The sequence below is a fragment of the Mesorhizobium sp. WSM4887 genome (assembly GCF_029625865.1).
In the GTDB taxonomy this organism is placed as follows: domain Bacteria; phylum Pseudomonadota; class Alphaproteobacteria; order Rhizobiales; family Rhizobiaceae; genus Mesorhizobium.
Map to the genome: position 1 here is coordinate 57,337 of NZ_JARTVP010000007.1, position 114,703 is coordinate 172,039.

The 114,703-nt window shown below is 64.2% G+C and carries 103 protein-coding genes, 1 tRNA gene and 2 pseudogenes (2 of these 106 running past the window's edge); 50 read left to right on the forward strand and 56 right to left on the reverse strand.

Annotated features, from left to right (window positions below):
* Window positions 1–970, forward strand: partial view of an NAD(P)(+) transhydrogenase (Re/Si-specific) subunit beta gene (locus P9230_RS22850; RefSeq protein ID WP_067324170.1) — the 3' portion only. The gene continues 428 nt to the left of window position 1, outside the view; 970 of the gene's 1,398 nt are visible here — the last part of the coding sequence; its start codon lies off the left edge, out of view; its stop codon occupies window positions 968–970.
* A gap of 76 nt (window positions 971–1,046) precedes the next feature.
* Here P9230_RS22850 and P9230_RS22855 read toward each other — a convergent pair whose 3' ends face one another.
* The 3 genes and pseudogenes from P9230_RS22855 to P9230_RS22865 form a co-directional block, all read right to left on the reverse strand.
* Window positions 1,047–1,964 carry a hypothetical protein gene (locus P9230_RS22855; protein WP_095776998.1) on the reverse strand — a complete coding sequence of 306 codons (918 nt, stop codon included), beginning with the start codon at window positions 1,962–1,964 and terminating at the stop codon, window positions 1,047–1,049.
* Window positions 1,965–2,181: 217 nt separating this feature from the next.
* Window positions 2,182–4,653: a DNA topoisomerase (ATP-hydrolyzing) subunit B gene (gyrB, locus tag P9230_RS22860; RefSeq protein ID WP_278120832.1), complete on the reverse strand. Its 2,472-nt coding sequence runs from the start codon at window positions 4,651–4,653 to the stop codon at window positions 2,182–2,184.
* A 246-nt stretch (window positions 4,654–4,899) separates the two neighbouring features.
* A pseudogene (locus tag P9230_RS22865) lies at window positions 4,900–5,480 on the reverse strand (NADPH-dependent FMN reductase).
* A gap of 180 nt (window positions 5,481–5,660) precedes the next feature.
* Between P9230_RS22865 and P9230_RS22870 the strand changes: the two are divergent.
* Entirely contained in the window at window positions 5,661–7,031 is a 1,371-nt protein-coding gene (locus P9230_RS22870; RefSeq protein WP_127240543.1) for a cytochrome P450, read from the forward strand.
* A gap of 27 nt (window positions 7,032–7,058) precedes the next feature.
* Here the strand turns inward: P9230_RS22870 and P9230_RS22875 are convergent, their stop codons facing one another.
* The 7 genes from P9230_RS22875 to P9230_RS22905 all read right to left on the reverse strand — a co-directional run bounded on the left by P9230_RS22875 (window position 7,059) and on the right by P9230_RS22905 (window position 13,501).
* Complete coding sequence (locus P9230_RS22875; RefSeq protein ID WP_067324180.1) at window positions 7,059–8,042, reverse strand: complex I NDUFA9 subunit family protein; 984 nt, start codon at window positions 8,040–8,042, stop codon at window positions 7,059–7,061.
* Between the two features lie 158 nt (window positions 8,043–8,200).
* Window positions 8,201–8,653, reverse strand: coding sequence for a DoxX family protein (locus P9230_RS22880; RefSeq protein ID WP_067324182.1), 453 nt, complete (start codon window positions 8,651–8,653; stop codon window positions 8,201–8,203).
* A 380-nt stretch (window positions 8,654–9,033) separates the two neighbouring features.
* The gene (locus P9230_RS22885) at window positions 9,034–10,035 is read right to left on the reverse strand and encodes an Ldh family oxidoreductase (protein ID WP_067324184.1); all 1,002 of its coding nucleotides are present in this window, start codon (window positions 10,033–10,035) and stop codon (window positions 9,034–9,036) included.
* Between the two features lie 125 nt (window positions 10,036–10,160).
* Window positions 10,161–10,970, reverse strand: coding sequence for an ABC transporter permease (locus tag P9230_RS22890; RefSeq protein WP_067003383.1), 810 nt, complete (start codon window positions 10,968–10,970; stop codon window positions 10,161–10,163).
* A complete protein-coding gene (locus P9230_RS22895; RefSeq protein ID WP_067324705.1) occupies window positions 10,970–11,635 on the reverse strand; it encodes an ABC transporter permease subunit in 666 nt (221 codons plus the stop codon). The genes P9230_RS22890 and P9230_RS22895 overlap by 1 nt, the downstream gene beginning before the upstream one ends.
* Window positions 11,636–11,835: 200 nt before the next feature.
* Window positions 11,836–12,630, reverse strand: coding sequence for a transporter substrate-binding domain-containing protein (locus tag P9230_RS22900; RefSeq protein WP_067324186.1), 795 nt, complete (start codon window positions 12,628–12,630; stop codon window positions 11,836–11,838).
* A gap of 55 nt (window positions 12,631–12,685) precedes the next feature.
* The gene (locus P9230_RS22905) at window positions 12,686–13,501 is read right to left on the reverse strand and encodes an ABC transporter ATP-binding protein (RefSeq protein WP_067003385.1); all 816 of its coding nucleotides are present in this window, start codon (window positions 13,499–13,501) and stop codon (window positions 12,686–12,688) included.
* Window positions 13,502–13,712: 211 nt separating this feature from the next.
* Between P9230_RS22905 and P9230_RS22910 the strand changes: the two genes are divergently transcribed.
* The 4 genes from P9230_RS22910 to P9230_RS22925 all read left to right on the forward strand — a co-directional run bounded on the left by P9230_RS22910 (window position 13,713) and on the right by P9230_RS22925 (window position 17,895).
* Window positions 13,713–14,585, forward strand: coding sequence for a dimethylarginine dimethylaminohydrolase family protein (locus P9230_RS22910; RefSeq protein WP_278120833.1), 873 nt, complete (start codon window positions 13,713–13,715; stop codon window positions 14,583–14,585).
* On the forward strand, window positions 14,555–15,226 hold the full coding sequence (locus P9230_RS22915; RefSeq protein ID WP_127243078.1) for a TetR family transcriptional regulator C-terminal domain-containing protein: 672 nt from the start codon (window positions 14,555–14,557) through the stop codon (window positions 15,224–15,226). The genes P9230_RS22910 and P9230_RS22915 overlap by 31 nt, the downstream gene beginning before the upstream one ends.
* Window positions 15,227–15,423: 197 nt before the next feature.
* Window positions 15,424–17,004, forward strand: a complete 1,581-nt coding sequence (locus tag P9230_RS22920) for a 5-guanidino-2-oxopentanoate decarboxylase (RefSeq protein WP_278120834.1) — start codon at window positions 15,424–15,426, stop codon at window positions 17,002–17,004.
* A 183-nt stretch (window positions 17,005–17,187) separates the two neighbouring features.
* Window positions 17,188–17,895, forward strand: coding sequence for an SDR family NAD(P)-dependent oxidoreductase (locus tag P9230_RS22925; RefSeq protein ID WP_127239468.1), 708 nt, complete (start codon window positions 17,188–17,190; stop codon window positions 17,893–17,895).
* A gap of 77 nt (window positions 17,896–17,972) precedes the next feature.
* On the opposite strand, the gene rpsA is transcribed toward P9230_RS22925, so the two are convergent.
* A complete protein-coding gene (gene rpsA, locus P9230_RS22930) occupies window positions 17,973–19,670 on the reverse strand; it encodes a 30S ribosomal protein S1 (protein WP_067003396.1) in 1,698 nt (565 codons plus the stop codon).
* Window positions 19,671–19,873: 203 nt separating this feature from the next.
* Window positions 19,874–20,074, reverse strand: a complete 201-nt coding sequence (locus tag P9230_RS22935; protein ID WP_067003398.1) for a hypothetical protein — start codon at window positions 20,072–20,074, stop codon at window positions 19,874–19,876.
* On the opposite strand from P9230_RS22935, the gene P9230_RS22940 reads away from it, so the two are divergent.
* Window positions 20,073–20,963: a bile acid:sodium symporter family protein gene (locus P9230_RS22940; protein WP_278120835.1), complete on the forward strand. Its 891-nt coding sequence runs from the start codon at window positions 20,073–20,075 to the stop codon at window positions 20,961–20,963. The two genes, P9230_RS22935 and P9230_RS22940, sit on opposite strands and share 2 nt — an antisense overlap.
* A 9-nt stretch (window positions 20,964–20,972) precedes the next feature.
* Here the strand turns inward: P9230_RS22940 and cmk are convergent, their stop codons facing one another.
* Both cmk and aroA read right to left on the reverse strand, forming a co-directional pair.
* Window positions 20,973–21,623, reverse strand: coding sequence for a (d)CMP kinase (gene cmk / locus P9230_RS22945; RefSeq protein WP_278120836.1), 651 nt, complete (start codon window positions 21,621–21,623; stop codon window positions 20,973–20,975).
* A 257-nt stretch (window positions 21,624–21,880) separates the two neighbouring features.
* The gene (aroA, locus tag P9230_RS22950) at window positions 21,881–23,239 is read right to left on the reverse strand and encodes a 3-phosphoshikimate 1-carboxyvinyltransferase (protein WP_278120837.1); all 1,359 of its coding nucleotides are present in this window, start codon (window positions 23,237–23,239) and stop codon (window positions 21,881–21,883) included.
* Window positions 23,240–23,433: 194 nt separating this feature from the next.
* On the opposite strand from aroA, the gene P9230_RS22955 reads away from it, so the two are divergent.
* From P9230_RS22955 to P9230_RS23020, 14 genes and pseudogenes are all read left to right on the forward strand, one after another.
* A complete protein-coding gene (locus P9230_RS22955; RefSeq protein WP_067003406.1) occupies window positions 23,434–23,829 on the forward strand; it encodes a TIGR02300 family protein in 396 nt (131 codons plus the stop codon).
* A gap of 176 nt (window positions 23,830–24,005) precedes the next feature.
* A tRNA-Ala gene (locus P9230_RS22960) sits at window positions 24,006–24,081 on the forward strand.
* Window positions 24,082–24,210: 129 nt separating this feature from the next.
* Window positions 24,211–24,561, forward strand: coding sequence for a hypothetical protein (locus tag P9230_RS22965; RefSeq protein WP_245299804.1), 351 nt, complete (start codon window positions 24,211–24,213; stop codon window positions 24,559–24,561).
* Window positions 24,562–24,623: 62 nt separating this feature from the next.
* On the forward strand, window positions 24,624–25,340 hold the full coding sequence (locus P9230_RS22970; RefSeq protein ID WP_278113535.1) for a DUF2161 family putative PD-(D/E)XK-type phosphodiesterase: 717 nt from the start codon (window positions 24,624–24,626) through the stop codon (window positions 25,338–25,340).
* Between the two features lie 135 nt (window positions 25,341–25,475).
* Complete coding sequence (locus tag P9230_RS22975; protein ID WP_278120838.1) at window positions 25,476–26,207, forward strand: FadR/GntR family transcriptional regulator; 732 nt, start codon at window positions 25,476–25,478, stop codon at window positions 26,205–26,207.
* Window positions 26,204–27,406, forward strand: a complete 1,203-nt coding sequence (locus P9230_RS22980; protein ID WP_278120839.1) for a PLP-dependent transferase — start codon at window positions 26,204–26,206, stop codon at window positions 27,404–27,406. The genes P9230_RS22975 and P9230_RS22980 overlap by 4 nt, the downstream gene beginning before the upstream one ends.
* Window positions 27,407–27,431: 25 nt before the next feature.
* Complete coding sequence (locus P9230_RS22985; protein WP_067003717.1) at window positions 27,432–28,709, forward strand: sugar ABC transporter substrate-binding protein; 1,278 nt, start codon at window positions 27,432–27,434, stop codon at window positions 28,707–28,709.
* Between the two features lie 266 nt (window positions 28,710–28,975).
* Complete coding sequence (locus P9230_RS22990; RefSeq protein WP_278120840.1) at window positions 28,976–29,899, forward strand: sugar ABC transporter permease; 924 nt, start codon at window positions 28,976–28,978, stop codon at window positions 29,897–29,899.
* Window positions 29,899–30,747 (forward strand): carbohydrate ABC transporter permease, encoded by an 849-nt coding sequence (locus P9230_RS22995; protein WP_278120841.1) that lies wholly within the window; start codon window positions 29,899–29,901, stop codon window positions 30,745–30,747. The genes P9230_RS22990 and P9230_RS22995 overlap by 1 nt, the downstream gene beginning before the upstream one ends.
* 3 nt (window positions 30,748–30,750) lie before the next feature.
* Window positions 30,751–31,818, forward strand: coding sequence for a sn-glycerol-3-phosphate ABC transporter ATP-binding protein UgpC (gene ugpC / locus P9230_RS23000; protein WP_278120842.1), 1,068 nt, complete (start codon window positions 30,751–30,753; stop codon window positions 31,816–31,818).
* A gap of 131 nt (window positions 31,819–31,949) precedes the next feature.
* Window positions 31,950–32,122: pseudogene (locus tag P9230_RS23005) on the forward strand (sugar phosphate isomerase/epimerase); the annotation flags it as partial.
* Window positions 32,123–32,208: 86 nt separating this feature from the next.
* Window positions 32,209–32,694, forward strand: a complete 486-nt coding sequence (locus tag P9230_RS23010; protein ID WP_095824342.1) for a hypothetical protein — start codon at window positions 32,209–32,211, stop codon at window positions 32,692–32,694.
* Window positions 32,695–32,893: 199 nt separating this feature from the next.
* A complete protein-coding gene (locus P9230_RS23015) occupies window positions 32,894–34,333 on the forward strand; it encodes an aldehyde dehydrogenase family protein (RefSeq protein ID WP_067324714.1) in 1,440 nt (479 codons plus the stop codon).
* Between the two features lie 12 nt (window positions 34,334–34,345).
* The gene (locus P9230_RS23020) at window positions 34,346–34,927 is read left to right on the forward strand and encodes a DUF1349 domain-containing protein (RefSeq protein ID WP_278120843.1); all 582 of its coding nucleotides are present in this window, start codon (window positions 34,346–34,348) and stop codon (window positions 34,925–34,927) included.
* 158 nt (window positions 34,928–35,085) lie between these two features.
* Here P9230_RS23020 and P9230_RS23025 read toward each other — a convergent pair whose 3' ends face one another.
* The 4 genes from P9230_RS23025 to P9230_RS23040 form a co-directional block, all read right to left on the reverse strand.
* Entirely contained in the window at window positions 35,086–36,651 is a 1,566-nt protein-coding gene (locus tag P9230_RS23025; RefSeq protein WP_278120844.1) for a glycosyltransferase, read from the reverse strand.
* Window positions 36,648–38,819, reverse strand: a complete 2,172-nt coding sequence (locus P9230_RS23030) for a glycosyltransferase (RefSeq protein ID WP_278120845.1) — start codon at window positions 38,817–38,819, stop codon at window positions 36,648–36,650. Before P9230_RS23030 ends, P9230_RS23025 begins: the two co-directional genes overlap by 4 nt.
* Complete coding sequence (locus P9230_RS23035) at window positions 38,816–39,466, reverse strand: bifunctional DNA primase/polymerase (RefSeq protein WP_278120846.1); 651 nt, start codon at window positions 39,464–39,466, stop codon at window positions 38,816–38,818. The genes P9230_RS23030 and P9230_RS23035 overlap by 4 nt, the downstream gene beginning before the upstream one ends.
* A gap of 101 nt (window positions 39,467–39,567) precedes the next feature.
* Complete coding sequence (locus P9230_RS23040; protein WP_067324214.1) at window positions 39,568–40,497, reverse strand: TIR domain-containing protein; 930 nt, start codon at window positions 40,495–40,497, stop codon at window positions 39,568–39,570.
* 484 nt (window positions 40,498–40,981) lie between these two features.
* Between P9230_RS23040 and P9230_RS23045 the strand changes: the two genes are divergently transcribed.
* Window positions 40,982–42,265, forward strand: a complete 1,284-nt coding sequence (locus P9230_RS23045; RefSeq protein ID WP_278120847.1) for an O-antigen ligase — start codon at window positions 40,982–40,984, stop codon at window positions 42,263–42,265.
* A gap of 112 nt (window positions 42,266–42,377) precedes the next feature.
* Here the strand turns inward: P9230_RS23045 and P9230_RS23050 are convergent, their stop codons facing one another.
* From P9230_RS23050 to P9230_RS23060, 3 genes are all read right to left on the reverse strand, one after another.
* Window positions 42,378–43,472 (reverse strand): acyltransferase, encoded by a 1,095-nt coding sequence (locus P9230_RS23050; RefSeq protein WP_278120848.1) that lies wholly within the window; start codon window positions 43,470–43,472, stop codon window positions 42,378–42,380.
* Between the two features lie 106 nt (window positions 43,473–43,578).
* The gene (locus P9230_RS23055) at window positions 43,579–44,853 is read right to left on the reverse strand and encodes a polysaccharide biosynthesis/export family protein (protein ID WP_278120849.1); all 1,275 of its coding nucleotides are present in this window, start codon (window positions 44,851–44,853) and stop codon (window positions 43,579–43,581) included.
* Window positions 44,854–44,940: 87 nt separating this feature from the next.
* On the reverse strand, window positions 44,941–45,618 hold the full coding sequence (locus P9230_RS23060; RefSeq protein ID WP_095799201.1) for a sugar transferase: 678 nt from the start codon (window positions 45,616–45,618) through the stop codon (window positions 44,941–44,943).
* A 582-nt stretch (window positions 45,619–46,200) separates the two neighbouring features.
* Here P9230_RS23060 and P9230_RS23065 point away from each other — a divergent pair.
* Window positions 46,201–46,491 carry an exopolysaccharide production repressor exox gene (locus P9230_RS23065; RefSeq protein ID WP_347404011.1) on the forward strand — a complete coding sequence of 97 codons (291 nt, stop codon included), beginning with the start codon at window positions 46,201–46,203 and terminating at the stop codon, window positions 46,489–46,491.
* On the opposite strand, the gene P9230_RS23070 is transcribed toward P9230_RS23065, so the two are convergent.
* The 6 genes from P9230_RS23070 to P9230_RS23095 form a co-directional block, all read right to left on the reverse strand.
* Window positions 46,462–48,360, reverse strand: coding sequence for an ABC transporter ATP-binding protein (locus tag P9230_RS23070; RefSeq protein WP_278120850.1), 1,899 nt, complete (start codon window positions 48,358–48,360; stop codon window positions 46,462–46,464). The two genes, P9230_RS23065 and P9230_RS23070, sit on opposite strands and share 30 nt — an antisense overlap.
* An 8-nt stretch (window positions 48,361–48,368) precedes the next feature.
* Entirely contained in the window at window positions 48,369–49,358 is a 990-nt protein-coding gene (locus tag P9230_RS23075) for a serine kinase (RefSeq protein ID WP_278120851.1), read from the reverse strand.
* Complete coding sequence (locus P9230_RS23080; RefSeq protein WP_278120852.1) at window positions 49,355–51,274, reverse strand: lasso peptide isopeptide bond-forming cyclase; 1,920 nt, start codon at window positions 51,272–51,274, stop codon at window positions 49,355–49,357. Before P9230_RS23080 ends, P9230_RS23075 begins: the two co-directional genes overlap by 4 nt.
* A gap of 3 nt (window positions 51,275–51,277) precedes the next feature.
* A complete protein-coding gene (locus P9230_RS23085) occupies window positions 51,278–51,694 on the reverse strand; it encodes a lasso peptide biosynthesis B2 protein (protein WP_095799205.1) in 417 nt (138 codons plus the stop codon).
* Window positions 51,678–51,977: a PqqD family protein gene (locus P9230_RS23090; protein WP_095799206.1), complete on the reverse strand. Its 300-nt coding sequence runs from the start codon at window positions 51,975–51,977 to the stop codon at window positions 51,678–51,680. The genes P9230_RS23085 and P9230_RS23090 overlap by 17 nt, the downstream gene beginning before the upstream one ends.
* Window positions 51,978–52,126: 149 nt before the next feature.
* Entirely contained in the window at window positions 52,127–52,279 is a 153-nt protein-coding gene (locus P9230_RS23095) for a lasso peptide (protein WP_082953851.1), read from the reverse strand.
* 500 nt (window positions 52,280–52,779) lie between these two features.
* Between P9230_RS23095 and P9230_RS23100 the strand changes: the two genes are divergently transcribed.
* The 8 genes from P9230_RS23100 (at window position 52,780) to P9230_RS23135 (ending at window position 61,157) form a co-directional block, all read left to right on the forward strand.
* On the forward strand, window positions 52,780–53,937 hold the full coding sequence (locus P9230_RS23100) for a nucleotidyltransferase family protein (RefSeq protein ID WP_278120853.1): 1,158 nt from the start codon (window positions 52,780–52,782) through the stop codon (window positions 53,935–53,937).
* A 56-nt stretch (window positions 53,938–53,993) separates the two neighbouring features.
* Window positions 53,994–55,010 (forward strand): glycosyltransferase family 2 protein, encoded by a 1,017-nt coding sequence (locus P9230_RS23105; RefSeq protein ID WP_095799208.1) that lies wholly within the window; start codon window positions 53,994–53,996, stop codon window positions 55,008–55,010.
* A 126-nt stretch (window positions 55,011–55,136) separates the two neighbouring features.
* Window positions 55,137–55,529: a hypothetical protein gene (locus P9230_RS23110; RefSeq protein ID WP_095799465.1), complete on the forward strand. Its 393-nt coding sequence runs from the start codon at window positions 55,137–55,139 to the stop codon at window positions 55,527–55,529.
* 131 nt (window positions 55,530–55,660) lie between these two features.
* A complete protein-coding gene (locus P9230_RS23115; protein ID WP_095799209.1) occupies window positions 55,661–56,533 on the forward strand; it encodes a glycoside hydrolase family 16 protein in 873 nt (290 codons plus the stop codon).
* A gap of 134 nt (window positions 56,534–56,667) precedes the next feature.
* Window positions 56,668–57,999 carry a UDP-glucose/GDP-mannose dehydrogenase family protein gene (locus tag P9230_RS23120; protein WP_095799210.1) on the forward strand — a complete coding sequence of 444 codons (1,332 nt, stop codon included), beginning with the start codon at window positions 56,668–56,670 and terminating at the stop codon, window positions 57,997–57,999.
* A gap of 107 nt (window positions 58,000–58,106) precedes the next feature.
* Window positions 58,107–59,552 carry a GMC family oxidoreductase gene (locus P9230_RS23125; RefSeq protein ID WP_278120854.1) on the forward strand — a complete coding sequence of 482 codons (1,446 nt, stop codon included), beginning with the start codon at window positions 58,107–58,109 and terminating at the stop codon, window positions 59,550–59,552.
* Between the two features lie 11 nt (window positions 59,553–59,563).
* Window positions 59,564–60,007, forward strand: a complete 444-nt coding sequence (locus tag P9230_RS23130; protein ID WP_067324726.1) for a hypothetical protein — start codon at window positions 59,564–59,566, stop codon at window positions 60,005–60,007.
* 70 nt (window positions 60,008–60,077) lie between these two features.
* The gene (locus P9230_RS23135; RefSeq protein ID WP_067324233.1) at window positions 60,078–61,157 is read left to right on the forward strand and encodes a glycosyltransferase; all 1,080 of its coding nucleotides are present in this window, start codon (window positions 60,078–60,080) and stop codon (window positions 61,155–61,157) included.
* A 118-nt stretch (window positions 61,158–61,275) separates the two neighbouring features.
* On the opposite strand, the gene P9230_RS23140 is transcribed toward P9230_RS23135, so the two are convergent.
* Both P9230_RS23140 and P9230_RS23145 read right to left on the reverse strand, forming a co-directional pair.
* Window positions 61,276–62,298: a phosphoribosyltransferase gene (locus P9230_RS23140; protein WP_067324235.1), complete on the reverse strand. Its 1,023-nt coding sequence runs from the start codon at window positions 62,296–62,298 to the stop codon at window positions 61,276–61,278.
* Window positions 62,299–62,379: 81 nt separating this feature from the next.
* A complete protein-coding gene (locus P9230_RS23145; protein ID WP_127326051.1) occupies window positions 62,380–63,876 on the reverse strand; it encodes a lipopolysaccharide biosynthesis protein in 1,497 nt (498 codons plus the stop codon).
* A 195-nt stretch (window positions 63,877–64,071) separates the two neighbouring features.
* Here P9230_RS23145 and P9230_RS23150 point away from each other — a divergent pair, with 195 nt between their 5' ends.
* From P9230_RS23150 to P9230_RS23175, 6 genes are all read left to right on the forward strand, one after another.
* The gene (locus P9230_RS23150; protein WP_127247747.1) at window positions 64,072–65,244 is read left to right on the forward strand and encodes a glycosyl transferase family 1; all 1,173 of its coding nucleotides are present in this window, start codon (window positions 64,072–64,074) and stop codon (window positions 65,242–65,244) included.
* 25 nt (window positions 65,245–65,269) lie between these two features.
* Entirely contained in the window at window positions 65,270–66,259 is a 990-nt protein-coding gene (locus P9230_RS23155; protein ID WP_095824413.1) for a glycosyltransferase family 2 protein, read from the forward strand.
* Window positions 66,259–67,203, forward strand: coding sequence for a glycosyltransferase (locus P9230_RS23160; RefSeq protein ID WP_127325902.1), 945 nt, complete (start codon window positions 66,259–66,261; stop codon window positions 67,201–67,203). The genes P9230_RS23155 and P9230_RS23160 overlap by 1 nt, the downstream gene beginning before the upstream one ends.
* Complete coding sequence (locus P9230_RS23165) at window positions 67,193–68,143, forward strand: glycosyltransferase family 2 protein (protein ID WP_278120855.1); 951 nt, start codon at window positions 67,193–67,195, stop codon at window positions 68,141–68,143. Before P9230_RS23160 ends, P9230_RS23165 begins: the two co-directional genes overlap by 11 nt.
* A 75-nt stretch (window positions 68,144–68,218) precedes the next feature.
* On the forward strand, window positions 68,219–69,115 hold the full coding sequence (gene galU / locus P9230_RS23170; protein ID WP_095799217.1) for a UTP--glucose-1-phosphate uridylyltransferase GalU: 897 nt from the start codon (window positions 68,219–68,221) through the stop codon (window positions 69,113–69,115).
* Window positions 69,116–69,282: 167 nt separating this feature from the next.
* Window positions 69,283–71,664, forward strand: coding sequence for a polysaccharide biosynthesis tyrosine autokinase (locus tag P9230_RS23175; protein WP_278120856.1), 2,382 nt, complete (start codon window positions 69,283–69,285; stop codon window positions 71,662–71,664).
* 30 nt (window positions 71,665–71,694) lie between these two features.
* On the opposite strand, the gene P9230_RS23180 is transcribed toward P9230_RS23175, so the two are convergent.
* The 3 genes from P9230_RS23180 to P9230_RS23190 form a co-directional block, all read right to left on the reverse strand.
* Window positions 71,695–72,411 carry a metallophosphoesterase family protein gene (locus tag P9230_RS23180; protein ID WP_347404009.1) on the reverse strand — a complete coding sequence of 239 codons (717 nt, stop codon included), beginning with the start codon at window positions 72,409–72,411 and terminating at the stop codon, window positions 71,695–71,697.
* 247 nt (window positions 72,412–72,658) lie between these two features.
* Window positions 72,659–73,738, reverse strand: a complete 1,080-nt coding sequence (locus P9230_RS23185) for an acyltransferase (protein WP_127325546.1) — start codon at window positions 73,736–73,738, stop codon at window positions 72,659–72,661.
* Window positions 73,739–73,860: 122 nt separating this feature from the next.
* Window positions 73,861–75,768, reverse strand: coding sequence for a propionyl-CoA synthetase (locus P9230_RS23190; protein ID WP_278120858.1), 1,908 nt, complete (start codon window positions 75,766–75,768; stop codon window positions 73,861–73,863).
* 586 nt (window positions 75,769–76,354) lie between these two features.
* On the opposite strand from P9230_RS23190, the gene P9230_RS23195 reads away from it, so the two are divergent.
* The 3 genes from P9230_RS23195 to P9230_RS23205 are packed head-to-tail and all read left to right on the forward strand — an operon-like array spanning window position 76,355 to window position 78,059.
* Window positions 76,355–76,642, forward strand: coding sequence for a PqqD family protein (locus tag P9230_RS23195; protein WP_067324253.1), 288 nt, complete (start codon window positions 76,355–76,357; stop codon window positions 76,640–76,642).
* Window positions 76,642–77,076, forward strand: a complete 435-nt coding sequence (locus tag P9230_RS23200; protein WP_095777037.1) for a lasso peptide biosynthesis B2 protein — start codon at window positions 76,642–76,644, stop codon at window positions 77,074–77,076. The genes P9230_RS23195 and P9230_RS23200 overlap by 1 nt, the downstream gene beginning before the upstream one ends.
* Window positions 77,073–78,059, forward strand: coding sequence for a serine kinase (locus tag P9230_RS23205; RefSeq protein WP_278120859.1), 987 nt, complete (start codon window positions 77,073–77,075; stop codon window positions 78,057–78,059). The genes P9230_RS23200 and P9230_RS23205 overlap by 4 nt, the downstream gene beginning before the upstream one ends.
* Window positions 78,060–78,075: 16 nt before the next feature.
* Here P9230_RS23205 and P9230_RS23210 read toward each other — a convergent pair whose 3' ends face one another.
* The 15 genes from P9230_RS23210 to P9230_RS23280 form a co-directional block, all read right to left on the reverse strand.
* On the reverse strand, window positions 78,076–79,101 hold the full coding sequence (locus tag P9230_RS23210) for a nucleotidyltransferase family protein (RefSeq protein ID WP_278120860.1): 1,026 nt from the start codon (window positions 79,099–79,101) through the stop codon (window positions 78,076–78,078).
* A 58-nt stretch (window positions 79,102–79,159) separates the two neighbouring features.
* A complete protein-coding gene (gene dhaK, locus P9230_RS23215; protein ID WP_278120861.1) occupies window positions 79,160–80,146 on the reverse strand; it encodes a dihydroxyacetone kinase subunit DhaK in 987 nt (328 codons plus the stop codon).
* A gap of 25 nt (window positions 80,147–80,171) precedes the next feature.
* Window positions 80,172–80,603, reverse strand: coding sequence for a hypothetical protein (locus tag P9230_RS23220; protein WP_278120862.1), 432 nt, complete (start codon window positions 80,601–80,603; stop codon window positions 80,172–80,174).
* A 7-nt stretch (window positions 80,604–80,610) separates the two neighbouring features.
* The gene (gene ptsP, locus P9230_RS23225) at window positions 80,611–82,185 is read right to left on the reverse strand and encodes a phosphoenolpyruvate--protein phosphotransferase (protein ID WP_164763797.1); all 1,575 of its coding nucleotides are present in this window, start codon (window positions 82,183–82,185) and stop codon (window positions 80,611–80,613) included.
* A gap of 41 nt (window positions 82,186–82,226) precedes the next feature.
* A complete protein-coding gene (locus P9230_RS23230) occupies window positions 82,227–82,529 on the reverse strand; it encodes an HPr family phosphocarrier protein (protein ID WP_067324266.1) in 303 nt (100 codons plus the stop codon).
* A gap of 19 nt (window positions 82,530–82,548) precedes the next feature.
* Window positions 82,549–82,938, reverse strand: a complete 390-nt coding sequence (gene dhaM / locus P9230_RS23235; protein ID WP_127247725.1) for a dihydroxyacetone kinase phosphoryl donor subunit DhaM — start codon at window positions 82,936–82,938, stop codon at window positions 82,549–82,551.
* Window positions 82,938–83,537, reverse strand: coding sequence for a dihydroxyacetone kinase subunit DhaL (gene dhaL / locus P9230_RS23240; RefSeq protein WP_278120863.1), 600 nt, complete (start codon window positions 83,535–83,537; stop codon window positions 82,938–82,940). Before dhaL ends, dhaM begins: the two co-directional genes overlap by 1 nt.
* Before the next feature lie 10 nt (window positions 83,538–83,547).
* Window positions 83,548–85,188 (reverse strand): dihydroxyacetone kinase subunit DhaK, encoded by a 1,641-nt coding sequence (locus P9230_RS23245; RefSeq protein WP_278120864.1) that lies wholly within the window; start codon window positions 85,186–85,188, stop codon window positions 83,548–83,550.
* Window positions 85,189–85,240: 52 nt separating this feature from the next.
* A complete protein-coding gene (locus P9230_RS23250) occupies window positions 85,241–86,254 on the reverse strand; it encodes an ABC transporter ATP-binding protein (RefSeq protein WP_127247722.1) in 1,014 nt (337 codons plus the stop codon).
* Complete coding sequence (locus tag P9230_RS23255) at window positions 86,247–87,353, reverse strand: ABC transporter ATP-binding protein (RefSeq protein WP_095799228.1); 1,107 nt, start codon at window positions 87,351–87,353, stop codon at window positions 86,247–86,249. The genes P9230_RS23250 and P9230_RS23255 overlap by 8 nt, the downstream gene beginning before the upstream one ends.
* A gap of 2 nt (window positions 87,354–87,355) precedes the next feature.
* The gene (locus P9230_RS23260; RefSeq protein ID WP_127247718.1) at window positions 87,356–87,562 is read right to left on the reverse strand and encodes a hypothetical protein; all 207 of its coding nucleotides are present in this window, start codon (window positions 87,560–87,562) and stop codon (window positions 87,356–87,358) included.
* On the reverse strand, window positions 87,559–88,509 hold the full coding sequence (locus P9230_RS23265; protein ID WP_127247716.1) for a carbohydrate ABC transporter permease: 951 nt from the start codon (window positions 88,507–88,509) through the stop codon (window positions 87,559–87,561). Before P9230_RS23265 ends, P9230_RS23260 begins: the two co-directional genes overlap by 4 nt.
* Entirely contained in the window at window positions 88,506–89,453 is a 948-nt protein-coding gene (locus P9230_RS23270; protein ID WP_127247714.1) for a sugar ABC transporter permease, read from the reverse strand. Before P9230_RS23270 ends, P9230_RS23265 begins: the two co-directional genes overlap by 4 nt.
* Window positions 89,454–89,554: 101 nt before the next feature.
* Window positions 89,555–90,886, reverse strand: a complete 1,332-nt coding sequence (locus P9230_RS23275) for an ABC transporter substrate-binding protein (RefSeq protein ID WP_127247712.1) — start codon at window positions 90,884–90,886, stop codon at window positions 89,555–89,557.
* A gap of 237 nt (window positions 90,887–91,123) precedes the next feature.
* A complete protein-coding gene (locus tag P9230_RS23280; protein WP_127247710.1) occupies window positions 91,124–91,813 on the reverse strand; it encodes a PIG-L deacetylase family protein in 690 nt (229 codons plus the stop codon).
* Between the two features lie 23 nt (window positions 91,814–91,836).
* On the opposite strand from P9230_RS23280, the gene P9230_RS23285 reads away from it, so the two are divergent.
* From P9230_RS23285 to P9230_RS23310, 6 genes are all read left to right on the forward strand, one after another.
* Window positions 91,837–92,727 carry a DMT family transporter gene (locus P9230_RS23285; RefSeq protein WP_127247708.1) on the forward strand — a complete coding sequence of 297 codons (891 nt, stop codon included), beginning with the start codon at window positions 91,837–91,839 and terminating at the stop codon, window positions 92,725–92,727.
* A gap of 52 nt (window positions 92,728–92,779) precedes the next feature.
* Window positions 92,780–95,239, forward strand: a complete 2,460-nt coding sequence (hrpB, locus tag P9230_RS23290) for an ATP-dependent helicase HrpB (RefSeq protein ID WP_278120865.1) — start codon at window positions 92,780–92,782, stop codon at window positions 95,237–95,239.
* A 257-nt stretch (window positions 95,240–95,496) separates the two neighbouring features.
* Window positions 95,497–96,822: an ActS/PrrB/RegB family redox-sensitive histidine kinase gene (locus P9230_RS23295; RefSeq protein WP_095824307.1), complete on the forward strand. Its 1,326-nt coding sequence runs from the start codon at window positions 95,497–95,499 to the stop codon at window positions 96,820–96,822.
* A gap of 107 nt (window positions 96,823–96,929) precedes the next feature.
* Window positions 96,930–97,493 (forward strand): ActR/PrrA/RegA family redox response regulator transcription factor, encoded by a 564-nt coding sequence (locus tag P9230_RS23300; RefSeq protein ID WP_040974834.1) that lies wholly within the window; start codon window positions 96,930–96,932, stop codon window positions 97,491–97,493.
* A gap of 270 nt (window positions 97,494–97,763) precedes the next feature.
* Complete coding sequence (gene nhaA, locus P9230_RS23305) at window positions 97,764–98,954, forward strand: Na+/H+ antiporter NhaA (RefSeq protein ID WP_278120866.1); 1,191 nt, start codon at window positions 97,764–97,766, stop codon at window positions 98,952–98,954.
* Between the two features lie 117 nt (window positions 98,955–99,071).
* Entirely contained in the window at window positions 99,072–99,536 is a 465-nt protein-coding gene (locus P9230_RS23310; RefSeq protein ID WP_245435028.1) for a hypothetical protein, read from the forward strand.
* Between the two features lie 74 nt (window positions 99,537–99,610).
* On the opposite strand, the gene P9230_RS23315 is transcribed toward P9230_RS23310, so the two are convergent.
* Entirely contained in the window at window positions 99,611–100,111 is a 501-nt protein-coding gene (locus P9230_RS23315) for an MmcB family DNA repair protein (protein WP_164747477.1), read from the reverse strand.
* 205 nt (window positions 100,112–100,316) lie between these two features.
* On the opposite strand from P9230_RS23315, the gene P9230_RS23320 reads away from it, so the two are divergent.
* Window positions 100,317–100,568 carry a hypothetical protein gene (locus P9230_RS23320; RefSeq protein ID WP_278120867.1) on the forward strand — a complete coding sequence of 84 codons (252 nt, stop codon included), beginning with the start codon at window positions 100,317–100,319 and terminating at the stop codon, window positions 100,566–100,568.
* A gap of 236 nt (window positions 100,569–100,804) precedes the next feature.
* On the forward strand, window positions 100,805–101,104 hold the full coding sequence (locus P9230_RS23325) for a hypothetical protein (RefSeq protein ID WP_278120868.1): 300 nt from the start codon (window positions 100,805–100,807) through the stop codon (window positions 101,102–101,104).
* 6 nt (window positions 101,105–101,110) lie between these two features.
* On the opposite strand, the gene P9230_RS23330 is transcribed toward P9230_RS23325, so the two are convergent.
* Both P9230_RS23330 and cueR read right to left on the reverse strand, forming a co-directional pair.
* Entirely contained in the window at window positions 101,111–101,413 is a 303-nt protein-coding gene (locus tag P9230_RS23330; protein WP_067324300.1) for a DUF1330 domain-containing protein, read from the reverse strand.
* An 85-nt stretch (window positions 101,414–101,498) separates the two neighbouring features.
* Window positions 101,499–101,888, reverse strand: a complete 390-nt coding sequence (cueR, locus tag P9230_RS23335) for a Cu(I)-responsive transcriptional regulator (RefSeq protein WP_067003523.1) — start codon at window positions 101,886–101,888, stop codon at window positions 101,499–101,501.
* 223 nt (window positions 101,889–102,111) lie between these two features.
* On the opposite strand from cueR, the gene P9230_RS23340 reads away from it, so the two are divergent.
* The gene (locus P9230_RS23340; protein WP_067003525.1) at window positions 102,112–102,729 is read left to right on the forward strand and encodes a L,D-transpeptidase; all 618 of its coding nucleotides are present in this window, start codon (window positions 102,112–102,114) and stop codon (window positions 102,727–102,729) included.
* A gap of 173 nt (window positions 102,730–102,902) precedes the next feature.
* Here P9230_RS23340 and P9230_RS23345 read toward each other — a convergent pair whose 3' ends face one another.
* The 6 genes from P9230_RS23345 to P9230_RS23370 form a co-directional block, all read right to left on the reverse strand.
* Window positions 102,903–103,472, reverse strand: coding sequence for a NifU family protein (locus P9230_RS23345; protein WP_067003527.1), 570 nt, complete (start codon window positions 103,470–103,472; stop codon window positions 102,903–102,905).
* A gap of 144 nt (window positions 103,473–103,616) precedes the next feature.
* Window positions 103,617–105,866, reverse strand: a complete 2,250-nt coding sequence (locus P9230_RS23350) for a glycogen debranching N-terminal domain-containing protein (RefSeq protein WP_127325074.1) — start codon at window positions 105,864–105,866, stop codon at window positions 103,617–103,619.
* 216 nt (window positions 105,867–106,082) lie between these two features.
* Window positions 106,083–106,574: a universal stress protein gene (locus tag P9230_RS23355; RefSeq protein ID WP_067003529.1), complete on the reverse strand. Its 492-nt coding sequence runs from the start codon at window positions 106,572–106,574 to the stop codon at window positions 106,083–106,085.
* Between the two features lie 102 nt (window positions 106,575–106,676).
* Entirely contained in the window at window positions 106,677–107,744 is a 1,068-nt protein-coding gene (gene trpS / locus P9230_RS23360) for a tryptophan--tRNA ligase (protein WP_095799470.1), read from the reverse strand.
* Between the two features lie 172 nt (window positions 107,745–107,916).
* Window positions 107,917–109,524, reverse strand: a complete 1,608-nt coding sequence (gene murJ / locus P9230_RS23365) for a murein biosynthesis integral membrane protein MurJ (protein ID WP_278120869.1) — start codon at window positions 109,522–109,524, stop codon at window positions 107,917–107,919.
* Between the two features lie 46 nt (window positions 109,525–109,570).
* On the reverse strand, window positions 109,571–112,375 hold the full coding sequence (locus tag P9230_RS23370; protein ID WP_127325612.1) for a [protein-PII] uridylyltransferase: 2,805 nt from the start codon (window positions 112,373–112,375) through the stop codon (window positions 109,571–109,573).
* Between the two features lie 194 nt (window positions 112,376–112,569).
* On the opposite strand from P9230_RS23370, the gene P9230_RS23375 reads away from it, so the two are divergent.
* On the forward strand, window positions 112,570–114,703 hold the 5' portion of the coding sequence (locus tag P9230_RS23375; RefSeq protein ID WP_278120870.1) for a heavy metal translocating P-type ATPase. The gene runs 377 nt beyond the window's last position; 2,134 of the gene's 2,511 nt are visible here — the first part of the coding sequence; it begins with the start codon at window positions 112,570–112,572; its stop codon lies off the right edge, out of view.

The following is a 114,703-nucleotide window of genomic DNA, read 5'->3' on the forward strand; positions in this document are numbered from 1 at the left end:
CTCGGTCATCGCCTTCCTCAAGCTCGACGGCCGCATGTCCGGCAAGCCGATCATGATCGGCGGCCGCCACCTGATCAACATCGCGCTCGGCGTAGCCCTCGTGGTGCTGATCGTGCTGCTCGTCACCACCGAATCCAAGCTAATCTTCTGGCTGATCGTCGCCGCTTCGCTGGTGCTCGGCGTGCTTCTGATCATCCCGATCGGCGGCGCCGACATGCCGGTCGTGGTGTCGATGCTGAATTCCTATTCCGGTTGGGCGGCAGCGGCGCTCGGCTTCACGCTCGGCAACCTGGCGCTGATCATCACCGGTGCGCTGGTCGGTTCTTCCGGTGCGATCCTGTCCTACATCATGTGCAAGGGCATGAACCGCTCCTTCATCTCCGTCATTCTCGGCGGCTTCGGCGGCGAGACGGCTGCGGCTGCCGACGACGGCATCGAGCGCACCGTCAAGCAGGGCTCGGCCGACGACGCCGCCTATCTGATGATGAACGCGCAGAAGGTCATCATCGTGCCCGGCTACGGCATGGCGGTCGCGCAGGCCCAGCACGCGCTGCGCGAGATGGCCGACAAGCTCAAGGCCAACGGTGTCGAGGTCAAATACGCCATCCATCCGGTTGCCGGCCGCATGCCCGGCCACATGAACGTGCTGCTCGCCGAGGCCAATGTGCCCTATGACGAGGTGTTCGAGTTGGAGGATATCAACTCCGAATTCGCCCAGGCCGATGTCGCCTATGTCATCGGCGCCAACGACGTCACCAACCCGTCCGCGCGAGATGACAAGAGCAGCCCGATCTACGGCATGCCGATCCTCGACGTCGACAAGGCCCGCACCTGCCTGTTCGTCAAGCGCTCGCTGGGTTCGGGCTATGCCGGCATCGACAACACGCTGTTCTATAAGGACGGCACCATGATGCTGCTCGGCGACGCCAAGAAGATGACCGAGGAAATCGTCAAGGCCTTCGATCACTGATCCGGCTTGCCATCTCAAAGACCGAAAAGCCCGGCCGTGAGCCGGGCTTTGTCTTTCAATCACCGGATGGTTCAGTCTAGCCTTTGGACAGGAAAAGCGCCTCGTCTTCGTCGCGCTGCTTGCCGCCGAGAGCCGCGGCAGCGCTGGCGATGAATGCGCCGATGACCAACGCCAAGGCGCCGATCAGGGCAAATGAGGCCGTTGCCTTCCTGGCCGTGTCTGCCGCCTGCTTGGCCTTGGTCTTAGCCTCCTCCACCTTTGCAAGCACCGCATCGACACGGGCCTTTGCGTCGGCTTCCGGAAGGCCTGTGCGGGCAGTCACAAGCTGCGCCAGGTAGGTCTTGTCGTCGGCCGACACCTCACCGGAGGCGGCACTTGCGACCAGGATGCGAGACGCTTGCGCCGTGGTCGCCGCGTCGTTTTGCGGATTGGCGGCTGCAAGCTTGCTCGCATCCGCCGGACGGAACAGCGTGTCGACGAAATACGATGTCGCATTGTCGACCGAGGCGCCGTTGGCGTTTGCCGACGCGCCTGCCGAGGCACCCATCGCGGCGCCCGACGCGACAGTGGATGCCGCCTGCACGCCCGTCCCAACTGCAGCCGACAGGACCGAGCCGAGAACACCGGCGACAAGCAACGTGGCCAGCGCCCAGGCAAGGAAGCCGTGGGTGGTGTCGCGGAAATAGACCTCGTCAGTGTGGACGCCAACCCATTTGGTCCGCAACCGCCCGGCAAGATAACCGCCTAGGCCCGCCGACAGCCATTGCACGACGATTAACCAGGCGCCGGTGGTAGCCGCGAAGGTGGTGACCGAAGGATTCGACGCGGACCAGGGCGAAACCATCGTCAGCCCGAGTCCGGAGCCGAGCAAGGTAAGGATGAGAGTCAAAGCCGAGGCTGCGAAAGCGCCAGCGATGATCGGCCCCCAACTGACGGCGGTGGCGGAGGATTCTAGCGTACCGGGAGCATCGGTTGCCGATAGGGTGGGCTGCATCGAAGCCTCCTAGCGGGCAAAAAGCATGATGAGAATGATGATCGGAATCGGAACCCCGAGCAACCAGAGCAAGATACCGCGGCCCATCGAAACCTCCTGAAACAAGTTGTGATCGATCTGTCACAATGTTTCAGGAGACCTTCTGTTCCGGTCGGATCACCCCATCCGCCACGGACGGCGGACCGACGGCAGGCTGAGAGGCCCGATGGCACGGTCCTCAAATATCCAGATTGGCCACCGACAGCGCATTGTCCTGGATGAACTCGCGCCGCGGCTCCACCTCGTCGCCCATCAGCCGTGAGAACAGGCTGTCGGCGTCGGTCGCGTCGGCCACCTTGACCTGAAGCAGCGAGCGCACATTCGGATCCAGCGTGGTTTCCCAGAGCTGTTCGGCGTTCATCTCGCCAAGGCCCTTGTAGCGCTGCATGGTCAGTCCCTTGCGGCCAGCCGCGAACACCGCGTTGAGCAGCGCCAGCGGCCCGGAAAGGAGCTCGGAAGTCTCCTTGCGGCGCAGCGCCGGCTGCTCGCCATAGACTTCCGCCAGGCGCGCTGCATAGCGGTCCAGCTGGCGCGCATCGGCCGAATTGATCAGCCCGGCATCGAGCTGGACGGCGTCCTTGACGCCGCGCACGGTGCGTTCGAAGACATAGCCGCCCGACCCGTCATTGGAGGTCGACAGCCGTCCGCTCCAGCCGCGCTCGGTCTCCTCGGCGATCATGTCGAGCCGCCTGGCGACGTGTTCGGCCATGGCGGTGGCGCGGCCGAGATCGGCGAGCACGTCGGCGTTGAGCGCGCCGGCGATCGCCGCCTGCTCGACGACACTGCGGTTGTAGCGCGTGTGCAGCCCGTTGATCAGGTGCCGCACCGCCAAGGCGTCGTCGACCGCGCCGCGCAGGTCCTGTCCGGTCCGCACCTCGCCGGAGGCGAGCGTCAGTGAAGCCTCTTCCAGCCCGGACTCGATCAGATATTCCTCATAGGCGCTTTCGTCCTTGAGATATTGCGAGCTCTTGCCCCGCGTCACTTTGTAGAGCGGCGGCTGGGCGATGTAGAGATGGCCGCGCTCGATCAGCTCCGGCATCTGCCGGAAGAAGAAGGTGAGCAGCAGCGTGCGGATGTGGGCGCCGTCGACGTCGGCGTCCGTCATCAGGATGATCTTGTGGTAGCGCAGCTTGTCGGCGTTGAACTCGTCCTTGCCGATCGAGGTGCCGAGCGCCGTGATCAGCGTGCCGATCATGTCGGAGCTGAGCATACGGTCGAAGCGCGCCCGCTCGACATTCAGGATCTTGCCCCGCAGCGGCAGGATCGCCTGGTTCTGGCGCGAGCGCCCGCCCTTGGCCGAGCCGCCGGCCGAGTCGCCCTCAACGATGAAGATTTCCGATTTCGCGGGATCGCGCTCTTGGCAGTCGGCAAGCTTGCCGGGCAGCGAGGTGACGCCGAGCGTGCTCTTGCGGGTTATGTCGCGCGCCTTGCGCGCGGCTTCGCGCGCGGCGGCCGCCTGGATCACCTTCTCCACCACCACCTTGCCTTCGCTTGGATGCTCTTCCAGCCAGGTGCCCAGCGCCTCGTTGACCAGGCTTTCCACCACCGGCCGGACTTCGGAGGAGACCAGCTTGTCCTTGGTCTGCGAGGAGAATTTCGGATCCGGAACCTTGACCGACAGAACGGCCGTCAGGCCTTCGCGGCAGTCGTCGCCGGTGAGCGAAACCTTTTCCTTCTTGGTCTGGCCGGAGGACTCGCCATAGCCGGTGATCTGCCTGGTCAGCGCGGCGCGGAATCCGGCCAAATGCGTGCCGCCGTCGCGCTGCGGGATGTTGTTGGTGAAGGCCAGCACGTTCTCGTGGTAGCTGTCGTTCCACCACATCGCCACCTCGACGGTGATGCCGTCGCGCTCGGCGCGAATGGCGATCGGCTTCTCGATCAGCGGCTTCTTCACCCGGTCGAGATACTTGACGAATTCCTCTAGGCCGCCGTCATAATGCAATTCGTGGCGCACGAGGTCGGCATGGCGCGCGTCGGTCAGCACGATGCGCACGCCGGAATTGAGGAAGGCGAGCTCGCGCAGCCGGTGCTCGAGCGTGTTGTAGTCGAACTCGACCATGGTGAAGGTTTCGGCCGACGGGAAGAAGGTGATCTCGCTGCCGCTGCGGCCTTCATAGGTCCCCGGTCGCTTGTCCTGCTCGTAGGTGCCGGTCACCTTCAGCGGCGCGTCGGCATTGCCGTGCGTGAAGCTCATCTCGAAGACCTCGCCGTTGCGGCGGATCTTGAGCTTGAGCCATGCCGAAAGTGCATTGACCACCGAGACGCCGACGCCGTGCAGGCCGCCCGAAACCTTGTAGGAGTTCTGATCGAATTTGCCGCCGGCATGCAGCTGGGTCATGATCACTTCGGCCGCCGAGACGCCCTCGCTGGGATGGATATCGGTCGGAATCCCGCGGCCATTGTCGATGACGGTCACCGAGCCGTCGGGGTTGAGCGTCACCGAGACGAGGTCGGCATGCCCGGCCAGCGCCTCGTCGATGGCGTTGTCCACCACCTCATAGACCATGTGATGCAGGCCCGAGCCGTCGTCGGTGTCGCCGATATACATGCCCGGCCGCTTGCGGACAGCATCCAACCCCTTCAAAACCTTGATAGAATCGGCGCCATACTCGGCTTCCGCGCCAATGGCGCTTTCGGTCTGATCGCTCATAAATACCTGTCTGATTGATGTCGCTGATCCGGCGCGCAAAATGGTCCCGAATCGCGCCGTTTTGATGTCTTAGATATAGGCGCAAATGGCCGTTTTTCCAAGGTTTGCAGGCGTTTTGCCGGCTTGGCGAGCGGCCGTTGGCAGGCCGGGCGCGATACACCGGGAAGCGCGGTGCGGGCAGCGGGCTATGCCGGCGCGAAAGTCGCGCCCGAGCGGGGCCTTGCAACAGTCACATCGGGGCGGCTGCTATTCCGCCGGGAGGCCGGCGCGCAGCGCCTTCAGCGCCTCGCTCCAGCGGAACAACTCGTCCAGCATGGCCTTGGCGCCGCCCAGCACCTGCTCGCCCGGATGATACGCGCCCTTCTTGTCGAGCAAGATCCTGTAGGAAGGCAGCGCCACGCCTTCCGGAATCGGCATGACGCCGACGGAGGTCAGCAGCGGCTTCAGCGCCTGTGCCGCGCGCAGGCCGCCGGACACCCCGCCATAGCTGAAGATGGCGGCGGGCTTGTAGCGCCACTCCTTGAGCAGATAGTCGACGGCGTTAACAATCGCCGGAGCGGCGAAGTAATTGTATTCCGGCGCGACGAAGACGAAGGCGTCGGCGGCGTCGATCGCCGTCGACCAGGCCTTGGTGTGGTCGTTCTCGTATTTGCGCAGGCGCGGATGATGCGGCTCGTCGAGCAGCGGCAGCTTGAAGGCGGCAATGTCGCGAGCGCCGGCTCGAACTTGCCGTGCTCGCGCGCGAACCCCTCCAGCCACTCGGCGAAGATCGGTCCGGCGCGTCCCGGTCGCGTGCTGCCGATGATGATGCTCAACTGGTGCTTCACGGGTGGCTCCTCGATTGACGGTATCCGTTGGCGACTAAAGGAACCGGTCACCGTCAACAAGCAGCCATCGAAGGGCGCCGTTCACATTCAGGCGAGGCGGTCTCTCCATGGGCTTTCCGTTCGGTCACATGGACGCCCGCTTTGCCGCGCATTACATTTGCCGCCGTAGCGGAGCATCCGATGGACACAAAGCCCGCCCCCTTCGTGCCGCCTGCGCCGAAGCCGCGCACCCAGCCGCCCTCGACGCTGGAGATGATGCGCATCGTCTACCGCAACCCGCTCGAGCTGTGGGGCGAGCATACCTACAACGAGCCCTGGATCTCGGTGACCGGTATCGGCGGGCCGCTGGTCATCGCCAACGATCCCGGCCTCATCCGCCACGTGCTGATCGACAACGCCAGGAACTACAAGATGGCGACGGTGCGCCAGCTGATCCTGCGCCCGATCCTGCGCGACGGCTTGCTCACCGCCGAGGGCGAGGTGTGGAAGCGCTCGCGCAAGGCGATGGCGCCGGTGTTCACGCCGCGCCACATATTCGGTTTCGCCGAGCCGATGCTGAAGCGCACGCTGGAATTCGCCACCCGCTACGAGGCCGGCGGCACGACCGACGTCGCCCGTGACATGACGATGCTCACCTATGACATCCTCGCCGAGACGCTGTTTTCGGGCGAGATCGCCGGCGAGCCCGGCAGCTTCGCCAAGGAGATCGACCGCCTGTTCGAGACCATGGGCCGGGTCGATCCGCTCGACTTGTTGCGCGCGCCACAATGGCTGCCGCGGCTGACGCGCATCCGCGGCCGCAAGACCATGGCCTATTTCCGCAACATCGTTGCCAACACGGTGAAAATGCGCGAGCAGCGGCTGAAGCGCGATCCCGACGGCGTGCCGCAGGATTTCCTGACACTTCTCCTGAAAGCCGAGGGGCCGGACGGCCTGACCCGCGCCGAAGTCGAGGACAACATCATCACCTTCATCGGCGCCGGGCACGAGACCACGGCGCGCGCGCTCGGCTGGACGATCTACTGTCTCGCCGAAGCGCCCTGGGAGCGCGACAAGGTCGAGCAGGAGATCGATGCGGTACTGGCGCGCGAGCCCGATCCGACAAGATGGCTGGACGCCATGCCGCTCACCCGCGCCGCCTTCGAGGAAGCGCTGAGGCTTTACCCGCCAGCGCCCTCGATCAATCGCGAGCCGATCGAGCCGGAGACCTGGAACGGCCTCTATATCCCGAGATACGCCGCCGTGCTGGTGATGCCCTGGGTGGTGCATCGCCATCGCAAGCTATGGGACAGGCCGGACGCCTTCATGCCGGAGCGCTTCCATCCGGAGAACCGCGAACGGATCGACCGCTTCCAGTATCTGCCTTTCGGCGCCGGGCCGCGCGTCTGCATCGGCGCCAGCTTCGCCATGCAGGAGGCGATCATTGCTTTGGCCATCCTGTTGTCGCGCTTCCGTTTCGACGTAACGTCACAAACTCGGCCATGGCCGGTGCAGAAGCTGACCACGCAGCCGCAGGGCGGCCTGCCGATGCAGATTTCCCGCCGCGCCTGATTGGAACGGGTCCCGATCGGGAACAGTCTACCGGTCGGCGATCGGCCGGCGCTGCTGGAACTGGCCGGCGGCGCGGAAGCGCCAGAGATAGCTCGGCAGGATCGCGGCGATCGCCTGCGGCTGGATGCCGAGGCCATTGATCGTTCTGTTCGCCTTGGCGGCGGCTTCGGAGACGACGTTGTGCTCGCGCAGCTGCAGCACCTGGTCCTTGGTCAGCAGCGGATTGGGCAACAGCTGCAGGATCGAGGCTTGGATATTGGCCACCCACCACGGCACCGGCACCAGGAGGCGTCTGCGGTCGATAACGGCGAGCAGCTCCTGCATGCATTCCTTGAAGGTCAACACCTGCGGGCCGCCGAGCTCATAGGTCTGGCCACGCTCGACCTTGCCGTCGACCGAGCGTGCCACCGCCTCGGCAACGTCGCCGACATAGATCGGCTGGAATTTCGTCTCCCCGCCGCCGATCAGCGGCAGCACGGGCGAGAAGCGCGCCATGTTGGCGAAGCGGTTGAAGAAGGCGTCCTCGGGTCCGAAATTGATCGAGGGCCGCAAGACGACGGCGTCGGGCACCGTCTCGAACACTGCTTTCTCGCCGAGAGCCTTGGTGCGGGCATATCCCGACGGCGAGTTGAGGTCGGCGCCGAGCGCCGATATATGGGCGAGGCCGGCGCCGACCGATCGCGCGGCCTCGGCGACGGCGCGCGCGCCGAACTCGTGCACGGAGCCGAATTTCTGCCGGCCGCTCTCATGCAGTATGGCGACGAGATTGACGACGTGGTCGGCGCCCTGAACGGCGCGGTCGACCGACCAGCGCACGCGCACATTGGCCTGCACCGGCTGGATCTGGCCGACATTGCCGAGCGGCTGCACATGGCCGGCAAGGTCGGGCCGCCGGCAGGCGACCCGGATGCGATAGCCGCGCTTGGCGAGCGCGCGAACGACATGACGGCCGACGAATCCCGAGCCGCCGAACACGACGACGAGCTTGGGGGTCTGCAGGATTTCGGTCATGGCTGGCTCCGCGCGCAAAAGCTTGGCTGAGCCGCTTCTTAATCCGTTTCGCGTCAAAGGCAAAGAGCGACCGGAGGTCGCCGCCGCCTTGTTTTTTAGTAATTCCAGGAAAGTGTGGAGCGGTTTTCCGTGCCGAATTGCGTCAGGGTAAAAGCCGCTCAGAACGCCCGGCCGATGCGCGCGTCGACCGAATGCCGGTTGCCGCCTCGGATGACGAAGAAGGCGAGGATTGCCGCCCAGAGCAGCGACTTTTCCGCGCCCGAAAAGCCCTGGCCCATGGTGACCCAGTGGAACCATACTGTGACCAGAAGCACGATCAGGCCGGCGAAAGCGGCCGGGCGGGTGACGAGGCCGATGGCAATCAAAATGCCGCCGAAGAATTCGGTGCAGGCGAGCAGCGGCGACCAGAAGACGCCAGGATAGAAGCCCAGACCTTCGACCATTTCCGTGGCGCCAAACGGATTGACGATCTTCTGCGAGCCATGAATGGCGAGGAACGCCCCGGCAACGGCGCGCAGCAGCGTTTCGGCCGCATTGTTCAGCGTCGCATAGAGTCCGCCTAGGGCCGGAACGATAAGCCTTGGTCTGGACGTGTCGGTGCTGGCGAACATGCGGTCTCCTTTTTGCTGATTTGACGGACGCAAAGGCGTCCACTCCGTCAAATAGAATAAACCTGACGAACTTTCGCATGTTTTATTGCCGCAGTGAGAAACAGAAAACCCCGCCGAGGCGGGGTTTTCCGGGCAGTGAGCGCATCGAAACAGGGTCCAACGAGGCGGCCTGACCTGAGACGGTATCAAGGCGGCGTGAAGCAAGCACGCCCGCCCCGGCCCTGGACGCCCGGCGCGACGGCCGCCAATCGCAAGCCGCGACCCAAGCCACCCTTTTGCGGCTTGCGATGTGGGGTGCCGCTGATGGGTCGCTGCCGGGCTAAGAAAGGTTCAAAGCGGCGCGAAACAAATGCGCGCCTTGTTGCCGGGCGATGCCTCGATCAGGCCGAGTAGCGTTCGGCGAATTCGGAAATGCGCTGCACGACCGCCTTCGGGATATCGACACCGCGCGCCGTCGCCTTTTCAGCGGCCTCTGCCCGGGCGCGGCCGGGGATGTGCACGCCGTAGCGCCGCCGCAGCCGGTCAAGCTGGTCCTTCATGCGCTGTTCAAAATCCGGGTCGACCAATTTGGGCTCGATAGCGAGCACGAAGAGCCCGGTTCCGGGGCTGTCCGGCCCGCCTGAGAACCAGGGTGCGTCGAGCGACCAGTTGGCGCCGGAAATCCCCGCCGCCAGCACCTCGACCATAAGCGCGATGTTAGCGCCGCGCTGGCCGCCGAAGGCGAGCATCGCGCCCTTCATCGCCGCCGCTGGATCGGTGGTCGGATTGCCGCTGGCATCGAGTGCCCAGCCCTCGGGGATCTTTCTGCCGTCTTCCGCCGCCTTGCGGATGTTGACGAAGGCGGTGGCGCTCGACGATTGGTCGATCACCAACGGCGGCCCGTCCGCGGCAGGCGCGGCAAAGGACATCGGGTTGGTGCAGTAGACCGGCTTGACCGAGCCCGAGCCTGCAAGCACCGCCGGCCCGTTGGTGGCGGCGAACGAGACCAGCCCCTGCGCTGCCAGCCGTCCGGTGAAATAGCCGAGCGCGCCGCAGGTATAGGCGTTCCTTTGCGAGAAGATGGCGACGCCGAACAGCCTCGCCGCCTTGACGAGGTCATCTATAGTGCGGTCGAAGCCGGTATGGGCAAGCCCGCCGCGCGCGTCGGAGAGGTAGACGGCCAGCGCCGGCCGGGTGACGACCGGATCGGCATCGCCGTCGATGCGGCCGTCCTCGATGGCCTCCAGATAGTCGATGAAATGCGACAGGCCGACCGCCGACAGGCCTTCTGCTTGCGCGGCGATGATCGAGGCAACCAGCGACTGCGTCACTTCTTCATTGGCGCCGGCGCCGAGCGCCGCCATGCGGCAGAGCCCTGTTGCCTGGTCGAGAGTGAGTTGCATCGGAGCCGTCCTGAGGGAGTAAGGGAATAAGGGAGTAGGGGGAAATTGTGGAGCAAATAGCGGATGGGGATGGAAATGTGAATGCGGATCGTGGCTGAACACTCCCCTATTCCCCTACTCCCCTACTAACCGATCTTGACCGGAATCCGGGCCTCGATGCGGCTGAAGATGAGAACCAGGATGCCGGTGATGGTCATGTAGATCAGCGCCAGCAGCAGCAAGGGCTCGTAGGTGAGATAAGTGTCCTGCCGCACCTTGGACGAGACGGCGAAGATATCGATGACGCTGATCGTCGCCACCAGCGGCGTCGACTTGAGCTGCAGCACGGTTTCGCCGGTCAGTGTCGGCAGCGCACGGAAGAAGGCCTGCGGCAGCCAGATGCGGCGGAAGATCTTGAAGCGGCTCATGCCGAAGGCGCGCGCGGCTTCCAGCTGCCCTTTCGGCACGCCGGCGAAGGCGCCGCGCATCACCTCGCCTTCATAGCCGGCAAATGACAAGGTCAACGCCAACACGCCGTAGGGCCAGGCTTGCCTGAGATAGGGCCACATCCAGGACTCGCGAATCCATGGATATTGCGGAAAAAGCGATCCAAGCCCGTAGTAGAGCAGCCAGAGCTGCAGCAGCAGCGGCGTGCCGCGAATGATGGTGCAGAAGATCTTGGCCGGTGCGGCGAGCCAGAACGGCCCACCGGCCTGCGCCAGCCCAAGCGGTACGGCCAGTATAAAGCCCAGCGCGCAGGTCACGACGAGGATCCACAGCGACCGCCAGATGCCGAGCAGCCCCATCTGCCAATATTGCGGCAGCCAGTCCCAGCGCATGAAGAAGGCCGCGCAGAGGACCAATCCCAGCGCGATTAGGATCAGCACGATGCGGTGCGGCTTCAGCCAGAGCGAGGCACGCGCCGCCATGTTGATCGCGGTCGCTTCGGCCGACATCAGCGCGCCTCCTTGACGGAAGGCATGCCGCGCCGCGACCAGGCCTCGACGCGGCCGATGATCACGTTGGAAAACAGCGTCAGCGCCAGATAAAGCGCGCCGGCAGCAAGATAGAAGACCAGATAGGCCTTGGTGACGCCGGCCGCCTGACGCGTCGCCAGCGTCAGTTCGAAGAAGCCAACGACGGCAAGCAACGCGGTGTCCTTGGTGGCGATCAGCCAGAGATTGGCAAGGCCGGGAATGGCGAAAGGCAGCATTGCCGGCAATGTTATGCGCCTCAACATCAGGCCGGGCGGCATGCCATAGGCGCGGGCGGCCTCGATCTGGCCTTGTGGGATGGACAGGATGGCGCCGCGGATGACTTCCGTCGAATAGGCGCCCTGCACGACCCCAAGGACAAAAATGCCGGCGGCCAGCCCGCTGATGTCGACGCGCTGGTAACCGATCGCGGTCAGCAGCTGATTGATGAGATCGGTGCCGGCGTAATAGAGCAGCAGGATCAGCACCAGTTCCGGCACGGCGCGCACCACCGTGGTGTAGACGGCGAGCAGATCGCGCGTCACCGGTCCGCCGTAAAGCTTGCCCCAGGCACCGCCGGTGCCGATCAAAAGGCCAAGGCAGGTGGCGCCGATGGCGATCTCGATCGAATGCAGCAATCCGACCAGCAGGGTGCCGCCCCAGCCGGGCGGCACGGGCGACAGGAGTTCGATGATGCCGGCCGCCGAGGCCGGAAGAAAGGCATTGATCAGCTTCGCCCCCGAATTGCTGGCAGCCGCCGACCGCAGCGTTCAGCGGCGGGCATGCGTGGCAAGGTTTGGGCCAAGGGGCATGGCGCTGGCCATGCCCCCAACATCAAAAGGAGGCGTCAGTTCGACTGCGTGGCGCCGCCATAGATGTCGAAGTCGAAGTATTTCTTCGAGATCTCATCGTACTTACCGTTGGCGCGGATGGCCTTGATGCCGGCGTTGATCTTTTCCTTGAGCGCGGTGTCTTCCTTGCGCACGCCGGCGCCGACGCCCGGTCCGAGCACCTCGTCGTCCGGCGCGACCATGCCCTTCAGATCGCAGCAGGCCTTGCCCTGGTCCGTCTTGAGGAATTCGCCGAGCGCGATGGAGTCGGCCTGCACCGCATCGAGACGGCCGGCGGCGAGATCGTTGTTGGCCTCGTCCTGCGTCTGGTATTCCTTGATCTCCTGCGCGCCGGTGAAGTGCTTCTTGGCGTAGACGGCATGTACGGTCGACACCTGAACGCCGATCACCTTGCCTTTAAGATCGTCCGGCGTGGCGCCGAACTTCTGATCCTTCGGTCCGATGATTGCTGTCGGCGTGTTGTAATACTTATCCGAGAAGTCGATCGTCTTCTTGCGCTCGTCGGTGATCGACATCGAGGAGACGATGAGGTCGATCTTCTTGGTGGTGAGCGCCGGAATGATGCCGTCCCAGGCAACGGGCGTGATGACGCAGTCGAGCTTCTCCTCGGCGCAGACGGCGTCGATGAAATCGATCTCCCAGCCCACCCACTTGCCCGTCGCGTCCGGCGAGGTGAACGGCGGATAGGGCTCGGCGGCGACGCCGATCTTGACCTGATCGGCCTTGGCCACGCCCATCGCGGCGACGCCGAACAGCAGCGCCGCGGCGAAGGTCTTGAGAACAGTCTTCATTTCAGGACTCCCAGTTTGTTGTCGTTCCCGGTTTTCGCTCCGCTTGACGCCGGCCCTAGCCGACATTGCGGAGGAATTGCTTGAGCCTTTCGGATTTCGGCGCGCCGAACAGCTGTTCCGGCGGGCCTTCTTCCTCGACCAGCCCGTTGTAGAGGTACACGACATGGGTCGCGACCTCGCGGGCGAATTTCATTTCATGCGTCACCAGCACCATGGTGCGCCCCTCGCGCGCCAGGTCGCCGATCACCTTCAGAACCTCGCCGACCAGCTCCGGATCGAGCGCGGAGGTCGGTTCGTCGAACAGCATGACGCGCGGATTGATCGCCAGTGCCCTGGCGATTGCGGCGCGCTGCTGCTGGCCGCCCGACAGGAATGCCGGGTAGACGTCGCGCTTCTCCGCCAGCCCGACCCGGGCGAGCAGCTTCTCGGCCTGGGCGATCGCCTCGTCGCGCTTGACGCCGAGCACGTGCACCGGAACCTCGATGACGTTCTCGATCAGCGTCATGTGGCTCCACAGGTTGAAGTTTTGGAACACCATGCCGAGTCTCGAGCGGATGCGCTCGATCTGCTTGCGGTCGGCAGGAACCGTATGGCCGTGGCTGTCGGCCTTCAGCTTGATCTCCTCGCCATTGACACGGATGATGCCGCTGGTCGGGTTTTCCAGGCAGTTGATGCAGCGCAGCAGCGTCGACTTGCCGGAGCCCGAGCCGCCGATGATGGCGATCACCTCGCCGTCGCGCGCCGACAGCGAAACGCCCTTCAGCACATGCAACTGGCCGAACTTCTTGTGCAGGTTCTCGACATGGATGGCTTCGGCGGCGCCGCTCTGCGCTTGGCCGGCTGGGACTGCGGCGGCTTCCACCGCGCTCACCGGGTAACCTCTATAGGGGCGACGGCAGTTCGTCGAACGTCCATCCGGCTCATCAACATACGCTGTACTGTCCCGCTCCTCACTTCAGCATGGACCCGGCAGCGCGAGCCCGTCAATCCCGTTCATTACGGCACTTGCGACCTTGTTGCGCAAGTGTATAAATAGCCGTTCATGAAATTTTTTCGGTTTTTTTCATCTTAAAAGGGCATTGATGAGCGCTTTCGGATCACAATCCATGGCGGCGCCACTGCGGCGCGTGCTCATGCGGTCGGCGGCGAACGCGATGCGCGACGCCGACAGAGCTCAATGGCACTATGGCCCCGGGTTCAACCCGGCGAAGGCAGCGTCGCAGCACGCGGCCCTTGCTGAACTGGTAGCCGCTTCCGGCGCCGAAATCGAATGGATCGAGGACAAGGCGGACGGCCTTTCGGATTCGGTGTTCACGCACGACCCATCGCTGATGACCGACCGCGGTGCGCTGATCCTCTCGATGGGCAAGCCATTGCGCGCCAGGGAGCCCTCCCTGCATGAGGAAACCTATAGAGGGCTGGGCATTCCGATCCTCGGCCGCGTCGAGGCTCCTGGCCAGGTCGAAGGCGGTGATTGCGTATGGGTGGATGCCCGCACGCTGGCGATCGGGCGCGGGGTCCGCTCCAACCAGGAAGGCATCCAGCAGGTTTCGAACCTGCTGACGCCGCTGGGAATTTCCGTCTACGGTTTTGATCTGCCGCTGTGGCAGGGTGAAGAGTCGTGCCTGCATCTGATGTCGGTGATCAGCCCGCTGGCCGACGATCTCGCGCTGGTCTATTCGCCGCTTTTGCCGGCCCCGTTCTATCAGATGCTGAAGGCGCGCGGCATCAGGCTGGTCGAAGGCGACGCCGGAGAATTCGCCGCTTCCAACGGCCTCAGCCTGAACGTGCTGCCGACCAGCCCGCACAAGGTCATTGCCGTTGCGGGCTTTCCCAAGACCAAAGCCGCGATGGAGGCCGCCGGCTGCACGGTTGAGATTTTCGAGGCGGACGCGCTCTGTATCGCCTGTGAAGGCGGGCCGACATGCCTGACACGGCCGATCCTGCGCCGATGACTGCGCGCCGCAAGTTCCGTCGCGAGGGCGAAGAGCGGCGGCGGCAGGATCTGATCGAAGCGACTCTGGACTGCGTGGCGGAATATGGCCTGCAGGGCGCCACTTTGCGCACCATCGCATTGCGTGCCGGCGTCACCGCCGGCCTGATCCGGCACTATTTCCCCGGCAAGGAAGAATTGCTGCAGGGGGCCTATACGGCGCTGGTCGGCCGCATGACCGAGCAGGCGAAAGCAGCATTGGTCATGGAAGAGGCGTCGCCTCGCCAACGCCTTGCAGCTTTCGTCACCGCCAATCTCAGCGCGCCGATCATCGACCAGCGGGTGTTTTCGCTCTGGGCGACCTTCATCGGCCGTGCCGGTGCGGATCCGACGCTCGCCCGTGCTCACCGCGAAGGCTATCTTGGCTTTCGTAACGAGGTGGAAGCGGTCGTCGTCGAGGTGCTCGCCGCCGAACAGCGCGAACCGGACGCAAGTCAGCTGCGCCGTCATGCCATCGCCATCAATGCGATCATCGACGGGCTTTGGATCGAAGGCTGCCTGGCCGGTGAGATGTTCTCGCCAGGCGAGTTGGCGGCGATTGGCATCAAGGCTGTCGAGGCCGAACTCGGCCTCGCATCGCTGAAGCATGATCCCGAAAAGTAGGACCCGGTTTTCGGAGAAAGATCATGCTCAACAAAGGTTAGATCGGGATGGCAATTCAACGAAACGCCATCACGGTCCAGAGCAATTCCAGGAAAAGGTGAAAAGCGGTTTCCCGTCCGGGATTGCGTAACAAACAAAGAGATAGAGCAAATCACTGTTTCCGTTAAACGGTGATCCGCTCCAAAGGGAGAAAACCAATGACCACGCTCGGCGAAGCGCTCATCACCTTGCTCGAGGCGCATGGCGTCGACACCGTATTCGGCATTCCGGGCGTGCATACGGTCGAGCTTTATCGCGGCCTGGCGCGTTCGAAGATCCGCCACATCACGCCGCGCCACGAGCAGGGCGCCGGCTTCATGGCCGACGGCTACGCCCGCGCCGGCGGCCGGCCGGGCGTGGCTTTCGTCATCACCGGACCCGGCCTCACCAACACCATCACCGCGATGGGCCAGGCGCGCGCCGATTCGGTGCCGATGCTGGTGATCTCCGGTGTCAATGCCACCGATACGCTCGGCAAGGGTTTGGGCTTCCTGCACGAACTGCCGGACCAGCGCGGCATGATGGAGAAGGTGGCGCTGTCTTCTGAGCGTGTCACCGAGGCCGAGGAACTGCCGGGTGCGCTCGCCCGAGCCTTCGCCGTCTTCTCCTCGTCGCGGCCGGGTCCGGTTCACATCGAGATCCCGACAAACGTCATGGTGAAGCCCGCCGAGGGGCTCGCGCCGGTGCTCGGCAACGCCGCGCCGCCCGCTCCGGACGCGGCGGCTGTTGCCGAGGCTGCGAGGTTGATCAAGGCGGCTCGCCGTCCGCTGATTCTTGCCGGTGGCGGTGCCAAGAAAGCCGACGCGGCGCTGACGCGTTTCGCCGAAGCGCTCGGCGCGCCGGTGGTCGAGACCGCCAATGCGCGCGGCCTGCTGCATGGCCACCCCCTCTTGGTGCCGGCAAGCCCCAGCCTCAAGGCGGTGCGCGCGCTGATGGCGGATGCCGATCTGGTGATCGCCGCCGGCACCGAATTCGGGCCCACCGACTATGACGGTTATGGCGATGGCGGCTTCGTGCTGCCGCCGAGCCTCATCCGCATCGATATCGGCGCCGACCAACTCGCGCGCCGTCCGGTGACGGTTGGCATCCACGCCGATTGTGCCGAGGCGCTTTCTGCCCTGCTGGCTGCACTCGGCGCCGCTCATGTCGCCGCGAAAGACGGCGAAGCCCGCGCTGCCGCAGGGCGAGAGGCCGCGCTGGCGGAGCTGCGGCCAGACTATCTGGCGCAACTGCGCGCGGTGGAGACGATCCGCGACGCGCTGCCCGGCGCCATCATCGTCGGCGACTCGACGCAGCCGATCTACGCCGCCAATCTCTATTACGACCACGACCGTGCGGCTGGCTGGTTCAATGCCGCGACCGGTTTCGGCGCGCTGGGCTACGGTCCGCCGGCGGCGATCGGTGCCGCCCTTGCCGTGCCCGAAGCGCCGGTCGTGTGCCTCACCGGCGACGGCGGCTTCCAGTTCACCTTGCCGGAGCTCGGCGCGGCGCTCGACGCCGAGGCGCCGGTGATCTTCGTCGTCTGGAACAATCGCGGTTATCGCGAGATCGAGACCTCGATGCTTGATGTCGGCGTCGAGCCGGTCGGCGTGTCGCCGGCGCCGCCGGATTTCTGCAAGCTCGCCGAGGCCTACGGCATCGAAGCCGAGCGGCTGACAGGGTTCGGTGACCTGGCCGGTGCGCTGAAGCGCGCGCGAACTGCCGGCAAGCCGCGGGTTATAGAAATCACCGTCGATTGAAGGTCCTGGCGACCGTCCCATCCGGCCGAGACGCAGCCGCGTCACGTTACGCGGCTGCGTGTCGACGCATGCAAAGACGGGACGCCTGCCATGTCGATATTTCAATTGAGTGACAACGCGAAAGGCGCGACGTTCGAGGCTGGGGCGGCATAACCATAAGAATACGACAGGAGCAGTCGAAATATGACGGAAACGCTTAACGGCAGGCATGTCGTGGTGACGGGCGGCACCGGGGCGCTCGGCGGCGCGGTTGTCGGCAGGTTGCTGGAGCAGGGCGCGATTTGCCACGTGCCCAATGCGCATGCCGCGGCTCCGCCGCATTTTCCCTACGCGGCTCACGCCAGCGTCCATCTGGCGCACAATGTCGACCTGTCGGACTCCGCCAAGGTCGAGGCCTTCTACCATCAGGTTCCGGAGCTTTGGGCTTCGATCCATCTTGCCGGCGGTTTCACCATGGCGCCGGTCGAAAAGATCGAGACGGCATCCTTTGCCGAGATGATGGACACCAATGCCCGGACCACCTTCCTTTGCAGCCGGGCCGCGGTGCGCTCGATGCTGACGTCGGGCACCGCGGGGCGCATCGTCAACGTCAGCGCGCGTGCCGGGCTTGATCCCAGGCGCGGCGCAGGAATGGTCGCCTATGCCGCGAGCAAGGCGGCGGTCGCCGCGATGACCCAGGCGATGGCCGAGGAGCTGAAGCACAAGGGCATCCTGGTCAATGCGGTCGCGCCCTCGACGCTCGACACGCCCGCCACCCGCGGCGACATGCCCGACGCCGATTTCACCAAATGGGTCAGCCTCGAGGCCGCCGCCGAGGCGATCGCCTATCTCGCCTCGCCCGCCAATCAGGCGATGAGCGGCACGCTGGTGCCGCTCTACGGGCGAGCCTGAGCTCACAGATCAAAGTGCAATGAAAAACCCCGCCGGATCGCTCCGGCGGGGTTTTTGCTTTCGGTAGAGGAAGGAGCTTAGTTGCCCTGCTTCTTCAGCGCCGCGCCCAGGATATCTCCCAGCGAGGCGCCGGAGTCGGTCGAGCCGTACTGGGCGACCGCTTCCTTCTCCTCGGCGATTTCCAGCGCCTTGATCGAGACCTGCAGCTTGCGGGTCTTCTTGTCGAAGGCGATGACGCGGGCGTCGACCTTCTGGCCGACGGTGAAGCGCTCGGGGCGCTGCTCGTCGCGGTCACGGGAAAGGTCCGAACGCTTGATGAAGGTATCGAGGCCGCTGTCGACCAGCCGTACTTCCAGACCGCCATCCTTCACCGCGGTGACCTCGCAGGTAACGACGGCGTTCTTGCGCAGCTCGCCGCTGCTCGCCGCCTCGCCGACCGTGTCGCGGGCCAGCTGCTTGATGCCGAGCGAGATGCGCTCCTTCTCGATGTCGACGTCGAGCACCTGCGCCTTGACCATGTCGCCGCGATTGTACTCTTCGATCACCTGCTCGCCCGGACGTGTCCAGTCGAGGTCGGAGAGGTGCACCATGCCGTCCACGTCGCCTTCCAGGCCGATGAACAGGCCGAACTCGGTCTTGTTCTTGACCTCGCCCTCGACCTGGCTGCCGACCGGATGGTTGCGCGCGAAGGCTTCCCACGGGTTCTCCAGCGTCTGCTTGAGACCGAGCGAGATGCGGCGCTTGGCCGGATCGACCTCGAGCACCACCACGTCGACTTCCTGCGTCGTCGACAGGATCTTGCCGGGATGCACGTTCTTCTTCGTCCACGACATTTCCGAAACGTGGATGAGGCCCTCGATGCCCGGCTCCAGCTCGACGAACGCGCCGTAGTCGGTGATGTTGGTGACGGTGCCCTTGATCTTCTTGCCGATCGGGAACTTGGTGCCGATATCCGACCACGGATCGCTCTCGAGCTGCTTCATGCCGAGCGAGATGCGATGGGTTTCCTGGTTGATGCGGATGATCTGCACCTTGACCGTCTGGCCGATGTTGAGGATCTCGGTCGGATGGTTGACGCGGCGCCATGCCATGTCGGTGACATGCAGCAGGCCGTCGATGCCGCCGAGGTCGACGAACGCACCGTAGTCGGTGATGTTCTTGACCACGCCCTCGACAACCTGGCCCTCCTCGAGGTTCTGCACGATTTCCGAACGCTGTTCGGCGCGGCTCTCCTCGAGCACGGTGCGGCGCGACACCACGATGTTGCCGCGGCGGCGATCCATCTTGAGGATCTCGAAGGGCTGCGGGTTGTGCATCAGCGGCGAGACGTCGCGGATCGGACGGATGTCGACCTGGCTGCGCGGCAGGAACGCCACGGCGCCGTCGAGATCGACGGTGAAGCCGCCCTTGACCTGGTTGAAGATGACGCCTTCGACGCGCTCACCCTTGGTGAACTTCTCTTCGAGGCGCACCCAGCTCTCCTCGCGGCGGGCCTTCTCGCGCGACAGCATGGCCTCGCCAAGCGCGTTCTCGATGCGCTCGACATAGACCTCGACGGTGTCGCCGACCTTGAGGGAGGAGTCCTTGCCCTTGGCGCCGAATTCCTTCAGCGGCACGCGGCCTTCGACCTTGAGGCCGACATCGATGATGGCCATGTCCTTTTCGATCGCGGTGATCGTGCCCCGGACAACCTGGCCCTCGCCGGAATGGCCGGCGGTGAATGATTCTTCGAGCATGCTCGCGAAATCATCGCGAGTGGGATTTGCAGCTGACATTGTTTCTCCTGGAATGCTTCGCACAACAAGCGAAGCGGGCGCCGTGGGTTAGCGTTGCGTGAGCCTGCCGGCGTTCCGGGCTGAAGAGCCCTCGGCCGCTTAAGCGGCAAGTCCGGCGCATAGAGAATGCTGGCAGGCTGGTTCGTGCCCGATATGGGTATTTTCATCGCCTCCGGCAACGGAAAACACGAGGAAAACCCGGATCAGGCCTTGTTTCTCTTGGCCAGCAGTCTTTGATGGTTAGCCATGGCCGCCAGAAACGCGGTCTCTATAGACACTTCGCCGGTGTCAGGCAAGTGCGCGTCGCGGCGGTGCGCGTGCTCCGCCCGAATGTTTTTGCGATTACGCGTTCGCGGCTGCAGTTCTTTTTTGCCGACATGGATTGTCACGGGGAGCATCACCATGCAGTCAAGCGCCACTTTCAACATCTTCCTGCCGGTTGCCCTCGTCATCATCATGCTGGGGCTTGGCCTGTCCCTCAAGCTCCAGGATTTCTTGCAGGTGGTGCTGCGACCGAAGGCCCTCCTGGTGGCTCTTATCCTGCAGATACTGGTTCTTCCCGTCCTTTGCTTCGGCATCGTGTCGGTTTCGGCTTTGCCGCCTGCCATGGCGGTCGGCATGATGCTGCTCGCGGCCAGTCCCGGCGCCCCGTCCGCGGTTCTCTTCACCCACCTTGCCAAGGGCGATACGGCGCTCAGCCTGACGCTGACGGCGATCAGCTCAATGGTGGCGCTGGTGTCGGTGCCATTGATCACCAATTTTTCGCTGCTGCATTTCTATGGCGCCGGGCACGTCATCCCGCTGCCGATCGAGAAATTCCTGCAGTTCTTTGCCGTTGTGCTTGTCCCGGTCTCGATCGGAGTTGCCGTCCGGCACCGCTACACGGCCTTGGCCGAGCGCCTGGAAGGGCCCGTCAAGCTACTGGCGACGCTTTTTCTTGCGGCGGTCGTTATTTTTGCCGTCGTCGATCAGCGGCAGGTCATCGTGACCTGGGGACCTGTTGTCGGCTTTGCCGCCTTTGCGTTCAACGTGGTGAGCATGGCGCTCGGCTACGCCGTTCCGTCGCTGCTGCGCCTGGAGAGGCGGCAGGCGGTCGCCATCACCATGGCAACGGCCATCCACAACGCCGCGTTCGTCATAGCCCTGGCGCTTAGCGAATATCTGCTCAACAATGCCGAAATGGCGATCCCGCCAGCGCTTTACGCCTTGATTGCCTATGTCACCGCGGCGGTTTTCGTAGCCGTCGTGAGCAGGTCAGGCAGACATGCGATCGAAGGCACGATCCGGTCGTGATAGCCAAGCTCAGGCGAGGTCTTTCGCGGCCATGGCTCGGTCAACGATTGCCATGGCCGCCAGAAACGCGGCCTCGATTGCCATGTCGCTGGTGTCGAGCAAGTGCGCGTCCGCCGCCGGCTTGAGCGGGGAGTCGGCACGGCCCATATCGCGCTCGTCGCGGCGCTCGATGTCGGCGAGGATCGTGGCAAAATCGGCGCTGCCGCCCATGCTTTCGATCTCGGCCAGCCGGCGCCTTGCCCGCACTTCCGCGCTCGCTGTGACATAGAGCTTGATATCGGCGTCGGGACACACGACCGTGCCGATGTCGCGTCCGTCGAGCACCGCGCCTGGCGGCGCCTTGGCGAACTCGCGTTGCTTGTCGACCAGGATGCGCCGGACCGACGGAATGACGGCGACCTTTGAGGCGGCCTCGCCTACCGCATGCGCCGAAAGCACCGTACGGTCGAGGTTCGAAAGATCGACTTGGCGTGCCGCGGTTTCCGCCGCCGAGACATTGTCGAGCGGCAGACCGAGCTCGAGCAGCTTATGGGCGACGGCGCGATAGGTGAGGCCGGTATCGAGCAGGTTCAGCCGGTAATGATCGGCGAGCCGGCGAGCGAGTGTGCCCTTGCCGGCGCCCGCGGGGCCGTCGATTGCGATGGTGAAGGGGTGAGTCATGGGTCGGCCGACGTAGTCGAAGAGCGCGATGAATATGACAAGCGCCGCGATCCTTCACACCCCCCTCTGTCCTGCCGGACATCTCCCCCGCAAGGGGGGAGATTGGCAGTTCCGATACCGGCGCATTCCGTCCGGCGTCGGAGATTGGCGAAAGCCTGCGCGACATCTGATCTCCCCCCTTGCGGGGGAGATGTCCGGCAGGAAAAAGCGGGGTGCTGTTCCACCTGCATCTCGGTTCGGCTCCAACCCATCGCCCGTCACTCGATCTCGGCGCCGAGCCCCTTCATCAGCCCCATGAATTCCGGAAAGCTCGTCGCGATCATGTTGGCGTCGTCGATGGTCACCGGCTTTTCCGTCGCCAGCCCCATCACCAGGAAACTCATGGCGATGCGGTGGTCGAGATGCGTCTTCACCGCCGTGTCCGGCCCGTTGGGATGAGCGCCCAGGCCCTTGCCGCCGGGCTTGCCGCGCACGGCGAGCGAGGCTTCGCCCTCGCTGCAGTCGACGCCGTTGAGCTTCAGCCCGTTGGCCACCGCCGACAACCGGTCGGATTCCTTGACGCGCAACTCCTCCAGACCCTGCATCAGCGTCTCGCCTTCGGCGAAAACAGCGGCAACCGCCAGCACCGGATATTCGTCGATCATCGACGGCGCCCGCTCCGGCGGCACCACGACACCTTTGAGGTCGGAGGAGCGCACGCGCAGGTCGGCCACGTCCTCGCCGCCGGCAATGCGGGGGTTGAGCATGTCGATGCGGCCGCCCATCTCCTGCAATGTCAGGAGCAACCCGGTGCGGGTCGGGTTCATCAGCACGTTCTCGATCACGATATCGGAACCCGGCACGATGAGCGCCGCCACCAGCGGGAAGCCGGCGGAGGAGGGGTCGCCGGGCACGGCGATGGTCTGCCCCGTGAGCTTGCCCTGGCCTTCGATGAAGATGTGGCGCACGCCGCGCTCGTCGGTCTCGACGGTCAGGTTGGCGCCGAAGCCTTTCAGCATCTTTTCGGTGTGATCGCGCGTCATCACCGGCTCGATCACGGTGGTGATGCCCGGCGTGTTGAGCCCGGCAAGCAACACCGCCGACTTCACCTGGGCGGACGCCATCGGCACGCGATAGGTTATCGGCGCGGCATGTTTCGGGCCGCGCAGCGTGATCGGCATGCGGTCGCCGGGCGCCGCCTTCAGCACCTGCACGCCCATCTGCCGCAGCGGCTCCAGCACCCGGCCCATCGGCCGGCCGGAGAGCGAGGCGTCGCCGATGAAGGTCGTCTCCATGTCGTAGGTGCCGACCAGGCCCATGGTGAGCCGCGAGCCGGTGCCGGCATTGCCGAAATCGAGCGGGCCTTCCGGCTCGAGCAGCGCGCCGTTGCCGGTGCCGCGGATCACCCATTCGGCGCCCTTCTTTTCGATATGCGCGCCCATCGCCTTCATGGCCGCGCCCGTGCGCATCACGTCCTCGCCTTCCAGCAGGCCGGTGATGCGCGTCTCGCCGGAAGCCAGGCCGCCGAACATGAAGGAGCGGTGCGAGATCGACTTGTCGCCGGGCACCCGCGCCGTGCCGGCAAGGGCAGGGGATTTGCGGGCCGTAGCCGGCTTCGGGGCGGCAGCGTGAGACATTGTCTGTTCCAAATGCGGGCGCCGGCGGGCCGGCTCAATTCGTCGTGTTGCGGCGGTCTCGTATCACGGCACGCCGCAATGGTCATCCCCTCACGCGGGCCTTCGAATGCAAGGTTTTGCGATGCCGGCTTTTGGCTTTGACAGCGCGGAAAACTGCGGTTAAGGGGACCATTCTTTTTTTGACGAGGCTTGCTGTGGCAAAACCTGAACTTGGCACAAAACGTGTCGACCCCGAAACGGGGCGGAAATTCTACGATCTGAACAAGGACCCGATCGTCTCGCCCTACACCGGCAAGAGCTATCCGCGCTCCTATTTCGAGGAAGGCAAGATTTCCGCGATCGAGGACGATGAGGACGTCGCCGACAAGGAAGTCGACTCCGAGGAGGAAGAAGGCGCCGAAATCGTCTCGCTCGAAGATGCGGACGAGGAGACCAAGGGCGGCGGCGACGATCTGCCCGATCTCGGCGACGACGAGGATGATGTCGATCTCGGTGACGATGACGATGACACCTTCCTTGCCGACGAGGAAGAAGAGGACGACGACGTTTCCGATATGATCGGCGTCGGCGACGACGAGGACGAGGTCTGATTTCGGCCCCGGCGCGATTGTTTGCCGGCCATTTTGACCTGTGACGAAAAAGCGGCTTTTCAAGGCTTGATCTTGACCGAAGGCGGCGCTAGAAGCCGCCAGCACTAAACGACGGCGCGGTGCCCAACTGCGCCGGATCTCTTCGCCGGAAACGGCGCCGGCTGACTGCCGGGAGTGGGGCCATAGCTCAGTTGGGAGAGCGCTTGAATGGCATTCAAGAGGTCGTCGGTTCGATTCCGATTGGCTCCACCAAACAGTCTTTCTGTGATGCTCGGTTTCGCGGCATTGGCGCTTGTCGCTTGTGAATCGGTATCCGAGGCCCCGCCTCCTCCTCAACCTGCCCCGGCTGCTGTCGCGGCTCCCGCTGTCCCGGACACTGCGGTGCTCGACCAAACCGTGGCGATCACGCCTCCGGGCAAGAGTGTCCCCGCCCGATATGCGGCGTTTTCAGGCATTTGGGCGGGACGGCTGGATGGCACCTTTGAAGGCAAGCTGGCCGTGCTGACCGTTTCACCGGCCGGGCAGGTGACGGTCAGCTACGCGTGGGGCGATATGGCCGACAACAAGCCGGGGATCGCCGACGGCGCCGGCAGGATCGCCGGGAACACATTAAAGCTTGGACGCCTGCCGAACGGCGCAGACATCACGTTTACGATGCAGCCTGACGGAACGCTTGCCGGCACCTACACGCTTGCCGGCCAGACCTATAGGGGCCAGTTCGCCAAGCAATAGCGGCGGGCGGTCGCGTCGCCTTCTGCCGTGTCGGCCGGGCTCGAATCGGCTATGCCTCTCCCATGCAGGAAACGTCCCTCTATGCACCGGTAAAGCGGTTCCTCGAGAGCCTCGACTTCACCGTCAAAGGCGAGGTCGGCGGCTGCGACATCGTCGGGTTGCGCGAAGGCGAGCCGCCCGTGGTCGTCATCTGCGAGCTGAAGCTGCAGTTCAATCTCGAGCTCGTTCTGCAAGGCGTCGATCGGGCGGCGGCCTGCGACGAGGTCTGGCTCGCCGCGCGGATGTCGGCGCGCGGCAAGGGCCGCGAGCACGATCGACGTTTTCGCGCGCTCTGCCGCCGGCTCGGCTTCGGCCTGCTCGCGGTTGACGGGAAAGGCAAGGTCGAGTTGCTGCTCAGCCCGGCCGCCGTGCCGCCGCGGCGCGACCCGAGGCGGCGCTCGCGGCTGGTCGAGGAGCATCACCGCCGCAAGGGCGATCCCTCCATCGGCGGTAGCACGCGGCAAAAGCCGATCATGACCGCATACCGCCAGGAAGCAATTGCCTGCGCCGCCGCCATGGCCGACGGCCCGAAGCGGCCGCGCGATTTGAAACTCGTCGCGCCCCGCGCGGCCAGCATCCTGCTGCACAACTATTATGGCTGGTTCGCCAGGGCCGAGCGCGGCATCTACGCTCTGACCGAACTCGGGCAGGCTGCCTTGCTGTCGCGAGGGGTCCTCGAAGGACCGCTGCAGGTCGCTCCGTTTCAAGTCGAGCAGCTTGGAGCGAAGCTCGGCGCGTGACCGGCTGACGCCGCCCACCGCACCCATCGGCAATCGATCGAAATCGCTGAATCCACTACGGCCTGGTTGACTCACCTCTTCGTTCATGCAGAAATTGGTTGGACCATTGAACCACTTTCGGATTGATTCACCAGCGTGACCGACCCTCTCCCGCCGATCCAGACGACGGCCCGCGATGATGCGGTTCTGAAGGCGTTGGCCGGCTTCGTGCGGCAGGAGGGGTTGGGTCCCGGTGAAAAACTGCCGACCGAGCGCATCCTGGCCGAGCGCCTTAAGGTCAGCCGCAACACGGTTCGCGAGGCACTCACCCGCTGGGAGGGGCTGGGCCTCGTAGAGCGGCGCCAGGGCAGCGGCACTTACCTCAAGGCGGCGGTTTCGCCCGACATGCTGCACATGCCGCTGACCCTTGCCGGCGGCAACGACTTTGCCGGCCTGATGCGCACCCTGGAGATCCGCCGCGCGCTGGAGGCCGAGGCCGCCGCTCTTTGCGCCGTCCGCGCCGGCAAGGCTGAGGTCGCCGAGATCGAGCGCAAGCTCGACATCATGGAAGAAGCCTTCCACAGCCGCGCCGGCATGTCGTCGGAGGAGGACTGGGAGTTCCACCAGTCGGTCTACCGCGCCTCCGGCAATCCGCTGTTCGAGCAGATCATCAGCGCCATGCACGAGCTGTTCCACCGCTTCTGGGAGCATCCGCTCGGCGTGCGCGATTTCGGCCATGCCAGCTTTCCCTATCACCGCACCATCTTCGACCGCATCGCCGCGCACGACCCGGAGGGAGCCCGGGCCGAAGCGCTGAAGCTCATCGCTACTGTCGAAAACGACTTGAAGCGCGGCGCCGCCAACCTCAAGCTTTTGGACCGCAAATGAACGAGCATCCCACAGGGTTCGACCCGGCTTCTTTGGCCAGCGACTATCTCGGCGAGGCGGCGACTCTTCTCGCGCATGACGATCCGTTCCCCGGCGGCGCTGTGGTGCCGCCGATCTACCAGACATCGCTCTTCACCTTCGACAATTACGCCGAAATGGCCGACACCTTTGCCGGCAGGAGAAGGCAGCCGATCTATTCGCGCGGCGACAACCCAACGGTGATGGAATTCGAGGCGCGTGTTGCGGCCTTGGAAGGCGCGGAAGCCGCGCGGGGCTTCTCCAGCGGCATGGCGGCTATCAGCGCCACCGTGCTTGCCTTCGTCGGCGCCGGCGAGCGGATCGTTGCCGTACGCAACTGCTATGGCGACGCTTACCGCCTGTTCGAGCGCCTGTTCCCGCGCTTGCAAATCAAGGTCGACTATGTCGACGGCTCGGACCCCGATGCGGTGGCGGCGGCGCTTCCGGGCGCCAAGCTGCTCTACCTCGAAAGCCCCACCTCGATGATGTTCGAGCTGCAGGACATTGAGCACCTGACCCGGCTGGCCAAGGAGCGGGGCATCATCACCACCATCGACAATTCCTGGGCGACGCCCGTCTTCCAGAAGCCGATTTCGTATGGTGTCGATCTGGTGCTGCACTCGGCCTCGAAATATCTCGGCGGCCACAGCGACACCGTCGCTGGCGTGGTGGCGGGCTCGGCCGCGCATATCAAGCACATCAACGAGCAGACCTATTCGTCGCTTGGCGGCAAGCTGTCGCCTTTCGAGGGCTGGCTTCTGCTGCGCGGCCTGCGCACGCTGCCGCTGCGGTTGCCGCATCATATGAAGAGCGGTCTCACGCTCGCCGAGCGGCTGAAGGCGCATGGCAAGGTCGAGCGGGTCAACCATCCCGCCTACTCCAACCATCCCGGCAAGAAGACGCTTGCCGGCTATGCTGGGCTGTTCTCTTTCGAGGTCGCGGAGGATGTCGACATTCCGGCTTTCGTCGATGCGCTGAAGCTGTTCCGCATCGGCGTCAGCTGGGGCGGCCATGAAAGCCTGGTCGTGCCCGCCAAGGCCTCGCTCGAGCAGACGCCGGGTCTGAATTCGATGGCGCGCTTCGGCGTCAGCCCCCGAACCATCCGCTTCAATGTCGGATTGGAGAATGTCGAGGACCTCTGGGCCGACATCGCCCAGGCCTTCGACAAGGCAAAAAAATAAGGTGTTCAAAATGGGAGTTCCGAACATGAAAAGACTGACAATCCTGCTTGCCGCCGCTGCCGGCCTCGCGATTTCCGCCGGGGCCGCGCTGGCCGACACCACCATCAAGATGGTCGAGGTCATCACCAGCCCGCCGCGCACCGAATTCCTGAAGAAGCAGATCGCCGAATTCGAGCAGGCCAATCCCGGCATCAAGGTCGAGCTCGTCTCGCTGCCTTGGGGTCAGGCGTTCGAGAAGTTTCTCACCATGGTTCAGGCCGGCGACACGCCCGACGTGGTCGAGATGCCGGAGCGCTGGATGGGCCTCTATGCCAACAACGGGCAGCTCGAGGATCTCGGCCCCTACATGGCCAAATGGGACGACGCCAAGACGCTCGGCGACCGCGCCAAGCAGTTCGGCTCGACAGTCAACAACACGCAGTTCATGATCCCTTACGGCTACTATGTGAACGCGCTGTTCTGGAACAAGAAGCTGTTCAAGGAAGCGGGTCTTGACCGTCCGCCGGAAAACCTCGACGAGTTCGTCGAGTTCTCCAAGAAGATCTCCGCCATCCCCGGCAAATATGGCTACTGCCTGCGCGGCGGGCCCGGCGCCTTCAACGGCATGCACATGTTCATGAACATTGCCGCCGGCAAGGGGGGCTACTTCACCGAGGACGGCACCTCGACCATCAATGACGAGGGCTCGGTCAAGGGGCTGCAGATGCTGGCCGACATGTACAAGAACGGCCTGGCGCCGAAGGATTCCGTGAGCTGGGGCTTCAACGAGACGGTGACCGGCTTCTATTCCGGCACCTGCGCCATGCTCAACCAGGATCCGGACGCGCTGCTCGGCATCGCCGACAAGATGAGCGCCGACGACTTTGCGGTCGCGCCGCTGCCGGTCGGCCCGAGCGGCAAATCCTATCCGACGCTGGGCTATGCCGGCTGGGCGATGTTCGCCAATTCGCAGCACAAGGACGAAGCCTGGAAGCTGATGGCGACGCTGCTGTCGCCCAAGGACAATCTGGAATGGGCCAAGGAAGTCGGCGTCGTCCCGATCCACAACGGCGCCGATCAGGACGCCCACTTCAAGACCGAGCAGTTCAAGGGCTGGTTCACCGAGCTCAACGACAGCTCGAAATATGAAATGGTGACGCCGCCGACCCATCTGGAAAACCTCGGCAACTTCGTCGACCAGGTGGCGATCAAGAACTTCCAGGAAGTGCTGCTTGGCCAGAAGCCGGCCAAGCAGGTGGCCGACGAGTGGGCGGCGTTCCTGACCAAGGAGCAGCAGGCCTGGCTGGCCAAGAACAAGAAGTGACCTTTCTTCCTTCTCCCACTTGCGGGGAGAAGGTGTCACCGATGAATGTCGCCCAAAAGTGCGAAGCGGTTTTGGGAGAACGACATTCACGGACAAGTGACGGATGAGGGCAGCGCCAAGTTCTGAGACGCTGGCTCCTCATCTGCCTGCCCTCCTCCGCAGCAGCTGCGCTGCAGCGGAGGGTGAACCGGCATCTTCTCCCCGTAGAATGGGGAGAAGGACGCTGTCGCCACGCTGGCCTCACCATCACCCGTAGAGCCAAATCGATGACCTACGCAGTGTCCGAAGTCCGATCCACCGGCCGGCCGCGCAAGAAGCGGCTGAGCAAGGGCGCGATCGAGCCCTGGCTCTATCTTTCGCCGGCTATCGTCCTGCTGGTCGTCGTGCTCCTGGTGCCGCTGATCATCGGCATCAGCTATTCCTTCCGCAAATTCTCCGCCTTCAAATCGGAATATGTCGGGCTCGGCCAGTACCAGGCGATGCTCTCCGACGCGGTGCTCGGCCAGGCGCTGGTCAACACGCTTTGGTGGACTGCCGCCAGCCTGTTCTTCCAGTTCTTCCTCGGGCTTGGTCTGGCGCTGCTGCTCGACAAGCCCTTTTATGGCCGCAAGGTCGTGCAGGCCGTGGTGTTCCTGCCCTGGGCGGTGCCGTCCTTTCTTTCCGGCCTTACCTGGGCCTGGCTGTTCAACCCGATCATCGGCCCGCTGCCGCACTGGCTTTTCGCGCTCGGCCTGAAGGCCGAGCCGACCAACGTGCTTTCCGATCCGGCCACAGCCATGTGGGGGCCGATCGTCGCCAACATCTGGTTCGGCATTCCCTTCTTCGCCATCACTCTGCTTGCGGCGTTGAAGTCGATCCCGTCGGAACTGCATGAGGCGGCAGCCATCGACGGCGCCTCGCCCTGGCAGCGCTTCACCAAGGTGACGCTGCCGTTCCTGGCGCCGACCATCGTCATCACCGTCATGCTGCGCACCATCTGGATCGCGACCTTCGCCGACCTGATCTTCGTCATGACCGAGGGCGGACCGGCAGGCTCAACCAGCACGGTGCCGGTCTACATCTATGTCAGCGCCTTCAAGTCGCTGGACAAAGGCTATGCGTCAGCAGTCGCGGTTCTGCTGCTGGTGCTGCTCATTGCCTATGCGGTTGGCCTGATCGCCATCCGCCGCACGCTTGTGAGGCATGTCTGATGATCGCCGGCCGCTCCACCTCCTCGCGCATCGCCGGCGGCATCGGCCTCTACGCCGCGATCGCCGCCTATGTCGTCTTCGCGCTGTTCCCGATCTTCTGGACGCTGAAGATCTCTGTGACGCCGGAGCGGCTGCTCTATTCCGAAGGCATAACCTTCTGGCCATCGGAAATGACGCTCAAGAACTTCGACACCGTGCTGGAGGCTTCCGACTTCCCGCGCTATTTCCTGAACAGCGTCATCGTCTCGGTGTCGACGGCGGCACTGGTCACCGTCATCGCCACGCTAGCCGGCTATGCGATGTCTCGCTTTACCTTCCGCGGCAAGGCGACTTTAGCGATCCTGCTTCTGCTGACCCAGACTTTCCCGCTGGTGATGGTCATCCCGCCGATCTACCGCATCATGGGCGATCTCGGCCTGACCAACAGCCTGACCGGGCTGATCATCATCTACACCGCCTTCAACACCGCCTTCGCCACCTTCCTGATGCAGTCCTTCTTCGACAGCATTCCAAAGGACTTGGAAGAGGCGGCGATGATCGACGGCTGCACGCGCGCCCAGGCCATGCGCCGGGTGATCGTGCCGCTCACCATGCCCGGCATGGGGGCGACGCTCGGCTTCGTCTTCACCGCCGCCTGGAGCGAATTGCTGTTCGCGCTGATGCTGATCTCCAGCGATGAGCAGAAGACCTTTGCCGTCGGCTTGCTCACCTTCATCGGCAAGTTCGCCGTCGACTGGGGGCAGATGATGGCGGCCTCCATCCTGGCGCTGATCCCGGTCTGCATCTTCTTCGCCTTCCTGCAACGCTATCTCGTCACCGGCCTTACCGCCGGCGCTGTCAAAGGATAATCGATGGCTTCCGTCACCCTGCAACATGTCGAGAAGGACTATGGAGCGCTGCGCATCCTGCACGGCGTCGATCTCGAGATCGCCGACGGCGAGTTCGTCGTGCTGGTCGGCCCGTCCGGCTGTGGCAAGTCAACGCTGCTGCGCATGATCGCCGGCCTGGAGGAGGTCACCGGCGGCGAGATCCGCATTGGCGAGCGGCTGGTCAACGATGTGGCGCCGAAGGACCGCGACATCGCCATGGTGTTTCAGTCCTATGCGCTCTACCCGCATATGGACGTCTCCTCGAACATGGGCTTCAGCCTGATGCTGAAGAAGACCGAGAAGACGACGATCGACGGCAGGGTGGGCGCCGCCGCCAAGCGCCTCGGTCTGGAGACGTTTCTCGGCCGCCTGCCGCGCCAGCTTTCCGGCGGTCAGCGCCAGCGCGTCGCCATGGGCCGCGCCATCGTGCGCGATCCCAAAGTCTTCCTGTTCGACGAGCCGCTGTCGAACCTCGACGCCAAGCTGCGCGTCCACATGCGCGCCGAGATCAAGGCGCTGCACCAGCAGCTGAAGACGACCTCGGTCTATGTCACGCACGACCAGGTCGAGGCGATGACCATGGCCGACCGCATCGTCGTCATGCATGACGGCTATGTGCAGCAGGTCGGTCATCCGCTGGAGCTCTACGATCGTCCCGCCAACACTTTCGTCGCCGGGTTCATCGGCTCGCCCGGCATGAATTTTTTGCCGGCAAAGGTCGCCAAGGGCGGCAAGGTCGATGCCGTGCTGGCCGACGGCCAGAAGCTGAGGCTGCCGGACGGATTGCCGCTGAAGGATGGCGATGCGCTGACCGTCGGGCTGCGGCCGGAACACATCCGGCTGGCCGACGACGGCCCGCTGAAAGGTCAGGTCGAGGTCGTCGAGCCGCTCGGCCTGTCGACGCAATTCTATGTCAGGCTGGCCAACCTGCAGATCTGCGTCTTCGTCATGGGCCGCAGCAATGTCAAACCGGGCGACGAGGTCCGCCTCGCCGCCGACCCAGCGGCGCTGCATCTGTTCGATCCGGCAAGCGGCGCTCGCATCGGATAGGTCAGCGCCGGCGGAAGGCGTCCAATGTGTAATCGGACCGGTCAGGTCGCCTAGATCGGCCAATATCCCGGACAAGACCAGCGTCGTCGCCACGCCTGCACCGGCCCCGCCTGCGCTGTCGTGCTCGACGCGAATCCTTCTCCTCCGAGATCGTCGGCGAGAACCTCTTGAGGAAGACGGCGATCTGGCGCAATTGTGGACCGACAACATGGAATTGGCCCGCCATGCGCGCCGCTTCATCGACGTCGGCCTGGAGACCGCCCGGCGCAAGGCCGAACTCCACTCGGCCTCGCAAGAGCCCTGACGCTTCGATACTGCCGCGAGGTGAATTGCGGTTTTCGGCAGCCGCGCTCTGCTAGACTCCCGTGATTCGTCTCGACAGGGAACGGCATGAGCAAGGCTCTCGGCACATTCGCATTGGTCACGGTTCTGAGCGCCTTGCTGATGGCGCTGTCGCTGGCGGTCGCCAAGCACGGCTACCCTCAAGGCGCCTTCGGCGTTAAGCGCCTCGACGGCATTGCCGACGCGGGTTCGTTCCTGGCCATCGCCGCCATTTATTTCTTCAGCGCGCTGTTGATGTTGATCCTGCCCATCCGCGCCGCCGGGGTTGTGCTTACGCATGCCGCCGACGCGATCTTCTGGGCAACGATCGTGCTGTTCGCCGCCATTGTCGGTTCGCTTCTCGCTCGATGGGCGCTCGGCCAGCGTGAGGTGCCTTGGACCCTTCTCAACTGGCGCTTCCTGTTCGTCCCGGCGATCGTCGGCGCGCATCTCGCCATGAATGAGCTTCGCCGCAACATCTTGCTCAGAAGCCTGTTCTTCGTCATCTTCGCCGCGGCAACGCTCGCCTGCCTGTTCTGGTCGTTTTCCGTCTGAAGGAGGCCGTCAGGGCTTTGTCGTGACAGGGGGCGCGGACGAAGCCGGTGGACTTCCACCGCCGCGCGCCTACCTTTATCGAAAGCTTCTCGGGTAGACGTTTCCGCAGACCATGGCTATATCATTTGTCTGACAAATGACCGGCGCTTTGCCACGCCAGCCAATCTCGAAGAAGCAAGCCAATCTCGAAGGAATGAAGATGACCGTGCTCCGCAAGAACCTGATCGACGGCGAGTGGCTGGGCGAGGCCGGCTCGCGCAACATCAACCCGTCGAACACCAACGATGTGGTCGGCGAATACGCCTCGGCCGGGCCGGAGGAGGCCAAGCAGGCCATCGCGGCCGCCAAGGCGGCCTTCCCGGCCTGGTCGCGCTCCGGCCCGCTGGCGCGCCATGCCGTGCTGAAGAAGACTTCCGACGAGATCATGGCGCGCAAGGACGAGATCGGCCGGTCTCTCGCTCGCGAAGAAGGCAAGACCCTGGCCGAAGGCGTCGGCGAAACCATCCGCGCCGCGCAGATCTTCGACTTCTTCGCCGGCGAGACGCTGCGGCTGTCTGGTGAGCTTGTGCCGAGCGTGCGCCCCGGCGTCGGTGTCGAGATGACCCGCGAAGGCGTCGGCGTGGTTGGCATCATCACGCCGTGGAACTTCCCGATCGCCATTCCCGCCTGGAAGATTGCGCCTGCGCTGGCCTACGGCAACACCATCGTCTTCAAGCCGGCGGAACTGGTCCCCGAAAGTGCCTGGACCATCGTCGACATCCTGCATCGTGCCGGGCTGCCGAAGGGCGTTCTCAACCTCGTCATGGGCAAGGGCTCTGTCGTCGGCCAGGCCATGCTCGACAGCCCGGACGTCAACGCCATCTCCTTCACCGGCTCTGTCGGCACAGGCAAGCGTGTCGCCGCGGCGAGTGTCGAGCATATGCGCAAGTTCCAGCTCGAGATGGGCGGCAAGAACCCGCTGGTCGTGCTCGACGATGCGGACCTTGCGGTGGCCGTCGATTGTGCCGTCAACGGCGCCTATTTCTCGACCGGCCAGCGTTGCACCGCGTCCTCGCGCCTCATCGTCACCGAAGGGATCCACGACCGCTTCGTCGACGCCATGAAGGAACGCCTGGACAAGCTGGTCATCGGCGACGCGCTGGACGCCAAGACCCAGATCGGCCCGGTCGTCGACCAGACCCAGCTCAAACAGGATGAGGACTATATCGCCATCGGCCGCCAGGAAGGCGCTGAACTCGCCTTCGGCGGCGAGCGGCTGGAGCGCGAAACTCCCGGCTTCTATCTCAGGCCGGCGCTGTTTACCGGCGCCACCAACGCCATGCGCATCTCGCGCGAAGAAATCTTCGGCCCGGTCGCCAATGTCATCCGCGTCAAGGATTATGACGAGGCGCTGACTGTGGCCAACGACACGCCGTTCGGCCTGACCTCCGGCATCTGCACGACCAGCCTGAAGCACGCGACGCATTTCAAGCGCAATTCCGAAGCCGGCATGGTGATGGTCAACCTGCCGACGGCGGGCGTCGACTTCCATGTGCCGTTCGGCGGCCGCAAGGGCTCGAGCTACGGCCCGCGCGAGCAGGGCCGCTACGCCATGGAGTTCTACACCACCGTCAAGACGGCCTACACGTTCGCCGGCTGACGGGCAGGCGTCATGACCTCTGACTTTGCCGGAATGGCCTGGCTCAACCCGCCGCCGCACCATGTGTTCGGCGACGGGACGCTGCATGTCCGCACCGGCAAGGAGACCGATTTTTGGCGCGAGACCTTCTACGGCTTCCGCCGCGACAATGGCCATTTCCTCTATCGTCCCGTCGCGGGCGACTTCAGCGCCGGGGTCACCGTCAAGGGCGAATACAAGGCGCTCTACGATCAGGGCGGGCTGATGCTGCGGCTCAGCGAAACGCACTGGATCAAGGCCGGCATCGAATACACGGACGGCCTCGCCTATTTTTCCGTTGTCGTCACCAACGACACCTCCGACTGGTCGCTGGTCAGCATTCCGACAGACCCCGACGGGGTGAGGATTCGTCTGACCCGCCACGCCGAAGCCATTCGCGTTCAGTACCTCGAAGCCGCGGACGGCCGCTGGAAACCGGTGCGGCTGGCCCATTTCCCGGTCTCGCGGAGCGTCGACGTCGGCATGATGTGCTGCTCGCCGCAGCGCGAAGGCTTCGAGGTGATGTTCTCGGGCTTCAGCGTTGGCCCGCCAATCGCGAGAGAGTTGCACGATTGATGGTGGCGGGGGCGCTGCCCGCGCGCACTTGGTCGATGCCCGCAGCGCGGCAGGGTGACCGCCACCTCGGCCGTTCGGCGGTCGAGCATCCGGCGGAACCTCACTGCGACGCTGCCCTCCGCGGCCGGCCGTTTCTGGAGGGAAACTGGGAACGGGCCTCACCAGGGGACGTGCTGTATCTCCAGCCGCGGCAGTCCGATCGGCCTGATACCGAGATCGTTCGCCAGGGCGCCGAAACCCTCGGTCTCGATCAGGTCGCGATAGGGGATCTCCGGAAAGCGAAGGCCGCCGCGATGCAAGGCGGCATCGACCAAGAGCATGGTGCCGCCGACACCATCCAGGCCGATGCTGTCGAGGTGGCGGACGTCGCTCATATGCAGCCTTGCATGGGTGTGCCGCGGAGGCTGATAGAGACCGTCGTGAACATGGCGGAAGTAGCTATGGTCTTTGTTGTGCCGCACCGTGACGAAACTGTTGAGGTCGAAGCTGTCGCCACCTGGGACTTTTACGCAGTGCGGCGCGACGATGCGGTGCCCCCTTGCAATCAGCCGGGTCACGACGTCCGCTGGAAAACACCAGACATCGATGTCGATCCACAGCGCCCAGTCGTCCTCTTCGGTCAGCCCCTTATCGATCAGATGGTTACGCACTTTGGCGATGCCGCTGCGCCTGACGCGTTGCAGCTGCCGGTTCGCTCGCTTGTCGCGGTCAAGCTCGGTGCCGAGTTGTTTCCGCAGCAGCACGACCTCCCGATAGTCCTTGCCCAGGGCCGCAGTGGCACCTTGCAGCCGCTCCCAGCTGTCATCTGAACTGTCGCCTTCGCAAAAGACGAGCTTCATCCTATTTTTTGGGTAGTCGAGCTGCCGCAACGCGGCGAGGAATGGCTCTATGTGTTGGGCCGCATCGCGCAGCGGCACCAGCACGGCGAGGTTGGATCCCAATGGCGGCGGCGCCGCGATGGCCGCTTGGCTGACGCTTTGCCGGGCGGCTTGCTCATCGGAAACAGTCCCGCGCGTCAGGCAGTGCCGGGCCTGGTAGATCAACTTGCGCAGCCTATGCCGCAACCGGGTGGGCCTCTCCGGCGTCCACCATGTGCCCGCCCAGTGGTGGATCGACAACGTCATGCCGCCGCTGCCCGCCCGCTTTCCCGACGAATCAAGAGGCGAGTACAACTCGGCCGGATGGATCGCAAACGCCGTCTGGTCTGGATAGGCGAGTTGCGCGGAGGTAAGCACGCAAGGCCCGGTGGCGTCGATCGCCTGTTTTGCGCGGACGAGCCCGGGCAGGAACGACAGCAAATGAAGCCAGAACGGGTGCCCCGGCGGGCTGGCCATGGTCCCGTTGAACAGAAGGTAAGGCAATCCGCGAAAGTCGGCCTGGAGGCGTGCGTGGGCGTCCGGCTCCGTGCAGAACACGATCCGATCCTCGCCCAGGATCGGATCGAACGGCGCCACGCATTCGCAATCGATATCGGCATAGACGCCGCCGAAATGGTGGAGAAGCAGATAGCGGCCCGCGTCGGCGCGCAGGATACCATACTCGTAGCTGCAAAAGGTCGGCAGGAAGCTGGGATAGTGTGCGGCCACGAACTCGAGCAAAGTCCGATCGTTCCAGAACATCATCGTCCAGTCCGGATGATGCCGCTTCCAGCTCTCAACATAGCCTTGGAAGCGGGCCGGGACGATGTCGGTCTTCCACGTCTGGTGCAGGATTTTCGGGATCATCCGCGGCTCACGGCTTGAACTTGGTCACAGTCGGCGTCGACGCGGGTGGCATCCAGGCCCAGGCCCTGACCGACGGCCTCGCGGATCGCTTGCGGCCCGAACCGCGACCATGCGGCGTCGTGGGCCCGGGCGCGAAGGCTGGCCATGCGCGCATCGTCGGAACAAAGTCTGACCGCCATGTCGGCCAATCCCTCGTCGGTGTCCGACAGAAGCACCTCGTCGCCCTCGATCAGGTCGAGACCCTCGGCTGCCAGCGGCGTTGCAATGACCGGGACCCCCCAGGCCATTGCTTCGAGGAGCTTGATGCGCGTGCCTCCGCCCATGGCAAGCGGGACGATGCTGAGATGGGCAACGGACAACAGAGGTCTGATATCGTCCGGATCCTCGACCAGACTGACCCCGTCCAGTCCTGCCAGGGCGCGAACGCGCGACTCGGGCGAACGCCCGGCAAGAACGAGCTTCGCGGTCGGCAGCGTCTGGCGAATGCGGGGCAAGATGGTGTGCCCCAGCCGCTCGGCGGCGTCGACGTTCGGCTGATAGCTCAGATGCCCAACATAGAGAATGAGCGGAAACGCATCCGAGACGGCTCGCTGCAGCGGCAGTAGCCGCGGCAGCTCGTCCGCTCGCGGGATGCCGTTTGGCACGATGTGGGCGGGGACTTGCGGCCGGACAAACGCCTCCAGCCGCTGACGGTCCCGTTGCGAGCACACCCAGATACGGTCGACGATGGCAGCCGCCTTTCTCTCAAGCGCCCTGAGGTCTGAGGAAAACGGCCGCCAACGCTTCTTGCGCGGCAACTGACCGGCGAGATCCGATTCGACATTGTGCATGTCCAGAACGAGTTGCCGGACAATCGGCCGCAACGGAGCGAGAAATCTGAACAGACCAACGCCTTCGACGACAATAGTATCCGGGCGAAAATCCGCCACGAGCGCCTTGAGCCGCGCCAGCGCCGGGAGCGGTATCCGGCTCTCGCCCTTGGCCCTCCAGCGGGCGAGCGAAGGCGCTCGCGGTTCGGACTTGTTGATGAGCTCGGTCACGCGAATGTCTGGCCCGGCAGGTTGGACGTCGCTGCTTCGCGGCAGGAGCGAGGCCAGGCAGACCGGGCCGAACGCGGCTGCCGCCATGGCGTTGCCGAAATTCCTGAGATCGGCGCCGGACCTCGGCGGAAACGGCGGGTCGTGGCATATGATCAGCGTGCGGCGCGAGGTCGCTGAATTGGGCATTGGCGACATCCTAGCCTCAGTCTCGGTCAGTCGCCCGATTCGGATCCTGGCCAGATATCGCATCGCCTTCCAACTGCGGCCCAGCTCCTTATGCGCTCGGACCGCGCGCATCATGCCGCCAGCATCGGCGAACTTGCGGTGCCTGATCAACTGTCGGGCGATCCGCTGAGCTATCCAGGCCTTCCGCCACTGCAACGCCTCCCGTTCGACCCCGACGGCAGCCAGCCCGTTCAGTTCCAGCGCTATGTCAAGGAAGGTCCTGCGCGGTGCCGTGATGAAGCGGCGCGCCATACGTTCCTCGTCATGGTGGTAGAGCAGCACCGGGGTCTCGACGGTAACCACGTCGGCACGGGCCAGCACGGCGGTCCAGTAGCAGGTGTCCTCATCGAGGCCGATCGTTTCCGGAAAGCGGAGGTTTGCGGTCGCCCAGTCGGCGACCAGCGCGCTTCCCATCGCGATTGGCCACACTTCGTTGCGAAGGTAGCGCCGCACATTCTCTCGCCGGTCCGGGACGTAGCCCTGCGGTGCCTTGAGCTTGTCCGGCCGGCCTTTTGTGCGCCGTATGCTGGCCCCGACGGCAAGGCCGGCGAGAGGCCGGCCTGCCAGCGCCGCGCTCAGCCGCGACAGGCTGCCGGGCATCACCTCGTCGTCGGCATCGAGAAAGAATATGGATGTGCCGCTTGCCCGCTCGAGTCCGACATTGCGTGCGGCGCCCGCTTTGCGCAGTCGAACGCTCACCACCTCCAGAGGCAAGCCGTGACGTTGCGCGCTTTGCCTCGCCATCGCAGCTGTCTGGTCGTTCGACCCGTCGTCGATCACGAGAATCTCGCGGATGACCGCTCTGTCGGAAGCCAGACTGCCGAGTGCCGCTTCGATGGTTGCAGCCGCATTTCTTGCCGGGATAACGACGGTAATGTCAGCCGCCACAGGTGAGCCGCTCATTGCTGTTCGAAGAAGCCACGCTTGAGCAGGCGGTCATAGCAATGCTTGAGCACCGACACGGGGCGCAGCGAAAGACTGTCAAGATTGCCCACCACCTGAGGTTCGATGTCGAATGGCGACTGGCCTTCGATCCAGCTGTAGGAGGAGCCGTCCTTCAGCTCCGATGGGCAGCCCACGACATAACCGCCCAGCGCCTTCGCGTGACCCACCCGGCGCAAGCCGAAATGGAGGCTGGAAGAGACCACCGGTTCCCGCGTTCTTAGATAGACATGAAATCCGCTCGGCGATTTTGCTATTGGCGTGCCGTTCGCAATTGCATTGTGACTGGACCGCCAGGCACGGTAGCCGGCGTCGTCATCGAAATCGAGGATCATCAGGTTCGCAAATCCGCCCAATATGCCGACATTGCCGGCAAAGTCGCCAAACCAGCTCGCGACGTCGCTGCGGCCCGGCGGCTTCTGCGCCAGTTGGAAGGTGATGGAGGTGAACGCCAGTTCCTTCAGGTCCTTGCGCAACGTCCGCAGGTGCAACGGATCATACTCCATGGCCGCGAGGTCGAGATGCTTGCCGCCGGCACGAAGCGGCAGGCAGATATAGCCGCGCTCGAACAGCCTTATGGTATAGTCGGTCAGTGCCCCAGCCTGCATCCGCCAAATGTTCCGGGATCGAGACGTTCCCGACAATCTGTTGAGCCGAACGGTCCGTTCGTCAAGCGCCGGCGCCTTCGCCGCGACTGCCAGCACTGTCGTCAGACATTCTTGATCGACTTCCAGTGACTTAAGCGTTCTGCGATCAACTCCACGCGCCGCTGATTGTCGTTCCCGTCCAGGATGGTTAAGTCCTGCGGATCGGCGCGCAGATAGACGCCGGACGTTCGCGCATTCACCTCCGGATTCGTGTCCGAACGTGTCGTGAAATATCCGGACGCGCGCTCGGCGGATTCCAGCCGGATTTCGCCTGTCCCGTGCAGCTGCGGCGCGTTGGCGTCTAACGGCCGTTCCCCGTTCCAGTAGTAGAAGATGCCCGAAGACTCTCCTTTCTCCTTCGACGCCTCGCTCCAGTATCTGGCTGACAGGCTGCCATTCTCTTGCCATGAGCGGCCGTTCAGCTCCAGTGCGCCGTTGCGGTCCCGCGAGATCCTGAGCAGACTGACCGCGGAAGGCTCCCTTGCTGTGCGCTCTGACAGGGAGAACTGCCACCAAAACCCCTCTATGCGGGCGACTCGCCCCTCATTTTCGATGGCATTTCGCAGTTTTTGATTGATCGCTCTGGTCTCCGCGGCGGTCGCTGCCTCGCCGTAGCGTACCGACGTCAGGCCGAGCAGATCGCTGGGAAGCTTGGCACCATTCGCATGCAGGATGAAGGTCCGGCGCATGCCGAGAACCCCGCCGAACAGGCCGGCCTCGAAAACCACATTGTCTCGCGGAGAAGCCTGGGCGGGAACAGTGGTGGTCGATTCCGGCTGGCTCGCGCTCGTCCAGTCGTCCTGGGCGAACACGAAAGCGGCGAAGTCGACCTCGCGCGTCAGCTCGAGGAGACGCCCCAGTGTTGTCGTCCCGGGATTGAAGGATGTCGTCCAGGGTTCGACATTGGCAATATCTTCAAGGCCACGCTGCAGCGCCTGCAACAGCTTCTTCTGTTTTCCTGACGAGCCCAGGAAGATTCGCGGTTTGGCCATTCGTCTCTCTCCGGCGCAATAGACTCCTCACAGCGTAGGCGGTTGTCCTATCTCGTTGCAACGACCGCATTACCATGGCACGCCTCCAGCTACACCTCCGCGCGGTGCTGGAAGAACTGCAGGAAGAGCTCGCGCTCGGTGGTGATGCTCGGGGACCTGTTCTCGCATGAGCCATAATCGAAATCGATTTTTCGGGAAAGATCATCCGCCAACGAGCAACAGGCCGCCCCATTCCGGCCTTTTCGCTGTGCAATATGCCAGTGATAACGCCTCTTTGCCCGTGGCAACATTTCCGGTTGAGCCACCGGCGATAGGGCGATAGATTATGCTGCAGTGCACAATGAACCCGGTAGGGCCGAACGTCGGCTCATGCCGGCTATCAGACACTGAACCGCGCTAACTGTTGTTTACGCAATTCCCGACGAAAGACAGTCACACACTTTTCCTGGAATTGCTCCAAGGCTGAACGGACGAAAAATCCGGCATGAAGATTCCAAAATCCATTCTGCTCGATCCGGAGGCAAACAAGGCCTATGGCGCCTTTGCCGTCGCGGTTTCCGTTCTTGCCTTTGCCTATTCCAGCAATTTCGGTCAGGTCCTGATCCTCGCCTATTACGCGGTCTGGCTGCCGCTGTTCTTCGTCGACTACCGGCGTTTCACCTGGAAGCTCTCAAACGCTTGGCTGCCGATACTCTTCGCGACCTATGTCTGCCTGTCGGTCTTCTGGTCGCAGGCCGCCGGCATCAGCGCGCGTGCGGCGGTGCAATATTCCTCGCATATCGTCTGTGCCTATGTCGCGGCCCGCACCATCAGCGTGCGGACGCTGGTCCTGGGTTCGCTGATCGGGATATTCGTCGTCCTGCTCTACTCGCTGAAAGTCAACGCTTACGCGCTGGACATAATGGACGGCACTTTCAATTTCGTCGGCGCCTTCGCCTCCAAGAACCAGGTCGGGTTCTTCTCGTCGTTCGGCATCTTTTTGTCTTTCGTCTTCCTGATGTTTTACCGGCGCAACTGGCTGAGCTTCTTCTGGACCGCGCCGATCATCCTGATGTCGGCATACATGCTGGCAATCTCCCACTCGGCGACATCCGTCGCCTCGCTGCCGGCGGTGCTCGGCATCGTCATCTTGCTCACCATGAGCAGGGTCCTGTCGCGGCGCTACCGCCGCGTGCTGTTCGTGGTCGGCGGCGGCGCGTTGGTAGCCGGCGTGGTGGCCGCGCTGAACCTTGGCCTGCTGGACGTCGTGCTCGGCATCTTCGGCAAGGATTCGACGCTGACCGGCCGCACCTATCTCTGGCAGCAGGGTTGGGAGGCGGCGCAGCTGCACCCGCTGCTCGGCTACGGCTATGCCGCCTACTGGGTGCAAGGGTTCGCCGATCCGGAACGGTTGTGGGCCGAGTTCTACATCACGACCCGCACCGGCTTCCATTTCCACAACACCTATATCGAGACCCTGGTCGAGATCGGCTTCGTCGGCGTCACCATGCTGGCGCTGATCATCCTGCGCGCCTTCTACGGCCATATCTCGAAGGTGGTGTTCGGGGCCTGGAGCGCCGATTCGGTGGTGCTCGCCGGCGCCGTCGGGCTGATGCTGATCCGCTCCTTCTTCGAGGTCGAGATCCTCGGCCCTTACTTCATGGCCTCCTTCATCGTCTATTATGGCCTGTTCAAGCTGAACCCGCTGCCGGTTGCCCGGCGACGGCGGGTTGCCATTCCTGTCCAGGATGAAAAATCTGCCAGCGGCCACATGCCGGCGCCGGTCTGATCGCGGTTTTCGCCTAGTCCCCCGAAAGCGAGAACCGGTTTCGGGTCAAGGACATGCGTAAGACCAAAAGCCTAAAAGAGCACGGAGCAAATCTGAAGGATTGCGACGCGCTTTAGGCCACGGCTCGCGAGCGCTGCATTTGCCGCTGCAGGAAGCGGCGCACCGGCTCGTCATAGACGCGGGTGGCAATGTCGGCGATGACGATGACCGCAGCGGCCATCACGATTCCGAACCAGGGATGATGCGCGAACGGGTCGACCGACGCCGCCTTGCCGGCCCCCGCGATGATCATCAGCATCGGCGTGTGGATGATGTAGATCGGGTAGGAGACCCGCCCCAGCCAGCCATAGAAGCTAGCCAGTCGCGGCGCCGTCGGTGCCACCGCGCCGGTCACCACCATGAGCGGGAAGACGACGGCGATAGAGGCGAGGTCGTAGGCGACGCGCCCGGCAGCACCCGCAGGCGCGATGGCGAAGACGATCAGCGTAAGCAGGATCGCGGCCTCGACCCACCAGCCGCGCCGCAGAAAGCCGAGGCCACCCTGGTAGCGCGCCATCGACCGGCAGAGCAGAACGCCGAGGAAGAAGGAGAACGACACGCGCGGGAGCCCGCTAATGATGGTCTTGCCGGTCATGCCGAAATCGAGCGTGCCGGCAAGTGCCGAGGCGACGATCAGCAGCACCAGGCTGACGGCTACCAGCACCGTCAGCACACGTTTCGACAGCAGGAAGAAGACGGCGGCATAGGCGATGTTGACGATCAGCTCGAAGAACAGCGACCACGAAGCGGGATTGAGCGGAAAGATCGTATGGTAGGCATCGCCGACCAGCGGAATGAAGAGCATGCCTGTCGTGAGCTGCGTGCCGATCTCCGACAACGGCATGTATTCCGGCGCAATCAGCCGGTTCTTGACCAGCAGATAGAAGCAGCCGAGCAACGTGCCGGCGAGGTAGAGCGGGTAGAGGCGTATCAAGCGGATGGCCAGGAAGGTGCCGAAGCCCATGCCGTTCTCGATCTTGCGGTCGTAAGCGTGGGCGATGACGAAGCCGCTGAGCAGGAAGAACAGGTCTACCGCAAGATAACTCGACGGCAGCACTTTGCCGTCGGCCAGAAAGGGCGAGAAGTGATAGAGCATCACGCTGATCGCCGCCACGCCGCGGATGGCGTCGAGGTTCAGGTAGACGTGACGCGGAGCGGCAGGCTGCATTCTATGCCTTCAAGCGGTCCAAACAGATTGCTCGCCCGCACCTTGGCGCGAACGAGCCTGACTTGTTCCTCCCGCGGACCGCGCTGAGCGAGGCCCGGGCGCCCGGCTACTGGCTGGCCATGGGTGGGCCGCCGGCACTCGGCGCCAGCTTCACCTTGATGACGTCGCCCGGCAGCACCGGCGTGTCTTCCTTGGCGTCGATCTCGCTGGTCTTGCCGTCGGCAACACGCACCAGCGAATACAGCAGGGCCGGTTCCTGGCTGCCTGTTATGGCAGCCGCCATTGCGGGATCCGAGGCCGCGGCGATCAGGCCCTTCTGCATGGCAGTCCTCAGCGTCGCCTCGTTCAGGTCGGCCTCGGCCTGCTGCCGGCTCGCGGCCAGGTTGGAATTGAGCGTGTTGCGGGCATCGATGGCGTCCTGATCAGCTTTGCTGATCGATTGCTTGGCGGTGAGGATGGCCGTCTCATAATCCAGGATCTTGCCCTGCAGGTCCGCCACCGACTGTTTCGAATCGAGCAGTCGCGCATTGGCGACAAGGCCCTTCTGGGCCAGCGGACCGATGCTGGTGAGCTGCTGCTGCGCCAGATCCACTTGCTGCTGCTGGTTGGCGATTTTCTTCTGCAGCGATTCGATCTCGCCTTCGAGCACGCCTTTCAGGTCATCAAGCGCGTCCAGCTTCAGCTTCAGCGCCTTCTGGTCGGCCGTGAGGATCTGCATTTCGTCGGCAACGATGGCCTGCGTTCTCGGGTCGTCCGCAGCCTCCTTCGGAATCTCGAAGCTCGTCTTGCCGGCAAGGTCTGCGTCGATGCGGGCACGCTTTATGATCAACCGCAGCCGCTGGTCGTCATAGATATCGAAACTGCCCTTGGCGGTGACCAGGTCCTTGCCGAGCTGAGGGCCGTAATCGGCGTTGCGCCGGATGCCGCCGGCGATGCTCACCGCCTTCAGTACCGTAAGGTCCGGCACGTAGGGGAACTGGCCAGGGTTCTGCACTTCGCCCGAAATGTAGAATGGCCGGAACTGCGCCATCTCGACCGAGGCTTCAGGCTTGTCGGGCAGTGCCAGCTTGCGCTGCAGCGCGAGACCGATCGCGGCAGCGATCTCCGAGGTCGTCTTGCCGGCCGCCTGCATCTCGCCGACGAACGGTACCGAGAGCGTGCCGGCGGGGCCGACCGAATAGTCGCCGTTGATGGATGACCAGTCGCGGAACGTGCCGTCGACCGTCTGCCACTCGGCAATGCGGATGTTGAGCTTGTCCTGCGGGCCGAGACGATAGTCTCCAGCCACCGCCAAAGTGGGAATCGCAAGAGACAGGGCAAGCGCCACGGCCGCAAACCGGCTGGGCGCCTTGGAAGGGAGTCCGAGGGGGTGGTTTTTCAATGAACGTTCCGATCCGCGTTAGCCCCATCCGCCCGATGAGATTACTGCCGGACGCCTGTCCCGAGATTGGCGGGACAGGCCTGGCGGTCAATAGCTGCCGCGCGCCATCCACACGGCAGGCACGGTTTTGACGATGATGCGAATGTCCTCGACCATCGACCAGTTCTCGACATAGTGGCGATCGAAGGCGACGCGCGTGTCGTAGGACACGTCGTTGCGCCCGCTCACCTGCCACAGCCCGGTGAGGCCCGGGCGCGACTTCAGATAATAGACTGCGGCGCTGCCGTAGATCTCGAGCTCGTCGCGTACGACAGGGCGGGGCCCGACCAGGCTCATGTCGCCCTGCAGGATGTTGATGATTTGCGGCAGCTCGTCGAGGCTGAGCTTCCGCAGCACCGCGCCGACACGCGTCACGCGCGGATCGTCCTTCAGCTTGCGCGTCGCCGCCCATTCGGCGGCGGCATCCGGATTGGCGGCCAGGTGCGCGGCGAGCACCTTCTCGCCATCCTGCACCATGGTGCGGAATTTGAGGCAGGCAAAAATCCTTCCGCCGCGACCGATCCGCTTGTGGCCGTAGAAAATCGGGCCGCGGTCGGAAAGCTTGACCAGCAGGGCGACCATCAGGAAAAGCGGGCTGAGCAGGACCAGACCCGCCAGGGAACCGACGATATCGAAACTGCGTTTGAGCAGACCGCCGATGGGGGGTGGAAAATCAATGCCGGCCTGCGTAAAACCCGCATTAGCCGGCTTGGCGACGTCCCTCATGCAAAAGCTCCATACGTTGAACGGATGGTTTACGGCACGATACCAAAAAAATGCTGCAGCGCAACACACAATTTCCCATTCGCGTGAAATGTTCGCGTCATGAATTGACCAAATAATAAACCTGCCGTGCCCAAATTTTGGCCTTTGTGGCATGTTTATGACAACGTGAGAGGTTTTTTGGGAAATGTAGTACAGCTTTCGGGCTGATTTTGGGCGATGCATTCTTTGCTGCAGACGAACGGCGGTTGCAGGTCGTAGGAATCACTCGCTCAGGTAAGTTCTTCGCATTAAATACTGGTTAATGTTTCGGGTTCTACTGTCGAGGATTTCGCTATAGTGAATAGGTGGCGATGCAGGGGTGTGCGCCGCAGCATGGCAGAGTCGATGCCGCGAAACCCTTGGCCTCATGTGCATTTGGCCTTGCCGCAAAGGTCTCGCCTTAATAGAGTGGCAAACTGTTGCTGTCATAGTCTGGATGGGTCGGAAAGGCCGGAAGCAACCGGCCTGATTGGGCAGCCAGAAATAGCTCTCTGGCGGAACGGGGAGTTACGCGGGTGGGTAGACCACAGCTCTTGCTTGCGCGTGCCGGTTGACGGGCCGACGAGCATGTCTTTGCCAAAGTTCATCGCCGGGATGATATTCACGCTCGCTGTTGTAGTCGGCTGGTCCTGGCTCGACGGCGAATCGCTTGGCACCATCATCATGCGCGCCGTGATTTGCGCTGTCGTCATTCAGGTGGGGTACTTCGTTCTGGTGTTCGCCATGATCGCAAGGAGCGGGCCGATAACCGCCGACAAGGCGCGGCAGGCCGACCGCGGCATCAAGGTGCCCGATGGCGAAAAGCTAACCGCCCGGCGCGGCAGCCTCCGCTGATCTTTCAGCCGGCGCCGGGGGCGGCGTATTGTCGGCCAATGTTGCGGTTTCCCGTTCGGCCCGTTCGCCGGAGAGCATCCTGGCCAGCCGGCTGCCCGACTTTGCTTTCAGCCGCTGATATTGCCCGACCTCGACGATGCGGCCGCCCTCGATGGCCACGACCCAGTCGGCAAAGGCGATCATCGACGGCCGATGCGCGATGGTGAGGATAGTCATCTTGCCGCGCAGTTCCTCGATCGATTGAGCGATCAGCGACTGATTCTGCCAGTCGAGCGCGCTCGTCGCCTCGTCGAGGATGAGCAGCGAGGGTTCGCGCAGCAGCGCCCGTGCCAGCGCGATGCGCTGACGTTCGCCGCCGGAAAGCCTGACGCCGCGATCGCCCACCACCGTTTCGAGCCTCCCGTCGAGCCGCTCGACGAAGTCGGCCGCATGAGCCTTGCGCAGCGCAGCCCAAAGCTCCTCGTCGCCGGCCTGCGGCGCCGCCAGGCGCAGATTGGCGCCAATGGTGTCGTGCAACAGAAACACGTCCTGCGGCACATAGGCCACCTGGCCGCGCCAGGCCCTGCGGTTTTGCGCGGTGATCTCGACACCGTCCGCCAGGATCTTGCCCTGGCTCGGCTCGAGCAGCCCAAGCAGCATGTCGGCGATCGTGCTCTTGCCCGAACCGGACGGGCCGATCAGCGCCGTCACCTCGCCGGCGGGAAGGCCGAAGCTAATGCCGCTCACCACCGGCCTTCCATCGCCGTCGCCATAGGCGAACGAGACGTCGCGGATATCGAGGCCCCTGTCGAGCGACAGCCTTGCGTTCGGCGCGGCATCGCCGGGCTCCATTTCGCGCTCGGCATCGAAGCGCGCCTGCAGGGCCTGCATGGCGGTGTAGGCCGGCAGGTTGATCAGCATCTGCTGCGCCTGCACCTGCATGTCCATGAAGCGGGGCGCGACCCGCATGAAGACCAGGAGCAGCACGACGATTTCCGCAAGGGAGAGATGGAAGCGGACCAGCGCGATGTAGATGAACAGGCTGAGCCCGATCACGCTCGCGACCTGGAACAGCGCGGTGCCGATGGTGCTGTTGCGGACATAGGCGACATTGTCCGCCTTCATCTTGTCCAGCGTCGCGCGGAGCTGCGCGAAATAGCTCGTCTCGACATTCAGGCTCTTGGCCACCTTGATGCCGCCGAGGAACTCCGACACCGTGCGGTATTGGTCCTGGCGGCTGCCGGTCAGCACGCGACCGTAGGCGGTGGCGCGCGCGCGAAAGGGCTGCAGCGCGATGAACAAGAGCACGCCGATCAGGATCGCGAAGCACGTCATCACCGGCGAGATGAACACCGACACCACGAGATAGCCGGCAAGCAGCAGCGCCGTCTGGGCAAGCATCAGCAGCGAGAAGGCTGCGGCCTGAACGCGGTCGATGTCGCCGGTCAGCGCGTGGTCGAGATCGGAGCTGCGCATGCGGGTGAAGACACCCCAGCGCGCCTTGCCGATGCTCTCGAACAGGTTCATGCGCACCCGGTTGACGAAGTCGTAGAGCAGCCGCGCCATGTAGAGCGACTTGAAGCGGTTGAACATAGCCTGCAGCGCCACCAGAGCGACGAGCAGGCAGAGCACCGTCGCCAGCGAGAGCGTCCCGCCCGGCACCAGCCAGCGCAAGGCGCCCGGTACGCGCACGGCGAAATCCTGGTCGGCACTGCCGATCAGATGCAAGAGCGGGATCAAAAGCAGGATCGAAAGACCTTCGGTCAGACTGCCGAGGACCAGGAAGGCAAGCGCCGTCAGCGTGCGCTGCCCGCCGATATGCGCCATGACACCACCGAAGCCGGCCACGTCCCGCAAAAGTGTCAGGCGAAGTTTCGAGGACCAGGCCATGCCGCTGCTCACCTTGCCCGGGAGCCGGCGGCCAGATCGCGCTCGATCACGGCGACGGCCTCATCGATCCGCTCCAGGCCTGCCGGCACTGCGAGCCGGCTGGCGCCGATCCGTCCGGCAAGCTGCGCGCATTGTGCGAGATGCGTGGACGGGAAGTCGCCGACCAGCGCCTGCCGGCCGAACCGCGTGACGTAGGAGAATTTGATGATTGCCGGCAGGGCGGCGGCGCCCTTTAGCGGTGTGATCGCCGCCTGCCCGCCGCGCTCCAGCACATAGATCCGAGCCGCCGGCACGGCTTCGCCGGAGAATCCTTCCTGCAAGCGATGCTGCGCCTTCTCGATTTGCGGATGCACCTGCGGCCGCACCTCCGCTCGGCCGATCCTGATTACGTTCGCGGCATCCGCTGCAAGCTTGAGCTGCGGAAAGGCGGGCAGGATCATCGGCCGTGAAGGATCGGACAGGTCCAGCGCCACGACATCGTCGGTAAGCAGAAGGTGACCGGCGCGGATCATCGCGCCCGCCGTGGTCGACTTGCCGGCACCCTTGTCGCCCATGAAGATCACGCTTTGCCCGCCAACGGCGATCGCGCTGGCGTGGAGGACGAGCAGGCCACGCTGATGCAGCGTGAGCGCCAGCACCGGACCCAAAAGTGGGAAGGCAAGCAGCGGATCATCGACGCCCGGCGCCGGATCGACATCGATCCGGGAGGCATCGCTGATCAGGAAAGTGCCGACGGCTTGCCAGGACAGGTACTGGCGTGTCGGCTCGAAGCGAAAGGCCGCGGCGTTCGCCAATGCAGCCTCCGGAAAATCGATCGGCCCAACAGCGATCTCGATGTCCGGTGTTGCCGGCGCGGTCGGTTCCAGTTCCGGCAAAGCCACCTCCGACCCGATCGTCAGGCCGTACGCCTTGTAGAACCGACGGGCACGCCCGTTTCGAGGGGCCGCTTCGATGGCGGAGCCGGGCCTCGCGGCAAGAGAAGCGGCTGGAGAGTTCATGCAGGGCTTCCATGCTGTTGGACCTGCCGCAGCCATAGCGACAGTGAGGCCGAACGCCAGATATGCTGGACGTCGGGCAGCGTCGCCTGCTCGGGCCGCTGCAGCATGCGCGCATAGACCGCGTTCACCTCGGGCAGATTGACATAGGGGGCGATCAAGTCGTTGTCCGACACCAGCAGCCGGTCCAGGAGATCGCGATGGTTGACGATCATGCCTTTGACCAGGCTGGCGGTGAAATCGATCTTGTCGCGCCGCCACTGCACCGCGGGCGGCAGCACGCCTTCCATAGCCCGGCGCAGCACATGGCGGCCGAAGCCGTTGCGCAGCTTTTCCTCGCCCGGCAGTGCCAGGCAGAATTCGACCAGCGGCTTGTCCCAGAACGGATAGCGCGGCTCGATGCCGAAATTGGCGGCGGCCTTGTCGAGAACCTCGAAAGCATGGGGCACCAGCCCGGTGGACAAAAGCCAGCGATGGGTGAGCGCTTCGCTGGTGCTGACATTGGCGGGCATAAAGGCCGCGCGATGGAAACGTTCGGCGAGATCGGTACGCCTGGCAAGCTCCGGATTGACCAGTCCTGCCCACGCCGCGCGCGGTGCATCGAAGCGTCTGCGCCGAAGTTTTCCGAGAAGACGCCTGGCCTTCGCCCTCATCCTGGCATTCCGCCAGGCCGGCCCGTAGGCGGCGAGGAACTTGAAGTAAAGAGGCAGCATCCCGTCGCCATAGGTGTTGGCGGCACTGTGCAGCTCGCGCCACAGCTCCAGCCACCTGCCGCGATGGGCGAGCTCATGCAGATGCCCATGACCTTGCGATACGACCTCGTCACCGCCGTGGCCGTCGAGAAGCACTGTGACGCCCTTAGCGCTCGCGGTGCGATAGACGCTGCGGGTCAAGGACAGACCGGGCGCCAGGAAGGTCCCTTCCTGTTCCTCCAGAATGCGATCAAACTCGGCGAAGGGCGCATAGCCGCCGACCGCGATCAGCGTGCCGTCGAGCCCATATTGCTCCAGCACTGCATCGATGAAGGGCCGCTCGTCCATCGAAGACCCCCTCTCGAACACCAGCGAGAAAGTTTTGAGCTTCGGCTTCTGCGTCGCCGCAGCTTGAAGTCCGGCCATGCAGGCGATCGAGGACGAATCGAGCCCACCACTCAGCATGGCACCGACGGACGGAGTGCCCCGCATCCGGTTTTCAACCGATCGCGCGAAAAGATGCAGGAACTCGTCCGCCGCATCCGAACGCTGCGGCCTTTGTGACGGCTCAATCTCCCAGTAGCGGCTCAGCACGACCTGATTGTTGGTCACCGTCATGCTGTGCCGAGCGGGCAAGCGAAAGATCTCCGCATAGAGCGTGGATTGCGGATCGTCCGGCAGGCCGGCGAGGAAGCCGGAAATCTGATGCTCGCTGAGAGCCCTGCCGACACGATCCAGCGCCAGAAGTGGGCCGATCTCCGAGGCGAAGGCAAAGCGCCTGTCGGCGCAGTGGTAGTAGAAAGGTTTGACGCCGAAATGGTCGCGCGCGCAAAACAGCGCCCGGCGCTCGGCGTCCCAGACCGCGAAGGCGAAATCGCCTTGCAGGTAGGTCGGACAGGCCTCGCCCCATTTGAGATAGGCGTGCATCAGCAGTATGGCGTCGGCGGCCGATCGGTCGCGCACACCGAGCCGCGCCAGAAGCTCCTCGCGGTTGTCCAGCCGGCAATCGGCCGTAATGGCGAGCTTGCCGCCGGCCATTGTCAGCGGCCCAGGGCCCTGCTCGCCGGTCGTGTTGAGCCAGGCATGGCCTAGTGCTGCGTGTCTGTCCGTCCACCATGAGCTGCCGTCGCGCGCCCGGTGGCGCATGCGCGCCAGCATCTGCTGGATGTCGGCCGCCGCCGCTGGGCTGCCATCCTGTCTGAGCAGAATTCCGGCGACGCCGCTCATCGCCTAGTGTCCGTGATCGACAAGATGGGCAAAGCCGTTGATGGAGCCGCCAAGCACGATGTGGTCGCCGCTGATCAGCCAGGCATGCGCCTTGAGATCGGCGCCGGGGTCGCGCGCGATGCCGATGCTGATCGTGGAGGCCTTGCCCTGGCGGGCAAGCAGATACTGTCCGGCGAGCGCCTGGGTAAGGCAGCTGGCGCCCGGCACGTATCGCGCAGCAGCGGCAACGCCCCATGCGACGCGCCGCAGATCGGCGATGGCAGCGTCATTCCTCGCTTCCAGTTGAGTCACCAGAGCGCGCATGCGATTATAGGACGAAAGCGTAAGCCCCAGCCGCACGAGGCTGACCACTGCCAGGCAGCGCGCCAGAAACAGCGCCTCCGGCCCGCTAAGCGAGAGGACCCTAGGCCAGTTCCTCATGGTGGAACCTCGCAAGCCCGGCTTCGATCAGTCCCTTGAGCAAGCCCTCGACATCGGCCTTGCAGCGTTCTGTATCGACATCATAGCGGGTGAGCACCGCGCTTGTTATGTCGGGGATCGGTCGTGGCTCCTGGATCAGCTCCCAAATGTAGGCGCCGACGCCGTTCAGGCTGTAGTAGATGTTGGATTTGAGATGGAGCAGCGCCAGTCCGTTGCCGAATTCACAAGCCACGGCATCGCCGCTCGCGACCACGCGGTCATGGTTCGATGGGTTCCAGTGCATCCTAAAACCTCATTGTTGAACGCTTGCGTGGCCTCGCCGGGATCGGTTGCCTGCGATCCTCAGGGAGCCCAGGACAGGGCCCCCGGTTCACCGTTTGAAGAAAGAGAACGCCCGGAGCCCCAACTGCGACAACTCCGGGCGCTGCAAGCTCAGGAGAAGGTGAGCTCACCGACCGGTGTGTGCGCGGGAAATGCCGCGTCAAGCGCCGTGGTCCCGGAGGCACCCTGCGTGATCGTTTCGATCGAACCGTGAACCGTCAGGCTTGGGGTCTCGTACTCTTGCTTTTCAACATTCTGTTCCATTCTATTCTCCAATTAAGACTGGAAGCGGCGTCGGAATGCCGCCAGCATATTGCTATGCTGCATCGCAATTGCTGCACGGCAACATTTATGAGTCAAGCCTGATTTACCAGGCAGTAATCAATTCTTGGTTGCGCATGCCTGCGTCGGTGATGACACCGTCGGCTTTTGCATCTCGGGCGAACACCACTCGAACGTTCAACATCGCCTTTTTGCCGTCTAAGTAAGCATATGATTTGATTGAGGTAAGTTCGTGAGCTTACGTGGCTATGTGGGAATTGCCAAGAAAACACTTCAGATAATAGCAGATTGCCGGCTCACTTCGCCGCCGCGGGATTTGTCTTCAAAAGTGATCGGGATGAGCGAATATGAACGCTCAGGTTGCAGGCGCGAGGCGGCTTGGGAAGGCGCTGGATGGCGCTCCCGATTTTTTGGCGATGCTTTTCTTCGCAGTTGCGGTATAAACGCCGCGCGGGCGGTTTTGCGGAGAGACGACAACGGGCATGGCCGTGCAGGACGCTTCTTACGACAGGCTGCGCGCGGCCGGCAGTGCCGACGAAGTCGCCTATGTGCACGCCTGTCTGCGGCTGTTCTTCAATCCAACAGCGCGAGCAGTCGACCATGGCGGTATGCCGGCTCCGGCAATCTGCGTGGCCGACGTTACCGACATTGCGAGGTTGAACAAGGTCGCGGTCTTTTTGCTCAAGGCTCTCTCGCATGGGGCCACCGGCGCGACGCCTCCCGAATTGCTCGCATGGCTCGATGGTTATCGCCGGCGTACCATGTCGATGAATGCCGCCTCCATCGGCGATTCGATCGCCATCCATCAGGTGTTGCAGGACAGGCAGATCGACTTCGTCTTCCTGAAGGGACCGCTCCAGCAGCAATTGCTCTACGGCGACCATTTCATGAAGCCGTCCGGCGACGTCGATATTCTGGTTTGCCCGTCCGGCTTCGCTGCCGCCCGCGAAGCCCTTCGCTCGGCCGGCTACGAGGTCGCCGGCAAGTCCCGGTCGGTCTGGTGGGTGCGTTTCCTCGGCGAGCAGCACATGGTCCGCGACGATGGCGTGCGGGCCGCAACGGTCGATCTCCATTATCGGCTGCAGCAGCCGGGCTCGCCGAGCCCACGCGACATCGACGGCTTCCTGCGCCGCAAGCGCGAGGTCAAGGTTGCGGGCGCCTCCATGCCCCTGATATCGGCGTCCGACACGTTGCTCTTGTCCTGCATCAGCGTCGCCAAAGCCTTCTTCAACCGCGAGCCCTGCGCCGGCTATGTCTGCGACGTCAGAGCCGCGGCCGGCCGGCTGAACGAAGCCGAGCAGCAGAAACTGCTCGACCATGCCGCTGAGCAGGGCCTCGCCGACACGCTGCTGCTTGCTTTGCGCGCGGCCGATGTTCTGCTTGGCGGTACCGGCACGCTGCTTTCGGACCGCGCCACCCGGATGCTGGCGCGCATCGACAATGCCGACCTCTTCCATATGGTGATCGCGCCCTGGCTGTCCTCGTTGCGCTGGCCGCAGCGGCGGACGGTGCTGTGGGAGCTCTGCGGTCGCGAGCCGGTGCGCTATCTGGCGGAGGCCGGCTGGGCGGCTTCCGCCGATCTCAGCCGGCGGATCTTCGAGCGGCCGGCCGCGGCCGCGCCGGTGCGGGGCAACGCATGAAGATTCGGTTTTGCATTCATAGGTGGGCGGTCACTCATGCTATCGAAAGGTGAATCATGGCCGTGACGACCCCAAGGGTCTGCGTCATCATTGCCGCCCGCAACGCGGCGCGGACCATACCGGTCGCCATCGCTTCGGCTCTGCGCGAGCCGGAGGTGGCGGAAGTCGTCGTGGCCGACGACGCCTCCACCGACGACACACAGAACGTGGCGCGCGCCGCCGATGATGGCAGCGGCCGGCTCAAGGTGATGCGTCTCGACGTCAACCATGGTCCGTCATTTGCGCGCAACGCCGCGATCAAGGCTTCCGTTTCGCCTTTCATCAGCATCCTCGACGCCGACGATTTCTTCCTCGAAGGCCGTTTCCGCCGGCTGTTTGCCAGCCCCGACTGGGATTTCGCGGCGGACAACATCATGCTGATCAGGGACGATGCCGCGACCGACCCCACCAAGGTCGCGGCTCCCTCCTTCGCGCCAGAACCGCAATTTCTCGACTTCGAGCGCTTCATCGAAGGCAACATTTCCCGTCGCCGCGTGCTGCGCGGCGAACTGGGCTTCCTCAAGCCGGTGATCAGCCGGGCGTTCCTCGAACGTCACGGGCTGAGCTACGACGAAAACCTGCGGCTCGGTGAGGACTACGAGCTCTATGCGCGCGCGGTCGCCCGCGGCGCGCGTTTCAAGATCATCAAGTCCTGCGGCTATGGTGCGATCGTTCGCGCCGATTCGCTGAGCGGCCGCCACAGGACGCAGGATCTGAAGCGGCTTGCCGATGCCGACCTGGCCTTGCTGGCGCTGGGCAACCTGCCGGAGGGCTCGAAGGCCGCGTTGCGGCGCCACGAGCGCCATGTGCGCGACAAATACCGGCTGCGCAATTTCCTTGACGTGAAGGCGGAGCGCGGCCTGGCATCGGCTGCCGCCTATGCCTTGGCCAGCCAGTCCAATCTGATCCCGATCGTTCGCGGCGTGGCGGCCGACAAGCTGGACGCCCTGCTCCGCCGCGCCGGCATTGCTGCGAGGCAGCAGGTGCCGCCGATGCGCTTCCTGATGCCGGCAACGAGTGCCGCAACAGAATGATCCGACAAAAGCGTCAGCGCTGGCGCCGTTCCCAAAAAAATCCGCTTTCCGAAACTACGAGGTTGCCTACTTGCCCCGAGAATGGCAAGCTATGTTGCGGTGCAGCAATTTCGAAAGGCCGATCGAATGGCTTCGATTTTTGGCTTCAGATCCAGGGATCCGGCGCGTGACCGGCAGACCGATCTCCAGCGGCTCGACCGTCTGGCGAAGCTGTTCGACCAGATCTCCGCCGAGATCGAAGCGGAAAAGACCGGGCTGGAGAACCGCTATCGGTCGACGGCGACCAACGCCGCTTTCCTGGTCGAGGCAATGGAGAACGGCTCCGCGTCGACAGACAAGTCGTCGGATGTCAACACGATGACCGGCGCGATCCTGAATTACGAGCGGCGCATCGCCGAACTCACGCGTCAGAAAGGTCTGATGAAGGAACTGCGTCATTCGCTCGACGCGATTGTCGAAGATGGTGTCGGGCAACCCGGTTCGCAGGCCGCACAGGCAAGGTCTGCGGGCAGAGGCTGACAGCGCTTCCAGGCGCGGTCATAGCTGCAAAACATTAGAGGAGTAAGAGGGGGGAGGATCAGAAGCGGCTCTCTGGAGGCGGGCCAGGAATGACTTTGGGTTGGGGCGGACAGCACAAAGGTAAGTTTGTCATGAACGCATATCCGAACGACACCTCCACCGCGGCTGCTTGCAGCATGCCGCGCGCGAATTCGAATAGGTCGAAGACGCTTAAGCTCTGGCTCGCCGGCGCGCTGGTTGCGGCCGCGGCCGCCATTGTGGCACCACCCCATTCGGTGCATGCCGAGGAGATGCAGAGCGCGCCGTCCTTCGTCGACAATTTTTCGAATTTCGACCGTTCGCGCTGGTTCGTCTCCGACGGCTGGAGCAACGGCAATCATCAGAACTGCACATGGTCGAAGGACCTTGTCCGGCTTTCGGACGGCGTGCTGTCGCTGAGCTTCGAAAAGCGCAAGCTGAAGGATCGCGAGTTCGCCTGCGCCGAGGTCCAGACCAAGCAGCGCTATGGCTACGGCGTCTATGAGGCGCGGATGAAGACCGATACCGGATCCGGCCTCAATGCCGCCTTTTTCACCTATATCGGACCGCAGGACAAAAAGCCCTGGGACGAGATCGACTTCGAGGTCCTCACCAAGGACCCGACCAAAGTCCAGGTGAACAGCTACATCCAAGGCAAGCCGAAGAACGGCAAGCTGGTCGACGTCGAAGGCGGCGCCGATAAGGGCTTCAACGACTATGGGTTCGTCTGGGAGAAGGACCGGCTGCGCTGGTATGTCAACGGCAAGCTGGTCAACGAGGTGACCAACCCGGACGAATTGCCGACCAATCCGCAAAAAATATTCTTCAGCTTGTGGGGCAGCGACAAGCTGACCAACTGGATGGGCGCCTTTGCCGATCCCGGCCGCAAGGTGACCATGCAGGTCAAGCGCATCGCTTTCACAGCGCTCGGCCAGCCGTGCCAGTTCCCGGAGTCGCTGGCATGCACCATAACCAACAGCAACTAGGCATGTCCCCCAAAGTAGGAACTGGTTTTGGGATGCGGATCATGCCGAATATCTAGGCCTCATACAGGGCCTGGGGGACATCTTAACTGGCCGGGCCGTCTTTGCGGCCCGGCCTTAAACAGGAATAGAACCAAATGAATTTGACAGTGTTTGGAATTGGCTATGTCGGTCTCGTCCAGGCCGCGGTGCTTGCGGAAGTCGGGCACGAGGTGGTGTGCGTCGACATCGACGAAGCGAAGGTGGACCGGCTCAACCAGGGCTTCATCCCGATTTTCGAGCCCGGACTGGAAGCTCTCGTCAAGGAGAACCACGCCGCCGGCCGCATCCGCTTCACCACCGACGCGGCCGCGGCGGTCAAGCATGGCCAGATCCAGATGATCGCGGTCGGCACGCCCCCTGGCGAGGATGGCTCGGCCGACCTGAAATACGTGCTTGCCGTCGCCGAGGCCATCGGCCGCGAGATGGACGCGCCCAAGATTGTCGTCGGCAAGTCCACCGTGCCGGTCGGCACCTGCGAGAAGATCAAGGAAAGGGTCGCCCAGACGCTGAAGGCGCGCGGCCGCGAGGACCTGACCTTCGACGTTGCTTCGAATCCGGAATTCCTCAAGGAAGGCTCGGCGGTCGCCGACTGCATGAAGCCGGACCGCATCATCGTCGGGACGTCGAGCGAGGACACCGAGGCGGTGATGCGCGAGCTTTACGCGCCGTTCAACCGCAACCACGAGAAGATGATTGTGATGGATGTCCGCAGCGCCGAGTTCACAAAGTATGCGGCCAACTGCATGCTGGCGACCAAGATCAGCTTCATGAACGAGATGGCGAACCTCGCCGAGCAATTGGGCGCCGACATAGAGGAGGTGCGCAAGGGCATCGGCAGCGATCCGCGCATCGGCTACCATTTCATCTATCCCGGCCTGGGCTATGGCGGCTCCTGCTTCCCCAAGGATGTACGCGCGCTGATCAAGACCGCCGAGGGCGTCAAGTTCGACGCCAAGCTGCTGCGCGCCGTCGAAGAGCGCAACAACGCGCAGAAATCGGTGCTGTTCGACAAGGTCAACCGCTATTTCCAGGGCGCCCTCAAGGGCAAGACATTTGCGCTGTGGGGCCTGGCCTTCAAGCCGAACACCGACGACATGCGCGAGGCTCCGTCGCGCACGCTGATGGAGGCGCTTTGGGCCGCCGGCGCCAAGGTGCAGGCTTACGATCCGGAGGCCATGCAGGAGTGCCAGGCCATCTACGGCCAGCGCGAGGACCTTCTCTTGTGCGGCACCAAGGAAGCGGCCCTGCGCGGCGCCGACGCGCTTCTCATCTGTACCGAATGGAAGAGCTTCAGGGCTCCCTCCTTCGACGCGCTCAAGGACGCGCTGACGACACCGGTCATCTTCGACGGCCGCAACCTCTACGACCCGAAGGTCATCGCCCGCTACGGCATCGAATACCACTCGATCGGCAGGATGGCGGCATGACAGTGTCCGCCGCCAGCTTCCCGCCGCATGGCTCCGGCGAACGACAGTGGGACCGACAATGATGGAGGGTCGATAATGATCGTGCGCGTTTCGGGAGATTCGATCTGATGGTGATGGACGTTCAGCCCGAACAAATCGCCAACGAGCATTTCGACCTCGTCGTCATCGGTTCCGGGTTCGGTTCAGCCTTTTTCCTGCATGAGTTCCTGAAGCGGCGCAAAGCCCGGGTCTTGGTGCTGGAATGGGGCCGCCACAACACGCATGAATGGCAGCTTGACCAGAACGCCAACACCGACATAGACGACGAGAGCACTTATAAGACCGACAATGCCGACAAGCCGTGGAACTACACGATCGGCCTCGGCGGTGGCACCAACTGCTGGTTCGCGCAGACGCCGCGTTTCCATCCCAACGACTTCAGGCTGAAGAGCACATACGGCGTCGGCAACGACTGGCCGATCAGCTATGACGAGCTGGAGCCGTTCTACTGCGACGCCGAGGAGGTCATGTCGATCTCCGGCGACCCCGACATGGCCCGGATGCTGCCGCGTTCGCGGCCGTTTCCGCAGCCGCCGCACCGCATGTCGACGCCGGACCGGATGATGAAGGCGGCGCAGCCGGAGCAGCATTTCGTCATGCCGACCGCCCGCGCCCGCGTCGCGACGGCGCAGCGCAACTCATGCTGCGCCAACCTCAGATGCTGGCTGTGCCCGGCCGACGCCAAGTTCACCGCCAACAATGGTTTGATGCACGTCTTCCAGCACGCGGACGTGTCGGTTTGCTTGGGCGCCGAAGTGCGGCGGCTCGACCATTCAGCCGGCTCGGTGCGTTCGGTTGCCTTCCTGCGCGACGGCAAGGCATACTCTGTCAGCGGCGAACTCGTCATCCTTGGCGCCAACGCCATCCAGAGCCCTGCAATCATGTTGCGCTCGGGGCTCGGCGGCGAATTTGTCGGGCTCGGCCTGCACGAATCCTATGGCTGGAACTACGAGGTCTATCTCGACGGCGTCGACAATTTCGACGGCAGCACCATCACCACCGGCTTGAATTTCGGCCTCTATGACGGCCCGCATCGCGCCGAGCACGCGGCGGCGCTGGTCTATTTCGAGAACCGCTGGCAGCACGGCATGCGAGCCGAGAAGGGGCGGCTGCGGCAGGCGCTGCCGCTGGTCATCGTCACCGAAAACCTGCTCGACCCGGAAAACCGGGTGATCCTCGACAAGAACGAGAACGTCTTCGTCAGCTTCAAGGGTGCCTCCGACTATGCAACCAAGGGCATGGCCAAGGCGCTCGAGAGGCTGCCGGAGCTGCTCAAGCCGCTTCCGGTCGAGCAGATATTCGATCGCGGCATAAGGCCGACCGAGTCGCATGTGCAGGGCACCTTGCGGATGGGCACCGGCCCGGCCGACTCGGTGGTCGACCGCGACATGATCCACCACCAGCTCCGGAACCTCGTCGTCGTCGGCACCAGCACCTATCCGAGCTGTTCCTGCGCCAACCCAAGCCTGACCGCCGCGGCGCTTTCGCTGCGGGCGGCGAGCCGGCTGGCATGAAGGAGGGGTCGATGAAGATCACGCGACGCACCGCATTGGCCGTTGTTGCCGGCGGCATTGCTTCGACCGGCATCGCCGCTGCGGCCGTATCGTCCTTCTCGGATGAGGATCTGGTCCGCCTCACGCTCGAGAAATACTTCGGCCCGCTCAACATGCGCATCGAGCACCTGCAGCAATTCGTGCTCGAATTCCGCAACCGCAACCCGTGGATATTCCCGAGCGAAAAGCTGGCGGACGCGGTGACGCTTTTGGAGACCGTGAGGCTCGACAGGGCGCGCGAATTGCTACCCAGGCGCAAGCAGCAGGATGTCGGCAATTTCGAGCGCTGGGTCATCGCCGAGTTCCACATGCTGACCGATTATGCCTGGCGCAGCTCGCCCCATGATCCGATCCGCTTCACCGGCTGGCATCCATGCACCAATCCGTTCGCCAATCTCGAGCAGCAGACTGCCTGACACTGCCCGCCGGCATGTTTGCCGGCAAGCCAGGAAAACTGGCCAAGAAAATGTGACAAGGAGCCGAACCATGAAAGTTCTCTTCGCAGGCGGAAACGGCTATCCGCCGCAATTCAGCGGCGGGGTCCAGTCGAGCACCCATCATCTGGCGGAGCAATTGATCGAACACGGTCATGAGGCATCGGTGCTTGCGGCCTTGTTCGGCCAGGGCATGTTCGGATACAAGGCGCGCGCCAAGATGAAGCTCCTCGGTCAGCGCGCCGTCATCGACAATTTCCCCGGCTATCCGGTGGTGCGCGCCTGGTTCCCCTGGGAAGCGGCCGCCTTTGCCGTAAAGAAGCTGCAGCCGGACGTAGCGGTGGTGCAGTGTCACAAATCGGTTCCGCTCGGCAAGGCGCTGGAGGCCGAGGGCGTGCCGCTGGTGGTCTATCTCAGGAATGTTGAATTCCATGAACTCGGGGGCGATCTGCGCGAGCTGAACTCGGCGTCTTACATCGCCAATTCCGAGTTCACGGCGCGCACTTACAAGCGCGAGTTTGGCATCGATTCCACGGTAATCCCGCCGACGATCAATCCGGCCTCTTACAGCACGCCGACGACGGGCGAGTACGTCACTTTTATCAATCCCTACGAGGAAAAGGGTTTCGAGCTGGCGGTGCGGATCGCGGCCGCCTGCAGGGAGATCCCTTTCCTGTTCGTCGAGAGCTGGAAGCTGGATGACGATCACCGCGCCCGCATCGCGGAAACGATCGCGCCGTTCTCCAATATCAAGCTCGAAAACCGCACCGACGACATGAAGACTCTCTACGGCCGCACCAGGATCCTGCTGGCGCCGAGCAAATGGGAAGAGGCGTGGGGTCGCGTTGCCTCGGAGGCCCATTGCAGCGGTATTCCCGTCGTCGGCTCGCGGCGCGGCGGACTGCCCGAAGCGATCGGCTCCGGCGGCGTCGTGCTGGACTATGACGCGCCGCTCGAGGACTGGGTCACGGCGCTCAGGCGGCTGTGGAACGATCGCGAGGAATATGAGCGAGTCTCGGAAGCCGCGCTCACGTTCTCGCAGCGCCCGGAACTCGATCCCGAGCGCCAGTTCGCCACCTTCTTCGCCTTGCTGGACAGGGCTGCCAGGCAGCGCGCCCGGCGCGCTGCTTAATGCATGTCGCCCAGAAATCTGCAGCGGTTCTGGGGCGCGACAGGCATCAAAACGACGACCCAAACGTCGACTGAATGCGATTCGGCGCGAGGCACCTTAAATCCGCGTTAGGTTTTGCTTACGCTGGTCTTTTGACCCGGCTCTTCAGCATTTCATAGGCGCGTTCGCCGAGCAGGGCGCGCGCGGCGGTCTTGATGACCTTCTTGCGCCCCTCGGGCGAATTGATCTGCCTGAGCCGTGCCGGCAGGTTGCGGGCCGCCTGCTCCAGCGCCGGCAAGGAAAACGCGTCGGGAAAGCTCACGATGTTGGTTTCGACGCACAGCACCGGCTTGCCCGATAGCTTGGCGATCTTGAGCGCCTGCTCGTGCTCGCTCTCGATGAACAGGATGGCGTCCGACTTGCGATAGAACTCGGCCTTGAAGCTGCCATGCGCGCCAAGCCGCTGCCGCTCGGCCTTGCTCGGCAGGTCGAGCATGACGAGATGGTCATATTTGATCTCGTGCTTGGCCAGCCAGGCTTCAGTCAGCTTGCGATACTTTTCCAGCCGGCTGGTCACCAGCCAGCCGATCTTGCGCGTCGGCCCGAGAAGCGGCCGCGCCTCGGTGAGGAATTTTTCGTAGGCCGGCCCGTCGTCATTCTCGTCCGCGGTCGGATCGAGGCAAAGCACGCCGTCTATGTCGACGCAGCATTGCTCGAGGAAGACGTGATGCATGAAGTTCCACTGGAACATCCTGGGATGCGGCACGACCTCGAAGACGATATCGGTTTCCTTGTGCTGCGAAAGCAGGCCGAACACGGCCGCGTAGACGAAATCGCCCGGGATGCCGGCAGCCGCGATTTTGCTGCGCGCATCGCGCATGGCGTTGCCGCCGCTGACGCTGTCGTCGATCACCAGGATCTTGCGCATTTCGGAATGCTGCCGATCGAGCGCCGCACGCCGCTTGGTGATCCCCGAGGTGTAGATCTTGCCGGCGAGAAAGCTGTCGAGATCGGTCATCGGGATATTCGCCGTCAGGCTGACCAGCGTCGCGGCGAGGATGCCGCTTCGCGGCACGCCAACCACCAGGTCGATGTCGCGCGGCAGCCGGTGCAGGTTCCGCGCGATCGCGTCGTTCATGTCTGAGATCGATCGGTAATTCATGCTGTTGCCTAACCCTCAAGAATCAGCAGTTTTGGGCTGTCCGGCGGCGGCCGGAATGCCTGGCGGTTTGCGCCGGCAAGGTCATTTCGCCTCACTGGGCGCGGGCGAAAACCCGCGCGCCGGGATCAGCCGCAGGGCCTCCCGAAGCGCCTCGCGGCCGGCGCCGAAGGCGAGCGCGACGATGATGGTGACGACATAGGACAGCACCGCGCCGCCTGCGAGAGCGATGATGGGCTGCGCCGGCAGCATCGGCTTGGCGACCCAGACCAGGGCCAGCGCCAGATGCGCGCCGAGCACGAAGGGGGCGGCTGCGTGCAGCACATGGCTCGCCTGCAGCGGCCCGGCCTTGCCGACATAGAGCCAGAGGAAAGGCGTCCGCAGATATTCGCTGACCGCATAGGCGACCGCGACGCCGAGCGCGCCATAAGGCAGGCCGATGGCGAAGGCCAGCACCGAGGTGACGGCGGTGATGATGCCCCAGCGCATGAAATCGCCCGAACGGCCCTGGCTGACGAACAGCCATCCGGCCGGATTGTTGAGCGGCTGCAGCAGGCCGGCGAAGCCCAGCGCGAGGAAAATGTTGGCGCTCTCCCGCCATTGCGGGCCGAGCACGAAAGGAATGAGCGTATCCGACATGGCGGTGGCGAAGGCCACGCCCGGCAACGCCACCAGGAGGATCAGCGGCATGACGCGCAGATAGGCGCTGCGATAACGGTCCGGCTCGTCCTTCAGCCGCGAAAGTGCCGGCACCATCACCTTCGACAGCGGGTTGGTGATCTGGCTGAGCGGGAAAAGCAGCAGCTTGTAGGCGCGGTCGTAGAGGCCGAGCTGCGCCTCGCCCCAATATTTGCCGATCAGCACATTGTCGAGGTTGCGGGCGAAGAAATTGGCGAAGTTGAAGCCGGTGATGCCGGCGCCGAAATTGATCAGCTGGCTGATGCCTTCGACCTTGCGCGGCAGCCCCGGACGCCAGCGCGATGACACCCAGTAGCAAAGCGTCGGCAACACGGCGCCGGTCAGCGTACCGGCAAAAAGCGCCCAATAGGAGCGGTCGATGAAGGTCCAGGCGATCGAGACCACAAGGCCCGTAACGGCGCTGGCGACGTCGATGACGGCGAGCCGGCTGAATTCCATGCGGCGCGTCAGCAACGCCAGATGCTGGGCGCCGAGACCATAGGCCATGATCTGCAGGCCGAAGGCGGCAACCAGCCCCGTGACGCGCGGCTCGCCGTAGAAGGCGGCCACCAGGGGAGCCGCCGCAGCAAGCACGAAGGCCAGGATCGCGCTCACCGCCGTGTTGATCCAGAAGAGGTAGTTGACCTCTTCGTGCCGGATGCCGGTTTTCTGGATCGTCGCCTGGGTCAGGCCGAAATCCTGGAACAGCGCGATGAAGGCGAGCACCGGCGCGCACATCGCCACGACGCCGAAATCCTGCGGCGACAAAAGCCGCGACAGCACGATGACCGACACGATTTGGGTGGCGACCCGCACGCCCTGCGCCATCGCGGTGACGACGGCGCCGCGCCCGACCGATCTGCGCAGGGAGCCCTCGGGCGGATCGAATGCACTGGTTTCCAAATTCTGGATTCCTGATTTTGCGCCAGTCATCGTCGCGACCGGCGCCCGCCGCCATGCACAAACTACCGCAAGAAGTTTTTGCAGCGCAACAAAAAATGTGCGCCGATTGCTACGCTGCACCAAAAATGTTGCGATGCAGCAAAAGCTGTACTAGCATCCCCTCTTGGGTGGCGGGCCCAAAAGCGGTCGAGTTTCATGCTGCATGTCTTGTACCTTGTGCATGACATATCCGACCCGGCGGTGCGCCGGAGGATAAAAATGCTCAGGGCAGGCGGCGCCGGGATAACCCTGGCGGGCTTCCGTCGCACCTCCAATCCGATCGCCGAGATCGAAGGCATCAGGCCCGTCGACCTCGGACCGACGCGCGATGGCCGATTCGCCCAGCGCATCGGCGCAGTTGCCAAGGCCGCCATGTCGATCGGCGCCAAATTCGCGGGCCTGGCGCGACCCGACCTGATCATCGCGCGCAATCTCGAGATGCTGGCGCTTGCCAGCCGCGCCAGGCGCGCTTTCGGCGCCAGCGTGCCGATCGTCTACGAGTGCCTCGACATCCATCGGCTGGTGTTGCGCAACGACCTGATCGGCAAGACGTTGCGCGGCGCCGAACGCCATCTGGCCCGCGACGTCAAGCTTCTGGTGACCAGCTCTCCCGCCTTCGTTGCCAATTATTTCAAGCCGTTCGGGCAAATCGCGGCGCCGGTCGAGCTGATCGAGAACAAATATTTCGACACCATGCCCGTGCCGGCGGATCATCGCCGCGAGGACGACAGTCCGGCGGCGCCGCCTTGGCGCATCGGCTGGTTCGGCGCGCTGCGCTGCCGGCGCTCGCTGGAACTCCTGGCCGAGTTCACCCGCCGGCAAGACGGACGCTTTGAAGTGGTGCTCAGGGGGCGTCCCGCGCTCTCCGAATTCCCGGATTTTCATGCCTTTGTCGAAGCCGAGCCCTGGCTTTCCTTCCGCGGTCCCTATCGCAATCCGGAGGACATGCCGGCGATCTACCGCGAGGTGCATTTCTCCTGGGCGATCGATTTCTTCGAGCAGGGCCAGAATTCCGAATGGCTGCTTCCCAACCGCCTCTACGAAGGCTGCCGCTTCGGCGCCGTGCCGATCTCGATGGCGAGCACCGAAACCGGCCGGTTCCTCAAGCAGCAGGACATCGGTGTGCTTTTGTCCGAGGCGACGTCCGAAGGACTCGACACCGCGCTCGGCCGAATGGGTCAGGAACACTACGGCAAGCTGAAGTCGCGGGTGCTGGCACGCAATCCGCGGACTTGGAGCTACGACCGCAGCGATTGCCTGGCTTTTGTCGACAAGCTGCGCGGCCTGACCGCCGGTCGCGGGAGCTTTGCGACCGAGGCGCTGGCATAGGATGGCTAAGAATGGACAAAACCCGATGACGCGCACGACGGCATCGAGCCTGATCGTCATCCCGTGCCTCAACGAGGCCGCTCATATCGGCGGGCTGCTCCAGCGGCTGCGGCCGGCCGCGGCGCGGCTCGGCGCGCGCATCGTCGTGGCCGACGGCGGCAGCACCGATGGCACACAAGGCATCGTCGAAGAACTCGCTGCGGAGGATCCACGCGTCATCCTGATCGCCAATCCGAAGCGCATCCAGAGCGCGGCGATCAACCTTGCGGTGGCGACCTTCGGCGACGACGCCGACTATCTTATCCGCATCGATGCGCATGGCGGATATCCCGCCGATTATTGCGACAGGCTGGTCGAGGAAGCGCAAGCTACGGGTGCCGATTCGGTCGTCGTTTCGATGCTGACCAGCGGCACGGGCGCGGTGCAGAAGGCCGTGGCGGCGGCGCAGAATTCCAGGCTCGGCACCGGCGGCTCCAAGCACCGCCACATGTCGGCCGGCGAGTGGGTCGACCACGGCCACCATGCGCTGATGCGCATTGCCGCGTTCCGCGCGGTCGGCGGCTATGACGAGAGCTTCAGCCATAACGAGGACGCCGAGCTCGATCACCGCCTCCGTCTGGCCGGCTACCGCATCTGGATGAGCGGCAAGACGCAGATGGTTTATTATCCGCGCTCCACCTTGAAGAGCCTGTTTTTCCAATATCTCGGCTATGGCCGCGGCCGCGCCAGGAACGTGCTCAAGCATCGCATGATGCCGAAGCTGCGGCAGATGATCCCGCTGCTGGTGTTTCCGGTGGTCCTGATGGCGCTCTTGTCTCCGATCTTTGTTCTGGCGGCCGTGCCGTTTCTGGTGTGGGCGGGTGTCTGCCTCGGTTACGGCGTCCGGACCGCGATCAGCCAGCGGAATCCCGCCATAGCGCTGGCCGGCGTGTCGGTGATGGTCATGCATCTGGGCTGGTCCATGGGCTTCTGGCTGCAACTCTTCGGCCCGCAGCCGTCGCGCGAGGCGGCGTGATGGCTGCGAAGAGGAGCGGCAGCATCGACATCTGCATCTGCACTTTCCGCAGGCCGGAGCTTGCTGACACGCTGCGCTCCATCGCCGCGCTGGAGAACCCCGCCGGTTTCGAGATCGGCATCGTCGTCGCCGACAATGACGACGAGCCGAGTGCGCAGCCGCTGGTGAAGGCGCTGGCGCAGGAACTGAAGCTGCCGATCCGCTATCGCCACGCGCCGGCGCGCAACATCTCGATCGCTCGCAACGCCTGCCTCGATGCCAGCGTCTCGGACCTCGTCGCCTTCATCGACGACGACGAGACGGCTTCGCCGGGCTGGCTCGTCGAACTCGTGGCGACCGCGGAGGCGACGGGCGCGACGGCCGTGCTCGGGCCGGTCCGCGCGACATATCGCCAGGACGCGCCGGACTGGATGCGCAAGGGCGATTTCCACTCGACCTTGCCCGTCTGGGTGGGCGGCGAGATCCGCACCGGCTACACCTGCAATGTCCTGCTCAGGATGACCGAGGAAAGCCTGCGCAACCGGCGCTTCAGCCTGGCGCGTGGCCAGACCGGCGGCGAGGACACCGAATTCTTCGATTCGGTGGTCAAGTCCGGCGGGCGCATCGCCTTTGCCTCGCACGCCTTTGTCGACGAGGTGGTGCCGAGTTCGAGGGCCGCCTTCGACTGGCTGCGCCGCCGCCGCTTCCGCTTCGGGCAGACGCATGGTCATCTCATCGGGCGCAACACCGGCGGCCTGCGTCGCGTCTGCCAGGTCGGTCTCGCCTCGGCGAAGGCGGGCTACTGCTTCGGTATGGCGCTTTTGGCCGCAGTCAGCCCGGTGCGACGGAACCGCAGCATGCTGCGCGGCATTATGCATCTCGGCGTCGTCAGCGGTTTGGTCGGAGTCCGCGAAATCCGCCAGTACGGCATCACTCCGCAGGAAGGGGAAAAGCGTGCAGCCTGACGTCAGCTTCGTCATCGCCGCTTACAACGCCGAGGCAACTCTCGACCGGGCGATCGCCAGCGCGATGGCGCAGCGCGATGTCGCGATCGAAGTCATCGTCGTCGACGACCGGTCGAGCGACCGCACGCTCGATGTCGCGCGCGCTTATCCTCAGGACATCGTCAAGGTAGTCGCGCTTCCTGCCAACCGCGGCCCCGGCGGCGCCAGGAATGCCGGGCTCGATCTGGCCCGCGGCCGCTGGGTCGCCGTGCTCGATTCCGACGATGCCGTCCTGCCCGGCAGACTGGCGGCCATGATCGCGCGGGCGGAGAAGGCGGGTGCCGACATCGCGGTCGACAATGTCCAGGTCGTGCGCGAAGACGGCACGCCCGAAGACATCATGTTCCCGACCAGGTACCTCGAAGGGCTCGGCGAAATCTCGCTGACCGACTATATCGCCGGCAACATCGTTTTCGAGTCGCGCTTCAACCTCGGCTATCTGAAGCCGATCTTCCAGCGCCGTTTCCTGGACGATAATCACCTCCGCTACGACGAGAAGCTGCGCATCGGCGAAGACTACATTCTTCTGGCGAGCGCGCTGGCCAAAGGCGGCCGCTGCGTGGTCGAGCCGACCGTCGGCTATGTCTACCATATCCGCACCGGCTCGATCTCGCGCGTGCTCGAGTTGCATCATGTCGAGGCGATGGCCGAGGCCGATGCCGCCTTCGCGGCCGAGCATTTCATGGACGACGGCGCCAAGGCGGCTTTCGCCAGACGCGGCCGCAGCCTGCGCAAGGCGGCCTCGTTCCTGTCATTGGTGCAGCACATCAAGGCGCGTGCGCCGCTGAAGGCGATACGCACGGCGCTCAGCGATCCGGCCGCGGTCCGGCATATGTCGATGCCGATCGCGGTTCGGCTGAGAAGGGTTGCGGCACAGTTTGCCGTGGGCACGGGGAGGTGAAGTATGCAGGCGCATGGAATGCGGTTTCATAGCCAGCGATAGGTAAAAAAGCGATATCCTCAGAAGGAATAAGCGATGCAGAAAGTCAGGAAGGCAGTCATACCGGTGGCGGGGCTCGGAACGCGGTTCCTGCCGGCGACCAAGTCGATGCCGAAGGAAATGCTGCCCGTCGTCGACAAGCCTGTCGTGCAATATGCCGTGGACGAGGCCTTCGAGGCCGGCATCGAGCACATCGTCTTCGTCACCGGGCGCAACAAGGCGGTCATCGAAGACTATTTCGACCTGCACCCTGAACTGATCGGGACGCTCGAGCAGACTGGCAAGAAGGCGCAGCTCCAATCGCTGGAAAGCTTGCTGCCGGTGGCCGGCGCCACCTCCTTCATCCGCCAGCAGTCGCCGCACGGTCTCGGCCATGCCGTATGGTGCGCACGCGACGTGATCGGCAACGAGCCCTTCGCGCTGCTGCTCCCCGACATGGTGTCCTTCGGCGCGCCGGGCTGCCTGGCGGAAACCGTCGACCTCTATCAGCGGACCGGCGGCAACGTCATCGCCGTCGAGCGCTGCGATCCTTCGGAAACCAGCAAATACGGCATCGTCGGCCGCGGCGCCGAGGTGGCCTCGGGCTTCGAAGTAACCGCCATGGTCGAGAAGCCGGCCCCCGCCAACGCGCCGTCGAACTTCTACATCAATGGCCGCTATATCCTGCAGCCGGAGATCTTCGCCCTGCTCGGCACCCAGCAACGCGGCGCCGGCAACGAGATCCAACTCACCGACGCCATGGTTCGACTGGCTGAAAGCCAGCCTTTCTATGCCCAGCCCTTCAACGGCCGCATGTTCGACTGCGGCTCCAAGGAGGGCTTCATCGAGGCCACCATCGCCTTTGCTCTGGCGCGCGACGACATGAAAGGACCTGTCTTCGAAATGCTGCAGCAATTCGTCCGGTCGCACGAGCGCCGGGAAGTAGCCGCATAATGCCCAAATTTTGGGTGCATATGCGAAATCGCGATGGCGCGACAGCCACGCAAGCGCTTGGCCTTCTTGGCCGGGCGCTCCGTGGCACGAATGTTGCGTGGCCTTTTCTGGTAACGACGACACTCTTCGAAGGCCGGTAGCGCCTGCAACCTGGAATTGGACCGACGATGATTTATGCCAACTTTCCTCTCGACAAGAGGATTCCATTGCCCACCACCGAACCGGAAAAGGGTGAAGACTTCATCGACATCGAGCGTCTGCTTGGCATGGCCGCCCGGCAGGCCAAGGTGGTGGCGGTCTGCGCCGTCATCGGTCTATTCCTGGGTGTGATTTATCTCCAGACGACGCCCAAGCAATACACCTCCCTTGCGAGCGTGCTGATCGACGACGGCCTGAACAAGGTCGTGGACGACATTTCGGCTGTCAGTGCCACGCAGCAGACGGACGCGACGATCCTCAGCCAGATCGAGATACTCAACTCGGCGCGGCTGGCATCGGAGGTGGTCGACAAGCTGAAGCTGGACCAGAACCAGGAATTCATGAACCCGCCGCAATCGGCTTTGGCCCAGGGAATCGGATTCTTGCGCGGCATCGTCGGCTATTTCCGCAGCGGCGGCGGCAACCAAATCCCCGGGATCGAGAATGTCGATGCCGCAACGCGCGAAGCCATGATGAAGGCGGCGACCCATGACTACGCGGTTCTCGTGCTGCAAACCGGATTGATGGCGGATCGCAACGGCCGCAGCAATGTCATCAGCATCGGCTATCAGTCGACCAATCCGGCTTTGGCCACGGCCATCACCAAGGCCTATGCGGACGCCTACCTTGCCGACCAGCTCAACGCCAGCTTCGACGCCACCGAGCGCGCGGCCGTTTGGCTGCAGGGCAGGTTGACCGAACTGCGCGAAAGCTCGCAGGCAGCTGCGCTGGCGGTCGAGAAGTTCAGGGCCGAGCACGGGCTTTCCGCAAACAGCGACGGCCAGTTGCTCAGCGACAAGCAACTCGCCGACCTGAACGCCCAGCTCATCGTCGCGCAGGCCGATACAGCCCGCGCCAGCGCCCGCTACCAGCAGTACAAGGCGATCGTCGACAGCGGCTCCGAAAGCGCCTTCAACGATTCCGCGATAGCGGCCGATCAGCCGAGCAGCTCGGTCATCATCGCGCTGAAAACCCGCTATCTCGCGATCGCGAAACGGTTGCAGGACGTCGAGAACAACTTCGGCAAGGATCACCCGCAGGCGGTTGCGCTGGCCAAGGAGAAGGCCGACGTCTCGGCGCAGATCTTCGGACAGCTGAAACAGATCACCGAGAGCTACCGAAACGACTATCAGGTGGCGCAGGCGCGCGAGACCGCGCTTAGGGAGAAGATCGCCACCCAGGCAGGCAAGAGCTCGATCGACAACCAGTCGCAGGTCAGGCTGAAGGAACTTGATCAGCAGGCGCAGGCGCTGACCACGCTCTATCAGACTTTCCTTAGCCGTTACGAGGAAGCGTCGCAGCAGCAGTCATTCCCGGTCGGCAAGGTCCGCATCATCTCTGACGCGTCGATGCCTCTCACCGCCTCGGCTCCGCGCACCTTGCGCGTGCTGGCGCTCTCGCTGGTGCTTGGCCTCATGCTCGGCGCCGGCTGCGGAGGCCTGAACGAATTCAACGAGCGCTTCTTCCGGACAGGCGAGGACATTCGCGACCGTGTCGGCCTGAAGTTCCTCGGCTATCTGCCGACGATCGGTGGCGGCAAGGCCAAGGAGTCGAAGCCGGACGACTTGCCGGCCGACGGCAAGGTCACCAGCCTGTCGGCCGCCGAGAAACGGGCGCGCATGCGGGTGAGCCTCGATGCGCCGGCCTCGATGTTCGCCGAGACGCTCCGCAACGCCAAGATCGCTTTCGACGTGGTGATGGAAGACAAGGGCAGCCGGGTGATCGGCGTCATCTCCGTCCTGCCCGGCGAAGGCAAGTCGACGGTTGCGGCGAACCTCGCCGGTCTGCTCGCCGCCAACGGCGCCAAGACTTTGCTGATCGATGGCGACCTGCGCAATCCGGGCCTCAGCCGCAGCCTCGGCATGGAGTCGGAGCACGGGCTGATGGAGGCGGTGGTCAATGGACAGACCTGGCAGTCGGTCGGCAAGGTCGACCGCCAGACCAAGCTGGCGATCATCCCGGCCGTGGTGCGCGGCCAGTTCTCGCACACCAGCGAGCTTCTCGGCTCCGCCGGCATGCGGCGTTTCATCGAGAACGCCAAGGAGACGTTCGAATACATCATCGTCGACCTACCGCCGCTCGGCCCGGTGGTCGACGCCAAGGCCTTCGCGCCGTTGGTCGACGGCTTCGTGCTCGTCACCGAGTGGGGCCGCACGCCACGCGCCATGGTGCGCTCGATGCTGGAGTCGGAACCCTACATCGCCGAAAAGATCACCGGCGCGGTGCTCAACAAGGTCGAGCTGAAGAAGCTGGCGAAATACGGCTCTCTCGGCGGTTCGGAAAAGTTCTTCGACCGCTATTCGAGTTACTACCTCGAGAAGTCGGAATCGCGCGCCAAGCAGGCCGCCTAAAGCAGTTCATCCGACGAAAAGCCGCGGCGGTTATTCTCCGGTCGACAGCAGCCGCCCATATTTGCCGACGATCCTGAGGCCGGTCAGCCGGCCGCTCTGGAAGGCGCCGGTGTCGATGCCGAGCCGCCGCCCGTCGAGCGTCGGAACGTCCACGATCGTATGTCCGTGCACGACCCAGCGATCGAGGCGGTGCGCCGCCGCCAGGAACTCGGATCGTATGTTGAGCAGGTCGGCCTCGTCCTGCGCTTCGAGCGCGATGCCGGGCCGGATGCCGGCATGGACGAAAAGGAACCGCTCCGAACAGATCATCACCGGCAGCGTGCGCATGAAGGCGACGTGGGTGGCCGGAATGGCCTCCCGGATACGCTCGTCTACCTCTTCGCTCGATCCGTAGAGATCGGCCAGGCGGTCGGGATCGATACCGTAGGAGAACAGCGTTTCCCGTCCGCCGACGCGGAGCCACGGCTCCAGTGACAGATGGCCGTCGAGATAGGCGAGCATCGCCACTTCGTGGTTCCCGGCAAGGCACACGCGCATGAAACCTTCTGGCGGCGGTGCCATCAGATGCTCGACCACGCGCCGCGAATTGGGCCCGCGGTCGACATAGTCGCCGAGCATGATGATGATCTTGCGGCCGCGGAACTGCAGCGCGTCGAGCTCGATCTTCTGCTCCAGCGTGCGCAGCTCGTCGTAGCAGCCATGCACGTCGCCGATCGCGTAGACCACCGTGTCCCGCATGTCCATCATCAGCCGTTCGCGCGGCAAGGGCCGGGGTCGTCTCGATCGTTGGAACAGGCTCACGGATTGAGGCTCGGTACTCAAGCTAGGGTCATGCCACGCAGCGTGGACCAAGCCTCGATATCATGTCGAATGCAAGCATTTCCACACCGGGCTGCTCGATGCACATCGCCAAAAAGGCGCAGCGGTCTTGGCAAAACGACGTGCATCAATACCCCGAAAAGCGTCGCCTGACCGCGTTTCAGCGCGATGCGCTTTAGGCCGCTTTGAGCCGATAGCGGAAAAGCGTGCGGTCGAGCAGCATGCGGACGCGCGGCTCGGCCTCGGCCGCCACCAGCCAGCTTGCCGCGATCATGGCCGTGCCGACGATCGGGATCGAAACCAGGTATGGCACGCCGGCGCGGATCAGGACGCCGAGCAGCGCCGCGCCGACGACATCGTGGATGAGGTAGAGCGGATAGGTCATCAGCCCGATCCGGCGCCAGCCGCCCCAGGAAAGGTTGAGGCGCAGCGACCAAGCCATCAGCGCTACCGCGGCCAGGAAGATGATGATCGGCGGCGCATAGGGCATCGCCGCTTCCACCTTGATGCTGTGCACGTCGACCGAGCTTACGATCTGCAGCGCTCCGCCGGCGAGAAACAGCGCCGAGAAGCAGAGCCGTGCCGCTGTCACCGCCTTGAAGCGCATCAGCCAGATGAGCACGCCGACCGCGAAGAACGCGCCGTGATGTACCAGGGTGAGCTGCAGCCAGCGCGCCTCCGCGAGATCGGTCCAGCCGAAGGCGAAATAGAGACACCAGAACAGCGTGCTGAGCAGGCCGATGATGACGGCGACAGCTTCCATCAGGTCGAATCGGCCGAACCGCAGCAGGGTCCAGACGATGGCGTAGAAGGCGATCTCGATGCCGAGCGTCCAGTAGATACTGTCGACCCATGGCTCGAACGGCACGAACAGCGCCGTGCGGGCAAGTCGCACCACGGCATCGGTCGGCCAGGAAAGACCGACCATCAGCAGCACGATCGCGGAGATGGGCGCGCAGACCCAGACCGCCGGCGCCAGCCGTCTGACACGGGCTTCGAAGAACTTCAGCGGCGTCGAATTCTCGGCGCTGAATGCGATGACGAAGCCGCTGATGACAAAGAACACCTGAACGCCGACCCAGCCGGAGCCGACAAACGCCATTTCGGGATGGGCAGGGATGCCGCCGGTCGAGCGCGCCGACACGCCGTCGGGAAACGCCCATACCCAGAAGCCGTAGTGATAGAACATCACCATGACGGCGGCGAAGAAACGCAAAATGTCGACGCCGCCGAATGTGGTCTTGTGCTGAGCCATGCCGTGCCTTCAGAACGGCCCCCCGGGCAGACTTCTAGGGGGTGCTGCTGCATTGCACAACAGTCGATTGCAGCGCAGGATGCATTCGTGAGGCTGCCCTCGCGTTGCGATCCCGCGAGCGGCTAGATCCCGATGCCGCGCCCCTTGAGCGCCGCCGTGATCTCGTCGAGGATCGCGGGATCGTCGATGGTCGCCGGCATCGTCCATTCCTCCTTGTCGGCGATCTTCTGCATCGTGCCGCGCAGGATCTTGCCGGAGCGCGTCTTCGGCAGCCGCTTGATCGTCACCACCGTCTTGAAGGCTGCGACCGGTCCGATCCGCTCGCGCACCAGGCCCACCACCTCGCTTTCGATGGCGCCGGTGTCGCGCGCCACACCGGCGTTGAGCACGACGAAGCCGAGCGGCACCTGGCCTTTCATCGCGTCGGCGATGCCGATCACGGCGCATTCGGCGACGTCCGGATGCGCGGCCAGCACCTCCTCCATCGCGCCCGTCGAGAGGCGGTGCCCGGCGACGTTGATGATGTCGTCGGTGCGGGCCATGACGTAGAGATAGCCGTCCTCGTCCATCATGCCGGCGTCGGCCGTCTTGTAGAAACCGGGGAACTCCTCGAGATAGGCTTGGCGGAAGCGGGCGTCGGCGTTCCAGAGCGTCGGCAGGCAGCCTGCCGGCAGCGGCAGCTTGACCACGACATTGCCGAGCGTGCCGCGCGGCACCTCGTGGCCGGCATCGTCGAGAATACGAATATCGTAGCCCGGCATCGGCACGCCCGGCGAGCCGTATTTCACCGGCAAAAGCCCGAGCCCGGCCGGGTTGATGGTCATTGGCGAGCCGGTCTCGGTCTGCCACCAATGGTCGATCACCGGACGGTTGAGCTTCTGCTCTGCCCATTTGATGGTCTCGGGGTCGGCGCGCTCGCCGGCGAGGAACAGCGTGCGGAATTTCGACAGATCGTATTTCGGCACGAACTCGCCGCGCGGATCCTGCCCCTTGATGGCGCGAAAGGCGGTCGGCGCCGTGAACAGCGCCACCACACCGTGTTCCGAGATCACCCGCCAGTAGGTGCCGGCGTCCGGCGTGCCGATCGGCTTGCCTTCGAAGAGCACGCTGGTGCAGCCATGCAGAAGCGGCCCATAGACGATGTAGGAATGGCCGACCACCCAGCCGACGTCCGAGGCCGCCCAGAACACCTCGCCGGGGTTGACGCCGAACTCGTTTTCCATCGTCCATTTCAGCGCGACCATGTGACCGCCATTGTCGCGCACGATGCCCTTCGGCTGCCCGGTCGTGCCGGAGGTGTAGATGATGTAGAGCGGGTCGGTGGCCAAGACCGGAACGCAGTCGACATTGGCGCCGGCGGCGCGCTCGCGGGCGACCGCATCGGCATAGTCGATGTCGTAATTGTCCTTCATCTCGCAGTGCAATTGCTCGCGCTGCAGGATCAGGCAGGCATCGGGCTTGTGCTTCGACATCTCGATCGCCTTGTCGAGCAGCGGCTTGTAGGCGATGACGCGTCCCGGCTCCAGGCCGCAGGAGGCGGTGATGATCAGCTTCGGCCTGGCGTCGTCGATGCGGGTCGCGAGCTCATGCGAGGCGAAGCCGCCGAACACCACTGAATGCACGGCGCCGATGCGGGCCGAGGCTAGCATGGCGATCGCCGCTTCCGCCACCATCGGCATGTAGATAATCACCCGATCGCCCTTGCCGATGCCACGGTTCTTGAGGACAGAGGCGAGCGCGACCACCTCGCGCTTCAGTTCGGCATAGGTGAATTTCCGGATCGTGCCGGTGATCGCGCTGTCATGGATCAGCGCCAGCTGGTCGGCGCGCCCCCCCGCCACGTGGCGGTCGATGGCATTGAAGCAGGTGTTGCAGGTGGCGCCTGTGAACCAGCGGCCATAGACGCCCGCCGCCGGATCGAAGACCTTTTCGGCTGGCGAATACCAGTCGATCGCTTTGGCCGCTTCGGCCCAGAACGCTATGGGGTCGCGTTTCCAGCCCTCATAGACTTCGTGGTAGCGTGAGGCCATCGACTTTTCCTCCCCAGGAACATTCCGTCGTATGGCAATAGCCTAAGCCGCTTTGGCCGGCCATGTCTCCTCGCATTTTGGTCGGCGTTGCCGGCAAACGGATCCAGCCGCTCCCGGATCGGAGCGCGCTATGACGTCAGCAAGTGAATTCGGCTTAGAGCGGCAGTGCTGCCAGCATCAGCCCGACACCGCCGGCTATTAGAATGGCGGCGGCCAATGCCTTCCGATGGCGTTCGAATGCCGTCGGAGCGCGATCCCAGTTGTAACGCATACTGTCCACTCCCCAAAAAGCCGGCAGACTCTTAGCTTACTTATGGGAAAGATGGCAACCCTGGCGCGAACGGCGGCTTGATAGTGGTTCCAGCCCACCATCATTCTCGCGCGAGTTGGATAGTCTTTCCGGGGAAGTTTTGACGAAAAGAACTTACGAAAAACCGGTTCCGGTCAGGCGCGCGAAGCTGTCGAGCATCGTTGCGGGCCCGAGTGGCCCGATAGGCCCGGCCGTCTGACACGCAGCGTTGCCCGCTTGGCAATGGACAGCGACGGCATGCCGCGCTAATTGCAGTTCGGCATAGGGAGCGGGCGTATGGCTGAAATCGCCTTTGAAACGGTTCTGCGGATGGCGGACGACGCCTCCGTGCAGCATGTCGGCGACGGCGCCGTGGTGCTTCTGGCGCGCAGCGGCCAGCTTTACACCTGCAACGGCACCACCGAAGCGTTCCTCGACAAGGTCGACGGCGCCCGCAGCCTCGACCACATCGTCGATCTGCTGTCGGAAGAATTCGAGGTCGACAAGGCGACGCTCGGCGACGACATGACGGCGCTGGCCGCCGAGCTGGTGGCCGAAGGCATCCTTGCCGACCCGGGCGCGTGATGGCCGGCGGACCGTTCCTGCGCGCCCTGTTCCGCACTCATCTGTGGCTCAGCGCCCGGCTGATACCGGTACTGGTCGCCCGGCGCGATTTCGAAAGCGTGCTGAAATTGGCGCCGCTGCAATTGCCCACACCCTATCGTGGCCTGCCATGGAGCTACGTCGTCAGCCGCGTCAACCGCACGGTTCGGCATCCCTGGGTGATGCGTGATCGCAGATGCCTGAGGGAAGGGCTGCTCGGTTTCCGCTTCCTGCGGATGGCGGGTTTCAACCCCGACCTCCATTTCGGTGTCGATGCCAAATCGATGCATGAGCCGCGCCTTTCGGCGCATTGCTGGGTTTGCCTCGACGGCAAGCCGGTGGTCAGCGACAGCCTTCCCGACATGGTTGAAATCTATCGCCACCCCGGCGGCAGCGTGAAGGCGCGCGCCGCTTGACCGGCGCCGCAGCCACCGTTTGCTATGACCTCAACGGCCAGGTCATCGGCATATCGGCAGAGCGCGCCGAGCTCTGGCCGAGCTTCGATCTGATGCTCGGCACATTGCGCGTCAATGAAGCGGTCGAACCCGGCTTTCGCATCGATATCCTCGAAACGTCGGCGCTGCCCGAAAACCCGGAGGGGAAGCTCGCCTTCGACGGCGAAGTGCCGCTGGACGGCCATTGCCGCATCATCGACGCCGGCGACGTCGTCCATCTGGTCTTTCCCGGCCTCCAGACGGCCTCGATCCGTGCCGACGAGGGTGCGGCCGAAATCCGCGTTCATCCCGACAGCAAGGTCAAATGGACGCTGCTGATGATGGTGCTGGATGCCGCGCTCGAGTCCGGCGGGCAGCACATGCTCCATACCGCCGGTCTGACGCTGCCCGATAGCGGGGCGCTCGTGCTGATCCATGCGCCGAGCGGCACTGGCAAGTCGACAACTTCAATGGCGCTGGCATCGCAGGGCTTCGGCCTATGCTCGGACGATGTGATGATCCTCGGTGCGACATCTGAAGGCACCCTGGCCTGGGGCATGCCGCGCAAGGTGAAGATCCATCGCAACACCGCGGCGATGCTGCCATTCCTCTCGCCCTGCCTTGGCGACAGATGGGACGCCGAGGGCGAGCAGGCCGTCTCGCTGGAGCGTCTCGCCGAGATCATTCGCATCGAGGACGTCCGTCCCAGGCCGGTCTCGGCGCTGCTGCATCTGGCGCGCTCGACCGACGGCCACACCCGGCTCACGCCCTTGGCCAGGACCGATGCGATGGTCGCGCTTGCCACCGACAATGTCAGGACCGGCCTGACCGGCCTGTTGCCGATGCAGAAACGACGGATGGCGTCGATCGCGGCACTGGTCAGGGCCGTCCCCACTTTCACCCTGGAAGTCGGCTCGAGCCCGGCCGATGCAGCGGGGCTGATCCGCGGCGCGGTGGAGAAGTAGATCTCCAAACGGGCTTTCAGGCCGGATAGGGCCTTGGCCGGGCAAGCCGCTGGACCCATCGGAAGGCGTCGCGGCTAAGGCGCGAGCGCATCTTGTCCCGCGAATTGACTCTGAGCAGCACGTTGCCGGTGATCAGCCATTTGGCGAGCCGTATCGACAGATCGGGCTTGATGCGGTTGGCAAGGGCGATCGCGCGCGGCTCGTCGAACAGCCGCCCGGTCACATTGAGCACGGTCGCCAGCTCGAGCTCGATGCCGGTCATACGCGCGGCATCGAGAAGGCGCGCTTCGGCTTCCGGCGATTGCAGCGCGCGCACACCTTGCAGCACGTCGATACAGAGCTGCAGCCGGTGGAATTTGTGGCCTCCGGCGGCGTGAACGATGGCGATCGTGAGCAGCGACGCCGGCGTGTCGGCCTCGCCGCCGTCAATGATCTGCAACTCGCGGAAGCCGAGCGACAGGCGCCGCCGCATGCCGGTGTCATGCACCAGATTGCCGTGCAGCTCGATCAGCAGACTGGAGTTCTCCTTCTCCAGCCACTTGAACTCCTGCAATTCATGCGATTCGGCCTCGCCGCTGGCAAGCGTGAAGCCGCATTCGGCGATCACTTTGTTGGCCTCGCCGATGCTGGCCGGATCGACAAGGATGTCGATGTCGGTGAACGGCCGATCGGCAGCATGGCGATAAAGCTTGCGCGCGAACACCGGGCCCTTGACGATGCGAGCCGCAACGCCTTTCGCGGCCAAGGCCTTCATGATGCGGTCGCCGTGATATTGCAGCAGCATCGACTGCCCGGTCGCCAGTGTAGCCTGATCGCGAAGCCCGGAGAGTTTTTGCCGCAGGGCGACATCGTTCGGCAGATCGGCCTCGCCGATTTCCCGAAGCTTGCGCAGCATGATCGGCAGCACGCCGTGGAACTCGGCATTGGCGAGCAGCGCAATGAGGCTGCTTGTCGAGAGGGCCCCGCCCCGCTCGGACGGCGCCTCCGGATCGGCAAATTCGAGCAGCAGCTTTTCTTCGGCAGGTGAAAGCGGGAGCAGCATCAACCGGGCAATATCGCGAACAACAGGCGACCATGGTCGCAGAAAAGCCCGCGCGACGCTACATCCCCCAGCGCAGCGCCGCCGTGTGCACCGGAGCGTCCCAAAGCGCCGTCGTCTCATCCTCGAGCATCGTCAGCGTGATCGAGCAGCCTGCCATGTCGAGCGAGGTGACATAGGAGCCGACCAGCGAGCGGGTCACCGTCACGCCTCTCTTCTCGAAGATTTTTCGCGCGCTGTTGTACATCAGATAAAGCTCCATCGATGGCGTGCCGCCGAAGCCGTTGACGAAAAGCAGCGCCGGTCCCCAGGCGCGGTCACCAAGATCGCCGAGGATTGCCGTGCAGATCTCCTCGGCGATGGCGTCGGCACTCTTCAGATCATCGCGCCGCCGGCCGGGCTCGCCATGGATGCCGACGCCGAATTCCATCTCGTTGTCGCCAATGTCGAAGGTCGGTCTGCCCGCAGCCGGCACCGTGCAACTGGTCAGCGCCACGCCCATCGAGCGCGTCGAGGCGTTGACGCGGTCGCCCAGCGCCTTGAGCTCGGGCAGTGGCATGCCTTGCTCGGCCGCGGCGCCGACGATCTTCTCCACCACCAGCGTGCCGGCCACGCCGCGCCGACCGGTGGTGTAGGACGAATTCTCGACCGCGACGTCGTCATTTGTCACCACCTGCAGAACGCCGTCCGATATTTCGGCGGCCATGTCGAAATTCATCACGTCGCCTTCATAGTTTTTGACGATGAACAGGCAGCCGGCGCCGGTGTCGACGGCTTGCGCGGCCGCGAGCATCTGGTCGGGCGTCGGCGAGGTGAAGACCTGGCCGGGGCAGGCGGCGTCCAGCATGCCATGGCCAACCAGCCCGCCATGTAGCGGCTCGTGGCCCGAGCCGCCGCCCGAGATCAGCGCCACCTTGCCCGGTTTCAGCGTCCTGCGGCGAACGAATTTGTGCTCGTCGCCGAGCGCGAGGATGTCGGAATGCGCGGCGACGAAGCCATCGAGGCTTTCGGTGAGGACCGTGTCCACCGAATTCAGAAACTTCTTCATGGCAGTCCTCCCGAATAGGTCTCGCTTAGCCGCTGCCCCTGCCGGCGATGCTGGTGATCTTCTGGATGAATTCGTTGATCGCCCGGTCGAGCGCTGCGTTCTGCTTGTCGTCGCCGAAATCCGGCACGATGAGCGAGACGTGGCGCGTCTTGCGCGGACCCGAAGCCGCCGGCAGCTTGCCTGGATGCGCTTGGTGATAGGCGACCAGGAACTGGTCGCGCTCGGCCGGGCTGAAATGGCAGACGGAAAAGATAGCCGGCAAATGCTTCGACGGGATCGGGATCGAATAGGCCGGGCTGGAGATTTGCGTGACGAAACTGCGATGCTTGCCGAGCGCATCGGCAAGTCGCTGGCGCATGCCGGAAGGCCGCTGGTCGATGACTTGCGACAGGATGGTCTTATACGCGCGGATCGCGTCTTCCGCGCCGGCTTCTTGTATCTTGGCAGGCTTGGCCATGCTGTGCTTACACCGGGACGTCCGCTATGGCCGCCTTGGCCATGGCGAGTTGCGCCGGAGCCACCGATAGGTCGCGCAGGCCGGCCTCAATCAGTGCCGGAATGGCGGCCGGATCGCCGCCGGCATCGCCGCAGAGGCTGACCGGAATTCCTTTCTCGCGCCCGAAGGCCGCGACCGAAGCGATCAGCCGCATCACAGCCGGATGGCGGACAGCGTTGAGATGTGCAACGGCGGCGTTGTCACGCGCGGCTGCCATCACATATTGCGTCAGGTCGTTGGAGCCGATCGAGAAGAAGGCAACGTCGGCAAAAGCCTCCGGCGCGATGGCCACCGAAGGGACCTCGACCATGATGCCCAGCGGCGGCAGCTTGTGCGCAACACCGCGCGACGCGAGAGCGGCCTCCTCCTCCGCAAACAACGCGGCGGCCTGCCTGTGCTCTTCGGCCCTGGCGATCATCGGAAACATCACCTTCAGATTGCCGTGGACGGCGGCGCGCAGCAATGCCCGGATTTGCACCCGGAAGATGTCGCTCCGCGCCAGCGACAGCCTGATACCGCGCAGGCCGAGAAACGGGTTGGTCTCCTCGACGGTGAAGTCGGGGATCGGTTTGTCGCCGCCGGCATCGATGGTGCGGATGGTCACCGGTTTTTCTCCGGCCCATTCCAGCACCTTGCGGTAGGCTTGGTACTGTGTCTCTTCGTCCGGCAGGGCCTTGCCGAACAGGAATTCGGTGCGCATGAGCCCGACGCCATCACAGGTCGCAATGTCGATGCCGTCGACATCGGAAGGGTAGGCAATGTTTACCTGCACCCGCACGCAAGTGCCGGCCTTGGTCGCCGCCGGCTGGGCGAGAAAAGTCTGCGCCTGGCCTTGGCGCGCCGCGAAGGAGGAGGATGATTGCCGGAACGCCTCGATCTCCTTCGGCGAGGGCGAGAGCACGATGCCGCCATGCTCGGCGTCGAGCAGCGCGTTTCCGGTGGGCTCGTCCGCAAAGGCACCAAGCCCCACCACCATCGGCACGCCGCGCGAGCGTGCCAGCATGGCGGCATGGCTGGCGGTGCTGCCGGCCTCGAGCGCAATGCCGCCGCCTCTGCTCCAGTCGGTTTCGAGGAAACGCGTCGGCGCGATGTCCAGGCCATAGAGGATGGCGCCGAGGGGCGCCGCGGTCTCGCTATCCTCGCTCAGCGCTCGCAGCACCTGGTCGCGGATGTCGCGCAAGTCCGCGGCGCGTGCCCGGAAATAGTCCTGGTCGGACGCCTCATAGCCGGCGATCTCGGCATCCAGTGCTTGCCGCCAGGCAGCGTCGGCCGGCTCTCCGGAGCCGAGCGCCGCGAAGGCGGGCGCGCTCAGCGCGACGTCCTCCAGCATGGCGATGTGGAATTCGAGGATGCCGGCGGCATCGCCATCGGCCGTCTCGACAAGCGAGGTCAGCCGGCTCACCGCCTTGCCGATGGCCGCCTTCAGCGCTGCTTTCTCCTCCGCCTCGCTCGCCTTGGCCACATAAGCAGCCGGTGGACGGTCGAGGTTGAACAGCGGCCCTTCGGCGTAGCCGGGAGAGGCAGGGATGCCCTCAATCCGCATGGCCCGCATTCCTTGCGGATTGAGAGGGCGGCAGACCCGGCTCAAGCGGAGCGGGCATGATCCGCATCCTCGTCGAAATCGCGCTGCACCAGGCCGACCAGCGCTTCGACCGCGTTGCTTGCGCCGTCGCCTCGCGCCCTTATGTGCAGCACGGTTCCTTTCGGCGCCTTGGCCGCCATGACCTTGACGATGCTCTTGGCATCGAACCAGGGGCCGTTGGCGGCGACTGCCACCTCCACCTCGGCCGTGAACGACTTGGCGAGCTTGGTGAACTTCACCGAAGGGCGCGCGTGCAGGCCCACCTCGTGGGTGATCAGAACCGTGGCTTCGGCGGATGCGGACATTCAGTCGATTCCCGTTCACTCACGACGACGACAATTCATGCGCCGTCGCCACCACTTCCTTGAGCGATGCGCCGCCGGACGATTCCGTCGCCGCCATCACCGCACCCTCGACGATCGGCGCATTGCAGACGACTATTCTGCGGGATCGCGGCTCGCCGATCATTTCGACCGCCATCTCGCTGTTGGTCTCGGCGCCGCCGAGATCGACTAGGATGGCGACGCCCGCTTCCGACCAGGCCTTGTCGATCGCGCCCATGATCGCCTCGACGCTGGTGCCGAGCCCGCCATGGCCGTTTCCGCCGCACCATGCAAGCGGCACTTCGTCGCCCACCATCTGGCGCACCATGTCGGCCGTGCCTTCGGCGACAAGCGGCGAATGCGAGACGATGACGATACCGACATTGCTCATCAAGAACCCTTGATCGCTTCAGCGACTGCGCGCACCAAGAGCGCGGTCGAGCGCGCCCCGGCGTCCATATGCCCGATCGAGCGCTCCCCCAGGAAAGAGGCGCGCCCACGCAAGGCCTTCATCGGCACGGTGGCTTCGGCCGCCTTGTCGGCAGCGTCTGCGATTGCGGCAGCCGTCTTGCCCTGCGCCAGTGCCTCATACACCGGCTGCAGCACGTCGAGCATCGTTTTTTGCCCCGGCTGCGATTTGCCGCGCGCCGAAACCGCCTCGATCGCCTTACCCAGCGCCGCTGTCAGCGCGGCGCGGTCGGGCGTGCCGGACAGTTCCTTGCCGAGCGCCATGAACAGAGTACCGAACAAGGGCCCGGAGGCTCCACCGACGGTCATCACCAGCTTGGTGCCGACCGCGGTCAGCGCGTCCGGCAGCGGTTTTGCCGCGATTGCGGCCTTTTCGGCGCGCACCGCATCGAAGCCGCGCTTCATGTTCAGACCATGGTCGCCGTCGCCGATCGCCTGGTCGAGCGCGGTCAGCTCGTCGGCATGCGCCGCGATCGTATCCGCAGTCGCCGCGATCAATTGTGAGAAATCGGATGCGGCCATCGCCTGTCCTTCATGCCGGGGCGAACATGGCCACCACGGCCGCGAACGCCTCGGCAACTGCAAACGCGCCCGGATCCGCTATGTCAAGCTGGCGGCCGATATAGGCCGAGCGACCGGCCTTCGCCTTCTGCATCGCCACCGTCGCCTGCGCGCCGCTCCGCGCGGCCGAAGCAGCCGCCTCCAGCCCGTTCGTGTCGAGCGCCTTCAGAGCCGGCTCCAGCGCGTCGACCATTGTGCGGTCGCCGAGCTTCGCGCCGCCGTAGAAGGTCATGCGGTCAAGGCCGGCGAGCAGCGCCTTGCTGAGCGGCGCGCCGCCGTTGAGCGACTGTGCGGCAGCCGTGAAGAAGATCGACAAAAGCACGCCGCTGGAACCGCCCATGGAAGTTCCCAATGTATCGCCGATTGTGGCGAGAGTTGCGGCCTTGTCCGCAAGCGGCAGCGTGTCGACGCGGTCGAGCACGCTGCGTGCGCCGGTCGCCACCGTCGATCCGGTGTCGCCGTCGCCGGCTTTGGCGTCGAGGCCATTCAGAGCCTCCTCGAGCGAGATCAGCTTCTCGCAGACCGCAGCAATCAGCCGCTCGGCGCCGGCGTCACGGCTGGCCGCCTTGGCGATGTCGCGACCTGCCGGCTGGGCTGTGGCCACCACGACCGGCGGGCGAACCGGCCTGGCCGGCAGCCAGGCATGCGGGCCGACCGGCGCCAGCAGCGCCGCCTCGCGCTCCGCCTCGAGCCTGATCAGCGACAGCGAAAACCCGTTCATGTTGAGCGCGGTCATCAGATGTCCGGGACCGATCGTCAGCCTCACCGCCTTTGCCAGCGGCGAGGCCAGCACGGCATTGGCGATCAACGACATTTCGAGCGGCGGTACCGATCCGAGATTGTTGATCAGCAAGGCATAGCGGCTGCCGGCATCGAGCCGGGCCGCGAGGCGGTCGGCCATGATGGCGACGAGCGCACTGGCGCTCTGCAGGGTTATGCGCTCCACGCCCGGCTCGCCATGGATGCCGAGACCGATCTCGCCATCGCCGTCGCCGAAGCGGTCCTCGTGGGTCTGGCCGGGGATCGAGCAGGAGGAGAGCGAGATGCCGAGCGAAACAATATCCTTCGCCGCCGCCCGCGCTGCCGCCGCGACCGAGGCTAGGTCATGGCCGGATTCGGAAAGATGTCCGGCGATCTTGTGCACGAACAGCGTGCCGGCGATGCCGCGCGGCTGTGCGATGTCGGGCAGCGCGATGTCGTCGCCGACGATCACCATGTCGACCGCGAAGCCCTCGGCGCGGGCCTTTTCTGCGGCGAGGCCGAAGTTAAGGCGGTCGCCGGTGTAGTTCTTGACGATCAGCAGGCAGCCGGCCGGCCCGGTCGTCGCGCGGATCGCCGCCAGCACCGCCTCGACGCTCGGCGAAGCAAAGATCTCGCCGGAGACAGCCGCCGTCAGCATGCCGGCGCCGACGAAGCCCGCATGCGACGGCTCGTGCCCCGCGCCACCGCCCGAAACGACGCTGACCTTCGCCTTGTCCCAGTCGGCGCGCAGCACCACCTTGATCTCCGGATAGCCGTCGAGCCGCGCCAGCGCCCCGGAGCCGGCAGTGGCCAGATAACCGTCCAGCGCTTCGGTAACGACCGAGTCCTTGCGGTTGAAAAAGTGCTTCATGGATTTCGTCCAGTCCGTATCTGCGGGTCGTCAAAAAGTGCGGATGCGCCGGCTACATCAATCTTTGACCGTCCGACCCAAAATAAAGCGGCGAGCGATAGCGGATCGTCACTCTGTCCCCCTTTGCGAGCGGCGTGTCGGGATCGGTCAGCGTCACCAGCTTCTTGGCGCCCACCGTGACATGCAGATGGTTCTGGTCGCCGAGATGCTCGACCCAGTCGACGACGCCGTCGGCATGGCCGTTCGCCGCCTTTTCGATCGCGAGATGTTCGGTGCGCGCGCCGATCGTCGTCGTACCGGTGGGCGCGGCGCCGTCGGGCAGCAACCCTGCCGGCAGAAGGTTGATCGCCGGCTGGCCGAGGCGAGCCGCGACATGAAGGTTTGCCGGCTCGGAATAGATCGCGCGCGGCGTGCCGATCTGCACCAGCACGCCCTCGGAAAGGATGCCGATGCGGTCGGCCATGGTCATCGCCTCGATCTGGTCGTGCGTGACATAGAGCATGGTGGCGCCGAGCTCGGACTGGATGCGCTTCAGCTCGAGCCTGAGATCGGCGCGCAGCTTGGCGTCGAGCGAGGACAGCGGCTCGTCCATCAGATAGATCGAGGGCTTTCGCACCAGCGCGCGGCCGATGGCGACGCGTTGCATCTCGCCGCCCGAAAGCCTGGTCGAGCGGTTGTTGAGCTTGTGGTCGATGCGCACCATCCGCGCGACTTCCTCGACGCGGCGGCGGATTGCTTCCTCCGGAAAACGCCGCGCCGGCGAGCGCAGCGGGAAGGCGAGGTTGTCGAAGACCGAAAGATGCGGGTAGAGCGAATATTGCTGGAAGACGAAGGCCGTATCGCGCTCGGCCGGCGACAGCGCCGTCGCATCATGGCCGCCGATGTAAATCGTGCCGCTGTCCGGCCGCTCGAGCCCGGCGATCAGCCTGAGCGTCGTCGTCTTCCCGGCGCCGGTCGGCCCGAGCAGCACGACGAACTCACCGTCCTTGATCTGCAGGTCGAGATCGCTGACCGCGACTGTCTCGCCGAAGCTCTTGGTCACACCCTGAATCTGGACGTCAGCCATGGCGCGCCTCCACTGCCTGATCGTACATGGCGGTTTTCACCGCGCGTCCAGTGCCTTTCTCGAACAGCGACAGCCGCGTGCTGCTCAATGCCAGCCCTACCTGTTCGCCCGTATTTAGATGGATTCCGGCCGGCACCCGGGCCTTGATGATGCCGTCAGCCGTCTCCACCGCGACGATCTGCGTGGTGCCGAGATATTCGGTGCCGTAGATCGCGCCGCGCAGCTTCGAAGCATCATCGAAGCGGATGTGCTCGGGGCGGATGCCAAGCGCCATGTCGGCCGGCGCAATATCCTCGCGCACTTCCGGGACCGTCACCCTGGCGCCCTGCACGACGATCTCCTTCGCACCCTTCGCGAGCCCACCGCCGAAGCGCAAGAAGTTCATCGGCGGCGAGCCGATGAAATCGGCGACGAACATCGTGGCCGGCCGGTCGTAAATCTCGCGCGGGCTGCCGAACTGCTCGATGACGCCGTGGTTCATCACCGCTATCTTGTCGGCCATCGACATCGCTTCCATCTGGTCGTGCGTGACATAGACGGTGGTGGCGTGGATGCGGTTGTGCAGCTCGCGCAGCTCATGCACCATCAAATCGCGGAACTCGGTGTCCAGGGTCCCAAGCGGCTCATCCATCAGGAAACATTTCGGTCGCCTGACGATGGCGCGGCCGAGCGCGACGCGTTGACGGTCGCCGCCGGCAAGACCGGAGACCGACTTGTCGAGCAGGTGGTCGATGCGCAGCAGCTTCGCGGTCTCCTCGACGCGGGCGCGGATCTCGGCCGACGCCATGCCTTGCGCCAGCAGCGGGAAGCCGATGTTCTTGCGCACATTCATATGCGGATAGAGCGCGAAGAGCTGGAAGACGAAGGCGATGTCACGCTCGCGCGCCCGGCGCATGGTGACGTCCTCGCCGCCGAGCAGGATCTTGCCGCCGGTGGGCAGTTCGAGGCCGGCGATCATGCGGAGCGTCGTCGTCTTGCCGCAGCCCGACGGCCCGAGCATCACGAAGAACTCGCCGTCCTCGACAACGAAATTGGAATCCTGCACGGCAACGAACTCGCCGAAGGCTTTCCTCAGGTTCTGAACACGGATCTCGGCCATTTCTATTCCGGGAATTTCGAGACGACGATGAACATGGCGGTGCCGGCGAGCATGGTGACGAAGGAATAGCTGTAGAGCGACAGCGCGAAAGACTGGAACAGCATCAGGAAACCGATGGCGATGATCGCCGTGGCGATGTTTTCCATCAGGCCGCGTCTTGCCCAGACGGGCCAACGCGATTTGCGTTTTGCAGGCTGGATCGTGCTCATTTGCGCACCGCGCCGAAGGTAATGCCGCGCAGCAATTGCTTGCGGAGCAGGATGGTGAAGACCAGGATCGGCACCAGGAATATCGTCGTGCCGGCGGCGACTGCCGGCCAGTCCTGGCCGCCTTCGCCGATGATGGTCGGGATGAAGGGCGGCGCCGTCTGCGCCGTGCCGGAGGTCAGAAGCGCGGCGAACGCATATTCGTTCCAGGCAAAGATCAGGCAGAAGATGGCGGTCGCGGCAATGCCGGTGGTCGCCTGCGGCAGCACCGTGCGCCAGAAGGCCTGCAGCCGCGTATAGCCGTCGATCATCGCCGCTTCTTCGTATTCGCGCGGGATCTCGTCGATGAAGCCCTTGAGCAGCCAGACCGCCAGCGAGACGTTGACCGCGGTGTAGAGCAGGATCATGCCGAGCGCGGTGTCGGAGAGGCCGAGCTCGCGGTACATCAGATAGATCGGGATCGCGACGGCGATCGGCGGCATCATGCGCGTCGACAGGATGAAGAATAGGAGGTCGTCTGCCAAAGGCACCTTGAAGCGCGAGAAGCCGTAGGCCGAGAGCGTGCCGAGGAACACCGCGCAGAAGGTCGAGCCGAAGGCGATGATCAGCGAGTTGACGAAGCGCGGCAGGAAGTTGGACGGGCCGGCGATCACCATGTTGCGCTTGCGCACCGTCTCGTCGCAGAAGCCGGTCGCCGGTCCGAGCGAGTTTATGTATTCCGGCGTCTGCCTGGTGCGGGTCGTGAACAGGTTGCAGTAGCCTTCGATGCTAGGCTGGAAGACGATCTTCGGCGGATAGGCGATCGAATCCGGCGGCGTCTTGAAGCTGGTGGCGAAGATCCACAAGAGCGGCACGATCGAGATCAGCGCGTAGCCGACGACGAGCACGCCGGCGATCCGCTTCGAGTTCGTCGAAGGTGCGACGACGGAATGGGCGGCGGTCAGGCTCATCTCTGCTTCACCTTGTTGAGTGCCTTGACGTAGATGTTGGCAAGGCCGAACACCGCGACGAACAGGACGATGGCGAAAGCCGAGGAATAGCCGGTGCGCCAGCTTTCGAAGGCCTGCCGCTTCAGCGTGATCGAGGCGACCTCGGTGGTCGAGCCCGGTCCGCCGCCGGTGAGCAGGTTGACCATGTCGAACATCTTGAAGTTCTCGATGCCGCGAAACAGCACCGCCAGCATGATGAAGGGCAGCGCCATCGGCAGGGTGATCGACCAGAACTGCCGCCAGTTGGAGGCGCGGTCGACCTCGGCCGCTTCATAAATGTATTCTGGGATGGAACGCAGGCCGGCGAGGCAGATTAGCATCACGTAAGGCGTCCACATCCAGGTGTCGACGATGATGATCGCCCATGGCGCCAGCTCGACATTGGACAGCATCTGGACATTCGTCGGCGGGATGCCGGTGAGGAATGAGATGGCGTAGGCGAACAGTCCGATCTGCGGCTCGTAGAGGAAGCGCCAGAAATTGCCGACCACCGCCGGCGACAGCATCATCGGCACCAGGATGATCGTGGTCCAGAAGGCGTGGCCGCGGAATTTCCGGTCGATCAGCCAGGCGAGCGTGAAGCCGAGCACCGTCTGCAGCAGGATGGTCCAGAAGACGAAATGCGCCGTCGTCTGCATTGCGATCCAGATATCCTGGTCGCCGAGGATGCGCCTGTAGTTGGAAAGCCCGAGATTCTTGACCACTTCGTTCGGGCGGTTGGCGCGGTAATTGGTGAAGGAGAGGTAGATCGCCCAGAACAGCGGGAAGATGTTGATGGCTAAAAGCAGAAGGATCGTCGGCGAAATGAACAGCCAGGCGAGGCCCTTGTCGCTGATGCCCCGGATCTTCCTGGCCAACGGCTCGGGTGTGGCCCACGCAACGTTGTCCGCAGTCCGATTGAGCATGGTTAGTCCTGCATCGGTCACTGGTCAGCCTCGGCGATGAAATTTATCTGAACTGCGTCCCGTGCCAAGGCGGCACGGGACGCACCTGCTCGGGAGGAGCCTTACATCTTGCCGTCGTCCTGGAAGATCTGCGTCCAGTCCTTGACGAGGCCGTCGAGCGCATCCTTGGCCGAGCCCTGGCCGGCGACGACATAGTCGTGGAAGCGCTTCTGCGAGGCCTGCAGCAGCGGCGCGTAGCTCGGCTCTGCCCAGAAGTCCTTCACGATCGCCATGGAGTCGAGGAAGGCCTGCGCATAGGGCTGGCTGGACGGGAACTTCGGATCCTTGACGACGGAATTCAGGCAGGAATAGCCGCCGAGCGACCACCACTTGGCCTGCACGTCCTTGTTGGCGAACCACTTGATGTATTTCAGAGCCGATTCCTGCTTGTCGGAGTAGGAAACCACCGAGATGCCCTGGCCGCCGAGCTGCGCGAACTGGTCGCCGTCGGGACCTTTCGGATTGGCGAAGTAACCGATCTTGTCGCCGCCGACATTCTCGTCCTTCTGCAGGCCGGGCCAGGTGAAGGCGAAGTTCATGTGCATCGCCACCTGGCCGGATTTGAAGGCATCGACGCCTTCGCCCATGTAGCTGTTGGAGGCGCCGGGCGGTGTGCAGCAATCATAGAGCGCCTTGTAGAATTCCAGCCCCTTCACCGATTTCTCGGAATTGACGAAGCCGTCCATCTCATAGGGCTTCTCCGGGTTCTCGTACTGGAAGCCGTAGCTGTAGAGGACGTCCATGGCGCCCATGGTGATGCCTTCGGAGCCGCGCTCGGTGTAGATCGAGGCGCCATAGACGGTCTTGCCGTCGATCTGGCGCTTCTGGAAGAACTCGGCGATCTGCCTCAGCTGGTCGAAGGTCGTCGGCGGGGCGAGATCCCAGCCATACTTCTCCTTGAACTCCTTCTGCAGTTCCGGCCGCGAGAACCAGTCCTTGCGATAGGTCCAGCCGACCACGTCGCCCATGGCCGGCAGCGCCCAGTAGTTCGGCGTGTTCTTCGGCCATTCGGAATAGCCGACGACGGTCGCCGGCACGAAGTCGTCCATGCTGATCTTCTCCTTGTCGAAGAAGTCGTTCAGCTTGACGTAATGACCGTTCTCGGCCGCGCCGCCTATCCACTGGCTGTCGCCGATGATCAGGTCGCAGAGCTTGCCGTGTGAGTTGAGCTCGTTAAGGAAGCGGTCGGCATAGTTGGTCCACGGCACGAATTCGAACTTCATGCCGATGCCCGTTTCCTTGGTGAAGTCCTTGGACAGTTCAACCAGCGCGTTGGCCGGATCCCAGGCCGCCCAGCAAAGCGTCAGGTCTTCCGCATGCGCCGCGTTCGAGACGGCGGTCGACGCGAGTGCCGCCGAGGCCAGTCCCAACGCCAGTTTCAAGGTCGATTTCATGCCTTACCTCCCATTTGCGAAACGCGTCCGGATGACGGTTTCAAAAGCCTCAACCTCGCTCCTCCGAGGGCCTGAACATGGCGCGCGTCGCGCCGCCGATGTTTAGTAATTTGTTTAGTGATGCTCTTTTTACTAAACAACGCAAGCGAATTCGTTGCTGCGCCGCAGCATGACGAAAGCGGTGCTTGAAATCGTTGGGAAAACTGTGGGCTGCCTCGGCGGCTCGGCGTCAGCCGGCTACTTGGCGGTCTTCGGGCCCACCGTGACCGGCCGGATCCGCGGCGCCGGAGGCAGCAGCTCGCGGATGTCGGCAAAGGGGAAGACGGGCTGGAACCGAAACGCCTCGGCCAGCGCGCCGGGCCCGCCGTTGCATTGGCCGGCGCGGAACGCGTTCTGCATGCGTGCACCGTTGAGATAATGCTCGGGCCTCTGTGAGCGATGCGCGAGAATCGCCTGCGCCTTGAGGTCCCAGTGGCTGGAAATGTCGACGTAATGCGTCGGCGAGAAACCTGTGCCGCCGAGCGTGTCGGCATGCAGCACCGGTACCTCGAAGGACGCCGCGATGCGCACGCCATCCGACAGCGCGCGGTGGTCGCCGTGATAGTCGTTCGGCGCATGCGTGATCGCGAGGTCGGGTTGCACCTCGCCGATCAGCGCCTTGAGTGTGTCGATCAAAACGGCATCCGCAACCAGCGCCCCGTCGGGGAAACCGAGGAAACGCGGTGTGACGCCGAGCAGGCCGGCCGCCTCGGTCGCTTCCTCGCGCCGCGTTTTGACAAGCGACTTCGGATCGCCCTTGCCGCCCTTGGCTCCGTCCGTGGCTATCGCAAAAGTCAGCTCTGCGCCTAGCGCGGCATAGGCGGCCAGCGTACCGAACATGAATATCTCGATATCGTCGGGATGAGCCCCCAGCGCCAGTATCTTCACTTCTTTTCTCCCGGATATGGAACGTGCCGAACGGAATCCTGCTCGCCCTCGTCGCCTATGCAAGCTATTCGTGGAGCGATGCCGTCATCAAGAGCCTGGGCGGGCAGTTCACCGTCTTCGAGATCGGCTTCTTCGTAACCTTGTTTGCCGGCTGTTTCCTGTTCTTCACAAGGCCTGCCGATGAGCGCTGGCGCGACTTCTGGCGCACCAGCCGGCCCTGGGCCGTGCAGGCCCGCGCCTGGGCAGGCATCGCATCGGGCGTGCTCAGCGTCTATGCCTTCACCACCATTCCGCTGGCGGAAGTCTACGCGTTGATTTTCCTGGCGCCGTTGTTCGTCACCATCCTCTCCACTCTCATCCTGAAGGAGAAGGTTGGGCCGTGGCGATGGCTCGCCGTGGTCGCCGGCTTTGCCGGCGTCATGCTGGTTGTCAGGCCGGGTTTCCGCGAACTTCATCTCGGCCACCTCGCGGCCTTTGCCATCGCCTTTCTTGCCGCCACCAGCGTCATCCTGATGCGGTCGCTGGCGCAGCAGGAGAAGCGCACGACGATGCTCGGCGTGCTTGTCGGCTATGGCCTGCTCTTCAATGGCCTCGGTGTGGCGGCAACGTCGTTCACCTTGCCGGATGGCAATCAGCTGATCTGGCTGGTCATGGCCGGCGCCTTCACCGCCGGCGGTCAGCTGTTGCAGCTTCTCGCGGCCAAATACGCGCCCGCCAACCGGATCGCGCCGACGCATTATTCACAGATCGTCTGGGCGGTGGTGCTGGGCTCGTTGTTCTTCCGGGAAGATCCCGACCTGCTGACGCTGGCCGGCCTTGCGGTGCTCGGCGCCTCGGGCCTGCTGACCATGGTTCGCGAGGAGGTACGGCTGGGCACCGTGCGCTGGAACCCGTTCACGCGCACCAGGCTTTAGGCAATTCCGGGACAGGTTGCGCGCTCACCGTGGCCGCTGATATGCGGACGCCATGAACAGAGGAATTTTGCCGGAACTCCCGGTATCCGCCGTGCTGCCGGTGCTCGGCGAGGCGCTCGCCGGGCGCAACAGCGCCGTGCTGGTGGCGCCGCCCGGTGCCGGCAAGACGACGCTGGTGCCGCTGGCGCTGCTCGACGCGCCCTGGCTCGGCGAAGGCAGGATCGTGCTGCTGGAGCCGCGCAGGCTGGCAGCCCGCGCCGCCGCCCGTCGCATGGCCGAGCTTGTCGGCGAGGAGCCGGGTGGTACAGTCGGCTACGCGATGCGCATGGAGAACCGCACTTCAGCGCGGACAAAGATCCTCGTCGTCACCGAAGGCGTGCTGTCGCGCATGATCCTCGACGATCCCGAACTGCCCGGCGTTGCGGCGGTAATCTTCGATGAATTCCACGAGCGTTCGCTCGACGGCGATTTCGGCCTCGCGCTGGCGCTCGATGTTCAGGGCGCGCTGCGGCCGGATCTGCGCCTGCTGGTGATGTCGGCGACGCTCGACGGCGCGCGCGTCGCAAAACTACTGGCCGGGGCGCCGGTGGTCGAAAGCGAGGGCCGCGCCTTCCCGGTCGACATCCGCTATGACGAGCGGCCGGCCGGCATGGCGGTCGAGGACGCGATGGCCAGGGCGGTTCGCTCGGCTCTGGCCGCCGAGCAGGGCAGCGTGCTCGCTTTCCTGCCCGGACAGCGCGAGATCGAGCGCACCGCCGAGCGGCTAAAAGACCGCCTCGGTGATACAGACATCGTTCCGCTCTATGGCCAGTTGGACAACAGGGCGCAGGATGCCGCGATCAAGCCGGCGCCGGCTGGCCGCCGCAAAGTGGTGCTGGCGACCTCGATCGCCGAGACCTCGATCACCATCGACGGCGTGCGCGTCGTCATCGATTGCGGCCTGTCGCGCCTGCCGCGCTACGAGCCGGCAAGCGGCCTGACCCGGCTGGAAACGGTGCGCGTCAGCAAGGCTTCCGCCGATCAGCGGGCCGGCCGCGCCGGACGAACGCAGCCGGGCGTCGCCATCCGATTGTGGCGTGCCGAGCAGACGGCGGCGCTGCCCGCCTTCACACCGCCGGAAATCCTCGAGGCTGACCTTTCCGGCATGTTGCTCGACTGCGCCGCTTTCGGCGTCGCCGATCCGTCGAGCCTTTCCTTCCTCGACCCGCCGCCGGCGCCGGCGCTCAACGAAGCGAGGGTGTTGCTCAAAGCGCTGCATGCAATCGATGACGCCGGCCGCTTGACGGAGGCGGGCGCGGCGATGCGCAAGCTCGCTCTGCCCGTGCGGCTCGCGCACATGGTGGCCGAAGCGGCTGAGATCGGGCAGGCGCAGGAAGCGGCGATGCTTGCCGTGCTTTTGACGGAGCGCGGGCTTGGCGGCGACAGCGCAGATTTGGAACGGCGGCTGATCCGCTTCCGCGCCGAAAAATCGCCGCGCGCCGGTGCCGCCCGGCAACTTGCCGCACGCCTGGCCAAGCAGGCAGGCGGGGCAAGGGCAGACTCGCCAGCCGCGCCCGGCGCCTTGCTGATCCATGCCTGGCCGGATCGTGTCGCCAGAGCCCGCGGCGAGCGCGGCCGCTTCGTGCTCGCCAACGGTTCCGGCGCGATGGTCGATGCTGCCGATCCGCTTGCCGGCGAGAGCTGGCTGGTCGTCGCCGATCTGCAGGGCAAGGCGCAGAATGCCCGTATCACCGCCGCCGCGCCCGTCGACGAGGCCCTTATCCGCACCGCGCTTGCCGACCGCATCGAGACGAAGCGCGAGACGAGTTTCGACCGCGAGCGCCGCGTCGTGCGCGTGCGCGAGACCGCTCGCCTTGGCGCCATCACCCTTTCCGAGCGCATGCTGCCCGCACCTTCCGGTGCCGAGGCCGATCGGGCCATGCTGGACGCCCTGCGCGAGCACCGCCTGTCGCTGCTCGACTGGGGCAAGGAGGCGGAAACGCTGCGCCAGCGGCTCGGCTGGCTCTATCGCGGCCTCGGTTCTCCCTGGCCCGACGTCTCGGACCAGGCGCTTCTCGACCGTCTCGACGACTGGTTGCTGCCTTTCCTTGCCGGCGAGGCCTCCTTCGCGGCGATCAGGCCGACGGCGCTTGCGGCGGGGCTGATGTCGCTGGTCCCGCACGACCTGCAGCGCGAGGTCGACGCGCTGGCGCCGACCCATTTCGACGCGCCCTCGGGCAGCCATGTGCCGATCCGCTATGACGGCGAATGGCCGGTGCTGGCGATCCGCGTGCAGGAGCTGTTCGGTCTCGATCGCCATCCTTCGATCGCTGGCGGTAGGGTGCCGCTGACTCTGGAGCTCTTGTCGCCGGCGCACCGCCCGATCCAGACGACGCGCGATCTGCCCGGCTTCTGGCGCGGCTCGTGGGCGGATGTGCGCACCGATATGCGCGGCCGCTATCCCAAGCATGTCTGGCCGGAAAACCCGCTGCTGGCGGCCGCCACCAGCCGCGCCAAGCCGCGCGGGACATAGGTTCGTGCCGCTTTCGGCGGGCCATTCGCGTTAGTGGGCAACGCGCGTTGGCGATTGGCGCAAACGCCCATCACTTCGTCATCCTAGCGCCTGCGATCCGCTTCGCGTCGCTCCGCCCGTGGATGACGAAATCGCGAGGGGCCTCGGCCAATCATCAAGCCCTCATGATGGTGAACCGAAACAACGGCCGCTGACCGGTCAAGTCGCCGTCACAGCGCTACTAGCGCTCACCCTCCTGCGGCTATAATCGTAAGTCGATGATCAATATTCTGCGCGCGCCCGATTCCCAGCAGAGCCAGCGGCTGCGGCTCAACACGCTGATCCGCCTGCGCTGGCTGGCCATCGTCGGCCAGAGCATGGCGGTGCTTGTCGTCGCCTACGGGCTGAAATTCCCGCTTCCGGTCTCGCTGTGCTTCGCGCTGATTGCCTGCTCGGCCTGGATGAACCTCTGGCTCACCTTCCGCTATCCCGCGGCGCATCGGCTGACCCCGCTCTCGGCCTTCGTCATCCTTACCATCGACAGCCTGCAGCTCGCCGGCCTGCTCTATATGACTGGCGGCCTGACCAATCCGTTCTCGGTCCTGCTCTCGGTGCCCGTCGTCATTTCCGCCGCGTCGCTGCCGCTGCGCCTCACCGCGGTGCTCGGCGCGCTGGTTATCGCGGCGGCCACGCTGCTTGTGTTCTTCCATCTGCCGCTGCCCTGGTACGAAGGCGCGCCGCTGTCGATGCCCTTCATCTATGTCGCCGGCATGTGGATGGCGGTGTTCGCCTCGATCGCCTTCACCGCGATTTACGCCTTCCGCGTCGCGGCCGAGGCACGCCTGCTCGCCAACGCGCTCGCCGCCACCGAGCTGGTGCTGCAGCGCGAGCAGCATCTTTCGGCGCTCGACGGCCTCGCGGCGGCCGCCGCGCATGAGCTCGGCACGCCTTTGGCCACCATCACCGTCGTCGCCAAGGAAATGGAAAAGGCGCTGGGAGAAGATCCGAAATTCAGCGAGGACGTGAAGCTGCTGCGCTCGCAAAGCGAGCGTTGCCGCGAGATTTTGAAGCGGCTGACCAGCCTGTCCTCGGAAGGCGAGGCGCATCTTTCGCGCCTGCCGCTGACCTCGCTGGTCGAGGAAGTGACGGCGCCGCACCGCGACTTCGGCATCTCGATCCGGCTGCGCCCCGGCGAGCGCATCGGCCCGGAGCCGGTCGGGCAGCGCAGCCCCGGCGTCATCTACGGGCTCGGCAATCTGGTCGAGAACGCCGTCGACTTCGCCAAGAACACGGTCACCGTCAGCTGGAACTGGGACGGTGAGGAGGTCTCCTTCTCGATCATTGACGACGGGCCGGGCTTCCCGCCGGAAATCATCGACCGCATCGGCGAGCCCTATATGTCGACGCGCCAGGGGACGGAGGCCGGCGGCGGCCTCGGGCTCGGGCTTTTCATCGCCAAGACGTTGCTGGAGCGCTCGGGCGCGACGATCGATTTTCGCAATTCGAGCGGGCTCGGCGAGGGGGCGGTGGTGCAGATCACCTGGCCTCGCGGCGTCTTCCTCAATCCCGAGCATGCCCCGGGCACCGCATTCGACAATGCGTGAGCCTATGCATTTGGCGCATGGCAGCTTTGTTGCCGGGTGTAAAAATTGGACATTGCTGTTGCAGAATTGTATCTGCGTAAAAGTAAGGCAGTAGGATGCTGACGCAAATGAGCGCAGAAGAACCCACCGGCGCAATGGTAGAAGGCGAGGACACCTCGCTGCTGATCGTCGACGACGACAAGCCATTTCTCACCCGGCTTGCCCGCGCCATGGAAACCAGGGGCTTCGCGGTCGAGACGGCGGAAAGCGTGGAAGAGGCCGTCGCCAAGGCGCGCGCCCGCCCGCCGGCCTATGCGGTGGTCGACATGCGGCTCGGCGACGGCAACGGCCTCGACGTGGTCGCCGCCATCCGCGAGAAGCGCGACGATTCCCGCACCATCATCCTGACCGGCTACGGCAACATCGCCACCGCGGTGACGGCGGTGAAGCTCGGCGCTGTCGACTACCTGTCGAAGCCCGCCGATGCCGACGACGTCTTCGCCGCGCTGACCCGCACCGCGGGCGAGCGGGCAGCACCCCCGGAAAACCCAATGTCGGCCGACCGCGTGCGCTGGGAACATATCCAGCGCGTCTATGAAATGTGCGACCGCAACGTCTCCGAGACCGCGCGCCGGCTCAACATGCACCGGCGCACCCTGCAGCGGATTCTGGCAAAGCGGGCGCCGCGGTAACCTGCTTAAACGCGCGTACGGTGCTGCCGATGGCGAGTGTCGAAGGCAGCGCTGGCTGCCGCCTAGCAACGCTGGCGATTGGCGAAAACCGCGATGAGAGCGCCCCTCTCCCCGTCATACGGGGAGAGGATGCCGGCAGACAGGTGAGGGGCGGCGCCGGCGCTTGCAAGGAGGGCGACGGTGGCCGACCGGTCCATTGCTTGCCCCGTCGTGCGCGTTTGAGCATCATCGCGAAGGACACCGGCCGGCGGGCCATGTGACGGAGGGGGCATGCGCGACGAGCGGCCGAAATCGATGCTTCGCGAATTCCTCGACGGCGAGGCGGCCGGCGGCATCATCCTGATGGCGGCCGCCGCCCTTGCGCTCATCGTCGCAAACTCGCCGCTCGCCGAAACCTATTTCGCCGCCCTCCACGCCTATCTCGGTCCGCTCAGCGTCTCGCACTGGGTGAATGACGGCCTTATGGCGGTGTTCTTCCTGCTGGTCGGGCTGGAGATCAAGCGCGAGATGCTGGACGGCCAGCTCTCAACCTGGCCGCGCCGCGTGCTGCCGGGCATCGCCGCGGCCGGCGGCATGGTGTTTCCGGCGCTGGTCTATGTCTTGATCAACCGCGACAACCAGGCGGCGCTTTCCGGCTGGGCGATCCCCACCGCCACCGACATCGCCTTCGCGCTCGGCGTGCTGTCGCTGCTCGGCAGCCGCGTGCCGGCCTCGCTTAAAGTGTTTCTTACCGCTTTGGCCATCATCGACGATCTCGGCGCCGTCATCATCATCGCGCTGTTCTACACCAGCGGCCTGTCGCTCGCCTATCTCGGCGCCGCCTTCGCGGTCATCGCCGTATTGATCGTGCTCAACCGCATGCGGGTGATGAACCTGTTGCCCTATCTCGTGCTGGGCGCGCTGCTTTGGGTGCTGGTGCTGAAATCGGGCGTGCATGCGACGCTTGCCGGCGTGGCGCTGGCGCTCACCATTCCGCTCGAGCGTTCGCCCGGCATCGGTCACGACGTCGAACACTCGCCGCTGCACCGGCTGGAGCACGGCCTGCACAAGCTCGTGCCTTTCATCGTCATCCCGATCTTCGGCTTCGCCAATGCCGGCGTCTCGCTCGGCGGTCTGAGCGTTGCCGCGCTGGCCGAGCCTCTGACGCTCGGCGTCGCCGCCGGCCTCGTCGTCGGCAAGCTGGTCGGCGTCTTCGGCGCCTCGGCTCTCGCCATCCGGCTGGGCCTCGCCGACCTGCCGGCCAATGCCGGCTGGCTGCATATGATCGGCATTTCGCTTCTGTGCGGCATCGGCTTCACCATGAGCCTGTTCATCGGCCTGCTCGCCTTCGCCAATGACGCGGCCCTTCAGGACGCGGTGAAGGTCGGCATCCTCGCCGGCTCGCTGATCGCCGCGCTGGTCGGCGCGGCGGTGCTGCTGATGGCGCCGGCGCGGGGTGGCGCCGAAGAAGAAGTGGAGTAGGGCAGCGGGGAACGCGGTCTTGCCGATCAATGGAAGCGTTGTAAGGCGCACCACTACTTTCCGATGACTTGAATTTGATGAGTTGAAGCTATCGCTGGAGTGCTAGCGTGCTTCAGCGTGCCGTCAGACAGCGATGGGGCAATTCACTCGGTTAAGGGGCCAGCAAAAATGGTATGCCGCACAACAAGTGTCATAGCAACGGTCGCGGTTTTGGGCCTTGGGCTCTCTCCGGCGGCTGCGTTCACACATCTGTCGAGCTATGAAAAAACGGCACTGACGGGCCAAGAGATTCTCGTCTTTAAGGGAGCGAGCCTGAACGTGGACTGCTCTTCTGCCGGCAAGGACGATGTAAAAATTATCTCCGGGCCGAGTCATGGGGAAGTTAGGTTGGTTGAAGGGAAGGTTTACACATCTTTTGCGAAAACCAACCAGAGATTTAAATGCAATTCTCGAAAGGTCGACGGAATAAAAGGCGTCTACAAATCGGCTGCCGGGTTCAAGGGGCAGGATCAGATGACCTTCTCGGTTCATACTTTTGATGGGAACGCGTACAAAATTGTCGTGGACGTCAATGTCGAGTAGGGGCTGCGCTTTGGTCCCGGCGCAGTGCAGCCCGGTGCTGCGCGGCCCGCGGCCAGCGACGACGAGATAGCGTCCTACTCGCTTTCGCCGTCCAGCACCGGCACCGAAACACCGGCAAGCTCCGCCGCCAGCAGCCGCGCCGCGCCCGCACGCGCGATCCTGAGCATCAGCGCCTTGCGCGTCGCGGCGGCCATGCGGTGCTCCGGCGCCTCGCGCAAGATCTCCGCGCCATAGCCGTCGGAGAGGATGAAGCCGCATTCTTCCGGAAAGATTTCCGCGGGCACGCCGGGATGGGTGGCGAAGAAGAAGCGGTCGGCATGCAGCCGGTAGTCCGGCCATTTGCGATCGACGCGAAAATCCTCGATCGAGGATTTGATCTCGATGATCCAGATGTCGCCCTGCCGGGTCAGCGCGACAAGATCGGCCCGCCGGCCGGTGGCCAGGGATAGCTCTGGCAGCACATGCGCGCCCATTTGGGTGAGCAGGCGCTGCACGCCGCGCCGCACCAGCATGGCGCGCTCCGACTGGCGGCCGTCGATCAGCGGGTTGAGGGGAATCGCGGAAACGATAGGCATGGCAAGCACCATGCCAGATTTTGTTCACGGTTTGAACCCGATATTAGGGCGATTGTATATTTGACAGACCCAGACGCACAATTAATTCGGGAACCGAATTGGGTTCCGGTATGTTGACCACTATCGCCGGTAACGACCCAACGGACATCGGCGGCTGAGAGACAGCGATCTAGCGCTCCCGTCTGCATAAGACCGGAGCCACGCTATGTCTCCCAACAATCCCCATCGCGCGCTTTATTCCAATCAGGACAGCATTCTAATCGCCAGATCGAGAGAGTATATCGAACGCTCACGACGGCGGCTCATAGAAACCGAACCGTTGCTCGATCCTCACCGGATGCGTCACCCCACACAGGATCGGGATATCGCCAGCATCCTGCGCGGCACTTGGTGGAAGTCTTATGATGACGACCAAGGGGCTAGCGAGGCTTCTTTCCCGCTTTCTCGTCGTGCTTAGGCGGCGGCGGGGACTTTGCCACTTTCTTAATCGCCGCGTTCAACGGCTCTTCGGAATCGACGGTTTCAATCTCCCGCGCCAGTTCGCGGAACTTCTCAACCTCTTTTCAGCGGGTTTGCCTGACATTGCAGAATGCACCTTTGCTTTATTGACGAGAGTGGTAGCCCGCCCAAACCCTGCCGCGTGGGCAATAGGCCCTATTTTGTCACAGCCGGTCTTATCATGCATGAGGCCCAATGGCATGGCATTGCAGACGAAGTGCGCAGGATAAAGACCAATATGGCGTCACAGGCGAAATCAAATGGCGCTATTTCGGCCCAGATAATACGGACCCGGGCAACTCCGTCGCCCACCTAAACGAGGGCGAAAGGCGCGGGCGGTTATATATTTCACAGACCACCGCAACACTTGAGAGTGTTGCTACCCTGCTGCATCCGCAGTATGAACCCCAAAAAAATCCTAAGCCGAACGCAATCAGCGTTACAGGCCAATCGGTGATCGCCCAAGTAATGCCGATGATTGACGCTTCATTGTAGAGCGCCTCATCCAGCCTCCCCCAGATCCCCTTCGAAGATGAGCAGCACGCGGTTCGACGCCTGCAGCGCAAACCGCTTCGCTTCCTCGTAAGCCGGGTCGTCATAGCAGGCCTTGGCAGCTTCCAATGACGGGAATTGGACGACGATCACCCGACCGGCATCGCGCGCCTCCACCAGCAGGGGCGGCACTTTCGAAGGATTGCTGCGTGCCTGATACTTCTCGCCGATGGGCTTCCAAAGCCTGGCGTATTCGGCTTGCGCTTCCTGATCCGAAATCTCGGTGCCGACGATGAGCCAGTATCCCTTCACGGGTGGAGCACTCCTGCCGAGGATTTGTTTCTGGCTCAAGAGCTAAGATAGAGATCGGATACTTGTCTAGCTCCGGTCGGCGACTTCACGCCGCCCCCGCCATGTCATCCAAAATCGGGCAGTCCGGCCGGTCGTCGCCGTGGCAGGCGTGGATCAGCTTCTGTAGCGTCGCGCGCATCGACTGCAGTTCGCGCACCTTTTCCTCGATCGCCCTGACATGGGCGCTGGCGATTTCGCGCACGTCATGGCTGGCGCGGTCGCGGTCCTGATAAAGCGCCATCAGCTGCCTGCAATCATCGATTGAAAAGCCGAGGTTGCGGGCGCGGCGCAAGAAGGCCAGCCGGTGCACGTCGTCGCGCGAGTAGTCGCGGTAGCCGTTTTCGGCCCGCGCCGGCAGGATCAGGCCGATCTCCTCATAGTAGCGGATGGTCTTGGCCGGCAGGCCGGAACGCTCGGCGGCATCACCGACATTCATGGCGCTCTCCTGTCTCCGGCAGCCTTTCCGGCTGCCCCGTTGATTTTACTTCACAATCCTGGGACCCCTGTTGCCGAAATGCCGCAGTTCGGCACTTACCAGCAGGGAAGGTCATGCATATAGGCAGTGCACGCTTGGCAAGCAAAAGAAATGCCAGCATGAATGATGGTGAGAAAGCGGCCGACTCGTGCCGCTGATAAAAGGCGGGGCGTCGGACCTATTCATGCGCTTGAAGTCGTTTGCAATCGTCGCCGCCCTTGCGCTGTCGACCGCGATCAGCGGGTGCAGCACCATTGGCGGGCAAATCTTCACCAACAACTATGGCGCGATGACCGATGCCGGCTATCAGCTGCCGCGCATCCCGATCGAGAAGGTTCCGGCCCGCTTCCGCCGGCAGGAAGTGCGCTACGACACTCCCGAGAAGCCCGGCACCATCATCGTCGACACCCAGAACAAGTTCCTCTACTTCGTCGAGGGTGACGGCATGGCCATGCGCTACGGCATCGGGGTCGGCCGCGAGGGCTTCGAGTGGCACGGCACCGCCCATATCGCGCTGAAGCGCGAATGGCCGACCTGGACGCCGCCGGCGCCGATGATCAAGCGCCAGCCCGAACTCGCCAAATTCGCGGGCGGCATGGAGCCGGGCCTGAAGAACCCGCTCGGCGCGCGCGCCATGTATCTGTTCAACAAGGGCGGCGACATGGGCTACCGCCTGCATGGCAGCCCGGAGTGGTTCTCCATCGGCAAGGCGATGTCGTCGGGCTGCATCCGCCTGATGAACCAGGACATTATCGATCTCTACGACCGCACTTCGGTCGGCGCCAAGGTCATCGTGATGTGATCACGATGGCCGCGGACAAAAGCTTGCGTGCGCGGACCGTCTAGGCAACAACAAGACGTCCAAAGACAGAAAACCGGGCTGTTGGGGCCCGGTTTTTTGTTTTTGCGGTTGGAGAAAATTCACTCCGCCGAGAAGCTCAGAAACCGCAACAGGCGGCCGGCGGAGCAGAATTATCAGGCGACCTGCTCGACCTGCTGCACTTCCGGAACAAAATGCCGAAGCAGGTTCTGAATGCCGTGCTTCAGCGTCGCCGTCGATGACGGGCAACCGGCACAGGCACCCTTCATGTGCAGGAACACGGTGCCGTTCTCGAAGCCGCGGAAGGTGATGTCGCCACCATCCTGCGCGACCGCCGGGCGCACCCGGGTGTCGAGCAGCTCCTTGATGGTCAGCACCAGCTCCTCATCCGCCTTGTCGTAGAACTCGCCGGCCTGGCCGGCATCGTTGGCCGGGGCCGCCGAAGCCATGACCGGCGCGCCGGACATGAAATGCTCCATGATGGCGCCGAGGATCGCCGGCTTCAGGTGCTGCCAGTCGGGACCGTCCTTGGTCACGGTGATGAAGTCGTAGCCGAAGAAGACGCCGGTGACGCCGGGGATCTCGAACAGCCGGCCGGCCAGCGGCGAAGCCTGCGCGGCGCCTTCGGCGTCGCGGAAGTCGGCGGTGCCGTCGCGCAGCACTTCCTTGCCGGGCAGGAATTTCAGCGTCGCCGGGTTCGGCGTCGATTCGGTCTGGATGAACATGGATATCTCCAGGCCCTTCCGGGCCGATAGTTTGGAATAGTTCTAAATAGGCTCTATCGGCTGGACATTCAAGCGAAACGCGTCGCCCGAACGGCTGGCTGGCGGAATGTTTTTGCCCCGGCGGAGCGCTTCGCCACGGCAAGCCTATCCTCCGACTTCCACGCTGAGTTGTCCACTCGTCTTCTGGATGTTCACCTCGGCGCCGTCCGCCGTGCGCATGAATTCGAGGTCGGCGCTTGCCTCGCCGACCCGCAGCCCGCGAAGCTCGATGCGGCTGACGAAATCGGGCAGTCGCGGCCGCACGATCCGCAGCCTGTTTGCGAAGGCGTCGGGCTCCAGGCCGAGGCAGGTGGTCACCAGGAACGGCACCGCGCCCGCTGCCCATGCCTGCGGGTGGCAGGCCACGGGATAGTGCACCGGCACCTGGAAATCGTTGCGCTGAAAGCCCGCCATCGCCTCCGGCAGCCGGTGATGGCGGAAGTGCATCGCCGCTTCGACAATGGCGGTGAAGGTCCTCAGCGCCGCGCCGTCCTCGCCATACCGCCGGCAGCCGGCCGCCAGCAGCGCATTGTCATGCGGCCAGACGGTGCCGAGATGATATCCGACGGGATTGTAGCGCCGCTCCGCGCTCGAGAGCGTGCGCACGCCCCAGCCGTTGAACATGTCGTCCTGCATCAGCCGCCGCACGGTTCGGCGGCCCTTGCCCCGATCCGCGATACCGGTCCACAGCGCATGGCCCGGGTTGGAGGAAACGACCGCGACCGGGCGGCCGCGCGCCTCGAGCGCCAGCGCGAAAGTGTCCAGGTCCTCGCACCAGAAGTCGCGGTTGAACCGTGTCCGAAGCTTTTCGGCCTCGCCGCGAACCTGCCTGGCGCTGTTGCGCTCGCCAATGCGTTCGTAGAGATCGGCGATGGCATGCTTGGCCGCAAACACATAGCCCTGCACCTCGACCAGCGCGATCGGCGGCCTGGCGATGCTGCCGTCGGTCCTGACGATCGCGTCGGCCGAATCCTTCCACCCCTGGTTGACGAGACCGCTTTCCGAGATGGTCCGGTATTTGACATAGCCTTCGCCATGCCCGTCTCCGGCCTTGGCGATCCAGCCCAAGGCCTTTTCCACCGGCTCCCGCAGTTCGCGGAAGAGCCCCACGTCGCCTGTCCACGCGGCATAGCGGCCGAGAAGCAGCAGGAAGAGCGGGGTCGCGTCGACCGTGCAGTAGAATCTGGCATGTGGGACATTGCCCGCGCGAGCGAGCTCGCCGACGCGCAGCTCATGCAGTATCTTGCCGGGCTGCTCCTCTCGCCATCGATCCGTTCGACGTCCCTGATAGCCGGCTAGAAGGCGCAGCGTCTGGGCGGCGATCTCCGGCTGGAAGGCGAGCATCTCGAGCGCGACGATCAGGCTGTCGCGTCCAAACAGCGCGACGTACCACGGCACGCCGGCTGCGAAATACTCCCTGTTGCCAAGATCCGACCTGAGCACCGCGAGATCGCGCAGCGAACGGTCCATGATGCTGTTGAGCAGCAGGCTGTCGCTGTCGAACTTCGTGTGTTGCTCCAGCCATTTTTCAGTATCCGCCTCAACCGTCCCGGCAAAGCCCTCGAGAGCAAACGCCGGGTGCTGGCTCATTTGCTCGGCCTCCGGCTCTTCCGACAGTTCCCTCAATTCTATGGTGATGGCGATGGTGCGCCTTTCTCCTGGCGAAACATCGAACTGGAACTCGGCCGCGGTTCTGTGCATGGCATCGGGTGCCGGCAAGAAACCGATTGTTGCCGTTCTGCGAACGTGGTCGGCGCCGTGATAGACAAAGTGGAGGCTGCCGTCGCGCCAGGCAGGCCGCTCGCACCTGCCGAGGTTCTTCGGCACCAGTCCGCGCACATTGAAAATGTCCTCGAAGCCGGCGCCGAAGTGCAGGGCCAGCGGAAAGCCATGCGGCTCGTTGCCGAAATTCTGGATGGTCAGAACCTCTCGCACACATGTTTGCTCCGCATCGAGAATGCGCTCCCAGCGGATGCCGAGCTCGTCCTTGGGGATCAGTCGCCCCCCATCGCAATGCAGGTCGGGATTGGCCAGTTCGAAAAGCGCGGCGTAACCTCTTTGCGCGGTCGAGGCCAACACGATCGGCGGCAAACCGCCCAGCGTCATCTCATAGCCGCCGAGGAAACGGCAGTCGTGGAAATAGAGCCCGAAGCCGTGCTCGCCTTTCACCGGTATCTGGGCGTCGGGAGCGAGGATATAGTAGAGATCGAGATTCTTGACCGTAATCGCGCCGGCGATGCTGTCCACCATGGCCGGGTGCCCCTTGGCGAGCACGCGGTGCCTGCGCTCCTGCTGCGCATCAGGCGTCTGCCGGGCTTTTTGCTGTGATCGCGCTGCCTGCGAGCGCGGCTGCACCGGTGATCCAGTCCCAGCGTTTCGCGGCTTTGACGTGCCGCTACGCCCTGCTTTCCGGGTTGATTCGTCCACCGGCGCTCCTTTGGAATGGCGTTTCCGTGACCATTCCAAATGGCGCGCCGCCGACACGGGCCAAGGGCTATGGGCTGGTTGATAACATCGATGTGTATCTGCGGATCGGCGACGTTCCAATCGGGCAGGAGGGGCCTTCCCAATTCAGGCCAGGCTCTCGATTTCCTCGTCGGAGAGGTTCTGCGGCACCACGGTAACCGGGATGGGGAAGGCGGCGCCCCGGCCGGCCACCGCACTCACCAGTGGCCCCGGACCTTCCTTGCCGGCGCCGGCCGCCAGCACCAGGATGGCGATATCCTGGTCTTCCTCGATGAGCTTGTGGATTTCCTCGGTCGGCTTGCCTTCGCGCACCACCAGTTCCGGCTCGATGCCGACCTTCTGGCGCACCTTGCTGGCATAGGTGTCGAGCGCCGCGCGCGCGGTCGCGTTGGCTTCCTCGCGCATGATCTTCTCAACCCCCAGCCAATGCTGGAAATCGTCCGGCTCGATCACATAGAGCAGGACCAGCACGCCGCTGGTGCTCTGTGCGCGCGTCGATGCGTAGGCGACCGCGCGCTCGCATTCCGGCGTATCGTCGATGATCGCCAGGAATTTGCGGCGATGTCCGGCTTCACGGCTGAGGCGTTTGGAAACCATGTCTGTCCGCTAGGTATCAATTCGGCCGCAATCTGCCACCGCCAGGGACCGGCGGCAAGCCGCCGGCCGGTATGGCGATCCCAGTCAACCAGCGAGGACCGATCAGTCCTGCAACAGGCCGATGATGTCGCGCACCGTCTTCATCGTGCCTTCGGCGATCGCGCGGGCGCGCTCGCCGCCGTCCTTGAGCACGGCGTCGACATAGGCGCGGTCGCCCTCGATGCGGCGCATCTCCGAGGCGATCGGCGCGAGCTTTTCGACTGCAAGGTCGGCCAGCGCCGGCTTGAACACGGAAAACTGCTGGCCGCCATATTCCTTCAGCACGTCGGCTTTGGAAATTTCGGCGAGGCCGGCATAGATGCCGACCAGGTTTTCGGCTTCCGGCCGGCTTTCCAGCCCGCCGACTTCACTCGGCAAGGCCTCCGGATCGGTCTTGGCCTTGCGGATCTTCTTCGAGATTGTGTCGGCATCGTCGGTGAGGTTGATGCGCGACAGGTCCGACGGGTCCGACTTCGACATCTTCTTCGAGCCGTCGCGCAGGCTCATGATGCGCGCCGCAGGACCGCCGATCACCGGTTCGGTGATCGGGAAGTAGCCATTGACCGTCTCTTCGCCGACCTGCATCTCGACGCCGACGCCAAGCGCCGCGATCTTCTCCGAGAAGTCGTTGTTGAATTTTTGCGCGATGTCGCGGGTCAATTCCAGATGCTGCTTCTGGTCCTCGCCCACCGGCACGTGGGTGGCGCGGTAGAGCAGGATGTCGGCCGCCATCAGGCTTGGATAGGCGAGCAGGCCGAGCGAGGCGTTCTCGCGATCCTTGCCGGCTTTGTCCTTGAACTGCGTCATCCGGTACATCCACCCGATGCGCGCCACGCAGTTGAAGATCCAGGCCAACTCGGCGTGCTGGATGACTCGCGACTGGTTGAAGACGATGTGCTTCTTGGGGTCGATGCCCGATGCCAGGAAGGCCGCGGTGATCGAGCGCGTCTGGTCGCCAAGGTCCTGGTGCACGAGCTGCGCCGTCAGCGAATGCAGGTCGACGACGCAATAGATGCAGTCGGACTGTTCCTGGAGGGCGACGAATTTCTTGATGGCGCCGAGATAGTTGCCGAGATGCAAATTGCCGGTCGGCTGGACGCCCGAGAAGACGAGGGGCTTGAAGGCGGACATGATTTCCTCATGGCTTGTGGAGGGCCGTATACGCATGATTCCAAAAAGTTGCAGACTTTTTGGAGCCAATCATGCGGCTGGAAACCGCGCGCGGCGAAAGTCTTGCGACGGCGGGCTTATGGACGAAGGCGAATGCGGGATCAAGACCGGTGTTGCTGAAAGCCAGCTCGAGTTATTCGTCCAAGCCGGTGTTCGATTTCCGCGGCGCAGATTTCGCCGAGCCGCGCTTCACATTCCGACGGATCATGCCGAAATCGGCCCCGCCGGTGCCGAAAGCGGTGATGAAGTAGAGCGCAGCCCCTCCGCCGACGAGCGCGAACAGGGTCGTCGCCTTCACCACCAGCGGCGAGCCGGGCCCGAGCCGCGCGGCGAAATAGTGCTCGGCGAAATAGAGCGCGACCGCCATCACAACAGCCGACAGCACCAGCCGGGGAATGCGCTTCAAGAGCGGTATGTCACGACCCCAGTGGCCGCGCTTTATCAACATGCCAAGCAGCAAAGCCGCGTTGACCCAGCCGGCGACGGCCGAGGCGACAGCGATGCCCGGCGCGCCCATCGAAGGAAACAAGCTCAGCGCGGTGGCGACGTTCACGCCGACGGAGATGGCGGCGAAGATCATCGGCGTGCGCGTGTCCTCGCGCGCGAAATAGCCGGGCGTGAAGGCCTTGATCAGCACGAAGGCCGGCAGGCCGAGGCCGAAGATCGCCAGGATCGAGGCGACGATCGGCGTCGAATGGTTGGCGGCGAAGGCGCCGCGCTCATAGACCAGCCGCACGATCGGCTCCGACATCACCCAAAGCGCCGCGGCCGCCGGCAAGGTCATGAACAGCGTGAACTCGACCGAGCGGTTCTGCAGATTGGCCGCCTCGATCAGATTGCCCGATTTCAAAGCCCGCGACAGCTCCGGCAGCAGCACGATCGCTACCGCAACGCCGACGACGCCGAGCGGCAGCTGGTAGATGCGATCGGCATAGGCGAGCGATGACACGGCGCTGTTCTGCCCGGAGGCAATCGCCGTGCCGATCAGCTGGTTGATTTGGGTGATGCCGCCGGTAATAGCGGCCGGCAGCGCCAGGATCAGGAGCCGCTTGACGTTCGGCGTCATCTTGGGTCGGCGGAAGCCGATCGAGATGCCGGCATGGCGCACCGCTACCCAGACGATGGCGAGCTGCACGATGCCCGCCGCCAGCACGCCCCAGGATAGGCCGAAGCCGACATCATGCGCGTCGAGCCCATGATACCAGGCATAGGCGAGCACGCTGATCAGGATGATGTTGAGGAAAGCGGGGGCGATGGCCGCGGCGAAATAGCGGCGCAGCGAGTTCAGCATGCCGGCCATCATGGCGCCGAGCGACATGCAGATCAGATAGGGAAACATGATCGTCGCCAGCCGGACGGTCGTCTCGAACTTGCCCGGAATGTCGGCAAAGCCCGGCGCCACCAGGTAGCGGACGATCAGCGGCATCGCCAGTTCCATGGCGATGGTGAGCGTCAGAAGCGCCGAGAACAGCACGCCGAACACTTCCTCCGAGAAGCGCTTTGCGCCGTCGGTGCCGTGCGTTTCGATCTCCTTGGCGAACAGCGGCACGAAGGCGGCGTTGAAGGCGCCTTCGGCGAACAGCCGGCGGAAGGTGTTGGGAAACTGGAAGGCGGCGTTGAAGGCGTCGGCGACCGGTCCGGTGCCGAGGGCCGCCGCCATCAGCATCTCGCGGCCGAAACCCAGCGCGCGGCTCATCAGCGTGCCGGAGGCGACGGTGGCGAATTTTTTGACAAGGCTCATGCGGAGGATGACTGCCTGCGGAATTGCGTCAAATGGATGGTGATGATCACTCGGCGGCCGCCGCCTTGGCCTTGCCGTTGCGTTCGGGCGCGTTGCCTTCGAGTGTGTCGATCAGCCGCTTGTGGATCGTGGCCGTGCGCGTCGGGCTGTCGATCTTCTGGCCGGTAAGGTCGGTGACATAGAAGGTGTCGATGACCTTTTCGCCGAAAGTGGTAATGTGGGCCGAGGCGATATCGAGCGAAAGGTCCGACAGCGCGCCGGTGACCTCTGAGAGCAGGCCGGGCCGGTCCAGCCCCTCGATTTCGATCACGGAAAAACGGTTCGACAGCGTGTTGCGGATCTCGGCGCGCGGCGGAATGCGGAAGGCCTTGGCGCCGCGCTTCGGCTTGGCCCGCTTCTCGATCATCTCGGGCAGCCAGCTCTTGCCGGACAGCACGTCCTCGATCAGCTTGCCGACGCGTTCGGCCCGCCGCCGCTCGTCCTCGTCGCGATCGAATTCTCTGGAGATCAAAATGGTGTCCAGCGCCCGCCCGTCAGAGGTGGTGAAGATCTGCGCATCGACGATGTTGCCGCCGGCCGCGGCACAGGCGCCGGCGATCACCGACAGCAGGCGCGGATGGTCCGGCGCCAGCACGGTGATCTCGGTTACCGCTTCGAACTCATGCGTCTTCACCATGGTGGCGAGCTTCCTGCCGGCCACATCCGCCTCGCGGACGAATTCGGCGTGGCGCAACTGGTCGGGCAGGTCGACGGTCAGCAGATAGTTTTCGTAGTGCTGGGCGACATAGCGCTTGCGCTCCTTCGCCGGCCATGCGGAAAGCGCCTCGGCCAGCCGCTCGCGCGCGGCGGAGGTGCGTTCGGCCCGCGACACTTCGGAGAAGCCCCCGGTCAAGAGCAGCTCGGTCTCGAAATAGAGCGTGCGCAGCAATTGTCCCTTCCAGCCGTTCCACACGCCGGGCCCAACGCCCCGAATGTCGCAGACGGTCAGGATCAGAAGCAGCTTCAGCCGCTCCACCGATTGCACGATCGAGGCAAAATCCTCGATCGTCTTGCGGTCGTTGAGGTCGCGCGTCTGCGCCGTCATCGACATCACGAGATGGTTTTCGACCAGCCAGGCTACGGTCTCGGTGTCGGCGGCCGACAGCCCCATATGCGGGCAGATGCGCCGCGCGATCCTGGCGCCGGCCTCCGAATGGTCCTCCGGCCGGCCCTTGGCGATGTCGTGCAAGAGCACCGCGACATAGAGCGCCTCGCGGCTCTTCTTCAGCCCCGGCATCAGCGAGTGCGACAGCGGATGCACCTTGGCACCGTCGCCGCGCTCGATCTCGGCCAGCACGCCAATGCAGCGGATGAGATGCTCGTCCACCGTATAATGGTGGTACATCGAGAACTGCATCATGGCGACGATCTTGCCGAAGTCGGGGATCAGCTTGCCGAGCAGTCCGGCCTCGTTCATGCGCCTGAGATTGAGCTCGGCATTGCGGTCCGAGGTCAGGATATCGAGGAACAACCGGTTGGCCTCCTCGTCGCGCCTGAGCGACTTGTTGGCCAGGCCGAGCGACCGGGTAAGCAGCTTCAGCGCGTCGGGGTGGAACTCCAGCCCGTGCTTGTCGGCGAACCAGAACAGCCGGAGCAGGTTGACCGGATCGCGTTCGAACACGCTGTCGTCGGCAATGTTGATGCGGTGGTTGTCGACAATGAAGTCGGACGTGCCGGCAAGCTTGCGCTTGCGCCGCGAGAAGGTGAGGAAGATGCGGTTGAAGCCGGGCACATGCTTGGCCTGCTCTTCCTCAAGCGCGGCGCAGAAGATGCGGGTGAGATCCCCGACATCCTTGGCGACGAGGAAGTAGTGCTTCATGAAGCGCTCGACCGCCGATAGCCCGGGATGCGTCGTGTAGCCCAGCCGCTCGGCGATCTCGCGCTGGATGTCGAAATGCAGCCGCTCTTCCGCCTTGCCGGTGAGGAAATGCATATGGCAGCGCACCGCCCACAGGAAGTCCTCGGCCTTCTGGAATTCGCGATACTCGGCTTCGGTGAAGACGCCTTTCTCGACCAGTTCCTGGCCGGTACGCACGCGATAGAAGTATTTGCCGATCCAGAACAGCGTCTGCAGATCGCGCAGACCGCCCTTGCCGTCCTTGACATTGGGCTCGACGAGATAGCGGCTCTCGCCCGCCTTGGCGTGGCGCTCGTCGCGTTCGGCGAGCTTGGCCTGCACATATTCGGGTCCGGTGGTGCGCACCACTTCGTGGTCGAAGCGGGTAAGCAGTTCGTCATAGAGCTTGCGTTCGCCCCACAGGAAGCGCGCTTCCAGGATCGAGGTGCGGATGGTGATGTCGGTGCGCGAGAGCCTCAGACACTCTTCGATGTTGCGGGTGGCGTGGCCGACCTTCAGCCCCATGTCCCACAGCATGTAGAGCATGTATTCGACGATCTGCTCGCCCCACGGCGTCTGCTTGTAAGGGAGCAGGAACAACAGGTCGATGTCGGAGCCCGGCGCCAGCGTGCCGCGGCCGTAGCCGCCGACCGCGACCACCGCCATGCGCTCGGCGGCGGATCGGTTCTTGACCTGGTAGACGTGGGTGGCCGCGAAGTCGTAAAGCGCCCGGATCAGCTCGTCCATCAGATGCGACAGCCGCTCGGCGCAGGCATGGCCGCCGCCATCCTGCTTCAGCATCGCCTCGGCGATCGTTCGCCCTTCCGCGAGCTTGCCCTTGAGCAGTTGGAGAACCGCTGTGCGGGCAGCCTTGCCGGAGCCGTCGCCTGCGCTCGGCGCCGTCAGCGCAGTCATGTCGCGGCGCAAAGCGTCGCCATCGATGATTTCGTCGAGTTTGAGGGAGATCTTGGGCATTCGGCGGCGTCTATAGCGCGTTTTCTTCGCGCTGTGTATGGGGCGTGCGACAGGCCGAATTCCATCACGCGGAAGGTGCGTTCGACGCTCAGCCGATCAACTTTATAGACTAAAAAATCGAAACTGACCCTTGACCTTCCAGTTACTGGAAGGACTACCTCCGCCTCAGTCCGAGAGTTCCGAGGCATTTGCTGATGACCCATTCCGACCATAACCATCATCATGCGCACGGCGCATCCTGCTGTTCGGGGAAGAATGCTCGGCCTGCGACCGAAGCGGTGATTCGCGACCCCGTCTGCGGCATGGCGGTCGATCCGGCGGCCGGCAAGCCGGCGGCCGAGCATGGCGGCAGGACCTTTCATTTCTGCAGCGAGCGCTGCCGCACGAAGTTCCAGGCCGAGCCGGACAAATATCTGACGGCCACCGATCCCGTCTGCGGCATGAATGTCGACCGCGCGAGCGCCAGGCATTTTGTCCGACACGAGGGGCAGGGTTTCTATTTCTGTTCGGCCGGATGCAAGGACGAGTTCGAAGCCGAGCCGGCAAAGTACCTTGCCGGCCGGCCTGCGCCGCAGCCGATGCCTAAGGGCACGCAATACACCTGTCCGATGCATCCCGAGATCATCCGCGACAGGCCCGGCTCCTGCCCGATCTGCGGCATGGCGCTGGAGCCGATGGGCGTGCCCTCCGGCGACGAAGGCCCGAATCCGGAGCTTGTCGATTTCACCCGCCGCTTCCGGGTCAGCGCCGTGCTTTCGCTGCCGCTTCTCATCATCGCAATGGCGCCGATGCTCGGCGTCAGCTTCGAAAGCTTCGTCGACGGCCGCACGAAGACATGGGCAGAGCTGGCGCTGGCGAGCCCGGTGGTGCTGTGGGCGGCGTTTCCGTTCTTCCATCGTGGCTGGGAATCGCTGCTCAACCGCAGTCCCAATATGTGGACGCTGATTTCGCTCGGCGTCGGCGCTGCCTATCTCTTCAGCCTTGTCGCTACGCTGTTCCCGGATGTCTTCCCGCACCAATTTCGCGGCCATGACGGCAGCGTGCCGGTTTATTTCGAGGCGGCCGCGGTCATCGTCGCGCTGGTTTTCCTCGGCCAGGTGCTGGAACTCAGAGCCCGCGAGCGCACGGGCTCGGCCATTCGCGCCTTGCTCGACCTTGCCCCAGAGACGGCGCGCCTGATCGGCGCCGACGGGACCGAAAAGGACGTGCCGCTCGACAGCGTCAAGACCGGGGACAGGCTCCGTATCCGTCCCGGTGATGCCGTGCCGGTCGACGGCATCGTGCTCGAGGGGCGCTCGGCCATCGAGGAATCGATGATCACCGGCGAGCCGCTGCCGGTCGAGAAGTCGGAGGGCGATTCGCTCACCGGCGGCACGCTCAACAAGAACGGCTCCCTCATCATGCGTGCCGAAAAGGTCGGCGCCGAGACCACGCTTTCGCGCATCGTCGAAATGGTCGCCAAGGCGCAGCGCTCGCGCGCGCCGATCCAGGGGCTGGCAGATCGAGTTTCCTTTTACTTCGTGCCGGCTGTCGTGCTGGTGGCGATCATCGCCTTCATTGTATGGTCGCTCTTCGGCCCCGAGCCCAGCCTGGCCTTCGCCATCGTGTCGGCGGTGTCGGTGCTGATCATCGCCTGTCCCTGCGCGCTCGGCTTGGCCACGCCGATGTCGATCATGACCGCGACCGGCCGCGGCGCGCATGCCGGCGTGCTGATCAAGGAAGCGGCGGCGTTGGAGCGCTTCGCCTCCGTCGACACACTGATCGTCGACAAGACCGGCACCTTGACCGAGGGCCGGCCGCGGCTGACCGATGTCGTCGCCGCCGAAGGCATTGCGGAGAATGAATTGCTGGCGCTCGCCGCGACGCTCGAAAAGGGCTCGGAACACCCGCTCGCCGAGGCGATCGTCGAAGGTGCCGCCGAACGCGGCGCCAAGCTTGCAGGTGCCGAGGACTTCGAGGCGATAACCGGCAAGGGCGTTGCCGGCATCGTGTCCGGCAGGAAGGTTGCGCTCGGCAATGCGGCGATGATGGCCGACCTCGGCGTCGACACCGCGCCCGTTTCCGCCAGCGCGGAGGCGCTGCAGGCCGAAGGCAAGACGGCGATGTTCGTTGCCGTCGGCGGCAAGCTTGCCGGCCTGGTTGCCGTCGCCGATCCGGTCAAGGCAACCACGGCCGAGGCGATCAAGGCGCTGCACGACAAGGGCTTGAGGATCATCATGGCGACCGGCGACAACGAGCGCACGGCAAAAGCGATCGCCGGCAGGCTCGGCATCGACGAGGTCCGCGCCGGGCTGCTGCCGGATCGGAAGGCGGCACTTGTCGACGAAC

Bases quoted from the DNA above. Each gene is read 5' to 3' on its own strand.
- P9230_RS22855 (WP_095776998.1), bottom strand. From the start codon at position 1,964: ATGCAGCCCACCCTATCGGCAACCGATGCTCCCGGTACGCTAGAATCC.
- gyrB (WP_278120832.1), bottom strand. From the start codon at position 4,653: ATGAGCGATCAGACCGAAAGCGCCATTGGCGCGGAAGCCGAGTATGGC.
- P9230_RS22870 (WP_127240543.1), top strand. From the start codon at position 5,661: ATGGACACAAAGCCCGCCCCCTTCGTGCCGCCTGCGCCGAAGCCGCGC.
- P9230_RS22875 (WP_067324180.1), bottom strand. From the start codon at position 8,042: ATGACCGAAATCCTGCAGACCCCCAAGCTCGTCGTCGTGTTCGGCGGC.
- P9230_RS22880 (WP_067324182.1), bottom strand. From the start codon at position 8,653: ATGTTCGCCAGCACCGACACGTCCAGACCAAGGCTTATCGTTCCGGCC.
- P9230_RS22885 (WP_067324184.1), bottom strand. From the start codon at position 10,035: ATGCAACTCACTCTCGACCAGGCAACAGGGCTCTGCCGCATGGCGGCG.
- P9230_RS22890 (WP_067003383.1), bottom strand. From the start codon at position 10,970: ATGTCGGCCGAAGCGACCGCGATCAACATGGCGGCGCGTGCCTCGCTC.
- P9230_RS22900 (WP_067324186.1), bottom strand. From the start codon at position 12,630: ATGAAGACTGTTCTCAAGACCTTCGCCGCGGCGCTGCTGTTCGGCGTC.
- P9230_RS22910 (WP_278120833.1), top strand. From the start codon at position 13,713: ATGAGCGCTTTCGGATCACAATCCATGGCGGCGCCACTGCGGCGCGTG.
- P9230_RS22915 (WP_127243078.1), top strand. From the start codon at position 14,555: ATGCCTGACACGGCCGATCCTGCGCCGATGACTGCGCGCCGCAAGTTC.
- P9230_RS22920 (WP_278120834.1), top strand. From the start codon at position 15,424: ATGACCACGCTCGGCGAAGCGCTCATCACCTTGCTCGAGGCGCATGGC.
- P9230_RS22925 (WP_127239468.1), top strand. From the start codon at position 17,188: ATGACGGAAACGCTTAACGGCAGGCATGTCGTGGTGACGGGCGGCACC.
- rpsA (WP_067003396.1), bottom strand. From the start codon at position 19,670: ATGTCAGCTGCAAATCCCACTCGCGATGATTTCGCGAGCATGCTCGAA.
- P9230_RS22940 (WP_278120835.1), top strand. From the start codon at position 20,073: ATGCAGTCAAGCGCCACTTTCAACATCTTCCTGCCGGTTGCCCTCGTC.
- P9230_RS22935 (WP_067003398.1), bottom strand. From the start codon at position 20,074: ATGGTGATGCTCCCCGTGACAATCCATGTCGGCAAAAAAGAACTGCAG.
- cmk (WP_278120836.1), bottom strand. From the start codon at position 21,623: ATGACTCACCCCTTCACCATCGCAATCGACGGCCCCGCGGGCGCCGGC.
- aroA (WP_278120837.1), bottom strand. From the start codon at position 23,239: ATGTCTCACGCTGCCGCCCCGAAGCCGGCTACGGCCCGCAAATCCCCT.
- P9230_RS22970 (WP_278113535.1), top strand. From the start codon at position 24,624: ATGCAGGAAACGTCCCTCTATGCACCGGTAAAGCGGTTCCTCGAGAGC.
- P9230_RS22980 (WP_278120839.1), top strand. From the start codon at position 26,204: ATGAACGAGCATCCCACAGGGTTCGACCCGGCTTCTTTGGCCAGCGAC.
- P9230_RS22985 (WP_067003717.1), top strand. From the start codon at position 27,432: ATGAAAAGACTGACAATCCTGCTTGCCGCCGCTGCCGGCCTCGCGATT.
- P9230_RS22990 (WP_278120840.1), top strand. From the start codon at position 28,976: ATGACCTACGCAGTGTCCGAAGTCCGATCCACCGGCCGGCCGCGCAAG.
- P9230_RS22995 (WP_278120841.1), top strand. From the start codon at position 29,899: ATGATCGCCGGCCGCTCCACCTCCTCGCGCATCGCCGGCGGCATCGGC.
- ugpC (WP_278120842.1), top strand. From the start codon at position 30,751: ATGGCTTCCGTCACCCTGCAACATGTCGAGAAGGACTATGGAGCGCTG.
- P9230_RS23010 (WP_095824342.1), top strand. From the start codon at position 32,209: ATGAGCAAGGCTCTCGGCACATTCGCATTGGTCACGGTTCTGAGCGCC.
- P9230_RS23015 (WP_067324714.1), top strand. From the start codon at position 32,894: ATGACCGTGCTCCGCAAGAACCTGATCGACGGCGAGTGGCTGGGCGAG.
- P9230_RS23020 (WP_278120843.1), top strand. From the start codon at position 34,346: ATGACCTCTGACTTTGCCGGAATGGCCTGGCTCAACCCGCCGCCGCAC.
- P9230_RS23025 (WP_278120844.1), bottom strand. From the start codon at position 36,651: ATGATCCCGAAAATCCTGCACCAGACGTGGAAGACCGACATCGTCCCG.
- P9230_RS23030 (WP_278120845.1), bottom strand. From the start codon at position 38,819: ATGAGCGGCTCACCTGTGGCGGCTGACATTACCGTCGTTATCCCGGCA.
- P9230_RS23035 (WP_278120846.1), bottom strand. From the start codon at position 39,466: ATGCAGGCTGGGGCACTGACCGACTATACCATAAGGCTGTTCGAGCGC.
- P9230_RS23040 (WP_067324214.1), bottom strand. From the start codon at position 40,497: ATGGCCAAACCGCGAATCTTCCTGGGCTCGTCAGGAAAACAGAAGAAG.
- P9230_RS23045 (WP_278120847.1), top strand. From the start codon at position 40,982: ATGAAGATTCCAAAATCCATTCTGCTCGATCCGGAGGCAAACAAGGCC.
- P9230_RS23050 (WP_278120848.1), bottom strand. From the start codon at position 43,472: ATGCAGCCTGCCGCTCCGCGTCACGTCTACCTGAACCTCGACGCCATC.
- P9230_RS23060 (WP_095799201.1), bottom strand. From the start codon at position 45,618: ATGAGGGACGTCGCCAAGCCGGCTAATGCGGGTTTTACGCAGGCCGGC.
- P9230_RS23070 (WP_278120850.1), bottom strand. From the start codon at position 48,360: ATGGCCTGGTCCTCGAAACTTCGCCTGACACTTTTGCGGGACGTGGCC.
- P9230_RS23075 (WP_278120851.1), bottom strand. From the start codon at position 49,358: ATGAACTCTCCAGCCGCTTCTCTTGCCGCGAGGCCCGGCTCCGCCATC.
- P9230_RS23080 (WP_278120852.1), bottom strand. From the start codon at position 51,274: ATGAGCGGCGTCGCCGGAATTCTGCTCAGACAGGATGGCAGCCCAGCG.
- P9230_RS23085 (WP_095799205.1), bottom strand. From the start codon at position 51,694: ATGAGGAACTGGCCTAGGGTCCTCTCGCTTAGCGGGCCGGAGGCGCTG.
- P9230_RS23090 (WP_095799206.1), bottom strand. From the start codon at position 51,977: ATGCACTGGAACCCATCGAACCATGACCGCGTGGTCGCGAGCGGCGAT.
- P9230_RS23095 (WP_082953851.1), bottom strand. From the start codon at position 52,279: ATGGAACAGAATGTTGAAAAGCAAGAGTACGAGACCCCAAGCCTGACG.
- P9230_RS23100 (WP_278120853.1), top strand. From the start codon at position 52,780: ATGGCCGTGCAGGACGCTTCTTACGACAGGCTGCGCGCGGCCGGCAGT.
- P9230_RS23105 (WP_095799208.1), top strand. From the start codon at position 53,994: ATGGCCGTGACGACCCCAAGGGTCTGCGTCATCATTGCCGCCCGCAAC.
- P9230_RS23110 (WP_095799465.1), top strand. From the start codon at position 55,137: ATGGCTTCGATTTTTGGCTTCAGATCCAGGGATCCGGCGCGTGACCGG.
- P9230_RS23115 (WP_095799209.1), top strand. From the start codon at position 55,661: ATGAACGCATATCCGAACGACACCTCCACCGCGGCTGCTTGCAGCATG.
- P9230_RS23120 (WP_095799210.1), top strand. From the start codon at position 56,668: ATGAATTTGACAGTGTTTGGAATTGGCTATGTCGGTCTCGTCCAGGCC.
- P9230_RS23125 (WP_278120854.1), top strand. From the start codon at position 58,107: ATGGTGATGGACGTTCAGCCCGAACAAATCGCCAACGAGCATTTCGAC.
- P9230_RS23130 (WP_067324726.1), top strand. From the start codon at position 59,564: ATGAAGATCACGCGACGCACCGCATTGGCCGTTGTTGCCGGCGGCATT.
- P9230_RS23135 (WP_067324233.1), top strand. From the start codon at position 60,078: ATGAAAGTTCTCTTCGCAGGCGGAAACGGCTATCCGCCGCAATTCAGC.
- P9230_RS23140 (WP_067324235.1), bottom strand. From the start codon at position 62,298: ATGAATTACCGATCGATCTCAGACATGAACGACGCGATCGCGCGGAAC.
- P9230_RS23150 (WP_127247747.1), top strand. From the start codon at position 64,072: ATGCTGCATGTCTTGTACCTTGTGCATGACATATCCGACCCGGCGGTG.
- P9230_RS23155 (WP_095824413.1), top strand. From the start codon at position 65,270: ATGACGCGCACGACGGCATCGAGCCTGATCGTCATCCCGTGCCTCAAC.
- P9230_RS23160 (WP_127325902.1), top strand. From the start codon at position 66,259: ATGGCTGCGAAGAGGAGCGGCAGCATCGACATCTGCATCTGCACTTTC.
- galU (WP_095799217.1), top strand. From the start codon at position 68,219: ATGCAGAAAGTCAGGAAGGCAGTCATACCGGTGGCGGGGCTCGGAACG.
- P9230_RS23175 (WP_278120856.1), top strand. From the start codon at position 69,283: ATGATTTATGCCAACTTTCCTCTCGACAAGAGGATTCCATTGCCCACC.
- P9230_RS23180 (WP_347404009.1), bottom strand. From the start codon at position 72,411: ATGATGGACATGCGGGACACGGTGGTCTACGCGATCGGCGACGTGCAT.
- P9230_RS23185 (WP_127325546.1), bottom strand. From the start codon at position 73,738: ATGGCTCAGCACAAGACCACATTCGGCGGCGTCGACATTTTGCGTTTC.
- P9230_RS23190 (WP_278120858.1), bottom strand. From the start codon at position 75,768: ATGGCCTCACGCTACCACGAAGTCTATGAGGGCTGGAAACGCGACCCC.
- P9230_RS23195 (WP_067324253.1), top strand. From the start codon at position 76,355: ATGGCTGAAATCGCCTTTGAAACGGTTCTGCGGATGGCGGACGACGCC.
- P9230_RS23200 (WP_095777037.1), top strand. From the start codon at position 76,642: ATGGCCGGCGGACCGTTCCTGCGCGCCCTGTTCCGCACTCATCTGTGG.
- P9230_RS23210 (WP_278120860.1), bottom strand. From the start codon at position 79,101: ATGCTGCTCCCGCTTTCACCTGCCGAAGAAAAGCTGCTGCTCGAATTT.
- dhaK (WP_278120861.1), bottom strand. From the start codon at position 80,146: ATGAAGAAGTTTCTGAATTCGGTGGACACGGTCCTCACCGAAAGCCTC.
- P9230_RS23220 (WP_278120862.1), bottom strand. From the start codon at position 80,603: ATGGCCAAGCCTGCCAAGATACAAGAAGCCGGCGCGGAAGACGCGATC.
- ptsP (WP_164763797.1), bottom strand. From the start codon at position 82,185: ATGCGGATTGAGGGCATCCCTGCCTCTCCCGGCTACGCCGAAGGGCCG.
- P9230_RS23230 (WP_067324266.1), bottom strand. From the start codon at position 82,529: ATGTCCGCATCCGCCGAAGCCACGGTTCTGATCACCCACGAGGTGGGC.
- dhaM (WP_127247725.1), bottom strand. From the start codon at position 82,938: ATGAGCAATGTCGGTATCGTCATCGTCTCGCATTCGCCGCTTGTCGCC.
- dhaL (WP_278120863.1), bottom strand. From the start codon at position 83,537: ATGGCCGCATCCGATTTCTCACAATTGATCGCGGCGACTGCGGATACG.
- P9230_RS23245 (WP_278120864.1), bottom strand. From the start codon at position 85,188: ATGAAGCACTTTTTCAACCGCAAGGACTCGGTCGTTACCGAAGCGCTG.
- P9230_RS23250 (WP_127247722.1), bottom strand. From the start codon at position 86,254: ATGGCTGACGTCCAGATTCAGGGTGTGACCAAGAGCTTCGGCGAGACA.
- P9230_RS23255 (WP_095799228.1), bottom strand. From the start codon at position 87,353: ATGGCCGAGATCCGTGTTCAGAACCTGAGGAAAGCCTTCGGCGAGTTC.
- P9230_RS23260 (WP_127247718.1), bottom strand. From the start codon at position 87,562: ATGAGCACGATCCAGCCTGCAAAACGCAAATCGCGTTGGCCCGTCTGG.
- P9230_RS23265 (WP_127247716.1), bottom strand. From the start codon at position 88,509: ATGAGCCTGACCGCCGCCCATTCCGTCGTCGCACCTTCGACGAACTCG.
- P9230_RS23270 (WP_127247714.1), bottom strand. From the start codon at position 89,453: ATGCTCAATCGGACTGCGGACAACGTTGCGTGGGCCACACCCGAGCCG.
- P9230_RS23275 (WP_127247712.1), bottom strand. From the start codon at position 90,886: ATGAAATCGACCTTGAAACTGGCGTTGGGACTGGCCTCGGCGGCACTC.
- hrpB (WP_278120865.1), top strand. From the start codon at position 92,780: ATGAACAGAGGAATTTTGCCGGAACTCCCGGTATCCGCCGTGCTGCCG.
- P9230_RS23295 (WP_095824307.1), top strand. From the start codon at position 95,497: ATGATCAATATTCTGCGCGCGCCCGATTCCCAGCAGAGCCAGCGGCTG.
- P9230_RS23300 (WP_040974834.1), top strand. From the start codon at position 96,930: ATGAGCGCAGAAGAACCCACCGGCGCAATGGTAGAAGGCGAGGACACC.
- nhaA (WP_278120866.1), top strand. From the start codon at position 97,764: ATGCGCGACGAGCGGCCGAAATCGATGCTTCGCGAATTCCTCGACGGC.
- P9230_RS23315 (WP_164747477.1), bottom strand. From the start codon at position 100,111: ATGCCTATCGTTTCCGCGATTCCCCTCAACCCGCTGATCGACGGCCGC.
- P9230_RS23320 (WP_278120867.1), top strand. From the start codon at position 100,317: ATGTCTCCCAACAATCCCCATCGCGCGCTTTATTCCAATCAGGACAGC.
- P9230_RS23325 (WP_278120868.1), top strand. From the start codon at position 100,805: ATGGCATGGCATTGCAGACGAAGTGCGCAGGATAAAGACCAATATGGC.
- cueR (WP_067003523.1), bottom strand. From the start codon at position 101,888: ATGAATGTCGGTGATGCCGCCGAGCGTTCCGGCCTGCCGGCCAAGACC.
- P9230_RS23340 (WP_067003525.1), top strand. From the start codon at position 102,112: ATGCGCTTGAAGTCGTTTGCAATCGTCGCCGCCCTTGCGCTGTCGACC.
- P9230_RS23345 (WP_067003527.1), bottom strand. From the start codon at position 103,472: ATGTTCATCCAGACCGAATCGACGCCGAACCCGGCGACGCTGAAATTC.
- P9230_RS23355 (WP_067003529.1), bottom strand. From the start codon at position 106,574: ATGGTTTCCAAACGCCTCAGCCGTGAAGCCGGACATCGCCGCAAATTC.
- trpS (WP_095799470.1), bottom strand. From the start codon at position 107,744: ATGTCCGCCTTCAAGCCCCTCGTCTTCTCGGGCGTCCAGCCGACCGGC.
- murJ (WP_278120869.1), bottom strand. From the start codon at position 109,524: ATGAGCCTTGTCAAAAAATTCGCCACCGTCGCCTCCGGCACGCTGATG.
- P9230_RS23370 (WP_127325612.1), bottom strand. From the start codon at position 112,375: ATGCCCAAGATCTCCCTCAAACTCGACGAAATCATCGATGGCGACGCT.